This window comes from Roseateles sp. DAIF2 (assembly GCF_015624425.1).
Taxonomy (GTDB): domain Bacteria; phylum Pseudomonadota; class Gammaproteobacteria; order Burkholderiales; family Burkholderiaceae_C; genus Kinneretia.
Genome location: NZ_CP049919.1, coordinates 3,522,952 through 3,634,378, shown reverse-complemented (window position 1 = coordinate 3,634,378; position 111,427 = coordinate 3,522,952). Strand labels below are relative to the sequence as shown.

Annotated in this window: 100 protein-coding genes, 1 tRNA gene, 6 pseudogenes and 1 riboswitch (2 of these 108 running past the window's edge); of the genes and pseudogenes, 59 read left to right on the top strand and 48 right to left on the bottom strand. The window is 69.1% G+C overall.

What is annotated here, in order from left to right; all coding sequences use genetic code 11:
- The 3 genes from G8A07_RS16835 to G8A07_RS16825 all read right to left on the bottom strand — a co-directional run.
- Positions 1 to 507, bottom strand: partial view of a bifunctional diguanylate cyclase/phosphodiesterase gene (locus G8A07_RS16835; RefSeq protein ID WP_195793178.1) — the beginning only. It extends 1,854 nt beyond the left edge of the window; only the first 507 of its 2,361 coding nucleotides appear in the window; it begins with the start codon at positions 505 to 507; its stop codon lies beyond the left edge, outside the window.
- A gap of 35 nt (positions 508 to 542) precedes the next feature.
- Positions 543 to 1,097, bottom strand: a complete 555-nt coding sequence (locus G8A07_RS16830) for a GAF domain-containing protein (protein WP_195793177.1) — start codon at positions 1,095 to 1,097, stop codon at positions 543 to 545.
- A gap of 110 nt (positions 1,098 to 1,207) precedes the next feature.
- A complete protein-coding gene (locus G8A07_RS16825) occupies positions 1,208 to 1,729 on the bottom strand; it encodes a peptidylprolyl isomerase (protein ID WP_195793176.1) in 522 nt (173 codons plus the stop codon).
- A gap of 39 nt (positions 1,730 to 1,768) precedes the next feature.
- On the opposite strand from G8A07_RS16825, the gene G8A07_RS16820 reads away from it, so the two are divergent.
- Both G8A07_RS16820 and G8A07_RS16815 read left to right on the top strand, forming a co-directional pair.
- Complete coding sequence (locus G8A07_RS16820) at positions 1,769 to 2,884, top strand: JmjC domain-containing protein (protein ID WP_371816460.1); 1,116 nt, start codon at positions 1,769 to 1,771, stop codon at positions 2,882 to 2,884.
- Positions 2,885 to 2,889: 5 nt separating this feature from the next.
- Positions 2,890 to 3,378 carry a hypothetical protein gene (locus G8A07_RS16815; RefSeq protein WP_195793174.1) on the top strand — a complete coding sequence of 163 codons (489 nt, stop codon included), beginning with the start codon at positions 2,890 to 2,892 and terminating at the stop codon, positions 3,376 to 3,378.
- A gap of 499 nt (positions 3,379 to 3,877) precedes the next feature.
- Here G8A07_RS16815 and G8A07_RS16810 read toward each other — a convergent pair whose 3' ends face one another.
- The 8 genes from G8A07_RS16810 to G8A07_RS16780 form a co-directional block, all read right to left on the bottom strand.
- Positions 3,878 to 4,675 carry an MBL fold metallo-hydrolase gene (locus G8A07_RS16810; protein WP_195793173.1) on the bottom strand — a complete coding sequence of 266 codons (798 nt, stop codon included), beginning with the start codon at positions 4,673 to 4,675 and terminating at the stop codon, positions 3,878 to 3,880.
- Between the two features lie 90 nt (positions 4,676 to 4,765).
- Complete coding sequence (bamC, locus tag G8A07_RS16805; RefSeq protein ID WP_249937025.1) at positions 4,766 to 5,953, bottom strand: outer membrane protein assembly factor BamC; 1,188 nt, start codon at positions 5,951 to 5,953, stop codon at positions 4,766 to 4,768.
- 80 nt (positions 5,954 to 6,033) lie between these two features.
- Positions 6,034 to 6,915: a 4-hydroxy-tetrahydrodipicolinate synthase gene (gene dapA, locus G8A07_RS16800; protein WP_195793171.1), complete on the bottom strand. Its 882-nt coding sequence runs from the start codon at positions 6,913 to 6,915 to the stop codon at positions 6,034 to 6,036.
- Between the two features lie 52 nt (positions 6,916 to 6,967).
- On the bottom strand, positions 6,968 to 7,528 hold the full coding sequence (locus tag G8A07_RS16795; protein ID WP_195793170.1) for a bifunctional 2-polyprenyl-6-hydroxyphenol methylase/3-demethylubiquinol 3-O-methyltransferase UbiG: 561 nt from the start codon (positions 7,526 to 7,528) through the stop codon (positions 6,968 to 6,970).
- Positions 7,525 to 8,331, bottom strand: coding sequence for an SDR family oxidoreductase (locus G8A07_RS16790; protein WP_195793169.1), 807 nt, complete (start codon positions 8,329 to 8,331; stop codon positions 7,525 to 7,527). Before G8A07_RS16790 ends, G8A07_RS16795 begins: the two co-directional genes overlap by 4 nt.
- Positions 8,332 to 8,377: 46 nt before the next feature.
- On the bottom strand, positions 8,378 to 8,512 hold the full coding sequence (locus tag G8A07_RS28110; protein ID WP_256441042.1) for a hypothetical protein: 135 nt from the start codon (positions 8,510 to 8,512) through the stop codon (positions 8,378 to 8,380).
- Between the two features lie 3 nt (positions 8,513 to 8,515).
- Positions 8,516 to 9,703: an MFS transporter gene (locus G8A07_RS16785; protein WP_249937367.1), complete on the bottom strand. Its 1,188-nt coding sequence runs from the start codon at positions 9,701 to 9,703 to the stop codon at positions 8,516 to 8,518.
- Between the two features lie 80 nt (positions 9,704 to 9,783).
- Complete coding sequence (locus tag G8A07_RS16780) at positions 9,784 to 11,082, bottom strand: amidohydrolase family protein (protein WP_195793167.1); 1,299 nt, start codon at positions 11,080 to 11,082, stop codon at positions 9,784 to 9,786.
- Positions 11,083 to 11,506: 424 nt separating this feature from the next.
- On the opposite strand from G8A07_RS16780, the gene G8A07_RS16775 reads away from it, so the two are divergent.
- From G8A07_RS16775 to G8A07_RS16750, 6 genes and pseudogenes are all read left to right on the top strand, one after another.
- Positions 11,507 to 13,501, top strand: a complete 1,995-nt coding sequence (locus tag G8A07_RS16775; protein ID WP_195793166.1) for a DNA topoisomerase IV subunit B — start codon at positions 11,507 to 11,509, stop codon at positions 13,499 to 13,501.
- Between the two features lie 21 nt (positions 13,502 to 13,522).
- Entirely contained in the window at positions 13,523 to 14,563 is a 1,041-nt protein-coding gene (locus tag G8A07_RS16770; RefSeq protein WP_195793165.1) for a histone deacetylase family protein, read from the top strand.
- A complete protein-coding gene (locus G8A07_RS16765; protein WP_195793164.1) occupies positions 14,560 to 15,087 on the top strand; it encodes a GNAT family N-acetyltransferase in 528 nt (175 codons plus the stop codon). Before G8A07_RS16770 ends, G8A07_RS16765 begins: the two co-directional genes overlap by 4 nt.
- Positions 15,084 to 15,749, top strand: a complete 666-nt coding sequence (locus tag G8A07_RS16760; RefSeq protein WP_195793163.1) for a lytic transglycosylase domain-containing protein — start codon at positions 15,084 to 15,086, stop codon at positions 15,747 to 15,749. The genes G8A07_RS16765 and G8A07_RS16760 overlap by 4 nt, the downstream gene beginning before the upstream one ends.
- 3 nt (positions 15,750 to 15,752) lie before the next feature.
- Positions 15,753 to 18,086 carry a DNA topoisomerase IV subunit A gene (gene parC / locus G8A07_RS16755; protein ID WP_195793162.1) on the top strand — a complete coding sequence of 778 codons (2,334 nt, stop codon included), beginning with the start codon at positions 15,753 to 15,755 and terminating at the stop codon, positions 18,084 to 18,086.
- Positions 18,087 to 18,324: 238 nt separating this feature from the next.
- Positions 18,325 to 18,783: pseudogene (locus tag G8A07_RS16750) on the top strand (FxDxF family PEP-CTERM protein); the annotation flags it as partial.
- An 80-nt stretch (positions 18,784 to 18,863) separates the two neighbouring features.
- Here the strand turns inward: G8A07_RS16750 and G8A07_RS16745 are convergent.
- On the bottom strand, positions 18,864 to 19,904 hold the full coding sequence (locus tag G8A07_RS16745) for a quinone-dependent dihydroorotate dehydrogenase (protein ID WP_195793160.1): 1,041 nt from the start codon (positions 19,902 to 19,904) through the stop codon (positions 18,864 to 18,866).
- 154 nt (positions 19,905 to 20,058) lie between these two features.
- Between G8A07_RS16745 and G8A07_RS16740 the strand changes: the two genes are divergently transcribed.
- On the top strand, positions 20,059 to 21,186 hold the full coding sequence (locus tag G8A07_RS16740) for a 3-deoxy-7-phosphoheptulonate synthase (protein WP_195793159.1): 1,128 nt from the start codon (positions 20,059 to 20,061) through the stop codon (positions 21,184 to 21,186).
- 29 nt (positions 21,187 to 21,215) lie between these two features.
- Positions 21,216 to 21,878, top strand: coding sequence for a ribose-5-phosphate isomerase RpiA (gene rpiA, locus G8A07_RS16735; protein ID WP_195793158.1), 663 nt, complete (start codon positions 21,216 to 21,218; stop codon positions 21,876 to 21,878).
- A 4-nt stretch (positions 21,879 to 21,882) separates the two neighbouring features.
- Here the strand turns inward: rpiA and G8A07_RS16730 are convergent, their stop codons facing one another.
- The 5 genes from G8A07_RS16730 to G8A07_RS16710 all read right to left on the bottom strand — a co-directional run bounded on the left by G8A07_RS16730 (position 21,883) and on the right by G8A07_RS16710 (position 29,713).
- Positions 21,883 to 23,433: a methyl-accepting chemotaxis protein gene (locus G8A07_RS16730; protein ID WP_195793157.1), complete on the bottom strand. Its 1,551-nt coding sequence runs from the start codon at positions 23,431 to 23,433 to the stop codon at positions 21,883 to 21,885.
- Positions 23,434 to 23,553: 120 nt separating this feature from the next.
- Positions 23,554 to 25,461, bottom strand: a complete 1,908-nt coding sequence (gene mnmC / locus G8A07_RS16725; protein ID WP_195793156.1) for an FAD-dependent 5-carboxymethylaminomethyl-2-thiouridine(34) oxidoreductase MnmC — start codon at positions 25,459 to 25,461, stop codon at positions 23,554 to 23,556.
- Positions 25,458 to 26,729, bottom strand: a complete 1,272-nt coding sequence (locus G8A07_RS16720) for a DUF4010 domain-containing protein (protein WP_195793155.1) — start codon at positions 26,727 to 26,729, stop codon at positions 25,458 to 25,460. Before G8A07_RS16720 ends, mnmC begins: the two co-directional genes overlap by 4 nt.
- A gap of 19 nt (positions 26,730 to 26,748) precedes the next feature.
- Positions 26,749 to 28,113, bottom strand: coding sequence for an MBL fold metallo-hydrolase RNA specificity domain-containing protein (locus G8A07_RS16715; RefSeq protein ID WP_195793154.1), 1,365 nt, complete (start codon positions 28,111 to 28,113; stop codon positions 26,749 to 26,751).
- Positions 28,114 to 28,240: 127 nt separating this feature from the next.
- A complete protein-coding gene (locus tag G8A07_RS16710) occupies positions 28,241 to 29,713 on the bottom strand; it encodes a DEAD/DEAH box helicase (RefSeq protein ID WP_195793153.1) in 1,473 nt (490 codons plus the stop codon).
- Between the two features lie 282 nt (positions 29,714 to 29,995).
- Between G8A07_RS16710 and G8A07_RS16705 the strand changes: the two genes are divergently transcribed.
- The 8 genes from G8A07_RS16705 (at position 29,996) to G8A07_RS16670 (ending at position 37,824) form a co-directional block, all read left to right on the top strand.
- A complete protein-coding gene (locus tag G8A07_RS16705) occupies positions 29,996 to 30,706 on the top strand; it encodes a response regulator transcription factor (RefSeq protein WP_195793152.1) in 711 nt (236 codons plus the stop codon).
- 87 nt (positions 30,707 to 30,793) lie between these two features.
- Entirely contained in the window at positions 30,794 to 31,360 is a 567-nt protein-coding gene (locus G8A07_RS16700) for a YfiR family protein (protein WP_195793151.1), read from the top strand.
- Positions 31,360 to 32,619: a sensor domain-containing diguanylate cyclase gene (locus G8A07_RS16695; protein WP_195793150.1), complete on the top strand. Its 1,260-nt coding sequence runs from the start codon at positions 31,360 to 31,362 to the stop codon at positions 32,617 to 32,619. Before G8A07_RS16700 ends, G8A07_RS16695 begins: the two co-directional genes overlap by 1 nt.
- Before the next feature lie 29 nt (positions 32,620 to 32,648).
- Positions 32,649 to 33,152 (top strand): OmpA family protein, encoded by a 504-nt coding sequence (locus G8A07_RS16690; protein ID WP_195793149.1) that lies wholly within the window; start codon positions 32,649 to 32,651, stop codon positions 33,150 to 33,152.
- 116 nt (positions 33,153 to 33,268) lie between these two features.
- A complete protein-coding gene (gene ettA / locus G8A07_RS16685) occupies positions 33,269 to 34,933 on the top strand; it encodes an energy-dependent translational throttle protein EttA (RefSeq protein ID WP_195793148.1) in 1,665 nt (554 codons plus the stop codon).
- Between the two features lie 176 nt (positions 34,934 to 35,109).
- Entirely contained in the window at positions 35,110 to 35,598 is a 489-nt protein-coding gene (locus G8A07_RS16680; protein ID WP_195793147.1) for a Spy/CpxP family protein refolding chaperone, read from the top strand.
- A 100-nt stretch (positions 35,599 to 35,698) separates the two neighbouring features.
- Positions 35,699 to 36,415 carry a winged helix-turn-helix domain-containing protein gene (locus tag G8A07_RS16675; protein ID WP_195793146.1) on the top strand — a complete coding sequence of 239 codons (717 nt, stop codon included), beginning with the start codon at positions 35,699 to 35,701 and terminating at the stop codon, positions 36,413 to 36,415.
- Entirely contained in the window at positions 36,412 to 37,824 is a 1,413-nt protein-coding gene (locus G8A07_RS16670) for a HAMP domain-containing sensor histidine kinase (RefSeq protein ID WP_195793145.1), read from the top strand. The genes G8A07_RS16675 and G8A07_RS16670 overlap by 4 nt, the downstream gene beginning before the upstream one ends.
- Here the strand turns inward: G8A07_RS16670 and G8A07_RS16665 are convergent.
- Genes G8A07_RS16665 through trpS form a run of 3 tightly spaced genes read right to left on the bottom strand, consistent with a single transcriptional unit; the run spans position 37,821 to position 40,674 of the window.
- Positions 37,821 to 39,194, bottom strand: a complete 1,374-nt coding sequence (locus G8A07_RS16665) for an MATE family efflux transporter (RefSeq protein ID WP_195793144.1) — start codon at positions 39,192 to 39,194, stop codon at positions 37,821 to 37,823. The two genes, G8A07_RS16670 and G8A07_RS16665, sit on opposite strands and share 4 nt — an antisense overlap.
- Positions 39,191 to 39,631 carry a DUF3717 domain-containing protein gene (locus G8A07_RS16660; protein ID WP_195793143.1) on the bottom strand — a complete coding sequence of 147 codons (441 nt, stop codon included), beginning with the start codon at positions 39,629 to 39,631 and terminating at the stop codon, positions 39,191 to 39,193. Before G8A07_RS16660 ends, G8A07_RS16665 begins: the two co-directional genes overlap by 4 nt.
- Before the next feature lie 26 nt (positions 39,632 to 39,657).
- Entirely contained in the window at positions 39,658 to 40,674 is a 1,017-nt protein-coding gene (trpS, locus tag G8A07_RS16655) for a tryptophan--tRNA ligase (RefSeq protein WP_195793142.1), read from the bottom strand.
- A 56-nt stretch (positions 40,675 to 40,730) separates the two neighbouring features.
- Here trpS and purN point away from each other — a divergent pair, with 56 nt between their 5' ends.
- Positions 40,731 to 41,369 (top strand): phosphoribosylglycinamide formyltransferase, encoded by a 639-nt coding sequence (purN, locus tag G8A07_RS16650; RefSeq protein WP_195793141.1) that lies wholly within the window; start codon positions 40,731 to 40,733, stop codon positions 41,367 to 41,369.
- Here the strand turns inward: purN and G8A07_RS16645 are convergent.
- Both G8A07_RS16645 and G8A07_RS16640 read right to left on the bottom strand, forming a co-directional pair.
- Positions 41,362 to 42,006 (bottom strand): DUF1345 domain-containing protein, encoded by a 645-nt coding sequence (locus G8A07_RS16645; protein ID WP_195793140.1) that lies wholly within the window; start codon positions 42,004 to 42,006, stop codon positions 41,362 to 41,364. The genes purN and G8A07_RS16645 overlap by 8 nt on opposite strands.
- Positions 42,007 to 42,014: 8 nt before the next feature.
- Complete coding sequence (locus G8A07_RS16640) at positions 42,015 to 42,236, bottom strand: DUF1653 domain-containing protein (protein ID WP_195793139.1); 222 nt, start codon at positions 42,234 to 42,236, stop codon at positions 42,015 to 42,017.
- Positions 42,237 to 42,271: 35 nt separating this feature from the next.
- Here G8A07_RS16640 and G8A07_RS16635 point away from each other — a divergent pair, with 35 nt between their 5' ends.
- From G8A07_RS16635 to G8A07_RS16620, 4 genes and pseudogenes are all read left to right on the top strand, one after another.
- Positions 42,272 to 43,534 carry an RsmB/NOP family class I SAM-dependent RNA methyltransferase gene (locus tag G8A07_RS16635; protein ID WP_195793138.1) on the top strand — a complete coding sequence of 421 codons (1,263 nt, stop codon included), beginning with the start codon at positions 42,272 to 42,274 and terminating at the stop codon, positions 43,532 to 43,534.
- A gap of 163 nt (positions 43,535 to 43,697) precedes the next feature.
- Positions 43,698 to 44,918 carry a fatty acid desaturase gene (locus tag G8A07_RS16630; RefSeq protein ID WP_195793137.1) on the top strand — a complete coding sequence of 407 codons (1,221 nt, stop codon included), beginning with the start codon at positions 43,698 to 43,700 and terminating at the stop codon, positions 44,916 to 44,918.
- Between the two features lie 127 nt (positions 44,919 to 45,045).
- Positions 45,046 to 45,537: a DUF3016 domain-containing protein gene (locus G8A07_RS16625; RefSeq protein WP_195793136.1), complete on the top strand. Its 492-nt coding sequence runs from the start codon at positions 45,046 to 45,048 to the stop codon at positions 45,535 to 45,537.
- Between the two features lie 110 nt (positions 45,538 to 45,647).
- A pseudogene (locus G8A07_RS16620) lies at positions 45,648 to 46,532 on the top strand (IS1595 family transposase).
- Positions 46,533 to 46,937: 405 nt separating this feature from the next.
- Here G8A07_RS16620 and G8A07_RS16615 read toward each other — a convergent pair.
- From G8A07_RS16615 to G8A07_RS16600, 4 genes are read right to left on the bottom strand one after another with little or no spacing between them, the layout of a single operon-like run.
- Positions 46,938 to 47,423: a hypothetical protein gene (locus G8A07_RS16615; RefSeq protein ID WP_195793135.1), complete on the bottom strand. Its 486-nt coding sequence runs from the start codon at positions 47,421 to 47,423 to the stop codon at positions 46,938 to 46,940.
- Positions 47,404 to 48,555 carry a serine protease gene (locus G8A07_RS16610; RefSeq protein WP_195793134.1) on the bottom strand — a complete coding sequence of 384 codons (1,152 nt, stop codon included), beginning with the start codon at positions 48,553 to 48,555 and terminating at the stop codon, positions 47,404 to 47,406. The genes G8A07_RS16615 and G8A07_RS16610 overlap by 20 nt, the downstream gene beginning before the upstream one ends.
- Positions 48,525 to 49,640 carry a hypothetical protein gene (locus tag G8A07_RS16605; protein WP_195793133.1) on the bottom strand — a complete coding sequence of 372 codons (1,116 nt, stop codon included), beginning with the start codon at positions 49,638 to 49,640 and terminating at the stop codon, positions 48,525 to 48,527. Before G8A07_RS16605 ends, G8A07_RS16610 begins: the two co-directional genes overlap by 31 nt.
- Complete coding sequence (locus tag G8A07_RS16600; RefSeq protein ID WP_195793132.1) at positions 49,627 to 50,403, bottom strand: hypothetical protein; 777 nt, start codon at positions 50,401 to 50,403, stop codon at positions 49,627 to 49,629. The genes G8A07_RS16605 and G8A07_RS16600 overlap by 14 nt, the downstream gene beginning before the upstream one ends.
- 235 nt (positions 50,404 to 50,638) lie before the next feature.
- Between G8A07_RS16600 and G8A07_RS16595 the strand changes: the two are divergent.
- A pseudogene (locus G8A07_RS16595) lies at positions 50,639 to 50,791 on the top strand (IS21 family transposase); the annotation flags it as partial.
- Between the two features lie 63 nt (positions 50,792 to 50,854).
- On the opposite strand, the gene G8A07_RS16590 reads toward G8A07_RS16595, so the two are convergent.
- Positions 50,855 to 51,802 carry a LysR family transcriptional regulator gene (locus G8A07_RS16590; protein WP_195797812.1) on the bottom strand — a complete coding sequence of 316 codons (948 nt, stop codon included), beginning with the start codon at positions 51,800 to 51,802 and terminating at the stop codon, positions 50,855 to 50,857.
- 103 nt (positions 51,803 to 51,905) lie between these two features.
- Here G8A07_RS16590 and G8A07_RS16585 point away from each other — a divergent pair, with 103 nt between their 5' ends.
- The 3 genes and pseudogenes from G8A07_RS16585 to G8A07_RS16575 form a co-directional block, all read left to right on the top strand.
- Positions 51,906 to 52,889 carry a tripartite tricarboxylate transporter substrate binding protein gene (locus G8A07_RS16585; protein ID WP_195793131.1) on the top strand — a complete coding sequence of 328 codons (984 nt, stop codon included), beginning with the start codon at positions 51,906 to 51,908 and terminating at the stop codon, positions 52,887 to 52,889.
- A gap of 1 nt (position 52,890) precedes the next feature.
- A complete protein-coding gene (locus G8A07_RS16580; RefSeq protein ID WP_195793130.1) occupies positions 52,891 to 54,177 on the top strand; it encodes a hypothetical protein in 1,287 nt (428 codons plus the stop codon).
- Between the two features lie 416 nt (positions 54,178 to 54,593).
- A pseudogene (locus G8A07_RS16575) lies at positions 54,594 to 55,006 on the top strand (IS5 family transposase); the annotation flags it as partial.
- Here G8A07_RS16575 and G8A07_RS16570 read toward each other — a convergent pair.
- From G8A07_RS16570 to G8A07_RS16560, 3 genes and pseudogenes are all read right to left on the bottom strand, one after another.
- A pseudogene (locus G8A07_RS16570) lies at positions 55,001 to 55,195 on the bottom strand (IS630 family transposase); the annotation flags it as partial. The pseudogenes G8A07_RS16575 and G8A07_RS16570 overlap by 6 nt on opposite strands.
- On the bottom strand, positions 55,149 to 55,652 hold the full coding sequence (locus G8A07_RS16565; protein WP_195793129.1) for an Arm DNA-binding domain-containing protein: 504 nt from the start codon (positions 55,650 to 55,652) through the stop codon (positions 55,149 to 55,151). The pseudogene G8A07_RS16570 and the gene G8A07_RS16565, both read right to left, overlap by 47 nt.
- Before the next feature lie 161 nt (positions 55,653 to 55,813).
- Positions 55,814 to 55,904: transfer RNA gene (locus G8A07_RS16560), tRNA-Ser, on the bottom strand.
- Positions 55,905 to 56,010: 106 nt separating this feature from the next.
- Positions 56,011 to 56,187: riboswitch (FMN riboswitch) on the top strand.
- A gap of 129 nt (positions 56,188 to 56,316) precedes the next feature.
- On the opposite strand from G8A07_RS16560, the gene ribB reads away from it, so the two are divergent.
- Positions 56,317 to 57,015 (top strand): 3,4-dihydroxy-2-butanone-4-phosphate synthase, encoded by a 699-nt coding sequence (gene ribB / locus G8A07_RS16555; protein ID WP_195793128.1) that lies wholly within the window; start codon positions 56,317 to 56,319, stop codon positions 57,013 to 57,015.
- Here ribB and G8A07_RS16550 read toward each other — a convergent pair.
- The gene (locus G8A07_RS16550) at positions 57,012 to 57,923 is read right to left on the bottom strand and encodes an SPFH domain-containing protein (protein ID WP_195793127.1); all 912 of its coding nucleotides are present in this window, start codon (positions 57,921 to 57,923) and stop codon (positions 57,012 to 57,014) included. The genes ribB and G8A07_RS16550 overlap by 4 nt on opposite strands.
- 40 nt (positions 57,924 to 57,963) lie before the next feature.
- The gene (locus tag G8A07_RS16545) at positions 57,964 to 58,395 is read right to left on the bottom strand and encodes an NfeD family protein (protein WP_195793126.1); all 432 of its coding nucleotides are present in this window, start codon (positions 58,393 to 58,395) and stop codon (positions 57,964 to 57,966) included.
- Between the two features lie 163 nt (positions 58,396 to 58,558).
- Here G8A07_RS16545 and G8A07_RS16540 point away from each other — a divergent pair, with 163 nt between their 5' ends.
- Positions 58,559 to 60,823, top strand: coding sequence for an arginine/lysine/ornithine decarboxylase (locus G8A07_RS16540; RefSeq protein ID WP_195793125.1), 2,265 nt, complete (start codon positions 58,559 to 58,561; stop codon positions 60,821 to 60,823).
- A gap of 60 nt (positions 60,824 to 60,883) precedes the next feature.
- Here G8A07_RS16540 and fabI read toward each other — a convergent pair whose 3' ends face one another.
- Positions 60,884 to 61,669 carry an enoyl-ACP reductase FabI gene (gene fabI / locus G8A07_RS16535; RefSeq protein WP_195793124.1) on the bottom strand — a complete coding sequence of 262 codons (786 nt, stop codon included), beginning with the start codon at positions 61,667 to 61,669 and terminating at the stop codon, positions 60,884 to 60,886.
- Between the two features lie 227 nt (positions 61,670 to 61,896).
- Between fabI and rimP the strand changes: the two are divergent.
- The 21 genes and pseudogenes from rimP to dusA all read left to right on the top strand — a co-directional run.
- Positions 61,897 to 62,370, top strand: a pseudogene (gene rimP / locus G8A07_RS16530) (ribosome maturation factor RimP); the annotation flags it as partial.
- A gap of 173 nt (positions 62,371 to 62,543) precedes the next feature.
- Complete coding sequence (gene nusA, locus G8A07_RS16525; protein ID WP_195793123.1) at positions 62,544 to 64,022, top strand: transcription termination factor NusA; 1,479 nt, start codon at positions 62,544 to 62,546, stop codon at positions 64,020 to 64,022.
- Between the two features lie 56 nt (positions 64,023 to 64,078).
- On the top strand, positions 64,079 to 67,081 hold the full coding sequence (infB, locus tag G8A07_RS16520) for a translation initiation factor IF-2 (protein ID WP_195793122.1): 3,003 nt from the start codon (positions 64,079 to 64,081) through the stop codon (positions 67,079 to 67,081).
- Between the two features lie 71 nt (positions 67,082 to 67,152).
- The gene (gene rbfA / locus G8A07_RS16515) at positions 67,153 to 67,539 is read left to right on the top strand and encodes a 30S ribosome-binding factor RbfA (RefSeq protein ID WP_195793121.1); all 387 of its coding nucleotides are present in this window, start codon (positions 67,153 to 67,155) and stop codon (positions 67,537 to 67,539) included.
- A 4-nt stretch (positions 67,540 to 67,543) separates the two neighbouring features.
- A complete protein-coding gene (gene truB / locus G8A07_RS16510; RefSeq protein WP_195793120.1) occupies positions 67,544 to 68,485 on the top strand; it encodes a tRNA pseudouridine(55) synthase TruB in 942 nt (313 codons plus the stop codon).
- A 29-nt stretch (positions 68,486 to 68,514) separates the two neighbouring features.
- Positions 68,515 to 70,338: a translational GTPase TypA gene (typA, locus tag G8A07_RS16505; RefSeq protein WP_195793119.1), complete on the top strand. Its 1,824-nt coding sequence runs from the start codon at positions 68,515 to 68,517 to the stop codon at positions 70,336 to 70,338.
- A gap of 111 nt (positions 70,339 to 70,449) precedes the next feature.
- Positions 70,450 to 71,355 (top strand): DMT family transporter, encoded by a 906-nt coding sequence (locus tag G8A07_RS16500; RefSeq protein ID WP_195793118.1) that lies wholly within the window; start codon positions 70,450 to 70,452, stop codon positions 71,353 to 71,355.
- 10 nt (positions 71,356 to 71,365) lie between these two features.
- On the top strand, positions 71,366 to 72,499 hold the full coding sequence (locus tag G8A07_RS16495; RefSeq protein WP_195793117.1) for an enoyl-CoA hydratase/isomerase family protein: 1,134 nt from the start codon (positions 71,366 to 71,368) through the stop codon (positions 72,497 to 72,499).
- 101 nt (positions 72,500 to 72,600) lie between these two features.
- Complete coding sequence (locus G8A07_RS16490) at positions 72,601 to 73,179, top strand: hypothetical protein (RefSeq protein WP_249937024.1); 579 nt, start codon at positions 72,601 to 72,603, stop codon at positions 73,177 to 73,179.
- 70 nt (positions 73,180 to 73,249) lie between these two features.
- Complete coding sequence (locus G8A07_RS16485; RefSeq protein WP_195793116.1) at positions 73,250 to 74,563, top strand: MFS transporter; 1,314 nt, start codon at positions 73,250 to 73,252, stop codon at positions 74,561 to 74,563.
- A gap of 146 nt (positions 74,564 to 74,709) precedes the next feature.
- Complete coding sequence (locus tag G8A07_RS16480) at positions 74,710 to 75,114, top strand: hypothetical protein (protein WP_195793115.1); 405 nt, start codon at positions 74,710 to 74,712, stop codon at positions 75,112 to 75,114.
- 169 nt (positions 75,115 to 75,283) lie between these two features.
- On the top strand, positions 75,284 to 75,646 hold the full coding sequence (locus G8A07_RS16475; protein WP_195793114.1) for a hypothetical protein: 363 nt from the start codon (positions 75,284 to 75,286) through the stop codon (positions 75,644 to 75,646).
- A gap of 95 nt (positions 75,647 to 75,741) precedes the next feature.
- Positions 75,742 to 78,063: a M14 family zinc carboxypeptidase gene (locus G8A07_RS16470; protein WP_195793113.1), complete on the top strand. Its 2,322-nt coding sequence runs from the start codon at positions 75,742 to 75,744 to the stop codon at positions 78,061 to 78,063.
- Between the two features lie 148 nt (positions 78,064 to 78,211).
- A complete protein-coding gene (locus G8A07_RS16465; RefSeq protein WP_195793112.1) occupies positions 78,212 to 79,477 on the top strand; it encodes an FAD-binding oxidoreductase in 1,266 nt (421 codons plus the stop codon).
- Positions 79,478 to 79,616: 139 nt separating this feature from the next.
- Positions 79,617 to 80,156 (top strand): RNA polymerase sigma factor, encoded by a 540-nt coding sequence (locus G8A07_RS16460; RefSeq protein ID WP_195793111.1) that lies wholly within the window; start codon positions 79,617 to 79,619, stop codon positions 80,154 to 80,156.
- Positions 80,157 to 80,167: 11 nt separating this feature from the next.
- A complete protein-coding gene (locus tag G8A07_RS16455) occupies positions 80,168 to 81,187 on the top strand; it encodes a FecR domain-containing protein (RefSeq protein WP_195793110.1) in 1,020 nt (339 codons plus the stop codon).
- 108 nt (positions 81,188 to 81,295) lie between these two features.
- Positions 81,296 to 83,764 (top strand): TonB-dependent receptor, encoded by a 2,469-nt coding sequence (locus tag G8A07_RS16450; RefSeq protein ID WP_249937023.1) that lies wholly within the window; start codon positions 81,296 to 81,298, stop codon positions 83,762 to 83,764.
- A gap of 37 nt (positions 83,765 to 83,801) precedes the next feature.
- On the top strand, positions 83,802 to 85,154 hold the full coding sequence (locus G8A07_RS16445; RefSeq protein WP_195793109.1) for an MFS transporter: 1,353 nt from the start codon (positions 83,802 to 83,804) through the stop codon (positions 85,152 to 85,154).
- Between the two features lie 50 nt (positions 85,155 to 85,204).
- Positions 85,205 to 86,872 carry a serine hydrolase gene (locus G8A07_RS16440; RefSeq protein WP_195793108.1) on the top strand — a complete coding sequence of 556 codons (1,668 nt, stop codon included), beginning with the start codon at positions 85,205 to 85,207 and terminating at the stop codon, positions 86,870 to 86,872.
- A 14-nt stretch (positions 86,873 to 86,886) separates the two neighbouring features.
- Positions 86,887 to 88,374: a M81 family metallopeptidase gene (locus G8A07_RS16435; protein ID WP_195793107.1), complete on the top strand. Its 1,488-nt coding sequence runs from the start codon at positions 86,887 to 86,889 to the stop codon at positions 88,372 to 88,374.
- 155 nt (positions 88,375 to 88,529) lie between these two features.
- Entirely contained in the window at positions 88,530 to 89,576 is a 1,047-nt protein-coding gene (dusA, locus tag G8A07_RS16430; protein ID WP_249937022.1) for a tRNA dihydrouridine(20/20a) synthase DusA, read from the top strand.
- Here dusA and G8A07_RS16425 read toward each other — a convergent pair.
- On the bottom strand, positions 89,539 to 90,225 hold the full coding sequence (locus G8A07_RS16425) for a DUF998 domain-containing protein (RefSeq protein ID WP_195793106.1): 687 nt from the start codon (positions 90,223 to 90,225) through the stop codon (positions 89,539 to 89,541). The genes dusA and G8A07_RS16425 overlap by 38 nt on opposite strands.
- Before the next feature lie 119 nt (positions 90,226 to 90,344).
- Between G8A07_RS16425 and G8A07_RS16420 the strand changes: the two genes are divergently transcribed.
- The 4 genes from G8A07_RS16420 (at position 90,345) to G8A07_RS16405 (ending at position 93,684) form a co-directional block, all read left to right on the top strand.
- Positions 90,345 to 91,043: a TetR/AcrR family transcriptional regulator gene (locus G8A07_RS16420; protein ID WP_213086171.1), complete on the top strand. Its 699-nt coding sequence runs from the start codon at positions 90,345 to 90,347 to the stop codon at positions 91,041 to 91,043.
- A gap of 88 nt (positions 91,044 to 91,131) precedes the next feature.
- The gene (locus G8A07_RS16415; protein WP_195793105.1) at positions 91,132 to 91,713 is read left to right on the top strand and encodes a methylated-DNA--[protein]-cysteine S-methyltransferase; all 582 of its coding nucleotides are present in this window, start codon (positions 91,132 to 91,134) and stop codon (positions 91,711 to 91,713) included.
- Positions 91,714 to 91,747: 34 nt separating this feature from the next.
- Positions 91,748 to 92,995 carry a DEAD/DEAH box helicase gene (locus G8A07_RS16410; protein WP_195793104.1) on the top strand — a complete coding sequence of 416 codons (1,248 nt, stop codon included), beginning with the start codon at positions 91,748 to 91,750 and terminating at the stop codon, positions 92,993 to 92,995.
- An 11-nt stretch (positions 92,996 to 93,006) separates the two neighbouring features.
- The gene (locus G8A07_RS16405) at positions 93,007 to 93,684 is read left to right on the top strand and encodes a glutathione S-transferase (protein ID WP_195793103.1); all 678 of its coding nucleotides are present in this window, start codon (positions 93,007 to 93,009) and stop codon (positions 93,682 to 93,684) included.
- A 24-nt stretch (positions 93,685 to 93,708) separates the two neighbouring features.
- Here G8A07_RS16405 and G8A07_RS16400 read toward each other — a convergent pair whose 3' ends face one another.
- The 5 genes from G8A07_RS16400 to G8A07_RS16380 form a co-directional block, all read right to left on the bottom strand.
- Positions 93,709 to 94,725, bottom strand: a complete 1,017-nt coding sequence (locus G8A07_RS16400) for a recombination-associated protein RdgC (protein WP_195793102.1) — start codon at positions 94,723 to 94,725, stop codon at positions 93,709 to 93,711.
- Positions 94,726 to 94,843: 118 nt separating this feature from the next.
- Positions 94,844 to 95,491, bottom strand: coding sequence for a DsbA family oxidoreductase (locus tag G8A07_RS16395; protein WP_371816374.1), 648 nt, complete (start codon positions 95,489 to 95,491; stop codon positions 94,844 to 94,846).
- 12 nt (positions 95,492 to 95,503) lie between these two features.
- Positions 95,504 to 96,496 (bottom strand): succinylglutamate desuccinylase/aspartoacylase family protein, encoded by a 993-nt coding sequence (locus tag G8A07_RS16390; protein WP_195793101.1) that lies wholly within the window; start codon positions 96,494 to 96,496, stop codon positions 95,504 to 95,506.
- 1 nt (position 96,497) lies between these two features.
- Entirely contained in the window at positions 96,498 to 97,382 is an 885-nt protein-coding gene (locus G8A07_RS16385) for a PIG-L deacetylase family protein (RefSeq protein ID WP_195793100.1), read from the bottom strand.
- 68 nt (positions 97,383 to 97,450) lie between these two features.
- Entirely contained in the window at positions 97,451 to 98,347 is an 897-nt protein-coding gene (locus tag G8A07_RS16380) for a DMT family transporter (protein ID WP_195793099.1), read from the bottom strand.
- Positions 98,348 to 98,573: 226 nt separating this feature from the next.
- Here G8A07_RS16380 and G8A07_RS16375 point away from each other — a divergent pair, with 226 nt between their 5' ends.
- The 3 genes from G8A07_RS16375 to G8A07_RS16365 all read left to right on the top strand — a co-directional run bounded on the left by G8A07_RS16375 (position 98,574) and on the right by G8A07_RS16365 (position 100,553).
- Positions 98,574 to 98,900 carry a hypothetical protein gene (locus G8A07_RS16375; protein WP_195793098.1) on the top strand — a complete coding sequence of 109 codons (327 nt, stop codon included), beginning with the start codon at positions 98,574 to 98,576 and terminating at the stop codon, positions 98,898 to 98,900.
- A 16-nt stretch (positions 98,901 to 98,916) separates the two neighbouring features.
- On the top strand, positions 98,917 to 99,747 hold the full coding sequence (locus tag G8A07_RS16370) for a hypothetical protein (RefSeq protein WP_249937021.1): 831 nt from the start codon (positions 98,917 to 98,919) through the stop codon (positions 99,745 to 99,747).
- 173 nt (positions 99,748 to 99,920) lie between these two features.
- Positions 99,921 to 100,553, top strand: coding sequence for a L,D-transpeptidase (locus G8A07_RS16365; protein ID WP_249937020.1), 633 nt, complete (start codon positions 99,921 to 99,923; stop codon positions 100,551 to 100,553).
- A 148-nt stretch (positions 100,554 to 100,701) separates the two neighbouring features.
- On the opposite strand, the gene G8A07_RS16360 is transcribed toward G8A07_RS16365, so the two are convergent.
- The 5 genes from G8A07_RS16360 to G8A07_RS16340 form a co-directional block, all read right to left on the bottom strand.
- Positions 100,702 to 102,195 (bottom strand): aldehyde dehydrogenase, encoded by a 1,494-nt coding sequence (locus G8A07_RS16360; protein ID WP_195793096.1) that lies wholly within the window; start codon positions 102,193 to 102,195, stop codon positions 100,702 to 100,704.
- Entirely contained in the window at positions 102,192 to 103,589 is a 1,398-nt protein-coding gene (locus tag G8A07_RS16355) for an aspartate aminotransferase family protein (RefSeq protein ID WP_195793095.1), read from the bottom strand. The genes G8A07_RS16360 and G8A07_RS16355 overlap by 4 nt, the downstream gene beginning before the upstream one ends.
- Positions 103,590 to 103,605: 16 nt before the next feature.
- Complete coding sequence (locus tag G8A07_RS16350) at positions 103,606 to 104,973, bottom strand: glutamine synthetase family protein (RefSeq protein ID WP_195793094.1); 1,368 nt, start codon at positions 104,971 to 104,973, stop codon at positions 103,606 to 103,608.
- Positions 104,974 to 105,035: 62 nt separating this feature from the next.
- A complete protein-coding gene (locus G8A07_RS16345) occupies positions 105,036 to 105,806 on the bottom strand; it encodes a gamma-glutamyl-gamma-aminobutyrate hydrolase family protein (RefSeq protein WP_195793093.1) in 771 nt (256 codons plus the stop codon).
- Between the two features lie 43 nt (positions 105,807 to 105,849).
- Positions 105,850 to 107,160: an aspartate aminotransferase family protein gene (locus tag G8A07_RS16340; protein ID WP_195793092.1), complete on the bottom strand. Its 1,311-nt coding sequence runs from the start codon at positions 107,158 to 107,160 to the stop codon at positions 105,850 to 105,852.
- A 132-nt stretch (positions 107,161 to 107,292) separates the two neighbouring features.
- Between G8A07_RS16340 and G8A07_RS16335 the strand changes: the two genes are divergently transcribed.
- Positions 107,293 to 107,763 carry an Lrp/AsnC family transcriptional regulator gene (locus tag G8A07_RS16335; RefSeq protein ID WP_195793091.1) on the top strand — a complete coding sequence of 157 codons (471 nt, stop codon included), beginning with the start codon at positions 107,293 to 107,295 and terminating at the stop codon, positions 107,761 to 107,763.
- Between the two features lie 31 nt (positions 107,764 to 107,794).
- Here G8A07_RS16335 and G8A07_RS16330 read toward each other — a convergent pair whose 3' ends face one another.
- The 4 genes from G8A07_RS16330 to G8A07_RS16315 form a co-directional block, all read right to left on the bottom strand.
- On the bottom strand, positions 107,795 to 107,953 hold the full coding sequence (locus tag G8A07_RS16330) for a hypothetical protein (RefSeq protein WP_195793090.1): 159 nt from the start codon (positions 107,951 to 107,953) through the stop codon (positions 107,795 to 107,797).
- Between the two features lie 118 nt (positions 107,954 to 108,071).
- Positions 108,072 to 108,962, bottom strand: coding sequence for a DMT family transporter (locus G8A07_RS16325; RefSeq protein ID WP_195793089.1), 891 nt, complete (start codon positions 108,960 to 108,962; stop codon positions 108,072 to 108,074).
- Positions 108,963 to 109,016: 54 nt separating this feature from the next.
- Complete coding sequence (locus G8A07_RS16320) at positions 109,017 to 109,850, bottom strand: ferritin-like domain-containing protein (RefSeq protein ID WP_195793088.1); 834 nt, start codon at positions 109,848 to 109,850, stop codon at positions 109,017 to 109,019.
- A gap of 41 nt (positions 109,851 to 109,891) precedes the next feature.
- Positions 109,892 to 110,914 (bottom strand): hypothetical protein, encoded by a 1,023-nt coding sequence (locus G8A07_RS16315; protein ID WP_195793087.1) that lies wholly within the window; start codon positions 110,912 to 110,914, stop codon positions 109,892 to 109,894.
- Positions 110,915 to 111,060: 146 nt separating this feature from the next.
- Here G8A07_RS16315 and G8A07_RS16310 point away from each other — a divergent pair, with 146 nt between their 5' ends.
- Positions 111,061 to 111,427: the 5' portion of a gamma carbonic anhydrase family protein gene (locus tag G8A07_RS16310; protein ID WP_195793086.1), read on the top strand. It continues 158 nt past the right edge of the window; 367 of the gene's 525 nt are visible here — the first part of the coding sequence; the start codon lies at positions 111,061 to 111,063; its stop codon lies off the right edge, out of view.

Below are 111,427 nucleotides of genomic sequence, written 5' to 3'. Positions count from 1 at the left end.
GAGGCGCAGGTTCAGCTCACTGAGCGCCTGGGTGCGCTCGCCGATGCGGGTCTCGAGCAGGTTCTTGTGCTCGTCGATCGCGCGCACGAAATGCAGGGTGCGGAAATCGGCCTCGAACAGCTGGCGCGCCATCTCGACCAGCCGCAGCTGGCCCGGTCGCCGCAAGCGCGCGCGATGCACGAACAGGGCCAGGCTGCCGAACACCGCGCGGTCCGGCCAGCACAGCGGCACGCCGACGCCATGGCCATCGCTCTCGTCGAGCTGCACCAAAGCGCGCATCGCGATCGCCTGGCGCCCCAGGTGGCCGGCGGCCTCGCGCAGAAAGGGCAGCTGCTCCAGCGTCGTGCAGCCGCTCTCGAGCACGGGGACCAGCCGCTCCTCCTGCAGGCGCGAGACGATCACCATCTCGGCGTCGAAGGCCTCGCACAGCTGCTGCAGCCAGGCCCGCCACTTGCCCAGGTAGGCGGCCGGCACATGGGGGTTCGGGCTCTGGGCGCGCTGCAGCATGGCCGCTTTCGGTATCGATGGCGCGGGCCGCGGGGCTAATGCGTGGTCGGGCCCGGCCCGCCGAGCTGGAGCTCGGCGATGCAGCGTTCGAAGAAGTCCCAATGCGGCCCCTGGCGGCCCGGCTGCGGTTCCGACCGGCCGGCGTCCAGCGCCTCGAAGTCCTCCTCGATCAGGATCTTCAGCGCCTGCAGCAGCTTCAGCGTGGCGGCATCGAAATGGCGCGGTTTGCGGTCGAGCACGCAGACGGTGCCGAAGATGCTGTCGTCCGGCCAGACCAGGGGCACGCCGAGATAGCTGATCATGTTCAGCTTGACGTCGGGGTTGGTGGCCCAGTCCGGGTCGCTCAGCGCATCCGGGACCAGCAGCGGCTGGCGCGTGTACATCACCGTCTCGCAGTAGAGGCCGGTGCCGAGGTCGGCCTTCTCATGTTCCTCGTAGGGGTTGTCATGGCCGAGGCTGGAGATCAGCACCTCGATCTGCTCGGGCCAGACCCGCATGACGAGGGCGGCCGGCACCTGGGCCGCGGCGGCCACGCGATTCGCGAGACTCTGCCAGGTTTCGAGCATGGCCGGCGTGACGGTCCTGTGCATCCTCGACTCCTTCCTCTGCACAGCGGCGCCGGCGGGGGCGCCTCCCTGCGCGGATGGTAGTCGCGGACCGCGCCGGCTGTCCATCGAAGCCGGCGGCGGTCGACAGGGGCTCAGTGCAGCGGTTCGTCCGGCGGCGCGCCGGTCACGACGCTGAACACGGTCTCGCCGACGCTGCCCTCGCGGATTTCCTCCTCGGTGGCCTCGCGCACGTCGCGCACGCGGATATGCATGCGCAGGCCGACACCTGCCAGCGGGTGGTTGCCGTCCAGCACCACATGCTCGGGGTAGACCTCGGTGACGGTGTAGACGATGTCGGCCGGCATGTTCTCGCTGGCCGCGCCCTCGGGCAGGCCCTCGAACTGCATGCCCTCGGAGACGTTCTCCGGCAGCACCGCGCGGCTCTCAAAACAGACCAGGTTGGCGTCGTAGTCGCCGAAGGCCTCCTCGGGATCCAGCGCCAGGCTGATCTCGAAGCCGATCTCCTGGCCGGCCAGCGCCTGTTCGACCTTGGCGAACAGATCGTCGCCACCATAGAAGAATTCCATCGGTTCTGCCAGCTCGTCGATCAGCTGGCCCTGGGCGTCCTCGAGTCTCCAACTCAGGGAGATGACGCAGGGGGAAGTGATTAGCATGGGGCGATGATCGCATAACGGACAATGCCGGCCATCATGATCGACATTGCACGCTCCACGCCGCTGCTCGGCGGCCAATCCCCCGAACAATTCATGCGCCGGCATTGGCAGAAGAAGCCGCTGCTGGTGCGCCAGGCCCTGCCGGGCATCGAGCCGCCCGCGACCCGCAAGCAGCTGGCCGAGCTGGCCGCCAGTGAGGATGTCGAGTCGCGCCTGGTGACGGCCTTCGACGGCCGCTGGGCTCTGCGCCAGGGGCCGGTGGCCAAGCTGCCGCCCTTCGCCAAGCCGGGCTGGACCCTGCTGGTGCAGGGGCTGGACCTGCATCTGCCGGCGGCGCATGAGCTCCTGAGCCGCTTTCGCTTCGTGCCGGAGGCGCGGCTGGACGATCTGATGATCTCCTACGCCACCGACGGCGGCGGCGTCGGCCCGCATTTCGATTCCTACGATGTGTTCCTGATCCAGGTGCAGGGCCGGCGGCGCTGGCGCATCGCGGCGCAGAAGGATGCGGTGCTGCGTGACGACGTGCCGTTGAAGATCATCGCCAACTTCGCGCCGGAGCAGGAGTTCGTGCTGGAGCCGGGCGACATGCTCTATCTGCCGCCGGGCTGGGCCCATGACGGCGTGGCGCTGGGCGGCGACTGCATGACCTGCTCGGTGGGCTTCCGCTCGCCCTGGCAGGCCGAGCTGGCGCGCGAGCTGCTGCCGCGCCTGAGCGACGAGGAGCCACGCGGCAACCGCATGTATGTCGACCCGCGCCAGGCCGCCACCGCGACGCCGGGCCTGGTGCCGGAGGCCCTGGTCGAGTTCGCCCGCAAGGCGGCCGAGCGCGCGCTGAGGGAGCCGCTGGCGCTGGAGCGGGCCCTGGGCGAGGCGCTGACCGAGCCCAAGCCCAAGGTCTTCTTCCAGATCGGCGAGCCTCTGCCCGAGGGCGTGGGCGCGCGGCTGGATGCGCGCAGCCGCATGATGTATGACCGCGCCCATGTGTTCCTGAACGGCGAGTCCTTCCGCGCCGGCGGCCGCGATGCCAAACTGATGCGGCAACTGGCCGACACGCGCCGCCTGAGCGGGGCCCAGGTGGCGCAGCTGTCGGACGGCGCCCGCGAGCTGCTGGATCAATGGACCGAGGACGGCTGGCTGCAGGCCGAGATGGAGTGAAACGCATGCTGGAAGAGGGCATCATCACCGGCCGCGAGGCCTATCAGCAGACGCTGCGCGAGGCGCTGCAGCTGGCCGCGACCCAGGGCTGTCGCGAGCTGTGGGCGATGGACGCGGATTTCGCCGCCTGGCCGCTGGGCGAGCCCGAGGTGCTGGCGACGCTGAAGCAATGGGCCCTGCCGCATCGCAAGCTGCGCCTGCTGGCCGCGCAGTACGACGATCTGCGCCGCCTGCATCCGCGCTTCGTCGACTGGCGGCGCAGCTGGGACCATGTGGTGGCCGCGGCCGAATACCAGCGCGAGGAGCTGGGCAGCGGCGGGCCGGTGGGCATGCTGCTGGCGCCCGGGCTGTTCTCGCTGCGCCTGCTGGATGCGGCGCAATGGCGCGCCGCCTATTCCGTGCGCACAGCGGACGAAATCGCCGCGCGCGAGTGGTTTGATGCAGTTTGGCAACGATCCAGCGAATCCTTTCCGGCCAGCGCACTGGGCCTGTAAGGAGTTTCCCCGCTTGCGGATACAATATTCGGCTAGGCGAGGGAAGCGCTCGAGGTTTCCGCGTCTTGTACTGCTGGGGCACCCCAACGATTAGTCAGTGATCGATCGGGAGGTGGGGCTCCATGAATTACCGGTAATTGAATCTTCGTCTATCTGAGGACACCTATGAAAAAGTCGATCCTGTTGGCTTCCCTGTTGGCTGCTGTTGCTCTGGCCGCTTGCGGCAAGAAGGAAGAGGCCGCTCCGGCTCCCGCCGCTGAGCCCGCTCCTGTTGCTGCTCCCGCTCCCGCTGCTTCGGAAGCCGCTTCGGCTCCCGCCGCCGACGCTTCGGCTCCGGCTGCCGCTCCCGCTTCGGAAGCCGCCAGCAAGTAATCGGGTTCCTCCGATCACGGCGAAAGCCGTCCGGCCTACAGGCCGGACGGCTTTTGTTTTTGTGCCGTCATCAAATCCTGATACCCCTGCCTTCGGTGCCGGTATTAGGGTGGATTCTCCAGTCGCCTCAGCGCAGGACCTGCCAGCCCAAACCCAGTAACTGGTCGGCCACCAATATGCGTTCGGGCGCGCTGTCGCCCAGGGCATCGGCCAGCGCGCGGAAGGCCAGCGCCGGCAGGTTGTTGCGCTCGCTCAAGTGCGCCGCCGCCACCCATTGCAGGTCGGCATGGCCGCATTGCGCCAGGATCTCGGCCGCCAGCGCATTCGACAGATGGCCATGGCTGCCGAGGATGCGGCGCTTCAGGCTGGCCGGGTAGGGGCCGTTCCTCAGCATCTCCTCGTCGTGGTTGCATTCCAGCAGCAATCCGTCCAGCCCGCACAGGCGCTCGATCAGCGCGGCCGGCGCGCTGCCGACATCGGTCAGCAGGCCCAGGCGGTGCCGGCCGTCCTCGCAGATCAGCTGCAGCGGCTCGGCCGCGTCATGCGGCACCGCGAAGGGGTGCAGGCGCAGGTCGCCGAGCTCGACCACCTCGCCGTCGCGCACCAGATGCAGCAGGGCCTCTTTGTCGAAGTTCTCGGCCCCGGGGCGGTGGCTGATCGCGCGCCAGGTGCCGCGGCTGGTCCACAGCGGGATGCGGTAGCGCTGGCACAGGCCCAGCGCGCAGCCGACATGGTCGCCATGCTCATGCGTGATGAAGACGCCGTTCAGCGCCTCGATGCCCAGGCCGGCGCGCGCCAGGCGGCGCAGCAGTTCGCGCTGACTGAAGCCGCAGTCGACCAGCAGCAGGGTGCTGGTGATGCCCTGGCTGGCTTCGACGAGGCTGGCATTGCCGGCGCTGCCGCTGCCCAGGCTGCAAAAACGCATCGTGCCTAACTCCGAAAAAAAACGCCGCCGGCGGTCGCGCGGGCGGCGTTGCGGTGGCGGGGTGAGGCGTCTGGCGACACCCCGTCCCGATCAGCGCAGATCGTCCATCAGCAGGTTGAGGATACGCTTGGCGTTCTCGTCGGTCTGCTGCTGGCCCTTGGTGTCCAGCACCTTGACCGTGCTGCGCTCGCCCTCGGCCTTGACCGAGACGCGGTAGCGGTTCGCCGTGATGGCCTGCTCGCCCTTGAACAGGCGCTGGAAGAAGTTCGGCTCTTCCTTGCCGACCTGGGTCGGATCGGCATAGCGCAGGTAGAACAGGCCCTGATTGCGGTCGCGGTCCTCGATCGTGAAGCCATGGCGGTCCAGCGATTGACCGACGCGGCGCCAGGCGCGCTCGAAGCCCTCGTTGACCTGCAGGCTGTCCGGCACCTCGCTCAGCGGGCGGTTGCGGGCGCCGCCGCGCGACGAGGCCGGCAGTTCCGACGAGGGCACGGCCACCGGCGCGGCCTTGCCGTCGCTGGAGGCGACGATGGCCTTGGCGGCGTCTTCCTTGCCGCCCAGCTTCAGCAGCAGGCGCGACAGCATTTCGCCTTCCAGCGTCGCTTCCGAGGGGCGTGGCTGCCAGGCGGTCTGTTCGCGCTGGCTGGTGGTGTAGACCTCGATCATGCCGCGGTGCACGATGTAGATGTCGGTGCCGCCGCTGGGCGAGCGCTCGAGGCGGGTGCGGTACATGTCGCGTTCGCCGGTCGAGTAGACCGAATCGAACACCTTGCCGATGGTCTGGCGGATGATGTCCTGCGGCAGGCGGGCGCGGTTCTCGGCCCAGTTGGTTTCCATCACGCCGACGGTCGGGTCGTCCTTGACCAGTTCCAGGCCGCGTTCCTGCCAGAAGGTGCGCAGCGTGGGCCACAGCTGTTCGGGCGTCTGGCTGGTGTGCAGCCAGCGGGTGTCGCCGCTGCGCTGCAGGCTGACGTCGCCGGCGTTGGCCACCGCGACCGGGGTGCCGGTGGCGGCCGGGCGCTGGGCGCCACCGGTCTGGGTCTGCTGCAGCGCCGAGGCGCTGATCGAGCCGCCCTGCACCTGCGAGCGGCTGTCGCGTGCCAGCTGGGTCAGGTCCGGCGGCACATCCAGACCGGTGGTCTGGCGGGCCTGGGTGCGGTAGTCGACCTTGTCGGAGCTGAGGGTGCCGTCGAAGCTGCTGCAGGCGGCCAGCGAGGCGATCAGGGCCGCACAGGCCAGGCGCTGCGCCGTGGGCGCGAAGGAAAAGGAACGGATCACGCTAGACATCTCCGAAGGTCGTGGGGGCTAGGCCCCGGCCTGGTCTCAAGGGGTTGGGTGGATGGCGCAGTAGGGCGGGTTCAGACCAGCCCGGCTTCCTGCAGGGCCTGGGCGACGCTGGCCTGGCCGGCGGCGGTCAGCGGCGTGATCGGCAGGCGCAGGTGGCTCTTGCAGCGGCCCAGCTTCTCCAGCGCCCACTTGGTCGGCGCCGGGCTGGGTTCGCAGAACAGCTGCTTGTGCAGGGACAGCAGCTGGAAATGGATGCGGCGGGCTTCCTGGATGTTGCCGGCCAGCGCGGCCTTGCACAGCTCATGCATCGCGCGCGGCGCCACGTTGGCGGTGACGCTCACATTGCCATGGCCGCCCAGCAGCATCAGCGCGATGGCGGTGCCATCGTCGCCGGAATAGATCGAGAAGCTCTTGGGGGCGTTCTTGATCAGGAAGGCGGCGCGTTCGATATTGCCGCTGGCTTCCTTGATGCCGAACACGCCCGGCAGCGGCGCACAGCGCAGCGCGGTCTCCGGCGCCATATCGGCGACGGTGCGGCCCGGCACGTTGTACAGCATCATCGGGATGTCGACCGCCTCGGCGATCGCCTTGAAGTGCTGGTAGATGCCTTCCTGGCTGGGCTTGTTGTAGTAGGGCACGACCGACAAGGTGCAGTCGGCGCCGACCTTCTTGGCATAGCGGCTCAGGTTGATGGCCTCGGCGGTGGAGTTACCGCCGGTACCGGCCATGATGGGCACGCGGCCCGCGGCATGCTCGACCGCGACGCGGATGATCTCGCAATGCTCCTCGACATCCACGGTCGGCGATTCGCCGGTGGTGCCGACCACGCCGATGCAATCGGTGCCTTCGGCGATATGCCAGTCAATCAAGCTGCGCAGCGCGGCGTAATCGACGCTGCCGTCTTCCTGCATCGGCGTCACAAGCGCGACGATGCTGCCAACAATCGGTGTCATGAGAGGATTCCTCGTAATCGCGCGATTCTACTCAGCGGCCGGACGAGTTTCCTTAGGCCAGGCTGTAGCGCTGGTAAACCCCGGGGGGCGGAGCCATTTCGCGAACCGCAGCAACGCGCTGGACATAACGCGGGTTGACCGCGGGGCCGCCTTCCAGGAAGCCGTCCTCGTAGGCCACCACGCGCAGGCCGCGGCAGGCCGCCAGCAGCTCGCCCGGTTGCAGCAGGAACTCGGCGCGGGCCGGCCGGCCGATGCTCTGCTGGCCGTCGGCAAAGGTCTCGTAGATCAGCCAGCCGCCCGGCGCCACCGCGTCGACGATGGCGGGCAGCAACGGGCGCCACAGGTAGTTGGTGACCAGCACCAGGTCGAAGCGCCGGCCCGGCAGCGGCCAGGGGCCGGCCTCGATGTCGGCCAGCAGGGTTTCGGCCAAGCCCGCCAGCGGCGCCAGCGCGGCGGCGTCGCGGTCCACGCCGGTGACCCGCATGCCCAGCGCGGCCAGATGGCGCAGATGACGCCCGCTGCCGCAGGCCAGGTCCAGCGCGCTGGCGCCGCTTGGGCAGGCCTGCGGCCAGCGCAGCAGCCAGGGGGAGGGGCGCTCGCTGCTGCCGTTCATCGCGGGCGCTCGTCCTTCTTCATCGCGGCCAGCGCCATGCGGTCCACCAGGCCCGGGGCCAGCAGCTTGAGCCAGCGGCCCAGCCGGCCCTTGGCCGTCATCACGATCTCGCGCCGGCGCGCCAGGCAGCCTTCCAGGATCAGCCGCGCGCAGGTCTGCACCGTCATCGCGCCGCGCTCGTCCATCGCGCTGCGGCCCAGCGGTTCGCCCCTGGCGTTCAGGCCGCGGTAGCGGATCTGGGTGTCGACCACGCCCGGAAAGGCCACGGTGACGCTGACCCCGTCTGCCGCCAGCTCGCCGCGCAGGGCCTCGAAGAAGCCGCCCATCGCGAATTTGCTGCTGCTGTAGGCGGTGCGGCCGGGAATACCGATCAGGCCGGCGAGGCTGGAGACCGCGACCAGCCGGCCATGGCTGGCCTTCAGATGCGGCAGCGCGGCATGGGTGGTCCAGACGCTGCCCCAGAAATTGATGCGCATCAGGCGTTCGTACCAGGCCAGGTCGTCCACCTCGTCCAGCATTGCATGGGCCGAGATGCCGGCGTTGTTGACCAGCACGTCGAGCCGGCCGAAGCGCGCGACCGCGGCGTCGATCAGGGTGCTGCAGTCATGCTGCTGCTCGACGTCGCAGCGCAGCGCCAGCACCTGGGCGCCCAGCGCCTCGCATTGCGCCGCCACCGCCTGCAGCTTGTCCAGGCCGCGCGCGCCCAGCACCAGCGCGGCGCCGCCGCCGTCGCGCTGCGCCCATTGGCGCGCCAGTTCAGCCCCGATGCCGTCCGAGGCCCCGGTGATCACGATCACCTTCATTCGTTCACGCTCCCTGTTGTTTGGAGCGCGATTGTGCCGTGAAGGTTCAGAAGCAGGACCAGAGCTGTTCCGAGAGCTGCTGCATCAGGGCCGGTTGGGTATAGGCCAGGAACACGCCGGCCAGCACCAGGGCCGCGACGGCCCAGACCAGCAGACGGCGCCAGGCGGCGGGCTTCATCATCGCTCAGGCCGCGGCCGGCACGGGGCGGGCGATCGCATGCTCGCGCACCGGCAGGTTGACGAGCGCGGCGGCGACGCCCAGCGCCACTGCCAGCCACCAGACGATGTCGTAGCTGCCGCTGGCGTCGTAGAGCTTGCCGCCCAACCAGACGCCCAGGAAGCTGCCGATCTGGTGGCTGAAGAACACGAAGCCGCCCAGCATCGACATATGCTGCACGCCGAAGATCTGCGCCACCACCGCATTGGTCGGCGGCACGGTGGACAGCCACAGCAGGCCCATCACGGCCGAGAAGATGTAGACGCTTGTCGGCGTCAGCGGCACGTTCAGGAAGATCACGATCGCCACCGAGCGCAGCGCGTAGATGCCCGACAGCAGGTAGCGCTTGGGCAGCTTCTGGCCCAGGGTGCCGGCCGCATAGGTGCCGAAGACATTGAACAGCCCGATCAGCGCCAGCGCATAGGTCGCGACCTGCGGCGACAGGCCATGGTCCTTCAGGTAGCTGGGCATGTGCACGCCGATGAACACCACCTGGAAGCCGCAGACGAAGTAGCCGGCCATCAGCAGCTGGAAGCTGCGGTAGCCGAAGGCCTCGCGCAGCGCCTGGCCGATGCTCTGGTGATGCGCGCTGGCCACGGCGGCCCTGGCCGGCTCGCGCAGGCCGAAGGCCAGTGGCAGGATCAAGAGGGCCGCGATCGACAGCACGAACAGCGCGTTCTGCCAGCCGGTGCCGGAGATCAGCCAGTTCTCCACCGGCACCATCAGGAACTGCCCGAAACTGCCAGCCGCGGCCGCCACGCCCATGGCCCAGCTACGCTTCTCGGCCGAGACATTGCGTGCGATCACGCCGTAGATCACCGCATAGGTGGTGCCCGACTGCGCCATGCCGATCAAGAGGCCGGCGCTGCCGGTGAAGGCCAGGCCCGAGGTGGACAGGGCCATCAGCACCAGGCCCAGCGCATAGAGCAGGCCGCCGACGACGATCACCTTGAAGGCGCCGAAGCGGTCCGCCAGCATGCCGGCGAAGGGCCCGGCCGCGCCCCAGGCGATGTTCTGGATCGCCAGCGCGAAGGCGAAGGTCTCGCGTGTCCAGCCCCGGTCCATCGTGATCGGCTGCAGCCACAGGCCGAAGCCATGGCGTATGCCCATCGACAGGGTGACGATCAGGGCGCCGCACAGCAGCACCTGTTTCATCGACAAGGGGGTTGGGGCGGCGGCGGGGGTATGCATGCGGGCGACTGTAGCCAGTTTGATCCCGATCTGCCGGCGTGGGCTTAAGGGGCTGCGGGGGCCGGGGCCGGCGTCAGCAGGCGGCCCTGCTTGACACGCAGGGTGGGCTTTTCCAGCGCCGCGGGCTCGCGCAGCGGGTCGGCCGGCAGCGCCAGGAAGCTGGCCTCGCAGCCGGGCTCGAAGCAGCCCAGGCGCCGCTCGGGGAACAGCGCGCGCGGCGTCGACACCGTGGCCAGGCGCAGCAGCTCGGCCGGCTCGAACACCGCCAGCTGCTGCAGCCGGCGGTACTCGGTCAGCGCGGTGCCGAAGAACACATCCGAGCCCAGCAGCAGCGGCACGCCGGCCTCGCGCAGGGTGCGCAGATTGCGCTGCTGGGTGGCCTCGATGCGCGCCAGCAGCGCGGCGTCGGCGCCGAACAGCCCGCTTGCGGCGGTGGTGGTGACGACCTGGATGCCGCGCTGCGCGGCCTCGCGCGCCAGCTCGGGGGCGATCAGGTAGTCCGCTTCGCGGCTGCCATGGTGGAAGAAATAGCCGGGCAGATGCGCGATCTGGTCGACGCCGGCGCGCAGCGCGGCGGCGAAGTCGGCGGCCGAGTCGACATGGGCGCTGACCCGCAGTCCATTCTTGTGCGCATGGCGCACGATGGCGGCCGCGACCTCGGCGCTGACGCCCAGCCGGCCCTGGTTCTTCGGCTCGCGGCGCAGCGCCGGCCGCTCGTGGTAGCTCATGATCAGCTTGATCAGGCGGCCCGGGCGGGCCGCGACCAGCGGCCATTTGCGGGCCACGTCGGCCTCGCTGTCCATCACCAGCACGGCCTTGTCGGCCACGTCCTCGAAGCGCAGCTTGGGCGCGCCGGGCGCGTCGTCGTTCAGCAGCATGCCCAGCGGATGGCCATCGGAGGAGGTGATGCAGGTGGTGACGAACTCGACATCGGGCATGTCCGGCCGGCCGGCGCGTTCGCGCAGCGGGGCCACCGTGGGCGGATCGCCGCACAGCATCGCCGCATAGAACACGCCGTCGGCGATGTAACGCGGCGCGAAGCGCCCGAAGCCCCAGGCGTTCTGCAGATTGTGGTTGTGCGCCTCGGCCAGCGGCGGCACCAGGAAGCGGCCCGCCAGGTCCAGGCGCCGCAGCACCACGCCTGCGGGCGCCTCGGCGACGAAGCGCCCCTCATGCACGAACAGGGTGCCGGCGCGGAACTTCCGGCCGTCGAACCAGCGCGCCTCGCGCAACTCCAGGCTTTCGGCCGGGCCGGCCTGGAAGACCGGCGGCGCGGCCTCGGGGGCCTGGGCGATGGCGGTGCCGGCGAGCAGCAGGGCGAGGGCGGGGGCGGCAAATTTCATCGGCCGGCATGCTAGTCGAGCCGCGGGTGCGGCCCGGTCGTGCGCGACAGCGTTGGGCGCTGTGCGGCCGCGTCCCGTTCTGCCAGCGCCGGCTCAGGGTTGCCAGCAGCCGGCGCATGTCGCCGATCGAGCAGCTGTCGCCGCCACCATCGCAGTTGGCGACATGGCGCTTGTTGGCCAGGTTGCGGGCATTCAGCGCCAGGCTCCAGGGCCCGCTGTCATAGGCCAGCAGCGCGTCGACCAGCTGGTAGGCCGGCAGCGGCCGCGGCGCGGCCTCCTTGGCGCCGCGGTGGCTGCCGGTGTGGCGCAGGCCCAGGCCCAGGCCCAGCCTGGAGACGAAGTTTTGCCTCAGTTTGAATCGAGAATAATTCTCAATATCTCTGCTGCCATGGGGTGGACGAGCCTCCTCCTAGAATCCCGCCCCATGGCGACCAAAGCAGCATCAGCAAGCAATACCCCCAGCACCTATGGCGAAGGCTCGATCCGCGTCCTGAAGGGCCTGGAGCCCGTCAAGCAGCGGCCGGGCATGTACACCCGAACCGACAACCCCCTGCACATCATCCAGGAGGTGATCGACAACGCCGCCGACGAGGCCCTGGCCGGCTTCGGCAAGCGCATCGACCTGACCCTGCATGCCGACGGCTCGGTCTCGGTGGCCGACGACGGCCGCGGCATTCCCTACGGCCTGCACCCGGAGGAGGGCGTGCCGGTGGTGGAGATCGTCTTCACCCGTCTGCATGCCGGCGGCAAGTTCGACAAGGGCTCGGGCGGCGCCTACAGCTTCTCGGGCGGCCTGCACGGCGTCGGCGTCTCGGTGACCAATGCCCTGGCCAAGCGCCTGGAGGTGACCGTCTGGCGCGAGGGCCAGGTAGCGAACCTGGCCTTCGAGGCCGGCGACGTGGTCGAACCGGTGACGACCCGCAAGGGCGGCACCAGCGCCGACCGCAAGCAGGGCACGACCGTGCGGGTCTGGCCCGACGCCAAGTATTTCGAAAGCGCCGAGCTGCCCAAGGGCGAACTGATCCATCTGCTGCGCTCCAAGGCGGTGCTGATGCCGGGCGTCATCGTCACCCTGAAGAACGAGAAGACCGGCGACCTGCAGACCTGGTCCTACAAGGGCGGCCTGCGCGACTACCTGATGCAGACCCTGGTGGCCGATCCGCTGATCCCGCTGCTGGAGGGCGAGCAGTTCGCGACCGCGGCCGAGAGCGAGAACTTCGCCGAGGGCGAGGGTGCGGCCTGGGCCGTGGCCTTCACCGAGGAGGGTCAGGTCATGCGTGAGAGCTATGTGAACCTGATCCCGACGGTGGCCGGCGGCACCCATGAGTCCGGCCTGAAGGACGGCCTGTTCGGCGCGATCAAGGGCTTCATCGAGATGCATTCGCTCTTGCCCAAGGGCGTCAAGCTGATGCCGGACGATGTGTTCTCGCGCGCTTCCTTCGTGCTGTCGGCCAAGGTGCTGGACCCACAGTTCCAGGGCCAGACCAAGGAGCGCCTGAACAGCCGCGACGCGCTGCGCCTGGTCTCCACCTATGTGAAGCCGGGCCTGGAGCTGTGGCTGAACCAGCATGTGGAGTTCGGCAAGAAACTGGCCGAGCTGGTGATCAAGCAGGCGCAGACCCGCCAGCGCGCCAGCCAGAAGGTCGAGAAGCGCAAGGGCTCCGGCGTGGCCGTGCTGCCCGGCAAGCTGACCGACTGCGAGAGCCGCGACCTGCTGCACAACGAGGTCTTCCTGGTCGAGGGCGACTCGGCCGGCGGCAGCGCCAAGATGGGCCGCAACAAGGAGACGCAGGCCATCTTGCCGCTGCGCGGCAAGGTGCTGAACACCTGGGAGGTCGAGCGCGACCTGCTGTTCAAGAACAACGAGATCCACGACATCTCGGTGGCGGTGGGCGTCGATCCGCATGGCCCGAACGACAGCCCGGACCTTTCCGGCCTGCGCTACGGCAAGATCTGCATCCTGTCGGACGCGGACGTCGACGGCTCGCATATCCAGGTGCTGCTGCTGACCCTGTTCTTTCGCCATTTCCCCAAGCTGGTCGAGGCCGGCCATGTGTTCATCGCCCGCCCGCCGCTGTACCGCGTCGACGCGCCGGCGCGCGGCAAGAAGCCGGCCGCCAAGATCTATGCGCTGGACGAGGGCGAGCTGACCGCGACCCTGGACAAGCTGCGCAAGGAAGGCGCACGCGATGGGTCATGGACCATCAGCCGCTTCAAGGGCCTGGGCGAGATGAGCGCCGAGCAGCTGTGGGACACCACGCTGAACCCCGAGACCCGACGCCTGTCGCCGGTGCGCTATGGCGAGCTGGACTTCGGCCAGACCGTGGACGCGATCAACAAGCTGATGGGCAAGGGCGAGGCCGCCTCGCGCCGCGAGCTGATGGAGATCCACGGCGACGCGGTGGAAATCGACATCTAAACAAGGCAAGGCGGCTTCGCGATGAAGACGGTCTACAACGAGCGCCACGCCCTGCACGCGGCCACGCACGAGTTCTTCCGCGGGCGGCTGGTGCCGGCCTTCGAGGTGCCGGCGCGGGCCGACTATGTGCTGAAGGCGGTGCAGGCCGCCGCGCTCGGCGAGATCCTCATGACGCCGGTGGATCACGGCCTCGCGCCGCTGGAGCGCGTGCATGCGCCGGCCTATCTGCGTTTCGTGCAGGGCGCGCATGCCGAATGGCAGGCGCTGGGCGGGGAGGGCGATGCCTTTCCGGCGGTCTGGCCGGTGCGCAGCCTGCGCTCGGACCTGGAGCCGCAAAGCTTCGCCGCCCGCATGGGCCTGTATTCGATGGACAGCGGCACGCCGCTGACCGCCGGCAGCTGGGAGGCCGCCTACTGGGGCGCGCAGGCCAGCCTGACCGGGCTGGACATCGCGCTCGGTGAAGAGGAAAGGGCGGCCTATGTGCTGACCCGCCCGCCGGGCCACCATGCCGGCGCGGATTTCTTCGGCGGCTACTGCTTCATCAACAACGCCGCGGTGGCAGCGCAGGCGGCGCGCGATGCGGGCCTGGCGCGGGTCGCGATCCTGGACGTCGACTACCACCATGGCAACGGCACGCAGGCGATCTTCTACGAGCGCGCCGATGTGTTCTACGCCAGCCTGCATGGCGATCCGCGAACCGAATATCCCTTCTTCCTCGGCCATGCCGACGAGCGCGGTGCCGGCACGGGTTTACGCTTCAACGCCAACGAGCCGCTGCCGGCCGGCAGCAGCAACGAGGCCTGGTTCGCGGCGCTGGACCGGCTGCTGGCGCAGCTGCAGGCCTATGCACCGGAGCTGCTGATCGTCTCGCTGGGCGTCGACACCTACGGTGGCGACCCGATCTCGCATTTCAAGCTGGACCGGCCGGAGTTCGTCGAGATGGGCGCGCGCCTGGCCGCCTTCGGCGCGCCGCGCACCCTGTTCCTGCAGGAGGGCGGCTACGCGACCGAGGCGATCGGCCACAACGTGGTGGCCGTGCTGCGAGGCTTCGAGTCGCGATGAGCGCCCCACGCGTCAGCCTGCGCCCGACCATGCTGTCGGACCTGGACTTCGTCGTCTCGGTCGAGCAGGACAGCGCCAATGCGCCCTTCATCACCCTGTGGGAACGCACCCAGCATGAGGGCGCGATCCGTTTTCCCGACTCGCGCCATTTCATCGTCGAGGACGAGGCGGCGGCCGCGATCGGCTTCGTGATCCTGCAGGGCTGCCGCAATCCGCACCGCTCGGTGGAGCTCAAGCGCATCGTGCTGGCACCGAAGGGCCAGGGCCTGGGCCGGGCCTGCGTGCGCCAGCTGAAGAAGCTGGCTTTCACCCAGCTGGGCGCGCACCGCTTCTGGCTGGATGTGAAGGCGCTGAACACCCGCGCCCAGCATCTCTACCAGAGCGAGGGCTTCGTCGAGGAGGGGCGGCTGCGCGAGAGCGTGCGCCTCAGCGGCGCCGTCGACGGCTATGACAGCCTGATCGTGATGGCGATGCTGGACCGCGAGTACCAGGCCCGTGTGGCGCTGGGGCAGGAGCCGGCATGAGCTGGGGCTTGCTTCCTCTTGTTGCCCTGCTGCTGGCCGCGGCGCCGGCGCGGGCCGAGCTCTGGGGCTATGTCGACGGCCAGGGCGTGGCCCATGTCGCCAGCAAGCCGCTGAACAGCCGCTACGGCCTGGTGCTGGGCAGCGACGCCACACCGGCAGCGGCCCAGGGCCGGGTGCCGGGCAAGACCGATGGCAGCCAGGGCCTCCTGACCTGGCTGGAGTTTGCGCCCGAGGTGAAGGCGGTGCAGCCCTATCTGCGCGAGGCGGCGGCGGCGCATGGCGTCGACACCGAGCTGCTGAAGGCCATCATCGCGGTCGAGTCCGGCTACCAGCGCGACGCCGTATCCAGGGCCGGCGCGGTGGGCCTGATGCAGATCCTGCCCGAGGCGGCCGGCAGCAGCCCGGAGCGCCTGCTGGACGCCCGCCACAATGTGCAGACCGGCGCGCGCCTGCTGGCCCGCCTGATCAAGCGCTTCGGCCGCATCGATGTGGCCCTGGCGGCCTGGAACGCCGGCGAGGGCACGGTGCGCCGCCACGGCGGCCAGATGCCGCCGATCCCCGAAACCCAGGCCCATGTACACATGGTGCTGGAACTCTACTGGGCCCTGCTGCAGCGCAGCCTGCCGGCCCAGGCCCAGCACTTACGAATTCATAGCAGTTGATTTATGACCAGCGACTCGAACACCCTCGACCTGTTTGCCCAGAACCCGGCCGATGAGCCGGGCGATGCCCTGACCCTGGCGCATTACGCGCAGCAGGCCTATCTCGAATACGCGCTGTCGGTTGTCAAGGGCCGGGCCCTGCCCGATGTCTGCGACGGCCAGAAGCCGGTGCAGCGCCGCATCCTCTACTCGATGGAGCGCATGGGCCTGAACTGGAGCGGCGCCTCGGGGGCCAAACCGGTCAAGGGCGCGCGCGTGGTCGGCGATGTGCTGGGCCGCTTCCATCCGCATGGCGACCAGTCGGTCTATGACGCGCTGGTGCGCATGGCGCAGGACTTCAGCCAGCGCTACCCGTTGATCGACGGCCAGGGCAATTTCGGCAGCCGCGACGGCGACGGTGCCGCGGCGATGCGCTACACCGAGGCCCGCCTGGCGCCGATCGCGCGCCTGCTGCTGGACGAGATCGACGAGGGCACGGTCGACCTGGTGCCCAACTACGACGGCTCGACCCAGGAGCCGCGCCAGCTGCCGGCGCGCCTGCCCTTCGTGCTGCTGAACGGCGCCTCCGGCATCGCGGTGGGTCTGGCGACCGAGGTGCCCAGCCACAATCTGCGCGAGGTGGCGGCGGCCGCGGTGGCGCTGCTGAAGAACGAGAAGCTGTCGGACGACGAGCTGTACACCCTGCTGCCCGGCCCCGATTTCCCCGGCGGCGGCCAGTTGATCAGCTCGGCCGAGGACATTCGCGCCGCCTACGGCTCGGGCCGCGGCAGCCTGAAGCTGCGCGCGCGCTGGAAGATCGAGGACCTGGCGCGCGGCCAATGGCAGCTGGTTGTCACCGAGCTGCCGCATGGCACCAGCTCGCAGAAGGTGCTGGAGGAGATCGAGGAGCTCTCCAACCCCAAGGTCAAGACCGGCAAGAAGGCTCTGAGCCAGGACCAGTTGCAGCTGAAGGCCAGCCTGCTGGCGGTGCTTGACGGTGTGCGCGACGAATCGAGCAAGGACGCGCCGGTGCGCCTGGTGTTCGAGCCCAAGAGCCGCACCGTCGAGCAGCAGGATCTGATCACGACCCTGCTGGCGCACACCAGCCTGGAGACCTCGGCCTCGGTCAACCTGACCATGATCGGTGCCGATGGCCGGCCGACGCAGAAGAATCTGCGCCAGATCATCTCGGAATGGCTGGGCTACCGCCTGGCCACGGTGCAGCGCCGCACCCAGCATCGACTGAACAAGGTGCTGGATCGCATCCATGTGCTGGAAGGCCGCCAGCTGGTGCTGCTGAACATCGACGAGGTGATCCGCATCATCCGCAACAGCGACGAGCCCAAGGCCGCGCTGATCGAGCGCTTCAAGCTCAGTGACCGTCAGGCCGAGGACATCCTGGAAATCCGCCTGCGCCAGCTGGCGCGGCTGGAGGCGATCAAGATCGAGCAGGAGTTGGCGCAGCTGCGCGAGGAAGGCGCCAAGCTGGAAGACATCCTGGGCAACCCCGGCGTGCTCAAGCGCACCGTGGTCAAGGAGATCGAGGCCGACGCCAAGCAGTACGGCGACGAGCGTCGCACCCTGATCCAGGCCGAGAAGAAGGCGGTCGCCGAGATCAAGGTGGTGGATGAGCCGGTCACCGTGGTCGTCAGCCTGAAGGGCTGGGTGCGGGCGCTGAAGGGCCATGAGGTGGACCCGGCCGCGCTGAGCTTCAAGTCCGGCGACCAGCTCTACGGCACCTTCCCCTGCCGCAGCGTCGATCCACTGATCGTGTTTGGCAGCAATGGCCGGGTCTACTCGGTGCCGGTCTCGCTGCTGCCCGGTGGGCGCGGCGATGGCCAGCCGATCACGACCTTGATCGAGCTGGAGTCCGGCACCCAGATCGCGCATTACTACGCCGCCAGCCCGGCTCAGCGCCTGGTGCTGGCCGGCACCGGCGGTTTCGGCCTGATCGCCCTGGTGGGCGACCTGATCAGCGCCAAGCGCGCCGGCAAGACCTTCCTGAGCCTGGAGGGCGAGGAAAAGCCGCTGCCGCCGAGCGCGGTGCCCGAAGGCCTGGGCCAGCAACTGGCCTGCCTGTCGCTGCAGGGGCGCCTGCTGACTTTCGCGCTGGACGAGCTGAAGCACCAGCCCAAGGGCGGCCGCGGCCTGACCCTGATGGATCTGGAGGCCAAGGACGCGCTGGTCAGCGTGGCCGCCTTTGCCCAGGTCCTGCAGGTGCTGGGCAGCGGTCGCGGCGGCAAGGCCAAGGATGAATTGCTGAAGGGTGCGTCCCTGGCCGCCTATGCCGGAAAACGCGCCCGAAAAGGCCGAGCCTTCGAAGGCATGCAGAAAGTCATACGTATTCTGGCCGCCTGAGAAATTCACCGATTTGTATCTACCACGATGCAAATCGGTGCATCGCTGCATCATTTAGGGATGGACTTACAAACTGCTACAAGAAACTGGGCCTTTGTCCCTAAGCTAAGGGAGTTGAGCGAGAAGTAATTCACGCGCTGCAGTGCACAATGATTTCGTCAGTTCGTTTTCACCTACCCTTTTGGGAGTTTCTACGATGAAGTTGAAATCATTGGTCGCGGCTTCGCTCGTGGCTTTCGCCTCGCTGGGCGCTCAGGCGGCCTCGGCCGCGTTCTCGGACACTGTTACTGAGTGGAATGCCCATGACCTCCACGAAAGTAGCGGCCTGAAGATTGTCGACTCCTCGACTCTTTTCTTCAGCCAGTTCAATTTCACGCTGAGCACGGAGTCCTTTGTCTCCAGCAATGTCAGCGCGTTCAACATCAACTCCGGTTCTTACAGCATCTTCAAGGCTGACGGCTCCGAAACCGGCCACAGCTGGACCTTCGGTGCTGCACAAGGTCTTGAGCATCTGGTGACCCTTGGCCCGGGTAGCTACTACTTCTCGGTCGCTGGAAAAACCAACGGCAGCAGCGGCATCTATGCGCTCAGCTCGGCCGCCACCGCCGTGCCGGTGCCGGAACCTGAAACCTATGCCCTGCTGCTGGCCGGCCTGGGCGTGGTAGGTTTTGTCGCGCGACGTCGCAAGCAAGCCTGATTTTTCGGGAATCTATATTCCCGAGCTGAAAAACAAAACGGACCCTCGGGTCCGTTTTGTTCTGGTATTCAGGTGGAATCTCAGGCTTGGCGCAAGGCTCGGGCGCATTCCGCCACCAGGGCCGGTCCCTTGTAGATCAGGCCGGTGTAGACCTGCACCAGGTCCGCCCCCGCTGCCAGCTTGGTGCGGGCGTCGGCGCCGCCGAGCACGCCGCCGACGCCGATGATCGGGTAGTTGCTGCCCAGGGCGGCGCGCAGCAGCCGGATCACCCGGTTGCTGGCCTCGAACACCGGCCGGCCGGACAGGCCTCCTGTTTCGTTTGCATGGGCCAGGCCCTGCACCGCGTCTCGAGAAACAGTCGTGTTGGTGGCGATCACGCCGTCGATGCCATTCTTCTGCAGGGTCTGGGCGATCACCGCGACCTGGTCCTCGTCCAGGTCCGGCGCGATCTTGACGAACATCGGTACCTGACGGCCGGAGACCTGCTGCAGCTCCAGCTTGCGCGCCTGCAGGCGCGAGAGCAGGGCGTCCAGCGCCTCGTCGCTCTGCAGCGCACGCAGGTTCTTGGTGTTGGGGCTGGAGATGTTGACGGTGATGTAGTCGGCATGGGGGAACACGCCCTCCAGCCCGATCAGGTAGTCGTCCACCGCGTTCTCGATTGGCGTCGCGGCGTTCTTGCCGATGTTCAGTCCCAGCAGGCCACCGGCGGCGCGGAAGGAGCGGGCGCGCTGCACATTGGCGATGAAGCTGGCCAGCCCCTCGTTGTTGAAGCCCAGGCGGTTGATCAGCGCCTCCTTCTCGGGGATGCGGAACATGCGCGGCTTGTCGTTGCCGGGCTGGCCCTTGGGCGTCACCGTGCCCACCTCGATGAAGCCGAAGCCCATCGCGCCCAGGCCGTCGATGCAACGGCCGTTCTTGTCCAGCCCGGCGGCCAGGCCGATGCGGTTCGGGAACTTCAGGCCGGCCACCGTCACCGGGTCGTCGATGCGGGTCTGCGCCCACAGGCATTGGGCCGGGGTGTTCTGCAGCCGGGCGATCGCGCCCAGGGTCAGTTCATGGGCATGCTCGGGATCGAGGCCGAACAGGAAGGGGCGGGTGAGGGCGTAGGGAACGAGAGACATGGGGCGGGATTCTCTCATCCCGCCCTCAGCCGCCCTGTTCGCGGTCTCCGGGCGACACCCTTCGCGCTGTCGGCGCTGACGGTCTTTTTCGCGAGCGTTTCGCCGCGACGCTGACCGATAATGCCGGGAGAACCCTAGGCTAGGATCCCCCCGCATGAAACCCCTGGATGACCCCCGGCACGACCGCGAGGTGGGCTCGCGCGATGCCACCCGCGACACCACCCGCACCGACGACACCCGCATCGGCGCGGTGCGAGCGCTGATCTCGCCGGCGCTGCTGCTGGACGAGCAACCGCTGCCCGATGCCTCGCTGGAACTGGTGGAGCGCGCGCGCCAGGAGATCGGCGCGGTGCTGCATGGACGGGACGACCGCCTGCTGGTCGTCGTCGGCCCCTGCTCGATCCACGACCATGACCAGGCGATGGACTATGCGCGCCTCCTGAAGAAGGCCAAGGACGAGTTGGAGCGGGACCTGCTGATCGTGATGCGGGTCTATTTCGAGAAGCCGCGCACCACGGTGGGCTGGAAGGGCTATATCAACGACCCGCGCCTGGACGGCAGCTTCCACATGAACGAGGGCCTGCGCCTGGCGCGCCAGCTGTTGCTGGACGTGACCGCGCTGGGCCTGCCGGCCGGCACCGAGTTCCTGGACCTGCTGTCGCCGCAGTACATCTCCGACCTGATCGCCTGGGGCGCGATCGGCGCGCGCACCACCGAGAGCCAGAGCCACCGCCAGTTGGCCTCGGGCCTGAGCTGCCCGGTCGGCTTCAAGAACGGCACCGACGGCGGCATCAAGGTCGCGTCCGATGCGGTGCTGGCGGCCAGCGCCAGCCATGCCTTCATGGGCATGACCAAGATGGGCGCGGCGGCGATCTTCGAGACCCGCGGCAACCAGGACTGCCACATCATCCTGCGCGGCGGCAAGGCGCCCAACTACGACGCTGCTAGCGTGCAGGCCGCCTGCGAGGCGCTGAAGGGCTCGGGCCTGCGCGAGCAGGTGATGATCGACTTCTCGCATGCCAACAGCAGCAAGAAGTACGAGCGCCAGATCGATGTCGGCCGCGACGTCGCGGCCCAGATGGCCGCCGGCGATAAGCGCATCACCGGCGTGATGATCGAGAGCCATCTGCAGCCGGGCCGGCAAGACCTGGCACCGGGCCAGACCAAGTCCGACCTGAAGCCCGGCGTCTCGATCACCGATGCCTGCCTGGGCTGGGCCCAGACCGAGCCGCTGCTGCAGGAGCTGGCCGCCGCCGTGCGCGCGCGTCGCAAGACTTCCTGATCCTCCCTCCCATCTCTCCCCCCGATCCCATGACCCAAGACGAACTGAAGACCCTGGTCGGCCAGGCCGCCCTGCACTACGTGACGCCGAACAGCATCGTCGGCGTCGGCACCGGCTCGACGGTGGACAAGTTCATCGACGCGCTGGCCGCCAGCGGCCTGCCCATCGCGGGCGCCGTCTCCAGCTCGGTGCGTTCGACCGAGCGCATGCAGGCCCTGGGCATCAAGATCCTCGAGGCCGCGGAGGTCGAGTCGCTCGAGGTCTATATCGACGGCGCCGACGAGATCGATCATGCCGGTCATATGGTCAAGGGCGGCGGCGCGGCGCTGACGCGCGAGAAGATCGTCGCCGACCTGGCCAAGCGCTTCGTCTGCATCGCCGACGAGAGCAAGCTGGTCCAGACCCTGGGCAAGTTCCCGCTGCCGGTCGAGGTGATCCCGATGGCCGCGGCCCAGATCGCGCGCCGCTTCGCGCAGCGCTTCGGCGCCGACGCGGGCCTGCGCGCCGGCTGCGTGACCGACAACGGCAACCAGATCCTCGATGTGCGCGGCCTGGCGATCGCCGATCCGGCGGCTTTCGAGGCCGAGGTCAATCAATGGCCCGGCGTCGTCACCGTCGGCGTGTTCGCACGCAACAAGGCGGCGGTCTGCCTGCTGGGCACCGCCGCCGGGGTCAGGACCCTGGAGTTCTGATCCTTTAGAGCCGGAACACGCCCACGGCCGTCGCCAGGCGGCCGGACTGGTCCTTCAGGCTCTCGGCCGCCGAGGCGGCTTCCTCCACCAGCGCGGCGTTCTGCTGGGTCATCTGATCCAGCTGGGTGACGGCGGCATTGACCTGGTTGATGCCGTCGCTCTGCTCGCGCGCGGCGGCGCTGATCTCGCCGATGATGTCCGAGACGCGCTGCACGCTGGAGACGATGTCGCCCATCGTGTTGCCGGCGTTCTGCACCAGCTGGGTGCCGGACTCGACCTTCTCGGTGCTGGCGCCGATCAGGCTCTTGATCTCCTTGGCCGCCTCGGCGCTGCGCTGCGCCAGGCTGCGCACCTCGGAGGCCACGACCGCGAAGCCGCGCCCTTGCTCGCCGGCGCGCGCGGCTTCCACCGCCGCGTTCAGCGCCAGGATATTGGTCTGGAAGGCGATGCCGTCGATCGTGCCGATGATGTCGTTGATGCGCCGCGAGCTGGTGCTGATCTCCTCCATCGTCGACACCACCTGGGCCACGACGCTGCCGCCGCGCTGCGCCACCTCGGCGGCCGAGCTGGCCAGCTGATTGGCGGTCAGCGCCGAATCGGCGGTCTGCCGCACCGTGCCGGTCAGCTGCATCATCGAGGCCGCGGCCTGCTGCAGGTTCGAGGCGGTCTGCTCGGTGCGGGCCGACAGGTCATGGTTGCCCACCGCGATCTCGGCGCTGGCGGTCGAGATGCTGTCGGTGGCGCCGCGCACCTCGCCGATCAGCTTCAGCAGCGAGGCCTGCATGGTCTGCAGCGAGCGAAGCAGGCGGCCGGTCTCGTCCTCGCTGCGCGGCGTGATGGAGCGGGTCAGGTCGAAGTTCGCGATCGCGTCGGCCACGCCGGCGGCCTCGCGCAGCGGCATCGTGATCGAGCGGGTCAGCCAGATCGCCAGGCCCACGGCCAGCGCCAGCGCGACCAGGGTGAACAGCACCAGGCCCAGGCGTGCGGTGCCGTTGGCCTCGTCGACCCGTTTGGCGGCGGCGTCCAGCTGGTCGCGCTGCTCCTGCACGATCAGCTTGATCGCGTCCTGGAAGGCGGCGGCGGCGGGCTGGAACTGCTGGTCGAAGACCTGGCGCGCCTTGTCGGCCTCGCCGGCCTTCTTGGCGGCCGAGACCGCGTCGCGCGTGCTCAGGTAGGCCTTGCGGGCCTCGGACAGCTTCTCGAACAGCGCGCGCTCCTTGGGCGTCTTCATCAGTTCGTCGAGCTTCTTCTGCAGCTCGCTGGACTGCTTGGTCGATTCGGCCGCGGTGACGGCGAAGAACTCGGCCAGGGCCGGATCGGCGCTGACCGCGATCGCGCTGGTGCGGTTCACGCCGTTGGTGATGTTGCGGTACCAGTCGGAGGCGATGCGCTCGCTGACCAGCGAGTTCTGGTACATGTCGCTGGTCTCGCTGGCCACCTTGGCCAGGGCCCAGTAGCCCAGGCCGGAGCCGGCGAAGGCGATCAGCAGCACCAGGCTCAGCACCACCCCCAGGCGTTGGCCGATCGAACGGCCGGAAAACAGCTGGCTCAGCATGACAGGGTCTCCAGGATTGACGTCAAGGCGGCCTCTCGGGCGGACCGCATCCTGTCTATAGCGGCAGTTTCCGGGAAAACCTTAATGTCCCTGGGCGATCCGTGGACGATCGGTGGCCGCTCAGGGGGATGGGCGCCGCCCGGCCCGGACCTGGAAGCGGGCCGGATCGATCGCATCCAGCAGATCCGCCTCCAGCGGCACCGGCGCACCGGTCAGCAGCGCGGCGGTGACCCGGCCGGCCAGCGCGGCCCAGCCGATGCCGCGCGAGCCGAAGGCGGTGCAGACCGCCAGGCCCGGCAGCCGGGCCAGGAAGCGCGGCTGGTCCTGGCGCCCGGCCTGCTCGGCCAGCGGCAGGCCGCCGACCAGGGGCAGCCGGTCCGACGTCAGGAGCCGCCAGCCGACCCGGCCCGCCAGCGGCGCCTCGGGCGCCATGTCCAGCCCCGCCAGCTCGGCCCATTGAGCGAGGTTCTGCGCCTGGTCGGCGGCGCGCAGCGCCGGCTCGAGGTCGCCATCCTGCGCGGTGGCGCCGCACCAGAGGCCACCCCGGCCGTCGGCCAGCGCATAGCCGGCGCCGGCCACCGGCAGGCGCGGCAGCGGCGCGGCCGTCGGCAGATGGCTCAGCTGGCCGCGCTGCACCGTCAGCGGCAGCCCCGGCGCCAATCCCTCCAGCAGGCCGAGCCCGGCCTGGCCGCCGGCCAGCACCAGGGCCGGCGCCTCGGCCAGCAGCGCGCCGGCCGCGTCCAGCGCCTGCCATTGGCCCGCGTCGTTGCGGCGCAGCGCGGCCACCGTGCAGTCGCTGCGCAGGACGGCGCCGCTGGCCGCCAGCAGGGCCTGGACATAGGCGGCCGGGGGCAGGGCGCCGCCGCCGGGATAGAACCAGGCCGGGCGGGTCAGCGGCAGGCCGGACAGCGCGGCGGCCTCGGCCGCGTCCAGGGCCTGCAGATAGTCGCCGCTCAGTTGCTGGCGCTGCAGTTGGGAACGCATCGCGGCCACATCGCGCGCGGTCTCCAGGCGCAGCAGGCCGCGCTGGCGCCAGGGCAGCGGGGGCAGTTCGGCGAGCAGCCGCTCGGTGGCCAGCGCGGCGGCGCGGTTGAAGCGCGCATGCTGGCCGTCGTCGGGATTGAAGGTGCCATGGAACAGCCCGCCGGGATTGCCGGAGGCGACGCGCGCCGGGCCGCCCTGGCCCTCCAGCACCGTCACCGCCAGGCCCTCGCGCGCCAGCGCCCAGGCGCAGGCCGCGCCGGCCAGGCCGGCGCCGATCACCAGGGCCGAGCGCGCGCTTGGTGCCAGCGGCGCGCGGCCGGCCGGGCGCTGCAAGGCATGTGGCGGTGCGAAGCGGGCAATGCTCATCTGGCCCTTGGCCGCGAAGCCCGGCGCCTTCTCGACCATGAAGCCGGCCGCGGCCAGGCCGTCGCGCACCGGCCGCGCGACGCTCCAGGTGGCGGCCGTGCTGCCGGGCGCGGCCAGCCGGCCCAGCGAGCGCAGCAGATAGGCGTCCCAGATCTCGGGGTTCAGCGCCGGCGAGAAGCCGTCCAGGTAGAAGGCATCGACCTCGGCCACCAGCTCGCGCAGCGCGTCGCGCGCGTCGCCGAGGATCAGCAGCAGCCGTACCCGGCCCTCCTCGAAGTCCAGCGCATGCAGGTTGGGCGTCAGCGCCGGCCAGGCATCCAGCAGCCGTGCGGCCAGTTCCGGCGCCGGGCTGGCGGCATGGGCGCGCGCCAGGTCCTCGCGGCGCAGTGGATGTTTTTCGATGCTGATGAAGACCAGGCGCTCGCAACGCTCGGGGTCATCGCGCCAGGCCGCCCAGGTCGCCAGGAAGTTGTTCCCCAGGCCGAAGCCGGTCTCCAGCACCACGAAGCGCGCGCGCCCGGCCCAGCGCCCGGGCAGGCCGTTACCGCCCAGGAAGACATGACGGGCCTGGGCGAAGGCGCCGGCGCGGGCATGGTAGACATCGCCGAAGGCGGGTGCCGACGGGGCGGCGGCGTCGCTGAAGTCGACGCTGGCAGGGGTGAGGGGGGCGGTCTTCATCGCAGGGCGGCGAGTATGCCAAAACCCATGGTGGCGGCCGCGGTCCAGGACAGCAGCAGGGCGCCGATGACCCAGCGTGCATAGGGCCAGCCACCGGCGACGCAAGCGGTGACACAACGCGTCAGGGTGTTGCAGGCGATGGTCAGCAGCAGGGCCTGGGTCAGGAGCTGCGGCGCGATGCGGCCCTGTGCCGCCAGGCTGCCCAACGAGGCCATCGGCGCATGCGCATCGGCGAAAGCCGCCAGCGCGACCGAAGCCAACAGGCCCTGCTCGCCGAAGTGGCCGTTGGCCCAGCCTACCAGGGCGCTGACGGCACTCAGCAGGGTGGCCACCAGCAACGCTTCCCGCAGGCGCAGCGGCCCGCCGGAGCCGGGGCCGGACGCCACCGACGGCGCGCCACGCGCCAGCATCAGGGCCAGGCCCAGCGCGCAGAGCATGCCGGCCATGCAGACCGGCGCCACGACACGCAGCAGCCCCGGTGCCAGGCTGCCCAGCAGCACGGCGGCCTGCAGCCAGGTAGCGGCGGTGGACATCACGGCCGCGGCAGCGAAGGCGCGCCGCAGCTCGGGCTGGGCGCGTGCGCGCCCGCCCATCGCGGCGATGGTGGCGGTGCTGGACACCAAACCGGAGAACAGACCGGTCAGCGTCAGGCCCAGGCGGGCGCCGAGCGCGCGCAGCGCTACATGACCGGCCGCCTGCAGCAGCAACAACAGGGTCACCAGTCCCAGCAGGGTCCGGGCCTTGAGCCCGGCCAGCCAGGCGATCGGTTCGTCGGGCATCAGCGGCAGCACGATCAGGGCGAGAGCCGCCAGCAGCAGACCGTCATGCAGTTCCTGCTCGTTCAGCACCCGGGTGGCGAAATGGTGCAAGCGGCTGCGCGCCGCCAGCAGCATGGTCATCACCACGGCCGCCGCTGCGCCCAGGGCAGGAGCCTGTAGGCTCAAGGCGCCGATCAGGAAAGTCAGTAGCAGGGCGATCTCGGTGGTCAGGCCCGGATCCCCGGGGCTTTGGCGCCAGTAGGCCAGCGCGGCCAGGCCTCCCACCACGAGCGCACCGGCCGGCAGCAGACCCGGTACGGCCAGGCCATGGGCCAGGGCACCGGCCACGGAGACCAGGGTGAAGCTGCGCAGCCCGGCGGCCTCGCGTCCGGGGCCATGACCCTTGCGGCGCTCGCGCTCCAGGCCCACCAGCAGGCCTCCGCCCAGCGCCACCAGCAGCCCCACCGCCAATGGCGCCGGTGGGCCAAGCGCCGCCTGCCAGTCGCTCATCGGAGGTGCCGCGTGCTGCTCACAGGCTCACGGTTTCGCCATGCTGAGGCACGCGCACACGCCAGCCCAGTTCGTCCTGAATGCGGCTGCGCAGCGCGTCGCTGGCGGCCGGCTCGCCATGCACGACAAACACCTGCTCGGGCGCGCGATCCAGCTTGCGCATCCAGGCCATCAGGCCTTCGGCATCGGCATGGCCCGAGAAGCCTTCCAGATGGCTGACCTCAGCATTGACCGGCACATATTCGCCCTGCAGCTTAATCTCGCGGTCGCCCGCGATCATCTTGGCGCCGCGGCTGCCGCCGACCTGGAAGCCTGGGAAGACGATGTGGTGACGCGCTCCAGGCGCCAGGGTCTTCAGATAGTTCAGCACCCGCCCGCCGGTGGCCATGCCGCTGGCCGAGATGATGATGCTGGGCCGCGTGATGGCGCGCACGGCCGCCTTCAGCGACTCGGCCGGCTTGCTGATGATGCTGACGCCTTCGTCCAGGGTGGCCAGCTCGTGTGGCGCGATGCGCAGCAGACGGCCGTGATGGCGTGTGATCTCGGTGGCCTGGGCGGCCATCGGGCTGTCCAGCAGGATGGGCAGATGGTGAGGCAGTTCGCCCGCGGCCCGCAGGCGTTGCAGCACCAGCAGCAGCGCTTGCGCCCGCCCGACCGCGAAGCTGGGCAGTAGCACGCTGCCGCCGCGGCGCAGGGTATCGCGAATGATTTGGCCCAGGCGGGCCTGCACATCCTCGGCCGGGTGCAGACGGTTGCCATAGGTCGACTCGATCAGCAGCACCTCGGCGCCCTGGGCCTGCTGCGGTGGCGGCATCAGCAGGTCGTTGGTGCGACCCAGGTCGCCGGAGTAAAGCAGGCTGCGCCCGGCGCCGGTCTCGACACGGATCGCGCAGGCGCCCAGCAGATGGCCGACCGGGGTGAAGCGGATCTCGCAGTCCTTGAGGCGCAGCCGGCCGTCGCGCGGCAGGCCGACGAAATGGGTCAGAACCTTCCTTGCGTCAGCACTGCTGTAGAGCGGCAGGGCCTTGTCGTGACGGCTGGTGTGGAAGCGGTTGGCGCGGCGCGCATCCTCTTCCTGCAGCTTGGCGGCGTCGAGCAGCAGCACCTCGCACAGATCGCGCGTGGCGCCGGTCGAGAAAATCTGGCCCTGGTAGCCCTGGCGCAGCAGCGCCGGCAGATAGCCGCTGTGGTCCAGATGGGCATGTGAGAGCAGCACGGCGTCAAGGCTGTTGGCCGGCACGCCCAGCGGTGCCCAGTTGCGTTCGCGCAGCGCCTTGTAGCCCTGGAACAGGCCGCAGTCGAGCAGCAGACGCTGTCGGCCGGTGTCCAGCAGATGGCGCGAGCCGGTTACCGCATCGGCGGCACCTAGAAAGGTCAGCTTCATGGGGTGTCCTCCGCGCTGCATTCCAGCATAGCCTTCGAGGACGGACTTGATAAATGGCAAGCGGATGCCGCGAGCGGGCACAAAAAAGCCCGGCCGAGGCCGGGCTTTGGGCAGGAGCCGCTTGTTTTCAGCGCTTGGGCTGGGTCAGGCGTCCACCGCCGCCCTGTCCGCCACCGCCACCGCCACTGCGCTGGCCACCGCCGCCCTCGCGGCGCGGCTGAGCGCCGCCACCGCCACCATTGCCACGGCCGCCGTTGGCCTGCTGGCCGCGCCCCTGGCCGCCGCCGCTACCCTGCGGACGACCGCCGCCGTTCTGGCCCGGGCGTCCACCCTGGCCGCCACGACCACCGCCACCGCCGCCACCCCGGCCGCCGGCCGGGTTCGGCGCGCGGCCGCGGCTGCCGTTCGGGTTCAGCACCATGCGGCCCAGCACGATGGGCTCGGGCTTCTCGCCGACCGGCGGCTCGAAACCGGGCACGGCTTCCTTCGGGATCTCGCGCTTGATCAGCTTCTCGATGTCGCGCAGGAAACCCTGCTCGTCGACGCAGACCAGGCTGACCGCCTCGCCCTGCGCGCCGGCGCGGCCGGTGCGGCCGATGCGGTGCACATAGTCCTCTGGGACGTTGGGCAGCTCGTAGTTGACGACATGGGGCAGCTGATCGATGTCGATGCCGCGCGCCGCGATGTCGGTCGCCACCAGGCAGGTCAGCTCGCCGCTCTTGAACTCGGCCAGCGCCTTGGTGCGGGCACCCTGGCTCTTGTTGCCGTGGATCGCCATCGCACTGATGCCCTGCTCGTTCAGGAAATCGGTCAGGCGGTTCGCGCCATGCTTCATGCGGGTGAAGACCAGCACCTGGTGCCAGTCGCCCGACTTGATCAGGTGCGCCAGCAGGTCCTTCTTGCGCTCGCGGCCGACCGGATGGACCTTCTGCGCGATCGCGTCGTTGGTCTGGTTGCGGCGAGCCACCTCGATCAGCGCCGGCTGGTTCAGCAGGCGGTCGGCGAGGTTCTTGATGTCGTCGCTGAAGGTGGCCGAGAACAGCAGGCTCTGCTTCTTCTGCGGCAGGATCGCCAGCACCTTCTTGATGTCATGGATGAAGCCCATGTCCAGCATGCGGTCGGCCTCGTCCAGCACCAGGATCTCGACCTTGGACAGGTCCAGCGTGCCCTGCATGTGGTGGTCCAGCAGGCGGCCGGGCGTGGCGACCAGGATGTCGACGCCGTCGCGCAGGCGGTTCACCTGCGGCTGCATGCCGACGCCGCCGAACATCACCATGCTGGTCAGCGGCAGGTACTTGCCGTAGGTCTTGACGCTTTCCTCGACCTGGGCGGCCAGCTCGCGGGTCGGGGTCAGCACCAGGGCGCGCACCATGTGCTTGCCGCGGGCGTTCTTGACCGCCGGCGTGGCGGACAGGCGATGCAGCATCGGCAGGGTGAAGCCGGCGGTCTTGCCGGTGCCGGTCTGTGCGCCGGCCATCAGGTCGCCGCCCTTGAGGACGGCGGGGATGGCTTGGGCCTGGATCGGGGTGGGGGAGGTGTAGCCGGCGTCGGCGATGGCCTTCAGCAGCGGCGCTGCGAGGCCCAGGGAATCGAATGTCATTGACTGCAATGTGAGCACGGTGCCCTGTGAGTGCGGCCGCGCGGCATCATGTGCCACGCCAGTCTTCGGGCCGCACAAGGAGCGTGCGTGGGGCTCAAAAAACAAACGCTGCGCAAAGACTGTTGTGCGCAGCGTCAGCCGGCATTGTAGCCGGGCGACGGCGGGGCGGTCTGCGCCATGTGTCAAGCGCAGGTAAATAGCGGGTGAGTTGCCGCCATCTTCCAAAAAACGAACACATGCCCGGGCCCTAGGCTTGCCGCCATTCCAATCAGAAGTCTCCCCATGTTCCAGCCCGACCCCGATGTGCTGCAAGCCCGCCTCCTGTTGTGTGATCCCGATGCGACGACCCGTTCGATGCTGTGCGAGGCGCTGACGGTCTGGGGCTATCAGCTGACCGTGGCCGGCGACACCGCGGCGCTGGAGGAGGCGCATGGTGGTCGCTACGAGCTGCTGCTGCTCGATCCGCAGGACGCGCAGGGCCGCGGCTGGCAGCGCCTGGGCGCGCTGCGCACGCGCTCCCGGGTGCCGATCCTCGCGCTCTTGGGCGAGAACGCGGTGCTGGACCGGGTGCTGGCGCTGGAGTTGGGCGCCGATGCGGTGCTGCCCAAGCCGCGCCAGGCGCAGGACCTGCACGAGCTGCGCCTGCGCCTGCAGGGCCTGCTGCGGCGCAGCCTGGAGGAGCGGCCGCTGTACTTCGGCCGCTGGCGGCTGGACACGCAGACGCGAAGGCTGTGCGGGCCGAATGGCTTTTCGACCGCGCTGGCGCCGGCCGAGTACCGGCTGCTGCGCGCCTTCCTGGAGCGGCCGCACAGCGTGCTGTGCCGCCAGGAGCTGCTGGGCCTGGTGCGCGGCCCGGGCGCGCCGGCGCTGGAGCGCAATATCGACCTGCTGATCTCGCGCCTGCGCCAGAAGCTGGCCGACGATGCGCGCGAGCCGCGCCTGATCCGCACGGTGCGCGGCCTGGGCTATCTGTTCGATCCGCCCGAGGCTTGAGCCCCTGACCGCGGGGGCGGGTCCGCCGGCTCCCGGGCGCGGCGCTCGTACACTGGCCCGGCGCCTTAAGGCGCCCTGTACGTACGTATGAGTTCCGGCCGTTTCTCGATTTCCTCCTGCCGCCGCATCCTGTTGCTGGCCTGCTGTCTGTGCTCACCGGCCCTGGCCGGTGACGAGGCGGCGCGCGCGCTGGTGCAGGCCGACAGCGGCCTGGGCACGCCGGCCCTGGTCGGCGCCATCCTCGGCTACACCGCCTGGCCCGGCAGCAGCCGCACCCTGACCCTGTGCGTCAGCCGCGGCGCGGCCGAGGCCGGGGCGATCCTCGCGCAACTCGAGGGCCTGAAGCTGCGCTGGCCGATGCAAGGCCGTAGCATCGAGGCCGACACGCCGCCGCCCGGCGGCTGCGACGCGGTCTATTTCGAGGGCTGGGACACCCAGGCGCAGCGCCAGGCCCTGCACGGACTGGCCGGTCGGCCGGTGCTGAGCATCGGCCGCGGTGCCGAGTTCTGCAGCGATGGCGGCCTGTTCTGCCTGGCGCCCGGCGCGGGTGGCCTGCGCTTCGAGGTCAATCTGGATGCGGTGTCGCGCAGCGGGCTGCGCGTGCATCCGCAGGTGCTGCGCCTGGCGCGGCCGCGCGCGGCTGGGGTGTCCTGATGACCCCCCGCAGCGAACGCGTACCGCCGACCGGGCTGCCGACCCTGGCGATGCTGCTGCGCCGCGGCCAGCTGCGCGTCGCCACGGTGACCCTGCTGGTGGTCGGCTCGGTGCTGACCCTGGGCATGCTGCTGTCGCTGCGGCTGTCGCAGCTGCACAGCCTGGAGCTGATCGCGCGCTCGATCGCCTACTCCGGCGAAGCGGCGGTGGTGTTCCGCGATGCGGCGGCGGCCGAGGAGCTGCTGGCCGAGGTGGTGGCGCGCGAGCGCCTGGCCGGTGCCCGCATCGTGCTGGCCGGCGGCGCCGAGCTGGCCGGGCGCGAGGGCCGCCCGCGACATGCGCTGCTGGCGGGCTGGACCGAGCGGCTGCTGCCCCTGCAGGCCCGCGCCGAGGTGCGCTACCAGGGGCGCGTGCTGGGTTATGTGGAGCTGCACGGCGACGATGCGCTGCTGATGCGCGCGCTGGCCTGGGCGCTGGCCGCAGTGCTGCTGGGCATGGCCCTGAGCGGTTTGGCGGTGCTGCGCGGCACGCAGCGGCTGACCGCGCTGCTGGAGACGCCGCTGCGCGAGCTGGCGGCGCAGTCGCGCGCGATCCGGCAGCAGCGCGCCTTTGACCGCCGGGCCCAGGGCGGCGCGGTGCAGGAGATCGCTGCGCTGGCGGCCGATTTCAATGCGCTGCTGGACGAGGTGCAGGCGCGCGAGGCCGAGCTGCTGCGCCGCCATGCGGCCCTGCAGACCGACCATGAGAACCTGTCGCACCGCGCGCGCCGCGATGGGCTGACCGGCGTGGCGAACCGGGCGCATTTCGAGCAATGCCTGCGCGAGGCGGTCGAGCGCGCCCGCACCGAGGGCGGCGGCCTGGGCCTGCTGTTCATCGACGCGGATCGCTTCAAGCAGATCAACGACGAATACGGCCATGAGGTCGGCGACCGGGTGCTGGTGGCGCTGGCGCAGCGCCTGCGCGGCGCGGTGCGCGAGCATGACCTGGTGGCACGGCTGGGCGGCGACGAGTTCGTCGTGCTGATCGAGCCGCTGCGCCATGCCGAGGATGCCTGGCGCGTCGTGCAGCAGATCGAGCAGGCGGTGGTCGCGCCGGTGGCTCTGGGGCCGGGCGGGTCGGTGGACGGCGTGACGCCGGGCATCAGCGTCGGCGTCGCGGTCTACCCCGAGCATGGCGACAGCGCCGAGGCCCTGCTGCGCGCGGCCGATGGCGCGATGTACCGGCGCAAGCGGCGCGACCGCGCCGCGCCCCAATCCTGAAACCTTCTCCCGGCTGTACCTCTCCCGTCATGAAGTACCTCACCCGATTCCTGCTTCCGCTGTTGTTGCTCCTGCTGGCGGCTTGCCAGCAACTGCCGCCGGCGCCGTCCGCCGCGCCGCCGCGCTGGACCGAGGCCCAGGTCCAGGCCTTGCGCTCCTTGGGCTTCAGCTCCGAGGACGGCGAGGAATGGTCGCTGAACCTGGCGGCCAGCCTGCTGTTTGATTTCGACTCCGAGCGGCTCAAGCCGCAGCAGATGCAGCAGCTGGAGCAGGTCGGCCGCACCCTGGCGGGGGTGGGGGTGCCGGGCCTGCGGATCGAAGGGCATAGCGACAATGTCGGCGATGCCGACTACAACCGCCGCCTCTCGCTGCGCCGGGCCGGCTCGGTGGCGCAGGCCCTGGCCGCGGCCGGCCTGCAGGCCGACAAGCTGCCGACCCAGGGCTTCGGCAGCGCCAAGCCGATCGCCGACAACGCCAGCGAATCCGGCCGGGCGCAGAACCGCCGGGTGGTGCTGATCGCCCCCTCGCTCTGAGCCGTCACGGCCCCGAGCCGCAAGCTCTGCGACAATAGCCCCTGTTGTGCGGGCCTGGCGTGGCAATGCCAGGGCCCGCGTTCGCTTTTCCGACATCCCAAAACTTCGCGAGCATCATGGCCCAGTACGTCTTTTCGATGAACCGCGTCAACAAGACGGTTCCGCCCAAACGCCACATCCTCAAGGACATCTCGCTGTCCTTCTTCCCGGGCGCCAAGATCGGCGTGCTGGGCGTCAACGGCTCGGGCAAGTCGACCCTGCTGAAGATCATGGCCGGCGTCGACAAGGAGATCGAGGGCGAAGCGATCCCGATGCCCGGCATCAAGATCGGCTACCTGGAGCAGGAGCCGCGCCTGAACCCCGACCAGACCGTGCGTGAGGCGGTGGAAGAGGGCATCGGCGGCGTGCTGGCCGCCAAGAAGCGCCTGGACGAGGTCTACGCCGAATACGCCGAGCCGGATGCCGACTTCGACAAGCTGGCCGCCGAGCAGGGCGAGCTGGAGGCCATCATCGCCGCCGCCGGTTCGGAGAACACCGACCTGCAGCTGGAGCTGGCCGCCGACGCGCTGAACCTGCCGCCCTGGGATGCCGTCATCGGCGTGCTGTCCGGCGGCGAGAAGCGCCGCGTGGCGCTGTGCCGCCTGCTGCTGAGCAAGCCCGACATGCTGCTGCTGGACGAGCCGACCAACCACTTGGACGCCGAATCGGTCGAGTGGCTGGAGCAGTTCCTGCAGCGCTTCCCCGGCACCGTGGTGGCGATCACCCACGATCGCTACTTCCTGGACAACGCCGCCGAGTGGATCCTGGAACTGGACCGCGGCCACGGCATCCCCTGGAAGGGCAACTACACCGAGTGGCTGGACCAGAAGGAACGCCGCCTGGAGCAGGAGCAGAAGTCCGAAGACGCCCGCATGAAGGCGATGAAGGAAGAGCTGAAGTGGGTGCGCTCCAACGCCAAGGGCCGCCAGGCCAAGAGCAAGGCGCGTCTGGCCCGTTTCGAGGAACTGAGCGACGTCGAATATCAGCAGCGCAACGTCACCAACGAAATCTTCATTCCCGTGGCCGAGCGCCTGGGCAATGAGGTGATCGAGTTCGAGGGCGTGAGCAAGAGCTTCGGCGACCGCATGCTGATCGACAACCTGTCGTTCAAGGTGCCGGCCGGCGCCATCGTCGGCATCATCGGCCCCAACGGCGCCGGCAAGTCGACCCTGTTCCGCATGCTGCAAGGCGTGGAGCAGCCGGACAGCGGCACGGTCAAGATCGGCAAGACCGCCAAGCTGGCCTTCGTCGACCAGAGCCGCGCCAGCCTGGAGGCTGACAAGACCGTGTGGGAGGACGTCTCGGGCGGCCTGGACAACATCACGGTCGGCAAGTTCGTGATGCCCAGCCGCGCCTATCTGGGCCGCTTCAACTTCAAGGGTAACGACCAGCAGAAGCTGGTGGGCAGCTTGTCCGGCGGTGAGCGCGGCCGTCTGCACCTGGCCAAGACCCTGGCCCAGGGCGGCAACGTGCTGATGCTGGACGAACCTTCGAACGACCTGGACGTCGAAACCCTGCGCGCGCTGGAAGAGGCGCTGCTGGAGTTCGCCGGCTCGGCCATGGTGATCTCCCATGACCGCTGGTTCCTGGACCGCATCTGCACCCATATCCTGGCCTGCGAGGGCGACTCGCAGTGGTTCTTCTTCGATGGCAACTTCCACGAGTACGAGGCCGACAAGAAGAAGCGCCTGGGCGAGGAGGGCGCGCGCCCGAAGCGCATGCGCTTCAAGCCGATCAAGTGAGTCCCGGCGGCGCCCAGCGGCGCCGCGCCAGGACGAGCGACAGGAAGGGGCCCCGCGGGGCCCCTTTTCCATGGGCGGCCGCTTCAGCCTTTGTTCATCTTTACATTCGCGGCATGGGGGCGTTACGCGCCGGGGCGAGCATTCGATCACCCCAATGGCTGATGAAGGAGCCGCTGATGTCCACGATGAAGTTGATGCATCAAGTCGCGAAGGCCGCCGCGCTGGCCGCCGCCCTGGGTTTCGGTGCCGCGCAGGCGCTGCCCGGTGGCATGCACCGGGCCGGTGGCCCGGGCCACCATGCCGAACAGATGCTGGACCTGGTCGACGCGAGCGATGCGCAGCGCAGCCAGATCCGCCAGATCATGAAGAGCGCGGCCGAGGAGCTGAAGCCGCAGCGCCAGTCGCTGCACGAGCTGCACAAGCAGGGCCGTTCGCTGCTGGCCGCGCCCAGCGTCGACGCGGCCGCGGTCGAGTCGGTGCGCCAGCAGAGCCAGGCGCTGCACGAGCAGGTCAGCAAGCGCATGAGCCAGGCCCTGGTCGCCGCGGCCAATGTGCTGACGCCCGAACAGCGCGCCAAGCTGGCCGAGCGCATGGCCAAGCGCGAGGCGCGCATGGCCGAGCGCATGAAGGAGCACCGCCAGCCGCGCGGCCATCAGCAGCATTGAAATCACGGAGCGAGACTGGCTTATGCTTGACATCCCCATGTCCGGAGCCCTGGCGGCGGCGCGTCGCGCCGCCGGCCACCATCCCCAAGCCCTGCGATCGATGAGCACCCGACTGCTTCTTGTTGACGACGACGCCCGCCTGACCTCGATGCTGGCCGACTACCTGACCGCGGCCGGTTTCGAGGTGGCGGTGGCCGGCAATCTGGCCCAGGGCCGCCAGGCCCTGGAGGGCGCGCTGCCCGAGCTGCTGGTGCTGGATCTGATGCTGCCCGATGGCGACGGCCTGGACTTCTGCCGCGGCCTGCGCAGCGATGCGCGCACCCGCCGCCTGCCGGTGCTGATGCTGTCGGCGCGCGGCGAGCCGATGGACCGCATCCTCGGCCTCGAGCTCGGCGCCGACGACTACCTGGCCAAACCCTTCGAGCCGCGCGAGCTGCAGGCGCGCATCAAGGCCCTGCTGCGCCGTGCCGAGCCGGATGGCGAGGCCGACGATGTGCTGCGCTTCGGCCGCCTGGAGATCGATCTGGCGGCGCGTGTCGCGCGCCTGGACGGCAAGACCTGCGACCTGACCAGTCATCAGTTCGACCTGCTGGTCGTGCTGGCGCAGAGCCCGGGCCGCGTGCTGTCGCGCGACCAGATCATGGACGCGCTGAAGGGCCATCCGCTGGACGCGTTTGATCGTTCGATCGACGTGCATGTCTCGCGCATCCGCGCGGTGATCGAGGAAGACCCGAAGAATCCGCGCCGGGTGCTGACGGTGCGCGGCGTCGGCTATGTGTTCGCACGCAAGCAGGACGCCGAGGGCGGCGCTTCTTGAAATCCCTCTATCTCCGCATCTACCTGACCCTGGTCGCCCTGCTGCTGGCCTTTGCCTTCGGCTCGGCCTGGCTGTTCCAGCGCCAGATGGAGGAGGAGCGCGGCGGCTTCGAGGTCGCCGCGGTCGAGCGCCTGACCGCCACCGCGGTGCTGATCCATGGCGCGCTGCCGCCGGCCGATGCGCCGCGCGAGGCGCAGGCCGAGTCGCTGCGCGACTGGGGCCAGCGCCTGCGCATGGCGATCGCGCTGAACGACGCGCAGGGCGAGCGCATCGCGGCCACCGAGCAGTTCCAGCGCCGCGAGGGCGAGCCGGGCGTGCGCCGGCTCGACGTTGCGCTGGAGGATGGTCGCAGCCTGACCCTGCTGCGCGGCCTGCGCATGCAGCGCGCGCTGAGCGCCGATGGCCGCACCGGGGCCGGCCCGGGGCCGGAATTCGGGCCGCCGCCGCTGCCGCCCGGCGGCGAGCCGCGCCTGCATGTACGGCGCAACGAGGGCTCCTTCTGGCCGGTCTGGGGCCCCTTCGGCGCCTGGCGGCCGCCCAGCGGCGGCGCCCTGGTGATGTTCCTGGTGCTGCTGTTCCTGGGCGTGGCCGCCGGGGCCTATCCGGTGGTGCGGCGCCTGACGCGGCGGCTGGAGAACCTGCAGCGCGGCGTCGAGCAGTTCGGCGCCGGCAATCTGGGCCTGCGGGTGCGCGACGACGGCCGCGACGAGGTGGCCAAGGTAGCCGGCAGCTTCAACCGCGCGGCCGACCAGATCGAGGCGCTGCTGCGCTCGCACCAGAGCCTGCTGGCCAATGCCAGCCATGAGCTGCGCTCGCCGCTGGCGCGCCTGAAGATGGCCTTCGCGATGCTGGACAGCGCCGGCCCGGCGCAGCGCGCCAGGCTGCAGCAGGAGATCGACACCAATATCGCCGAGCTCGATGCCCTGGTCGAGGAGGTGCTGCTGGCCAGCCGGCTCGAGGCCAGGGCCCAGGCCCTGTCCACCGACCGGGTGGACCTGCTGGGCCTGGCCGCCGAGGAGGCGGTGCGCACCGGCGCCGAGGTGGAGCCGGAGGCCGGCATCACCGACTTCCATGTGCGCGGCGAGGAGCGCCTGCTGCGCCGCGCGCTGCGCAATCTGCTGGAGAACGCGCGCCGCTATGGCGGCGGCGCCCAGGTCCAGCTGGAGTTGCGACGGCGCGCCGACCGGCTGGAGCTGCGCATCAATGACCGTGGCCCGGGCGTGCCGGCCGAGATGCGCGAGCGCATCTTCGAGCCCTTCTTCCGCCTGCCCGGCCATGCCGAACAGGCCGGTGGCGTCGGCCTGGGCCTGTCCCTGGTCAAGCAGATCGCCGAGCGCCACCAGGGCAGCGTGCGCTGCGAGGCGCGCGAGGGCGGCGGCAGCTGCTTTGTGCTGAGCCTGCCGGCCTAGGCTTCGCGCGCCTCGGCGCGATGCACGGCGGCCAGGTAGGCCGAGAGGCCCGCCGCCGCCAGCAGCAGCCCGGCGGTGGCGGCGCCCCAGAAGCCGCTGGCGCCCTGCAGCCAGCCGGGCACCCAGGGCACGCCGCCGAAGGCCAGCCAGTAGCCGCCGCCGATGCCGACGCCCCAGATCGCCAGCGCGTAGATCACCATCGGCGCGGTGGCGATGCGGTGGGCGCGCAGCACGAAGGCGGCCAGGGTCTGGCCGGCATCGCCCAGGTGGAACAGCCAGACCCACAGCAGCAGCGGCAGGGCCGCGCCGATGATCGCGGCATCCTGGGTGTACAGCCCCAGCACCTGCTCGCGCGCGAAGAACACCGTGCCGCCCATCAGGCAGGCGATCAGCAGCGCGATTTCCAGCCCATGCCAGCCGATGCGGCGCGCGTCCTGCGCGTCGTGCGCGCCGACCCGCTGCGCCACCAGGGTGCCGGTGGCATTGGCCAGGGCCAGCGGCATCATGAACATCAGCGCCACCAGGTTCGCGGCCAGCTGGTGGCCGGCCACCGCGGTGGGGCCCAGGCGCGCGATGAAGATGGCCATGAAGGTGAAGCCGGTGACCTCGATCAGGATCGAGCCGCCCATCGGCAGGCCCAGGCGCAGCAGGCCGCGGATCGCATCCCAGCGCGGCGCGTGCAGCAGGCCGCCGCGGTCCAGCGCGAAGCCGGCGTAGAAGGGATCGCGGCGCAGCAGGGTCCAGGCGATCAGCACCTGGCTCCACATCACGAACACCGTGGCCAGCGCGCAGCCCACCGCGCCCAGCGCCGGCACCGGGCCGAAGCCGCGGATGAACAAGAGGCTCAGCGGCACCTTGATCAGCAGGCCCAGCAGCTGCAGCACCATCACCGCCTTGGGCCGCGACACCGCGGTGTTGAAGCCGCGGAAGGCGGTGAAGATCAGCGCGGCCGGCAGGCTGAAGGCGAGGGTGCGCAGATAGGCGCGCACCTTGGCCTCGACCTCGGGCGTGGTCTTGGCGAGCGCCATGAAGGGCTCGGGGAACAACAGCACCAGCTCGCCCAGCAGGGTCAGGCCCAGGGCCAGCCAGATGCCCTGATGCAGCTGGTCGCCGGCCTCGGTCTTCTTGCCAGCGCCGAAGAGCTGGCCGGCCAGCGGTGCCACCGCCATCACGACGCCCATCAGGCCGACGAACACGGTCATGTAGACCGCGGAGCCCACGGCCAGCGCGGCCAGCTCGGTGGCCGAGTAGCGCGCCACCAGCATGGTGTCGATGGTGGAATAGGCCAGCACGGCCACCTGGCCGACGAAGACCGGCCAGGCCAGCGGCGCCAGGCGGCGCAGGCTGTCGAGATGGGAGGCGGGGCTCAAGCCGGGTCGTCCTTGGGGTTGGTGCTCGGCTTGGGTTCCAGCGCGCGCTCGGCATAGCGGTTGAAGCGCCAGGCCGAGCCCTCCATCGTGATGCGGCGCCAGGTGCCGCGCTTCTCGCCGGGCGTCATCACCGGCCAGTTCTGCACCTCGTCGAAGGTGCGGCCGCAGCCCTTGCAGAGCTCGTCGCCCTGGCTGGTGGAGCAGATCGCGATGCAGGGTGCGTCGGGCGTGCTGTCGTACCAGGCCAGCCAGGCGTTCTTGGCCTTGGCCGGCATGCCGTCCTCGTCGCAGCTGGGCTCGCGGTAATAGACCATCAGCGCATAGACCTCGGCCAGCGCGCGCACCTCGGCGCAGGCACTGATGCCGTCGATCGAGGGCCGGCGTTCGCGCCACCAGTTGATCGCGGCCTCGATGTCGGTGATGTGGATGCCGGCCATGTCATCGCCTCCCGGGTCCCTCTGCATCAGTAGCTCAGGCCCATCGCCGCGCGCACCTCGCGCAGGGTCTTGCGTGCGACCGCACGGGCGCGCTCGGTGCCTACCTCGACGATCCAGTGCACCTGCTTGGGATTGGCCAGGTAGGTATCGGCGCGCTCGCGCCATTCGGCCTGCTGGCGCTGGATGCCCTGGATCAGCGGCTGCTTGCAGTCCAGACAGCCGATGCCGGCGCTGCGGCAGCCCTGGGCAGCCCATTCCAGCGTCGCGTCGTCGCTGTAGAGCTCGTGCAGCGGCCAGACCGGGCAGCGCTGCGGCTCGCCGGGGTCGCCGCGGCGCGCGCGCTGCGGGTCGGTCGGCATGGTGCGGATCTTCTCGGCCGTGACCTCGGGCGCGTCGCGCATCGCGATCGCGTTGCCGTAGCTCTTGCTCATCTTGCGGCCGTCCAGGCCGGCGATGCGGGCGGTCTCGGTCAGCAGGGTCTGGGGCTCGGTTAGCAGCGGCTGGCCCTGGCCGTAGAGATGGTTGAAGCGGCGCGCCACCTCGCGCGTCACCTCCACATGGGCGGCCTGGTCCTCGCCGACCGGCACCGCGGCGGCCTTGTAGATCAGGATGTCGGCGGCCTGCAGCAGCGGATAGCCGAGCAGGCCATAGCTGGTGCTGTCGGGGCTCTTGCCGGCCTGGTCCTTGAAGCTGGGGATGCGCTCCAGCCAGCTCAGCGGCGTGCTCATCGCCAGCAGGGTGAACAGCTCGGCATGCTCGGGCATGCGGCTCTGGATGAAGAGGGTGGTTTGCGCCGGATCAATGCCGGCGGCCAGCCAATCGATCACCATGTCGTAGACATGGCGCTCCAGGTGCGCGCGGTCCTGCGGCTGGGCGGTGGTCAGCGCATGCCAGTCGGCGACGAAGAAGAAGCAGTCATGCGTGGCCTGCAGGCGCAGCCAGTTCTTCAGCGCCCCGTGGTAATGCCCCAGATGCAGGGCGCCGGTGGGGCGCATGCCGGACAGCACGCGTGGACGGGTCTGGGTGGGGTCGTCTTGGGTCATGGTTTGCGGCCGGGTCGACCCGGGTCCGGGATTGTAGGCAGCTACACTGCCGGCCCATGAAAAACGTCGTGATTCTGATCTCCGGCCGCGGTTCCAATATGGAGGCCATCGTCCAGGCCTGCGCCGCGGAAGGCTGGCCGGCGCGCATCGCCGCGGTGATCAGCAATCGCCCCGACGCCGCCGGCCTGGCCTTCGCGGCCGCCCATGGCATCGCCACCGCGGTGGTGGACCACAAGGCCTTCGGCCCCGGCGAGGCCGGCCGCGCGGCCTTCGACGCCGAGCTGCAGAGGGTGATCGACGGCTTCGCGCCGGACCTGGTCGTGCTGGCCGGCTTCATGCGCATCCTGACGCCCGGCTTCACCGCGCATTACGCGAACCGGATGCTGAACATCCATCCCTCGCTGCTGCCGGCCTTCACCGGCCTGCACACGCACCGCCGCGCGCTGCAGGAGGGCTGCCAGTTTGCCGGCGCGACCGTGCATTTCGTGACCGCCGAGCTGGACCATGGCGCGATCGTGGCCCAGGCCATCGCCCCGGTGCAGCCGGGCGACGACGAGGCGGCGCTGTCGGCCCGCGTGCTGAAGCTCGAGCACCGCATGTATCCGCGCGCGGTGCGCTGGTTCGTCGAGGACCGGCTGCGCATCGAGGGCGCGCGGGTGGTGCAACTGGACGGCGAGGCGCAGCAGTTCAGTTGATCAGGCCGGCGAGGATGTTGATCGTCAGCGCCAGCACGCCGGTATTGAAGGCGAAGGACAGCACCGCCTGCACCAGCACCAGCCGGCGGATCGGCCGCGCGCTGACCGCCACGTCCGAGGTCTGCGAGGTTGCGGCCAGGGTGACCGAGAAGTAGAAGAAGTCGCCATAGTCCGGCGCGCCCGCGTCGCCGGGGAACTCCAGCCCATGGGCGCGGCCGCGCGCGCCGCGGTGGTAGAGGCTGGCATAGGCCAGCGCGAACTCCACCGGCAGCAGCAGCCAGGAGCCGACCACGGTGGCCAGCGCCAGCAGCAGATAGAGCCAGCCGCCGGCCTGGCGCAGATGACCGAGCTCCAGCGCGATCGCGCCCAGGCTGGCCAGCGCGCCAGCGGCCGCCAGCAGCAGCACCACGCCGACGCCATCGGCCAGCGCGCGCGCATGGGCCTGCACCCGCTCGGCCGGGGTGCGCCACATCATCGCCAGCACCAGCACGAGATAGGTCCAGACGCCGGCATTCCAGCCCAGCAGCAGGCGGGTCAACCAGTCCAATTGGGTCGGCCAGGCCAGCGCCAGCAAGGCGCCGGTGGCCACGCCGATCAACAGGCGCGGCCGCTGCCGCAGTTGGTGCAGGGCCGGCATCGCGGGCTTCAGTCCACCGGCGCGAAGCGCAGCTCGCCGCCGGGCAGGCGCTCGAAGAACATCGCATGCGGGCGCACCCACAGCTCCTGCGCGCCGTACAGCGCGCGGTACAGCACCAGCGGCTCACAGGTCTCGCTGTGGCGCACCACGCCCAGCACCTCGTACTCGTGGCCGCGGCGGTAATGGCGGTAGCGGCCGGTGCGGGTCGGGGGCAGGGCGGTGTCGTCCATCGAGGGGTGTAGAAGGGCCTGGGATAATCCGGGCCATGCATCCTAATGCCCTTCTTGATCTGAGCACCGAGCTGCTGCGCGCCGTGCTCAAGTTCGACGCGCCGGCCGACGGCGTCGTCTCCGCCTTCTTCCGCAAGCACAAGGCCCTCGGCCAGCGCGAACGCCATACCCTGGCCGAGACCGTCTACACCGTGCTGCGCCAGCGTCCGCTGCTGCAGCATCTGGCCCAGTCGGGCAGCGGCGCGATCGAGCGGCGCCTGTCCCTCCTGGCCTGGCAGGGCAGCGAGACCTTCCTGCGCGGCGCCCTCGCGCCGCATGAGCAGGAATGGCTGGCCCAGGTCAAGCAGATCGACCGCGCCAGCCTGGCGCCCAAGCTGCGCCACAACCTGCCGGACTGGCTGGCCGAGCCGCTGCTGGCGCGCCTGGGCGAGCCGGGCTTCTGGGCCCTGGCCGGCAGCATGAACGAGGGCGCTCCGCTGGATCTGCGCGTCAATACCCTGAAGGCCAAGCGCGAGGAGGTGCAGGCCGCGCTGCTACAGGCCGGCATCGAGGCGCTGCCGACGCCCTATTCGCCGCTGGGCCTGCGCGTCGAGGGCAAGCCGGCGCTGACCAAGCTGGACGTGTTCGCCGGCGGTGCGGTCGAGGTGCAGGACGAGGGCAGCCAGCTGCTGGCCCTGATGCTGGACGCCAAGCGCGGCGAGATGGTGGTGGACTTCTGCGCCGGCGCCGGCGGCAAGACCCTGGCGCTGGGCGCGGCGATGCGCAACACCGGCCGGCTCTACGCCTTCGATGTCTCCGGCCACCGGCTCGACAACCTGAAGCCGCGCCTGGCGCGCAGCGGGCTGTCGAACGTGCATCCGGCCCAGATCGTGCACGAGCGCGACGAGCGTATCAAACGCCTGGCCGGCAAGATCGACCGGGTGCTGGTCGATGCGCCCTGTTCGGGCCTGGGCACCCTGCGGCGCAATCCGGACTTGAAGTGGCGCCAGTCGCCGCAAGCTGTGGTGGAACTGCAGGCCAAGCAGCGCGCCATCCTGGACAGCGCGGCGCGGCTGCTGAAGCCGGGCGGCCGCCTGGTCTATGCGACCTGCAGTCTGCTGGAGGCCGAGAACGAGCAGATCGCGCGGGCCTTCGGCGAGGCGCACCAGGACTTCGTGTCGCTGGACGCGGCCGAGGTGCTGGAGAAGGCCCATGTGGCGCGCGCCGGCGAGCTGGTCGAGCAGGGCTTCGTGCGCCTGTGGCCGCAGCAGCACCGCACCGATGGCTTCTTCGCCGCGGTCTGGGAACGCAAAAAGTAAGCGGCGACGGCTAGCAGCTTTTTTTAACGGAATGGCCTCACCCCCCGCGATTCGGGGCGAGGAAAGGGCAAATACCAGGACTTATTCAGCGGGTATTTAGGAACGGGCCCCTACAATTAGGTGGTTTTGTGTTGTGCGCCCAACAGGCGCGGGTAAGGAACGAATGGACTTCTTGACGACCGTACATGATGGCCTGGTGCAATGGCTGGGCTTCGGCCTGCTGGACGCCAGCATCTGGCAAGTCGTGGTCTATGCCCTGGTGGTGACCCATATCACCATCGCGGCCGTGACCATCTTCCTGCACCGCGCCCAGGCGCACCGCGCGCTGGACCTGGGGCCGATCCCCTCGCATTTCTTCCGCCTCTGGCTGTGGATGACCACCGGCATGGTCACCAAGGAATGGGTGGCCATCCACCGCAAGCACCACGCCAAGTGCGAGACCGAGGAAGACCCGCACAGCCCGCAGACGCGCGGCCTGAAGAAGGTGATGCAGGAGGGCGCCGAGCTCTACCGCAACGAGGCCAAGAACCAGGAAACCCTGGCCAAGTACAGCCATGGCGTGCCCAACGACTGGATCGAGCGCAATCTGTACAGCCGCTACAGCTGGCAGGGCGTGGGCCTGATGCTGATCATCAACCTGACCCTGTTCGGCGCGATCGGCGCGACGATCTGGGCGGTGCAGATGGCCTGGATCCCGTTCTGGGCCGCCGGAGTCGTCAACGGCGTGGGCCATTTCTGGGGCTATCGCAACTTCGAGGCCCAGGACGCGTCGACCAATATCTCGCCCTGGGGCATCATCATCGGTGGTGAGGAGCTGCACAACAACCACCACACCTACCCGACCTCGGCCAAGTTCTCGGTCAAGCCCTTCGAGTTCGACATCGGCTGGGGCTATATCCGCGCCTTCGAGATGCTGGGCTGGGCCAAGGTGCGCAAGACCGCGCCGAAGCTGCGCCAGGGCGACATCAAGCCGGCCGACAAGGACACGCTGGAGGCGATCATCGCCAACCGCTACGAGGTGATGGCCCATTACGCCAGCGATCTGCGCCAGGCCTGCGCGGCCGAGCTGGCCAAGCTGAAGGCGCAGGGCGAGCAGCACAGCGCCAAATGGGCCCAGTTCAAGCTGGCCAAGCGCTGGCTGCACCGCGATGCCGATCGCATCCCGGCGGCCGTGCATGTCGAGATCCAGGGTGCGCGCGCCGCCAGCCCAGTGCTGGACAAGCTGGTGACGATGCGCGAGGAGCTGCGCCAGCTCTGGACCCGCACCAATGTGTCGGCCGAGCAGCTGGTCAGCGACCTGCAGACCTGGTGCCACAAGGCCGAGGAAAGCGGCATTGCCGAGTTGCGCGCCTTCTCGATGCATCTGCGCACCGCTAGGGCCTGACGGGCCTCGGCAGCCTTTGTTGCTGCCTGTTTCATCGAGGTAAAGGCGCCGCTCCCGTGGCGCCTTTTTTCATGCCGCTTCCTATACTTGACGAGGTATGAAGACGTCAAAAGGAGGTGCCATGGGCATGAACAAGACCATCCGCAAGACCCTGCTGCTGGGCGCGCTGCTGAGTGCGGCGCTATCGGCCCAGGCGGCCTTCGAGTTGCGGTTCGTGAACCCCGAGAAGTTCGCCGATGCCGGCGAAACCCAAATCGAGCGCGAGCGCACCCTGGGCGAGCTGGAGGCCTATATGCGCGGCTTGGCCGACAAGCGGCTGCCGGCCTCGCAGAAGCTCTCGGTCGAGGTGCTGGATGTGAACCTGGCCGGGGATATGGAGCCGCGCGGCCGCGCGATGGACCGCATCCGCGTCGTCAAGGCGATCGGCTGGCCCAGCATGGAGCTGCGCTTCGTGCTCAGCGAGGGGGATAAGACCCTGCGCGAGGGCAAGGTGCGCCTGTCCGACATGAACTTCCTGAGCCGCATCGGCGTCGCGCATTCGAGCACCGAGTCGCTGCGCTACGAGAAGCAGCTGCTGGACGACTGGTTTGCGCAGGAGTTCGCCGCGGCCAAGCCCTGAAGCAGGGCGATCGGGCATAAAAAGCCTGATTAGGAAGCAAGCTCAGCCAGACTCGCGTGGTGAGCGAGCGGGCGAGGAGGATGGCGGCATGTATCCCCGAGGAGGTGAACATGCCGACCAACCAAGTGCAATTCCAAGCCGGCCTTTCGCTGCGAGAGTTCCTGCAGCGCTTTGGCACCGAGGTGCAGTGTCGCGAAGCCTTGCGGGCGCGGCGCTGGCCAGAAGGCTTCGCATGCCCGCACTGTAGGGCCTCCGGCTGCAGCCGCTTCCAGCGGCAGGGACGCTGGTACTGGCAGTGCAATCGCTGCCGAACGCAGACGAGCCTGCTGGCGGGTACGGTGTTCGAGTCCAGCAAGCTACCCCTGACATATGGTTTCTGGCGCTGTACCTGCTCACCCAGACCAAGACGGGGACGTCGGCGCTGGAACTGCACCGCCATCTGGGGGTGAGCTACCGCAGCGCCTGGCTCATCAAGCACAAGCTCATGCAAGTGATGCTGGCCCTCGGGAGCAAGGGCGCCGCCTTAGAGAGATCGTGCAGATCGACGACGCCTTCCTGGGCGGCGAGCGCACCGGCGGCAAGCGCGGCCGGGCTTCGGAGAAGAAGGTGCCCCTGATTGCAGCCGTAAGACCACCGCCAGCGGTCAACCCCTGGTGACGCGGTTGGACGTGTTGCCCGACTGGAAGCTTGTCAGCGTCAAGCGCTTGGCTGTACGAGCCTTGGCCCAGGACACTCACGTCGTGAGCGACGGACTGTCCAGCTTCGTGGGCGTCAACGCCGCGAGTTGCAGCCACGAGGCCATCTTGCATGGCACGGGCAAGCAAAGCGCCCAGCATCCGCGCTTCCTGGCCGAGTTCCAGTACCGCTTCAACCGGCGCTTCGACTTGGCGACGCTGATGCCGCGTCTGCTACGGGCATGTGCTCAGCACTTGCCCGCTCCTGAACGGCTGATCCGTTTGCCGGTGGTAGCTGAGTCTGCTGCCTATTCAGGATGAAGATTCAGGATGAAGAAATTCGGCGCCATCACCTGAACCTTGTGGCCCAGGCTCCAGAACAGTCGAACAAGCCGTGCGCGCCGGAGCAGGATTTCGCGCCGATCATACTGGGCAGCCGAGAGATCATCTGCTCCAGCAGCTTGGCGTGTGGCACGCCTAGTCGCATCGATTCATGCGTTCCAGCCCCATCGCACCGCGCAGGGCAAACACGTTCTTGGCGGGATCGATACCCACGTACAGAGGTGAACCTTCGTTTGACCGGTTCCACTCTTGTTCGCCAAGGCAGCACATTGCCAACGTGTGAGGCGCGTCCGTGTTGAGTTGGGGGGGGCTGCCACGCGATCGCCCACCAGCTGCCCGAGCCGCCTGCTGCTGGTGCGCCGGGCTGGCATGGCCAGCCTAGGCTCAACAGGTCTGCGCACGCGGGTCAGTTTGGCCGCCGGCCCGGGTAAGAATGAGGCTTGGCAGCGTTCCAGAGCTCGGCGTAAGCACGATGGTGTTCGCCCCGTTGAAATTGCCTGAATAGCTGGCCGCAATCAACGTCGATGCTGTGCCGCCGGTACTGGGGCCGACGGTTAGCGTGAGCGTGCAACCCGAGTAGCTGCCGCTGACGTCGCGCGAGTCGGTGTCGATGCGCAGGGTGCTGAAGGCCTCGAAGTTGCCGGTCGCCGTGGTCGGCGCGTTCGGGTTCAGGTTCAGGAACACGTCGTGGTTGGCACCGGCCAGCGTGCCGTTGAAAGCGAAGCCGAAGGTGAAGAACGGCACCAGCAGCACTTCGCTGCCGCCACCGCAGCCGGCCACGAGCACGGCCACGATGGCTCCCGACCGCGCACGGCTGATCAGCTTGGCGAAGCTGCGAGCATTGGCGTTTTCATGGGGGTTGCGTGTCATTTGATGGCCTCCTTTGGCTGAGGGCGCGCAAGAACTGCGCAATGGCGCCTTGCAAGGCGCCGAGTTCCGGGTCAAGCGCTTCCATCCGGTCACGCACGATCTGAGGAATGCGCTCGGTCTCGACGATCTGGCGTGCATGGCTGTTGACGGCGAGGAAGTTCTCATGAGCGGACCAGAGCCGGTCACGCAAGGCCAGCCACTGCGGACCGACCTCAGGCGGCCAGTTGCGCGCGAGGGTGCCGGCGTACTTGTCCTTTGTTGCAAGGAAACGCTTGGCCACCTCGTCGTACTCGGCCACCGTGCGTGCGAAGTACTCACGCTTGACGGTCGGCTGGCGCAGCACGGTCTGGGCGTCGCGCAGTTCGCGAAGGAAGCCTCCAAGCATCTCGGCCAAATCCAGCTCGGCGGCCAGTGGATCGGTCGGTGGCTCGTTGCGGGCGTCGACGAGATCGAAACGCGCGCCTGCCGCGCGCACACGCATGGAGAGAGACGCCAAGCCAAGCGCGGTGAGGTTGACGTTGTCCGAGTCGGTGGTCAACGCGATCAGCCCGCGCCCGGTTGCGACCGGTGCCCCCGAACTGCCGCCCAGGACACCTGGCATGTCGATGCGCCACAGCTTGCGCGTGTCGGCCAATGCCGCCACTGCGCCACTGGCGGGCCGCACCGCGCAGGTGTCATCGCGGCCGAGCAGCCAGGCCGGGTCGCTGATGGCCACGCGTTCCTCCGGTGCCATCGCGCGTATGACCAGGCGGTAGCCTGGCGGACGCTGGGCGCGTAACAAAGCCACATCCGCAGCGGCGGGGTCGAACCCCGCCATGCGTTCTGCCGGCAGGTCGGGCGGCAGCGCTTGCTTGCAACCGTGCAAGAGAACCGGTCCCGACGAGCCGACGACATGGCCTGCAGTCACGACATAGATGAAGGTGTCGTCGGCGCCGACCACCACGCCGAAGCCATGCTCGCCGCCATGTACGCGTACGACGCCGGCGAGCAGCCGTTCGGCCAGGACTGGCCCGTCGTCGAAGGTGGTGTCCTGCGCCCATGCAGCGCCTGTCAGCAGTGCAGAGCAAGCCGCAGCGGCCGCGACACCCTGGCTTCGTGGTTTCAGTCTGCGGCGAACTGCTTGCGAATCCATGCGATTGCTCCCCAAAGCAACAAGCCAGCACTCCAGAAGAGGCCTACCGCGTGATTGCGGGCGAGGAACTCGAGCAGGCTTGGCTTGAGCGAACGCTCGAAGTCACCAGTACGCGTGGCAAGGACTCGTGCTGTACCGGCGAGCTTCAGTCCGACACTGTCCCCCACTGTCATTTCGAAGCGCTCGAGGGTCAGGCCGGCAAGATCGAGTCGGTCGCCGGCGCCCAGCGTGACCTGCGCACCAGTCGCTGGTAGAACCAGCTGCGCCCATTCGAGGCTGGACGCGAGCATCGGCGTGGCGGCATTGCTGATGCGGCGTGCTACGAACTGCACCGCGGTAGGTCGCAGCCCGTTCCACTGATAGCTGCGCGACACGCCGCGGCCGAGCCACAGGTCAAGCGGTGGAGGGCGCTGCCCCGGCGCGGTGGCGCCGGCGGAGGCCTGCAGCGACTCGGCGTGTGAGAAATCGCGCGATGGCGAGGCTTCGCCCGAGCCGAGGCGCCATGTTGCGGTGCCGGCAAATTCGATCTCGGCCACCAATGGACCTATCGGCGCATCGACACCGAGTTGCACCTGCCTGCCGGCAGCGATGACCAGCGTGGCGCCGGCCGGATAGGCGAGCCGTCGCAATGTCAGCTGAGGCGCTCGTAGGACGAGCGGATCAGGGCCTGCGGCTGCCACCGAGTCGGTCAGCGCCGGTGCCGGGGACTCAATCAGTGTCTGACCTTCGATACGCAGCTCTGCGTCGACTGGCTGAGCCTCAAGTTCCCCGGCATTGTCGAATCGAAGCGTCGCAGACTGGGCGCGCAGTTCCAGGCTGAACGGAACCGAGCGTATCGGTACGGTGTCGGCAAGCGAGAGCAGTGCTGCGATCAGGAGTGCAGGCAGAAGTGCCGGGGGAATGCGGCGAGGCTTCGATGCCGGAGGGCGAGCGGCTAGACCCGCATCGATGAGGCGCAGCCGCTCGTGCAGAGCCTGCAACTCGCTCAGCGACGCGCCAGAATCCGCCGCCCTTTCAGCCAACTGCCGCGCGACCATGGCGCGGGCGTCGGCGAGCGCATCCGCTTGGGGATCAGGGGCTGCCATCGGCTAGGCCGGACACGGAGAAACGCAGCATCGGCAGCACCTTGCCGTCGGCGTCGACGGCTTGGACGTCGACGCGTACACCACCGCCATCGGGAGGCATCTCAAGCGCCAGCGGCACGCGTTCCCAGGCAAACCGGGCTGGTCCCGGGATATCACGCCATGTACCGGCGCTGCCGTCCATGCGCTGGCGCCGCCATGCCAGCGATGCCACCGGTACGGATACCCGAAGCACGGCCTGCAGCAGGGAGGGGCCATCGGCGGGTGCGGCGGTGGCGCGACCTATCGTGACGGGTATCAGCGCGCTGCCGGCTCCTCCGGCCACCTGCGATGCCAGGAAACCCAGGTCGCGCACTCTGAGCCCGGTTGAGGAGAGCATCGGAGCGGTGTCCCAGGACAGCGCCTGGCCCGCGGGCACAAGGGCGTCGACCCGGTAGAACGGCGCCGGCCTCAGCGGCTGCACGATCAATCGGGCGGCCACGCGAGTGGGCGTCGACAACGTCAGCACCGTGGCGCCATCGGCCGGCGCTGTTCCGCTTGTCAGCGAGATGATCTCGATGAAGGGTTGAGAGACACTGCGGTCATAGAAGCCTTCGCATCGCGCCTGTTCGCCAATGCGGGTATAGGCCGGCCGACGTGACTCACTCGGCTTGAGTGGGGCGCACTGGAACTCGGCGGCCGATGCCGTCGCCGCCAATGCTGCGATGGCCAACGGCAGCAAACGGCGCACAGGGCGTCTGTCGGATCCGTCGGCGACCATCGCCATGCCTCCCAATCGGTGCCCGCCTGGGGCGGGTTTCGCCCCGGAGGAGGAAAGTGTAGCCATGGGGAGCCGCGGCGTATGGCTGTGCTGTCTCGGAACTAGGGGGCAAGGCACCGGTTGAATCACTTGCGGTGTTGATTTCCGCGTCGAAGTGCCCCTGGCTGCCAGGTAATTGCCATCCAAATCTGACCCGCGCATCAAACCTAAGCCTGCTGCTATTTGCGGCAGGAGTTCAGGAGTGATTGACGTGGCGACACTGAGTGTCATACGACGCTGGGCACTGCGCGAGCAGCTGTCCATCCGCGATATAGCCAGACGAACTGGCCTGTCCCGCAACACGATCCGCAAGTATTCACGCACTCCAGGGCAATATCCAGCCGAGACCCGGCGAGAGCTGGATAGATCGAGTCGCTGAGGCAGGGGGATGCGCGGCGGCGTCCGTTCTCTCGCTTCCTCATGAGTGGTTTTTTCGTCCCTTTGTCGGCCTGGGGGAAGTGCTCTTCCCAGGGGGAGCCGTATCGAAGTGGGCGCGCAGCAAGGCCGTGAAAGTCTCCGTCATGCGGGAGGGCGCCGACTGCGGTGCCAAGGCCAGGTAGACGTCGACCGAACAGGCCGGACGCAGGGGGACCACCTTCAGCCGGTCGGCAAAGACAGAAGCCACATGCGGATTGACGATGCCGATGCCAATCCCCTCCAGCGCCATCATGCAGATCGTTCCGGAGTAGGTCGTCTCCATCGTGGCAGCGGGTACGACGCCGTGCCGCACCAGTACATCCTGAAGCTCCACCGAGATCGGATCCTCGGCATTCAAGGTGATCAGCACTTCGCCATTCAGGTCCCTGACATCCAGATGGGAGCGACCGGCGAGCCGATGGGCGGGCTCCATCACGCAGACCATGCGGGAGCGGTGCAGCACCTCGGCATCGAGCTGCGGATGCTCGAGGGGCGTGGTCGTCAGCACCAGGTCGTAGAGGCCATGCAGCAAGCCTTCGCGGAGCGCCACGGCCCCGACGGTCTGGAGGTTGATGTGGACTTCGGGATGCCATCGAGAGAAGGCCGCGGCCACCTTGGGCATCACCGACAAGCCGAGCGCAGGCGTGCAGCCGACATGCAGCCGCCCGGTGCCCGAGTTGCGCAGCAGCGCGACGCTCTGTTCGATGCGCTCGAGCCCCAGGAAGTGCCGCTGCACCGTCTCAAATAGTTCACGAGCCTCCTGCGTCGGCCGCAAGCGTCCCTTGTGGACATCAAAGAGCTTGAGCTCGGTGGCCGCCTGGACCTGCGCCAGCAGGCGGCTGATCGAGGGTTGCGTTGTATGCAACAGCGCGGCAGCACCCGTGGTGGTGCCTGTCTGCATGACGGCGCGAAACGCCTCAATCTGTCGAAAGTTCAGGGCTCTGGCCATGATCATGAACGCATACCAAATGCGTATACCGTGCAGAAAACAAAGCATTTTCTCGTATTGGATGCGGGGCCTAGAGTGAGGGCACGTCAACTCCAGACACGCCATGAAGCCCACTGCATTCCCTGCGCGGCTCCGATTGCTCGCGCTGCCCTTAGCCCTTGTGGCAGTTTCCGCCGCGGCGCAGCCCGGCGACTACCCGAACCGCCCCATCCGGATCATCGTCCCGTTCACGGCCGGTGGCAGTTCCGATGTCCAGGGACGGATGCTGGGCGAGCAGCTCGCCAAGCTGTACAAGCAGCCCGTCATCGTGGAGAACAAGCCGGGCGCGGGTGGCCATATCGGTGGCAAGGCCGTGGTGGATGCCCCGGCCGACGGCTACACGCTCATGCTCGGATCCATCGGGCTGCATGCGACCTACGCCGTCTACAAGAAGCTCACCTACAACCCTGGGAGCGATTTCAAGATCGTCACCGTGCTCGCCGAGATGCCGCATGTCGTGGTCGCCAATCCGGGGATCGCCGCCGCAGATCTCAAGCAGCTGGCAGCCCAGGCGAGGCGGGAGCCCGGCGCGATCAACTTCGGCTCGGCCGGCGTCGGGTCCTCGGTCCACATGATGGGCGAGCTGTTCAAGATCGCCGCCGACGCGCCGCTCACGCACATCCCTTATCGAGGCAGCTCACCCGCGTTGGCCGACCTGATCGGCGGCCAGATCCAGCTGATGTTCGAGAACCCGCCGACGACATTCGCCCACATCAAGACCGGCAAGCTCAAGGCGCTGGCCGTGACCGGCAAGGAGCGGCTGCCCGCACTGCCGCAGGTGCCTACCGCGGCGGAAGCGGGATTCCCTTCCTATGCGGCCACCTCCTGGACCACCGTGGCCGTGGCCGCCAGTGTGCCCGATGCCATCGCCGACAAACTCAATGCCGATATCCGCAAGATCGTGGCAACTCCCGAGTTCCGGCAGGGCTTGCAGGAGCAAGGCATGACGCCGGTGGCCAACACAAGGGCGGAGGCGGCGAAGTTCGTGGCTGCCGAGAAGCAGCGCTGGGAGAAAGTGATTCAGCAGGCCAAACTGATTGCCGACTGACATGAGCAGCTCCAAATTTCCGATCCGCCGGCTGGGCACAGGGCCCCAGCACCATTTCTTCGGCTACTACGACAAGACGCCCTGGGACAAGAGCGGCCGTTATGTTCTGGCCCAGCGCGTGCCGATGAAGGATGCACGGCTTTCGCCGGCGTTGCAGGCCGAGATCGGCTACTTCGACCTGGACGATGCCGACCGCTTTCATCGCGTGGACCTCACTACCGCCTGGAACTGGCAGATGGGCAGCCAGCTGCAATGGCTCGATGGAGCACCGGGCAGAAAACTCATCTTCAACTGCCGCAGCGGGGATGCCTCAGCCCGGTACCCCGGCTTCGGTTCGACCATCGTGGACATCGAGAGCGGTGAGAGAACCCGGCTTCCCCTGCCCGTGTATGTGGTGGCGCCGGACAGCCGCTATGCCTTGTGCATCGACTACCGGCGGCTGTACGTCACCCACGAGACGATCGGCTACAGCGAGGACGGCGGGCCGTTTGCCATGTCCTTGGCTCCGCGAGACGACGGTGTCTACAGGATGGACCTGTCGACCGGGGAGTCGCAGCTCATCCTCAGCTACCAGGCACTGCGCGAGTTCCATCCCCGTGCATCGATGGAGCGGGCTATTCATTGGGTCAGCCATATCGAAATCAACCCCTCGTCGTCGCGCGTCCTTCTGCTGCACCGCTGGACCGAGCGCGTCGAGGATGAAACCTGCTTCCTACATCGTCTGATCACGCTGAATCCCGATGGCAGCGGCATGTCCTTGCTGGAATGCTCGGACCACCCCTTGCCGCAACTCGGCCAGGGCTTTGATCCGGACGCGGTGGGGACCTTCGACTATGAGAAGTCGGAGTTCCAGATCTCGCATCCCATGTGGGTCGACGACGGGAGCATCATCGTCTGGGGACCGCATGCTGGTGGCATTCACTACCATCTCTATCAGGATCGACCTCGGGGGGCGGTGACCGTGGTGGGGCCGGAGGTGCTCCGCGAGAATGGGCATATGAGCTTCTCGCCGGTGGACCGCCGCTGGCTGCTCAGCGACACCTATCCCGACGATCGAACGCACGAGCGCATCCTCTTCATCTACGACATGGAAACGGGGCTACGCCATGAGTTGGGCAGCTTCTACGCTGATCCCAGGCTTGGCAAGGAGAACCGCTGTGATCTGCACCCGCGCTGGAGTCGCGACGGACGTCAGGTCTGCATCGACTCTGTGCATGAGGCGGCTCGCCAGATGTACTTGATCGATGTGTCGGAGGTCGTTGCTAGGCGGGAGCTCGCTGCTTCATGAGTGACGCAGGGCGTCCCGGCGAGACGCTTTGCTCCCTGAGGTCCACTATGCTTTGCTCTGCAGACCCAGAACCTGGCGAACCCTTTCGACGGTAGCGTCGCTGTTCGGATTGGAGACCAGGACGACAAGGCGGACTCGGTCGACTGCGGGAAGCAGCGAAGATGAGGATACCTGGGAGCGGGCATGGGTCCAGACGGTTCTGCGTCCATAGCCATGGGGGGCTCTGCAGGACAAGCTCGACGAAGTCGCGCTCAGCGAAGCGGCGCAGATCATGCTCCAAAACCATGCGGTCCATTCCTGTTTCCTTTCGTACGGCAGCGATTGAATAGGTCGTGAATGAGGGGCTAGGCTGAATCGACATTCAGAGAAGAGGTGCAGGAAAATGAGACGATCCGGGCCGGAGGAACCAAGCCCGAATGTCACGCCCCAGCCGCTACGAACTGACAGATCACCAGTGGGAACGTCTTGAGGGTTTGCTGCCAGGCAAACCCTCAGACCCAGGACGAAGCGGTGTGGACAACCGTGCCTTCGTCAACGGCGTGCTTTGGGTGCTGCGCTCAGGTGCCCGCTGGAGCGATCTGCCGGAGCGCTACGGTAAGTACAAGACGGTGCACAAGCGCTTCACGCGCTGGGCGGCCGCCGGGGTCTGGGAGCGGGTGTTTGCCGTGCTGGTCAAGGACAGGGGCAACCAAGACCTGCTGATCGACAGCACCATTGTTCGTGCGCACCAGCAGGCTGCGACCGGCAAAGAGGGGCCAAGAATCCGGCTCTGGGGCGTTCCCGAGGCGGGCTGAGCACGAAGATCCACATGGCCAGCGATGGTCATGGAATCAGCTGTGGCCGTCCATCGGAATGGCTGGCAATTTGCGTTGAGCGCGGAGACGAAGTGGTCGATGCGTTGAACCAGTTGCTTGACGCTGGTAAATGAGCCGCGGCAAATGGCCTTGTCGGTGATCAGGGCGAAGAAGCGTTCAAGCTGATTGAGCCAGGAACTGTAGGTCGGGATGAGGTGCATGTGTTCTCCAACTCCAACGCCTTGAGCCGCTTGACGTCAGCGACGTCCAGCTGTCGCTGCGGGCCGACTTCCAACTGGCCCACCACAGCTTGGCAACGGCTGCGAAGCTATTTTGAGCAGCGAGGCGTTGTTCCACCTTCGCAGTCTTGCGGGCTTCCATGGGGTCAGTGCCTGCTGCCAACAGTCTGCGGGCGTCCTCGTGGGCTTCGCGCACTTGTCGAAGCGCAATCAGCGGATAGGCACCGAAGGCCATCAACTTTTCTTTCCCGGCGAATCGGTACCCCCAGCGCCACAGCTTGGAACCTGCCGGAGTGGCCAGGAGGTGCAGTCCGTTCTTGTCCCAGAGCTTGTACGAGGTGGGGGTGGGCTTGGCGGCCTTGATGGCAACCTCCGTCAGGGCGGAGCGCCTGTTGCGCCCAGCGCCATCGGACTCGACTTCGACGTGAGCAGTCGCGGGCATGAAGGCCTCCGACAGGGGATTTGTAAAGTACCCCCAGTGCCGAAAAATGTACCCTCAAAAATACCCCCAGCAAGCGCGCGCAGCCCCGAGAGAGGAGTTGAACGCTAGAAGACAAAAAAGCCCGATCTCTATAGGAGAACCGGGCTTTCTGAGGGTGTTTCTGGCGGAGAGGGCGGGATTCGAACCCGCGGTGGGCTATTAACCCACACACGCTTTCCAGGCGTGCGACTTAAACCGCTCATCCACCTCTCCGAAGCCCGCCATCATAACGCAGTTTTGGCGTGCGTCTGGCAAATTGCGCGACAGCAGAGTTCGGCCGCTCTCGGTTAGCATGCCGGCGCCGGTGAAACAAGCCGGCACACGTCTTCAGGGCGGGGTGAAACTCCCCACCGGCGGTAGGCGGGTCCGGCATCGATCGACATCGACGATGGCGAGCCCGCGAGCCCGCGAGCGCCCGAGCCTCCCCGGCTCGGGGTCAGCAGATCTGGTGCGATGCCAGGGCCGACGGTCACAGTCCGGATGAAAGAAGATGTGCCGACGCGCGTTCGGTCGCGGCGTGGGCGTTTGCCGTTCGGTTCAAGCCGCGGCGGGCGCCGGCGTCCGGCCGCATGCCTGTTTGCGCGCCCTGAAATGTCTTCTCTCCAACGCGAGGAGCGTTTCAACCATGTCTCTTATCTCTACCGCTACTTCCCTTTCCAAGTTCCCCGATGCCCAGGCCTGTGGCGAGCAGGAGCTCTTGCGCATGCCCGGCCGCCTGGCGGCGGCCCTGCTGGCGATGCGCGAGGGCCGGCCGGTCGTGCTGACCGACGACAACGACCGCGAGGACGAGGCCGACCTGATCATCGCGGCCGAGCGTCTGACCGAGGTCTCGATGGCCCTGCTGATCCGCGAATGCAGCGGCATCGTCTGCCTGTGCCTGCAGGACGCGATGGTGCAGCGCCTGGCGCTGCCGCCGATGGTGAGCCTGAACGAGAGCCGCTATGGCACGGCCTTCACGGTCAGCATCGAGGCGGCGCAGGGCGTCAGCACCGGGGTCAGCGCGGCCGACCGGCTGACCACGGTGCGCGCCGCGATCGCGCCGGACGCGCGACCCGCGGACCTGGCCCGGCCCGGCCATGTGTTCCCACTGCGCGCGCAGCCGGGCGGCGTGCTGGCGCGGCGTGGCCATACCGAGGGCTCGGTGGACCTGGCCCTGATGGCCGGTCTGTCGGGCGCGGCGGTGCTGTGCGAGCTGATGAATGCCGATGGCACGATGGCGCGCGGCGCCCAGGTGCTGGACTTTGCCGAGCGCCATGGCCTGCCGCTGCTCAGCATCGCCGAACTGGCCGACTACCGCGCGGCCGGCCTGCGCCAGGCCGCTTAACTGGGCTTGTGGCCCTTCATCAGGGCCATCGCGGTGCCGATCAGGCCGCCGACCTCGCTCATATTGCCCGGCACGATCATGGTGTTGTTCTTCTGGGCCAGCTGGGCGTAGGCATCGACGGCCTTTTCGGCCACCTTCAGCTGCACGGCCTGCTGGCCGCCCGGCTGCTCGATCGAGGCGGCGATCTTGCGGATCGCGTCGGCGGTGGCGTCGGCCACCGCGGTGATCGCGGCGGCTTCGCCCTGGGCCTTGTTGATCTCGGCCTGCTTCTCGCCCTCGGAGCGGGCGATCGCGGCCTCGCGCTCGCCGGTGGCGATATTGATCTGCTCCTGGCGACGGCCCTCGGAGGCGGCGATCAGCGCGCGCTTCTCGCGCTCGGCGGTGATCTGGGCCTGCATCGAATGCAGGATGGCCGGCGGCGGGGTCAGGTCCTTGATCTCGTAGCGCAGCACCTTGACGCCCCAGTTCAGCGCGGCCTCGTCCAGCGCCTCGACGACCGAGGTGTTGATGATGGCGCGCTCCTCGAAGGTGCGGTCCAGCTCCATGCGGCCGATCACCGAGCGCAGCGTGGTCTGGGCCAGCTGGGTGATCGCGACGATGTAGTTGCTGGAGCCGTAGCTGGCGCGCATCGCGTCCGTCACCTGGAAATAGAGGATGCCGTCTACCGTCAGCTGGGTGTTGTCCTTGGTGATGCAGACCTGGCTGGGTACGTCGAGCGGGATTTCCTTCAGCGAATGCTTGTAGGCGAGGCGGTCGACAAAGGGCACGAGGAAGTTCAGCCCCGGGGTCAGGGTGCCGTGGTACTTGCCCAGGCGTTCGACCACCCAGGCGTTCTGCTGCGGCACCACCTTGACGGCGCGGGCGATGAAGATGGCGGCGATGACCAGCAGTACCAGTGCGATTTCCATGCTTGAGTCCTCCTCGATGGATGTGGAATGAGCGGGATGTTCAGCGATCCAGCAGCAGGCAGCTGCCCTCGACCGCGCGGATCACGTAGCGGCCGGCCTCGGGGCGGTCGCTGCCGCGGTAGCGGACCTGCCATTCGGCGCCGCGGTATTTGACGGTGGCATGACCATCCGGCCCCCATTGCTCGACCAGCACGGTCTGGCCGATGTCCAAGTTGACGTCGGGGTTGCTCTCGGCAGCCTGCTGCGGGCGCCGCGCGCGACGGCGGTGCCAGAGTGCGACCGCCGCACCGCCGACCAGGGCGGCCAGCGTGATCTGGCTGCTGAGGCCCAGGCCCAGATGGGCGCCCAGCGCCGCGGCGGCCGCGCCCAGCGCCAGCATCAGCAGGTAGAAGGTACCGGTGCTCAGCTCGACCGCCACCAGCAGGCCGGCCGCGATCCACCAGAACGTGGCGCCATGGGGCAGGTTGTCCATCTTGCTCACCCTCCGCTTGTCATCTTGATGTCGGTTCAGTGTAGCCGTCCTGTTTGTGCGACAAAGCATGAAGATGACGGCGCGAAGCCGGCGCCAGCGCGCTTCTTGGCCCTACACTTCGCGCCTTCGTTTTTTGCTGCTCTTTGCCCCCTGGAGGCCCCGCATGCTGCGTTTCCGTTTTCCGATTGTCATCATCGACGAGGACTATCGCTCCGAGAACACCTCGGGTTTGGGCATCCGCGCCCTGGCGGACGCGATCCAGAAGGAGGGCTTCGAGGTCCTGGGCGTGACCAGCTACGGTGACCTGAGCCAGTTCGCCCAGCAGCAGAGCCGCGCCGGCGCCTTCATCCTGTCGATCGACGACAACGAGTTCACGCCCGGTCCCGAGCTGGATCCGGCGGTCGTGAACCTGCGCAAGTTCATCGAGGAGATCCGCTTCAAGAATGCGGACATCCCGATCTATGTCTACGGCGAGACGCGCACCTCGCAGCATCTGCCCAACGATGTGCTGCGCGAGCTGCATGGCTTCATCCACATGTTCGAGGATACGCCGGAGTTCGTGGCCCGCCACATCATCCGCGAGGCGCGCAGCTACCTCGACGGCCTGGCGCCGCCGTTCTTCAAGGCGCTGATGGACTATGCCCAGGACGGCTCCTACAGCTGGCATTGCCCGGGTCATTCCGGCGGCGTTGCCTTCCTGAAGAGTCCGGTGGGCCAGATGTTCCACCAGTTCTTCGGCGAGAACATGCTGCGCGCCGATGTCTGCAATGCGGTCGAGGAGCTGGGCCAGCTGCTGGACCACACCGGCCCGGTGGCCGCCTCGGAGAAGAATGCCGCGCGCATCTTCAATGCCGACCATTGTTTCTTCGTCACCAACGGCACCAGCACCTCCAACAAGATGGTCTGGCACCACACGGTGGCGCCGGGCGATGTGGTGGTGGTCGACCGCAACTGCCACAAGTCCATCCTGCACTCGATCATCATGACCGGCGCGGTGCCGGTGTTCATGACGCCGACGCGCAACCATTACGGCATCATCGGCCCGATCCCTGAGAGCGAGTTCTCGCCCGAGTCGATCAAGAAGAAGATCGCCAAGAACCCGCTGCTCAAGGGCGTGGACGTCAAGAAGGTCAAGCCGCGCATCATGACCCTGACGCAGAGCACCTATGACGGCGTGCTCTACAACACCGAGACCATCAAGGCCAAGCTGGACGGCTGGATCGACACCCTGCATTTCGACGAGGCCTGGCTGCCGCACGCGGCCTTCCACACCTTCTACGGCTCGTATCACGCGATGGGCAAGAACCGCCCGCGCCCGAAGACGGCCATGGTCTACGCAACCCAGTCCACCCACAAGCTGCTGGCCGGCCTGAGTCAGGCCTCGCAGGTGCTGGTGCAGGACTCGCAGAACGTCAAGCTGGATCGGCACCTCTTCAACGAGGCCTATCTGATGCACACCTCGACCAGCCCGCAGTACAGCATCATCGCCAGCTGCGACGTCGCGGCCGCGATGATGGAGCCGCCCGGCGGCACCGCGCTGGTGGAGGAGAGTCTGGCCGAGGCGCTGGACTTCCGCCGCGCGATGCGCAAGGTCGAGAAGGACTACGGCAAGTCCGACTGGTGGTTCAAGGTCTGGGGGCCGGACAAGCAGCTGACGGCCGAGGGCGTCGGCAAGCCGGCGGACTGGATGCTGAAGGCCAACGAGAAGTGGCATGGCTTCGGCCCGATCGAGGCCGGCTTCAACATGCTGGACCCGATCAAGTCCACCATCATCACGCCCGGCCTGGACATGAGCGGCAAGTTTGCCAAGACCGGCATCCCGGCCAGCATCGTCACCAAGTTCCTGGCCGAGCATGGCGTGGTGGTCGAGAAGACGGGCCTGTACTCGTTCTTCATCATGTTCACGATCGGCATCACCAAGGGCCGCTGGAACACGCTGGTGACCGCGCTGCAGCAGTTCAAGGACGACTACGACAAGAACGCGCCGCTGTGGCGCATCATGCCGGAGTTCGTTGCCGCCCAGCCGCGCTATGAGCGCATGGGTCTGCGCGACCTGTGCCAGAGCATCCACGAGGCCTATGCCCAGGGTGACATCGCGCGCCTGACGACCGAGGTCTATCTGTCCGACCTGGAGCCGGCGATGAAGCCCAGCGATGCCTATGCCTGCATAGCGCACCGCAAGACCGAGCGCGTCGCGATCGACGAGCTGGAAGGCCGCGTCACGACCTCGCTGCTAACGCCGTACCCGCCCGGCATCCCGCTCTTGATCCCGGGCGAGCGCTTCAACAAGAAGATCGTCGACTACCTGAAGTTCACCCGCGCCTTCAACGTCAAGTTCCCGGGCTTCGCGACCGACGTGCATGGCCTGGTGGCGGAGCAGGGCGAGGACGGCCAAACCCGCTACTTCGTCGACTGCGTGGCCAAGTAAGCGCGTCGCGCATGAAAAACGGGGCCCCGCGGGGCCCCGTTTGCTTTGGGTGTCGGCGCCTCAGGAGGCTTCGTCGGCCAGGGCGACATGGCTGAAGCCGCCGTCGACGTAGATCACCTCGGAGCTGATGCCGCCGGCCAGGTCGGAGAACAGGAAGGCGGCGGTGTTGCCGACATCGTCGATCGTCACATTGCGGCGGATCGGCGCGCTGGCGGCGAAGGCGGTCAGCAGCTTGCCGAAGTCCTTGATGCCGGAGGCGGCCAGGGTCTTGATCGGGCCGGCCGAGATGCCGTTGACGCGCACGCCCTTGGCGCCCAGCGAATAGGCCAGGTAACGCACGCTGGCTTCCAGCGAGGCCTTGGCCAGACCCATGGTGTTGTAGTTGGGCACGTAGCGCTCGGCGCCCAGGTAGGACAGGGTCAGCAGCGAGGAGCCGGCGCGCAGGCGCGGCGCGGCGGCCTTGGCCATGGCCGGGAAGCTGTAGGCCGAGATGTCATGGGCGATGCGGAAATTCTCGCGCGTCAGGCCGTCCAGGAAATCGCCGGCAATCGCCTCGCGCGGCGCGAAACCGATCGAATGCACGAAGCCATCGAATTCCGGCCAGGCCTCGCCCAGCTGCGCAAACAGGTTTTCGATCTGGGCGTCATCCGACACATCGCAATCGAACACGAGATTGGAGCCAAACTCGGCGGCAAACTCGGTGATGCGGTCCTTGAAACGTTCGCCCTGATAGCTGAAGGCCAGTTCGGCCCCCTCGCGATGGCAGGCGCGTGCGATGCCGTAGGCGATCGAGCGGTTGGACAACACGCCCGTGATCAGCAGTCGCTTGCCGGCGAGAAAACCCATGGTGGCTCCTATTCGTTAAAATCGGGGCTGGATTTTGGCATGGCAAGCGCAACACGCAAGTGAGGCAGCTTGCCGGCATGGTGCTTGCATAGTACAATCCTGGCTTCGCTGAGAAGCTCCAAGCAGCGATCAGTGGCGAAGAAGGTGGGCGGATTCATCCAGCCCATTTTTTTTGCTTGATCTTTTTTAACCGTATCGCTTTCGTTCGAGATCGAAATAACGCACGCATGAGTTGGCAAGCCGCTGTTGAGAAGACCGTGACCGGTCTGGGCTATGACCTGGTGGACTGTGAACGCAGTGCCGCGGGTTTGCTGCGTGTGTACATCGACAAGCTGGCCGAGCAGGCCACCGCCGGCGAGGTGATCACGGTGGACGATTGCGAGAAGGTGACCCGCCAGCTGCAGTATGTGCTGGAAGTGGAAAACACCGACTACCAGCGCCTGGAGGTGTCCTCCCCGGGGCTGGATCGGCCGCTGCGCAAGGCGGCCGACTACGCCCGCTTCGTGGGCGAGCAGGTCGAGATCATGCTGAAGCTGGCCTTCCAGGGCCGCAAACGCTATCGCGGCCAGCTGCTGGCCGAGGGCGAGGGCTGGCGCGTCGTGTTCAGCGACGGCAAGGTCGAACAAGCATTGGATTTTTCCCTTGAAGAGGTGCGCGATGCCCGGCTGGTGCCGGCCGTGAACTTCAAGGGCCGCAAGGCCGCGGGCGCCGACGGCGCCGATGGTGGCAAGACAGGTGACAAGGCCGCCGGCAAGAAGACTGCGAAGAAGAAGCAGAGCAATGCCAAGGCCAGGCAGCAGCCGGGCGATGAAGAAGAAGCAGCAGCGCCCGCTGCCGCCGACAAGGATGACAAGGTTGACGGAGGTCTCGATCAATGAACCGCGAACTGTTGATGCTGGTGGACGCCATCTCGCGCGAGAAGAGCGTGGAGCGCGATGTCGTGTTCGGTGCGGTGGAAGCCGCGCTGGCTTCGGCCACCAAGAAGTTGTATGGCGGCGAGGTGGACATCCGCGTCTCCGTTGACCGCGATTCGGGCGCCTACGAGACCTTCCGCCGCTGGCATGTCGTGCCCAACGAGGCCGGCCTGCAGAACGCCGACGCCGAGATCCTGCTGTTCGAGGCCCAGGAGCAGATCGCCGACATCGAGGTGGACGACCACATCGAGGAGCCGGTTGAATCGGTGCCGATCGGCCGCATCGGCGCCCAGGCCGCGAAGCAGGTGATCCTGCAGAAGATCCGCGACGCCGAGCGCGAACAGCTGCTGAATGACTTCCTGTCGCGCGGCGAGAAGATCTTCATCGGCACCGTCAAGCGTCTGGACAAGGGCGACCTCATCGCCGAGTCGGGCCGCATCGAGGCGCGCCTGAAGCGCGGCGAGATGATCACCAAGGAAAACCTGCGCACCGGCGACCGCCTGCGCGCCGTGATCCTGGGCGTCGACCCGACCCAGCGCGGCCCGCAGATCATGCTCTCGCGCAGCTCGCCCGAGTTCATGAAGGAGCTGTTCGCCCAGGAAGTGCCCGAGATCGAGCAGGGCCTCCTGGAGATCAAGAGCTGCGCCCGCGACTCCGGCAGCCGCGCCAAGATCGCCGTGCTGTCGCACGACAAGCGTGTCGACCCGATCGGCACCTGCGTCGGCGTGCGCGGCTCGCGCGTCAATGCCGTGACCAACGAGCTGGCCGGCGAGCGTGTGGATATCGTGCTGTGGTCCGAGGACCCGGCCCAGTTCGTGATCGGCGCGCTGGCGCCGGCGAACGTGCAGAGCATTGTTGTCGATGAGGAACGCCACGCGATGGACGTGGTGGTCGACGAGGAAAACCTCGCGATCGCCATCGGCCGCGGCGGCCAGAACGTGCGTCTGGCTTCCGAGCTGACCGGCTGGCGCATCAACATCATGTCGGCCGAGGAGTCGGCCGCCAAGCAGGAGCAGGAATCGGAATCGGTGCGCAAGCTCTTCGTCGAGAAGCTCGACGTGGATGCCGAAGTCGCCGACATCCTGATCGCCGAAGGATTCACCAGCCTGGAAGAAGTGGCCTATGTGCCGATGCAGGAGATGCTGGAAATCGAGGCCTTCGACGAGGACACGGTCAACGAGCTGCGCACCCGGGCCAAGGATGCTCTGCTGACCATGGAAATCGCCCGCGAGGAAAAGGTCGAGGAAGTCTCCCAAGACCTGCGTGATCTGGAGGGCGTCACGCCCGAACTGATCGCCAAACTTGCGGATGGCGACATCCACACCCGCGACGACCTGGCCGATCTGGCCGTCGACGAACTCGTTGAGCTGGCCGGCCTGGAAGAGGCGGCCGCGCGTGCCCTGATCATGAAGGCCCGCGAGCATTGGTTCACCGCCTGAAGCACAGGCCAGCAACCACTCGCGCCGCATCGAAAGCATTCTGAAGGATCCCCACAATGGCTGTGACCACCGTCGCCCAGTTCGCTGCAGAGCTCCAAAGGCCTGCAAGCACGCTGCTTGAGCAGCTGCAAGCTGCGGGCGTCAAAAAGGCGTCTAGCGAAGACGCCCTGAACGAAGCCGACAAAGAACGTCTGCTGGACTACCTGCGCACCGCGCATGGAACCGGTGGCGGAGCCGATCGCAAGAAGATCACGCTCAAGCGCACCTCGACCAGCGAGATCAAGCAGGCCGACTCCAGCGGCAAGACCCGTACCGTGCAGGTGCAGGTGAAGAAGACCCGCACCTTCGTCAAGCGCGACGACGCGCCGGGCGTCGACGACGCCGCCGCGCAGGCCGCCGAGGAAGCGGAACTGCAGCGCCGCGAAGAGGAAGCCAAGGCCCAGGCCGAAGCCCTGCGCAAGCAGGAGGAGGAGCTGGCGATCCGCATGCGCGAGCGTGAGGAAGCCGAACGCGCCGCCAAGGAGGCCGAGGAACAGCGTCGCCAGGAGCGCATCGCCGCCGAGGCGCGCGCCGCCGAGGAAGCCGCCGCCCGCGCCGAGGCCGAGGCCGCCGCCGCCAAGGAGGCCGCTGCCGCCGCCAAGGCCAGCGCCAAGGATGCGGCCAAGGACGCCGCCGCCGCGATCAACAAGGCCATGAACAAGGGCAAGACGGCGCCTGCCGCTGCTGCAGCCCCGGCGCCCGCTCCGGCAGCACCCGTGGCCGCCGCTCCGGTGGCTCCGGCTCCGGCGCCCGCGCCGGTCGAAGCCCCCAAGCCCGCGCTGCGCGTGATCAAGGCCGTCGATGTCGGCGCCGAGGAAAAGCAGAAGCAGGCCGACCTGGAGCGCCGCCGCAAGGCCGCCGAGGCCGAGGCCGCAGCCATCCGCGCGATGATGAACAAGCCCAAGGCTGTCATGGTCGCGAAGAAGCCCGAGGAGCCGAAGCCCGCTGCGGCCGAGATCAAGGGCACGATCCACAAGAAGCCCGGCACCCCTGGTGCCGCGACGCCCGCGACCACGACGGCCGGTGCCGGCAAGCCCGGCGACAAGAAGTCGGTCAAGTCCGAAAAGCTGTCGTCCAGCTGGGCCGATGACGCGGCCAAGAAGCGCGGCCTCAAGCCCGCAGGCACCGGCGCGCCCGGTGCGGCCCGTCCGGGCGGCGGTGGCTGGCGTGCGCCTGCCCGCGGTGGCGCGGGTGGCCGCCGTGGCGGCCGCGACGATCGCGGCTCGCAGTCCAACTTCGTGGCGCCGGTCGAGCAGCAGGTGCAGGAAGTCCATGTGCCCGAGACCATCTCGGTGGCCGATCTGGCCCACAAGATGTCGGTCAAGGCTTCCGAGGTGATCAAGCAGCTGATGAAGCTGGGCCAGATGGTCACGATCAACCAGCAGCTGGATCAGGAAACGGCCATGATCCTGGTCGAGGAAATGGGCCACAAGGCCTTCCCGGCCAAGCTGGACGATCCCGATGCCTTCCTGGAAGAAGAGGGCGTCGCCGCCGAGCAGCAGCATGAGATGCTGCCGCGCGCGCCGGTCGTCACCGTCATGGGTCACGTCGACCACGGCAAGACCTCGCTGCTGGACTACATCCGCCGTGCCCGCGTGGCCGCGGGCGAAGCCGGCGGCATCACGCAGCATATCGGCGCCTATCACGTCGACACGCCGCGCGGCATGATCACCTTCCTGGACACCCCGGGTCACGCGGCCTTCACGCAGATGCGTGCCCGCGGCGCCAAGGCGACCGACATCGTCATCCTGGTGGTGGCGGCGGACGACGGCGTGATGCCCCAGACCAAGGAGGCGATCAGCCATGCCAAGGCGGCGGGCGTGCCCATCGTCGTGGCGATGACCAAGATCGACAAGCCCGATTCGAACATCGAGCGCCTGAAGAGCGAGCTGGTCGGCGAAGAGGTGGTGCCCGAGGACTTCGGCGGCGATTCCCCGTTCGTGGGCGTCTCGTCCAAGACCGGTCAGGGCATCGACGAGCTGCTGGAGCAGGTGCTGCTGCAGGCCGAGGTGCTGGAGCTGAAGGCGGCGAAGGAATCGCTGGCCAAGGGTCTGGTGATCGAAGCCAAGCTGGACAAGGGCCGCGGCCCGGTGGCCACGGTGCTGGTGCAGAGCGGCACGCTCAAGCGCGGCGACGTGGTGCTGGCTGGCTCGACCTATGGCCGCGTGCGCGCCATGCTGGATGAGGACGGCAAGCCGACCAACGAGGCCGGCCCATCGATCCCGGTCGAGATCCAGGGTCTGACCGAGGTGCCGCAGGCCGGCGACGAGTTCATGGTGCTGGCCGACGAGCGCCGTGCCCGTGAAATCGCCACCTTCCGTTCCGGCAAGTACCGCGACGTCAAGCTGGCCAAGCAGCAGGCCGCCAAGCTGGAATCCATGTTCGAGAACATGGGCGCCGGCGATGTGCAGACCCTGCCGCTGATCATCAAGGCCGACGTGCAGGGCTCGCAGGAGGCGCTGGCTTCCTCGCTGCTCAAGCTGTCGACCGAGGAGGTCAAGGTGCAGATCGTGCATGCGGCGGTGGGCGGCATCAGCGAGTCGGACGTCAACCTGGCGATCGCCTCCAAGGCCATCATCATCGGCTTCAACACCCGGGCCGACGCGAATGCGCGCAAGCTGGCCGAGGGCAATGGCGTCGACATCCGCTACTACAACATCATCTACGACGCCGTCGATGAGGTGAAGTCGGCGATGGGTGGCATGCTGGCCCCGGAGCAGCGCGAGGAAGCGCTGGGCACGGCCGAGATTCGCGTGGTGTTCGTCGCCTCGAAGATTGGTACCGTGGCCGGTTCGATGGTCACCTCGGGCCTGGTGCGCCGTGGCGCCAAGTTCCGCCTGCTGCGCGAGAACATCGTGGTCTACACCGGCGAGGTCGACTCGGTCCGCCGCGAGAAGGACGATGTGAAGGAAGTCAAGGAAGGCTTCGAGTGCGGTATCAAGCTGAAGAACTACAGCGACATCAAGGAAGGTGATCAGCTGGAATTCTTCGAAATCAAGGAAGTGGCACGAACGCTGTAACCAGCGGAGTTGGCCCCAACCAGCAACCCCGCCCTCTACAGAGTGGCGGGGTTTGTGTTTAGGAGCAGTCGATGCGTCACAAGAGAGCAATTCCCAACCGCGGCTTCCGCGTCGCCGACCAGATCCAGCGCGATCTGGCCGAGCTGATCCGCGAGCTGAAGGACCCGCGCATCGGCATGGCCACCGTCAACGCGGTCGAGGTCACCCCCGACTACGCCCATGCCAAGGTGTTCTTCTCGGTGCTGGTCGGCGATCCGGCCGAGAGCGAGGCCGCGCTGAACGAGGCCGCCGGCTTCCTGCGCAACGGCCTGTTCAAGCGCCTGCAGATCCACACCGTGCCGACCCTGCATTTCCATTACGACCGCACGATCGAGCGCGCGGCCGAGATGAGCCAGCTGATCTCCAAGGCCAACGCCACCCGCGCGCTGGACGACGAGGCGGAAGGCCGCGAGGACTGAATCCATGAGCGCGCCGAAGGCCCCTCGCCAACGCATCCAGCGCCGTGCCCTGCACGGCGTGCTGCTGCTGGACAAGCCCCTGGGCCTGTCCAGCAACGATGCCTTGCAGAAGGCCAAGTGGCTGCTGCGCGCCGAGAAGGCCGGCCATACCGGCACCCTGGACCCGCTGGCGACCGGCCTGCTGCCGCTATGCTTCGGCGCCGCCACCAAGTTCAGCCAGGTCAGCCTGGACGCCGACAAGGCCTACGAGGCGACCCTGAGGCTGGGCCAGACCAGCAGCACCGGCGATGCCGAGGGCGAGATCCTGCGCGAGCGGCCGGTGGCGCTGAGCCGCGAGCAGATCGAGGCCGCCTGCGCCCGCCTGACCGGCGAGATCGAGCAGGTGCCGCCGATGCATTCGGCGCTCAAGCATCAGGGCAAGGCGCTCTACGAGTACGCCCGTCAGGGCATCGAGATCGAGCGCGCCGCGCGCCGGGTGACGATTCACGCGCTCGACATCCTGGACTGGCAGCATGAGGCGCTGACCATCGCGGTGCGCTGCACCAAGGGGACCTATATCCGCACCCTGGCCGAAGACCTGGGCGAGCTGCTGGGCTGCGGCGCGCATCTGTCGGCGCTGCGCCGCACGGCCAGCGGCCCGGTCCATGTGCGCGACGCGATCAGCCTGGATGCGCTGGCCGCGATGAGCGAAACGGAGCGCGAAGCGATGTTGCGCCCCCCGGACTCCCTGCTGGCGGACTGGCCGGCCCTGCGCCTGGACGGGCAGGAGACGGCCAAGTTCCTCAACGGTCTGCGGCGCCGGGTGGCTGCCGCGGACGCCCCGCATGTCCGGGTCTACGGACCCGACGCTCAGGCCCTGTTGGGCAGTGCCTCGATCACGGCCGGCGAACTGATTCCCGGCCGCCTGTTGAGCCCGCAGGAAGTGAACTCCCTGCTGAGCGCCTGAAGAAGTACCAGATTTTTTGAAAGCGTCGTATGACTAAGCAGATCCGCAATATCGCCATCATCGCCCACGTTGACCATGGCAAGACCACGATGGTCGACCAGCTGCTGCGCCAGAGCGGCACCTTCGCCGACCACGAGAAGGTGGTCGACACCGTGATGGACAACAACGCCATCGAACGCGAGCGCGGCATCACCATCCTGGCCAAGAACTGCGCTGTGTCATGGGAAGGCACGCACATCAACATCGTCGACACCCCGGGCCACGCGGACTTCGGCGGCGAGGTGGAGCGCGCGCTGTCGATGGTGGACGGCGTGGTGCTGCTGATCGACGCGCAAGAGGGCCCCATGCCCCAGACCCGCTTCGTGACCAAGAAGGCGCTGGCCCTGGGCCTGAAGCCGATCGTCGTGGTCAACAAGGTGGACAAGCCGGGCGCCAAGCCGGACGCCGTGATCAATGCCGCCTTCGACCTGTTCGACAAGCTGGGCGCCACCGACGAGCAGCTGGACTTCCCGGTCGTCTACGCCTCGGGTATCAACGGCTGGACCTCGCTGGAAGAAGGCGCACCGGGCGAGCAGTGGGGCCCCGACATGTCGGCCCTGTTCAACACCGTGCTCAAGCATGTGCCCTCGCAAAAGGGTGACCCGGCAGCGCCCCTGCAACTGCAGATCTCGGCACTGGACTTCTCGACCTTCGTCGGCCGCATCGGCGTGGGCCGCATCAGCCAGGGCACGATCAAGCCGGGCATGCAGGTCGCCGTGATGGAAGGCCCGGACGGCAAGAGCGTCAACGGCCGCATCAACCAGGTGCTGACCTTCCAGGGGCTGGACCGCATGCAGGCCACCCAGGCCGGCCCCGGCGACATCGTGCTGATCAACGGCATCGAGGACATCGGCATCGGCGTGACCGTGACCGACCCGGCCAACCCGCAGCCGCTGCCGATGCTGAAGGTCGACGAGCCGACCCTGACGATGAACTTCTGCGTCAACACCAGCCCGCTGGCCGGCCGCGAAGGCAAGTTCGTCACCAGCCGCCAGATCTGGGACCGCCTGCAGAAGGAACTGCAGCACAACGTCGCGCTGCGCGTGAAGGAAACCGACGAGGACGGTATCTTCGAGGTCTGCGGCCGCGGCGAACTGCACCTGACCATCCTGCTGGAGAACATGCGCCGCGAAGGCTACGAGCTGGCCGTCTCCAAGCCGCGTGTGATGTTCAAGGACATCGACGGCGTGAAGTCCGAGCCGATGGAGCTGGTCACCGCCGACGTGGAAGAGCTGCATCAGGGCGGCGTGATGCAGGCCCTGGGTCTGCGCAAGGGCGAGATGCTGAACATGGAGCCGGACGGCCATGGCCGCGTGCGCCTGGAGTACCGCATCCCGGCCCGCGGCCTGATCGGCTTCTCCAACGAGTTCATGAACCTGACCCGCGGTTCGGGCCTGATCTCCTCGATCTTCGACGGCTACGAGGCCCACAAGGGCGACATCGGCGGCCGCAAGAACGGCGTGCTGATCTCGATGGACGACGGTGAGATCTTCACCTACGCCCTGGGCAAGCTGGACGACCGCGGCCGCATGTTCGTCAAGCCGAACGACCCGGTCTACGAGGGCATGATCGTCGGCATCCACAGCCGCGACAACGACCTGGTGGTCAACGCCACCCGCACCAAGCAGCTGACCAACTTCCGCGTCAGCGGCAAGGAAGACGCGATCAAGATCACGCCGCCGATCGACCTGACCCTGGAGTACGGTGTCGACTTCATCGACGACGACGAGCTGGTCGAGATCACGCCCAAGAGCGTGCGTCTGCGCAAGCGTCACCTGTCGGAAAACGACCGCAAGCGAGCAGCCCGCTCGTAAGCGGGCCGCTCGCTGCGCGAGTGCAGTGAGCTCCCTCCAGCCTCCCTCCATGAGGGAGGCTCTAGCCAGTTGATGGCCCGCGGCCCTTCGGGGCCGCTCTCAATTCCGTTCATGACCCATCGCCGCGCCGTCCTGCTGATGCTCGTCGTCACCCTGCTGTGGAGCATGGCGGGGGTGGTGTCGCGGCATCTGGAGGCGGCGCGCAGCTTCGAGGTCACCTTCTGGCGCAGCGCCTTCAACGCGCTGGCGCTGCTGGCGGCGCTGGCCTGGATGCGCGGGCCCGCGGCCCTGTGGGGCCAGCTGCGCCAGGCGCCGCGCGCGGTCTGGGTCTCGGGCCTGTGCTGGGCCACGATGTTCACCGCCTTCATGCTGGCGCTGACCCTGACCTCGGTGGCCAATGTGCTGGTGACGATGGCGCTGGGGCCGCTGCTGACCGCGCTGTTCGCGCGCCTGTTCCTGCAGCATCGCCTGCCGGCGCGCACCTGGGCCGCGATCGGGCTGGCCAGCGCCGGCATCGCCTGGATGTTCGGCCACGAGATGCAGGGCGGCACCGGCGCCTGGGCCGGCATGGGCATCGCCTTCGCGGTGCCGCTGGCCGCGGCCAGCAACTGGACCCTGCTGCAGCACAGCCATCGCGTGGGCGGGCAGGGCGGAGGCGGTGGCGACATGCTGGTCGCGGTGCTGCTCGGCGCGCTGATCTCGGCCGCGCTGACCCTGCCGCTGGCCTGGCCGCTGCAGGCCGGCGCGCATGACCTGACCCTGCTGGCCGGCCTGGGCCTGTTCCAGCTGGCCTTGCCCTGCCTGCTGGTGGTGCGGCTGACGCGCGTGCTGGCCGCGCCGGAGATCGCGCTGCTGGGCCTGCTGGAGGTGCTGTTCGGCGTGCTGTGGACCTGGCTTGGCGCTGGGGAAGCCCCATCTTCCGCGACCTTGGCCGGAGGTGCTATGGTGCTGGCCGCCCTGGTCGGCAACGAGTTGCTGGGCCTGAGGGCTCCCGAAAAGAAACAAAGACAAGTCTGATGGAGTTGGCATGAGTTCCGCTGCCCCGATCCCCGCGCTGCAATCCGAAGGCCAGATCCAGGCCGCGGTGAACGGCTGCCTGGGCCTGATCACCCTGAACCGCGCGAACGCGCTGAACGCGCTGTCGCTGGCGATGATCCGCGACATCACCGCCTTGCTGAAGCACTGGGCCGCCACGCCGGCGGTGCAGGCGGTGGTGGTGCTGGGCGCCGGCCGCGAGGGCAAGCCGGCGGCCTTCTGCGCCGGCGGCGACATCCGCTTCTTCCACCAGGCCGCGACGACCGGCACGCCGGCCTCGCTGGCCGAGCTGGGCGCCTTCTTCACCGAGGAATACGCGCTCAACCACCTGATCCACCATTACCCCAAGCCCTATATCGCCCTGATGGATGGCGTGGTGATGGGCGGCGGCATGGGCATCAGCCAGGGTGCCAAGCTGCGCGTGCTGACCGAGCACAGCAAGCTGGCGATGCCGGAAACGAACATCGGCCTGTTCCCCGATGTCGGCGGTGGCTGGTTCCTCGGCCAATGCCCGGGCCGTACCGGCGAATGGCTGGCGCTGACCGGCCAGCCGATCGGCGCCGGCGACGCGATCGAGCTGGGCCTGGGCGATGTGTTCGTCAAGAGCAGCGAGCTGCCGGCCATCATCGAGGCCTTCCGCCATGGGCATCAGCCCAATGCCGAGCATGTGGTGGCCGAGGTGATGGAGCGCGCCGACCTGGCGCCCGCGCCCGACCATCTGGAGCAGCGGACCCAGATCGACCGCCATTTCGCCGGCGCCGACATCGCCGCGATCATGGCCTCGCTGGCCGCGGCCGGCGACGACTGGTCGCGCCGCACCCTGGCGACCCTTCAGCAGCGCTCGCCGCTGATGCTGGCCGTGACCCTGGAGCAGCTGCGCCGCGCGCGCCGACTGAGCCTGGCCGAGGACCTGCGCATGGAGCGCGACCTGGTGCACCACTGCTTCCACCTGCGCCCGGGCGCGCAGAGCGAGACGGTCGAGGGCATCCGCGCGCTGGCGATCGACAAGGACCACCAGCCTCGCTGGAACCCGGCCCAGATCGAGGCGGTGACGCCGGCCCTGGTCGAGGCCTTCTTCGCCAGCCCCTGGCCCGCGGCCGAGCATCCGCTGCGCGAGCTGGCCTGATGATGAAGATTCGCCGTCCCCGCGGGCGCCAGGCGCGCGCGATGGTGCGGGCCGGCTGCTAGAGTCCGGCGCCGACAACAACCATCGCCCGGGGAGGGCTCTTGAAGAAGAAAGAAAAAACCGGCGGCGTCCTGGCCGCCGTCGCGCTGTTGCTGCTGCTGCAGGGCTGCGCCAGCAGCGGCAAGACGGAGCAGGGCGCGGTCGCCAAGCCGGGCGCCACCGAACGCATCACCGAGGCCGCCAGCGCACCGCTGCAGGACCTGAATCTCAGCAAGACGCCGATCCCGCCGGTGCTGCTGGAGGCGCGCAAGGCGCCCTATGCCGCGCCCGTGCCACCGGCCTGTGCCGATCTGCAGCAGCAGATCCTCGCGCTGGACGAGGTGCTGGGGCCGGACCTGGATGCGCCGCCCGAGAAGCCGGGCGATGCCGGCTGGGTCGAGCAGGGCAGCGAGGCGGCCGGCAATGCGGTGTACGGCGCGCTGCGCAGCGCGGCCGAGGGCGTCGTGCCGCTGCGCGGCTGGGTGCGCAAGCTCAGTGGCGCCGAGCGCCATTCCGAGAGCACGGCCGCGGCGATCAAGGCCGGGCTGGCACGCCGCTCCTTCCTGCGCGGCTATGCGCAGGCGCAGGCCTGCCCGCCCGCGCGCGAGGCTGCCGGCTCGAGCAAGACCCGTCCCGGCTGAGGCCTCCGGCCGCCCGCATAATCCCCGACGACGATAGCCACAAGCCAGGAAAACGGGGAGCGATCGACCGGTGTCAGCTGCTGCAACAAGGGGATGGAGCGGCCGCATCGCGGCCCTGGGGCGGCCGTTCAAGGCCCTGCTGGCCAGCGAGGTGCTGAACATGCTGGCCCTGATGGTCGGCGCGGTCGCCACGCCCTGGTGGATCGCCAGCCATGGCGGCGCGCGCGACCTGGCCATCTATGGCTTCGCGGCCTCGGCGATGGCCTTCTTCGTGATGCCGGCCCTGTCGCCCTTGGGCGACCGCCTGCCCAAGCGCCGCCTGATCATGGCGGGCCTGGGCCTCTACATGCTGGCCGCGCTGCTGCTGGCCACGCTGGTCAGCCTGGACCTCTACCACCTGGGCGGGGTGCTGCTGGCGGCGCTGCTCGGCGCGCTGGCTGGCGGCCTGCTGATGCCGGCGATCCTGAATGTCGCCGGCGAGATGGTCAGCGCCGAGCAGCTGCCCGAGGCGCTGAGCCTGCAGCGCGGCGCGCAGTCGCTGGGCCGGGTGCTGGGGCCGGCGCTGGGCGGGCTGGCGCTGGCCTGGTCGACGGGCGTGGCGCTATGGCTGCAGGCCGGCCTGCTGTTCAGCGCGGTGCTGCTGGCGCGGCGCCTGCCGCGGCTGCTGCCACCGGCGCGCTCCGGGCGCGGCCTGGCGGCCTGGAAGCGCGATCTGCACGAGGGTCTGCGCGCCTGCTGGCTGATGCCGCTGGAGCGTGGCTGGACCCTGGTGAACTTCGTCGGCGTGCTGTTCATGTTCCCGGCCTTCACGATGCTGGTGCCGCTGAAGGTCAAGTCGCTGGGCCTGTCGGGCGCCTGGCTGGGCGCGGCGGAGACCGGCCTGGCGCTGGGCATGCTGCTGGGCGCTCTGGGCGGCTCGGCCTGGGTGGCGGCGCGCATCGGGCGTTACGCCACCCGCATCGGCGCCACCGCGGCGCAGGGCCTGGGCCTGGCGCTGGCCGGCTGGAGCGAGCATGGCCTGACCCTGGTGCTGGCGCTGTTCCTGGTCGGCCTGGCCAACTCCTGCGGCGTGCTGGTTGGCCAGACGCACCGCATGCTGGCGATCCCGCAGCATTTCCGCGCCCGGCTCAGCTCGGTCGGCATGATGACCCTGAACATTGCCGCGGCCGCCGGTCCGGCGCTGGCCGGCCTGGCGCTGCTGCAGCTGGAGGTGTCGGCGGTCTACATCGCCTTCGGCCTGCTGTCGGCCGTCAGCGCGCTGGGCTTTCTGCTGGTGCCGGACTTCAAGACCCTGATGAGCCTGGACCATGAGTCGGTCAAGGACTGGTACCAGCGCCGCCATCCGGAGCTGTTCGGCGACCATCTGCCGCATGCTTCGAAATAATCGAAGGCCTTCGCCTGAAGATTCTGATTTTTTCGAATCGGCGAAAGCCCTAAGCTGCGCGCCTGTTTTTGTTCACGAGAAGAGGCTCGCCCCATGTCGTCGATGTTCCATCCCTTGAGCCCCGCCGCGGGCGCCGCGAGCTGAGCATGGGGCCGCAATCCGCGCGCAGCTGGCGCATCGGTATCTGGCTGCTGTTCGCCTTTCTGGCGCTGTTGTGGAGCGGAAGCATCGGGCTGCTCGGGGCGCTGCTGGATTGGCTGGCCCATGCGCTGGCCAGCGGCGAGGCGCAGCGCCTGGGCGGCGCCGCGGCCGAATGGAAGATGCCGGCCTGGCTGGCCTTCTGGGTCGACGAATCCCTGCTGCGCACCCTGCAGCAGGGCCTGCAATGGGCGCTCGACATGGGCCGTGACGGCCTGCCCTGGCTGGGCAAGGCGCTGGGCTGGCTGACACCGCTGCTGTGGATCCTGTGGTTGATCGGGCTGCTGGCGATGCTGCTGCTGACCTTCCTGGGCCTGCGCCTGCTGCGCTCCATGCCTGCAGCGGGCCGCTGACGCCGTTGCGTCTGCTTACCCGCCCTGGGCGGGTAAGCCCTGATCGCCAGATTGGGCGATAAACGCACACTTGCCGCTCATGGGAGCGCGGCAAGAATCCGCATGGGCCTGGCCAGCGTGCCTGGCCCTGTTAGGCCTGCTGGCATCCGGCCCGCGGGCCGCTGATGCCGTGGAGGCCTGGCCGGCCGCGGCGACCGCCCTGGTCGAGCAACTGCAGCCGCTGGCGCAAGGCCGCGGCTGGTTCGATGGCGGCGCCTGGCAGCCCGAGCTGGACGCCTGGCAGGGCCGCAAGCATCAACTGCTGCAGTCGCTGGCCACCGAGCTCGAGCGGCTGCAACCCCCCCCGACGACCCGAACCCTGAGCGCCCGGCTGGGCCCGCTGCTGCAATCCTGCACGGCCGGGCAAGACCTGGCCCCGGACGCCGACTGCGCCTGGATCAGCTGGCGCGGCCGGCGTGACGGCCTGCGCCTGAGCCTGGCCGCGGGCCGGCTGCAGCGGCTGCAATGGCAGCTGGCGCTGGAACAGCAGTAGCAGCAAGAAAAACGCAGTACGGTGGCGGCACCGTTTTGCCGCCGGGAAGGCGCGGTCGTCACGAGCGGCGCGCCGATGACAAGGAGGACCTCACCGTGATTCCTGTTCAATCCAACAAAGGCGTCAAACGCAAAAAGGCATTCCGGCTCGCGGCCCTGGCCGCCGCGACCCTGCTGGCCGGGCCGCTGGCCCAGGCGCATGAGATCTCCGGCCGGCCGGCCGAGGGCCGGGTCGTGATGCGCGCCTACTTCAGCGACCTGGCGCGCGCCCAGGCGATCGCCCACAGTCGCTTCGAGACCCTGGAATCGAAGTACGAGCTGGGCTATGTCGTCGTGCAGGTCAGCCCGGCCGAGGCGCGCGAACTGCGCGCCCAGGGCTTCCGCCTGGAGGCCGACAAGGGCTGGTGGGAGCAGCAGAGCCAGCAGGCGCAGCGCGAGAGCGCGGCCTTCCAGCAGCTGCAGCGCCAGCAGCAGCAACAAGCGGCGCGCGCCGGCGATGTCGTGATCCAGGCCGGCATCCCGAGCTACAGCTGCTACCCGACCGTCGAGGAGGTGTTCAGCCAGGCCGATGCGTTGATCGCCGCCAAGCCGCAGCTGGCGCGCTGGATCGACATCGGCGACTCCTGGCAGAAGACCCGCAATCTCGGCGGCTATGACCTCAAGGTGCTCAAGCTCACCAACAGCGCGATCGCGGGCGACAAGCCCAAGCTCTTCGTCAATGCCGGCATCCATGCGCGCGAGTACACGACCACGCCGCTGGTGCTGGAGTTCGCCAAGCGCCTGGTCAACGGCCATGGCGTCGATGCCGACCTGAGCTGGATCCTGGATCACCACGAGGTGCATCTGCTGCTGGTCACCAACCCCGACGGGCGCAAGAAGGCCGAGACCGGCCTGCTCTGGCGCAAGAACACCAACACCGCCTATTGCGGCGCCACCAGCAACAGCCGCGGCGCCGACCTGAACCGCAACTTCGGCTTCGGCTGGAACTCCACCGGCGGCACCGGCTCCAGCGGCAATGCCTGCAACGAGACCTATCGCGGCGCCAGCGCCGCCTCCGAGCCCGAGACCCGCGCGATCGAGGCCTATATCCGCAGCCTCTGGCCGGACCGCCGCGGCCCGAACCGCGGCGATGCCGCGCCGCTGGACACCAGCGGCATCCACCTGGACATCCACAGCCATGGCCGCCTGCTGCTATGGCCCTGGGGTACCAATGGCACGGTGGCCGGCAACGACCGCCAGCTCGCCACCCTGGGCCGCAAGTTCGCCTATTGGAACGGCCACACGCCGCAGCGTTCGCTGAGCCTGTACGAGACCGACGGCACCAGCGACGGTCCGAGCTACGGCGAGCTGGGCGTCGCGGCCTTCACCTTCGAGCTGGGCACGGCCTTCTTCGAGCAGTGCAGCTACTACAGCAACACCCTGTTGCCGGGCAATCTGCCGGCCCTGATCTACGCGGCCAAGGTGGCGCGCACGCCCTACATCACGCCGGCCGGCCCGGACAGCCTGGAGCCGGCGCTGTCGGCAGCCCGGGTGCGCGCGGGCACGCCGGTGACCCTGACGGCCCGCATCGACGACACCCGCTACAACAACAGCAATGGCGCCGAGCCGACCCAGGTGGCCAGCGCGGCTGAGTACTACCTCGACCTCGCGCCCTGGCAGGCCGGCGCGGTGGCGCGGCCGATGACGGCGGCCGACGGCAGCTTCGACGCGGCCTCCGAGGCGGTGCGCGCCACGGTGGACACCAGCGGGCTCGCAGTCGGGCGGCACATCGTCTATCTGCGCGGGCGTGACAGCGCCGGCAACTGGGGCGCGGTGAGCGCCGTCTACCTGGACATCGAGTCCGGCACCGGCGGCACCCCGCCGCAGGCCGCCTTCGACTACAGCGTCAACGGCCTGACGGTCTCCTTCAGCGACCGCAGCAGCGACAGCGATGGCAGCATCGCGACGCGCAGCTGGGAACTGGGCGACGGCAGCACCGCCAGCGGCGCCAACCCGGTCAAGACCTATGCCGCGGCCGGCAGCTACAACGTGCGCCTGACGGTGACCGACAACGAGGGCCTGAGCGCCAACACCAGCCGCAGCGTGGTGCTGAGCGACGACGGCGTGCCGGTGCTGCTGAACAACCAGAGCGTCGGCGGCCTGGCCGGCGCCACCGGCAGCTGGCGCTACTGGAAGATCGCGGTGCCGGCCGGCACCACCCAGCTGCAGGTGCGCACCAGCGGCGGCACCGGCGACCTGGACCTGTTCACCCAGCCGGGCCAGAAACCGACCGCCAGCAGCTACAACTGCAAGAAGGAGGGCAGCACCAATGTCGAGACCTGCAGCCTGAGCAGTCCGGCCCCGGGCTGGCTCTACATCGGCCTGTACGGCTACCGCGCCTACTCGGGCGCGAGCCTGCAGACGAGCTTCACGCCCTGAGGCCAGGCGGACCCGACATGCGCAGCCCCTCGCGCATGCCGGGTTCCGCGGCGTAGCGGCCCCCTAGGGATTCCCCGATGGGGGCGCACAGCGCCCCATGCGTTCCGTCTCCTGGCCGATGATGCGGCCAGGAGACAAGAAGGAACGCATGAATTCATCCACCTCATCCTCGCGGGAGGTCCTGGTGCTGGGCGCCGGCATGGTCGGCACCTGCACCGCGCTGGAGCTGGCGCTGCGCGGGCATTCGGTGACCCTGGTCGACCGGCGCGAGCCGGGCCGCGAGACCTCGTATGGCAATGCCGGCGTGATCCAGCGCGAGGCGGTCGAGCCCTATGCCTTTCCGCGCGACCTGCCCACCCTGCTGACGGCCGCCTGGGGGCGCCGGCTCGACATCCGCTGGCAGCTCGGCGGCCTGTGCGCCTCCTGGCCGCAGTTGCTGCGCTACTGGTGGCATTCGGCGCCGCGGCGCCACCGGAGCATCGGTCAAGCCTATGCCTCGCTGATCGCGCATGCCACCTCGGCCCATCAGCGCTATATCGAGCTGGCCGGCGCGGGCGAGCTGGTGCAGCGGCAGGGTCTGCGCCTGATCTACCGCCAGCCGCGGCGGCTCGAGGCGGCGCTGGCCGAGTCCGAGCGCCTGCGGCGCGAGCATGGCATCGACTTCGCGGCGCTGGACGCGGCGGCGCTCGCGGCGGCGGAACCGGCCCTGCGCCTGCCGCTGGCCGGGGCGGTGCACTGGCTCGACTCCTGGAGCGTCAGCGATCCCGGCGCCCTGGTGGAGCGTTATGCGGCGCTGTTCCAGCGCTCGGGCGGCCGCCTGCTGCGGGGCGATGCCGACAGCCTGAGCCAGACCCGCGGCGGCGGCTGGCAGGTCGACACCGAGGCAGGGCGCCTGTCCGCGGCGCAGGCGGTGGTCGCGCTGGGGCCCTGGTCGGATGCCTGCATCCGGCGTTTCGGCTACCGCCTGCCGCTCTTTCCCAAGCGCGGCTATCACCGCCATTTCAGCGGCGGCGCGACGCTGCAGCTGCCGACCCTGGATGCCGAGCGCGGCTATGTGCTGGCGCCGCAGAGCCGCGGCCTGCGCCTGACCACCGGCGCCGAGATCGCGCGCCTCGACGCGCCGCCGCGGCTGGCCCAGATCGAGGCGGCCGAGGCCGAGGCGCGACAGCTGCTGGAGCTGGGCCGGCCGGTCGAGGCCGAACCCTGGCTGGGCAGCCGTCCCTGCAGCGCCGACATGAAGCCGGTGATCGGCGCGGCGCCGCGCCATCCCGGCCTCTGGTTCAACTTCGCCCATGGCCACCAGGGCTTCACCTTGGGGCCGACCAGCGCGGGGCTGCTGGCGGACCTGATGACGGGCCGGCCGCCCCTGGTCGAGGCCGCGCCCTTCCTGCCCGCGCGCTTCGCGCCGGCCTGAGCCGAGTGAAGCGGCTTCAGCGTCACTGCGCGTTTACCCTGTGGGGGATGGGGGGTGGGGGCGCGTCTTGCTTGCATCATCATCCGCAGAACCGGGGACCTGTCGTGCCCGGTGAGGTGATGCCGGGGCCGCCTTCCGCATGAACCTGATCGAGATCTACCAGCGCCGCAGCAAGATGCTGGAACGCTATGTGCGCCGCCTGCTGGGCAACACGGCCGACGCGGCCGATGTGTCGCAGGAGGCTTTTCTGCGCGTCTATGCGGCCGAGCTGGGCGGCCGGACGCCGGTCAGCGAGGCGCTGCTCTACACCGTGGCGCGCAACCTGGCCCTCAGCGAGCTGCGCAAGCGCACCACGCGCGCCACCGACACGATGATGGATCTCGACGTGCTGGGCGTGATCGCGCCCGGCGCCAACCCCGAGGCGCAGATGCAGGAGCGCCAGCTGATCGCCGCGGTGGAGGCTGCGATGCAGCGCATGGCGCCCAAATGCCTGGAGGTCTTCCGGCTGCGCAAGATCGACAACCTCTCGCATGCCGAGATCGGCGCGCGCCTGGGCATCTCCACCAAGACCGTGGAGCGCCACATCACGCGCGCGCTGCAGCTGTGCCATGAGGCGCTGGCCGAGCGCCAGGGCGGCGGCCGGGCCCTGCGCGGGCTGGCGGGGGAGAAGCGGGCATGAGCGGCCGGGTGATGAACTTCGAACGCACGCCGCAGGCCGAGGCCCAGGCGCGCCATTGGGTGGTGCGCATCGATGCCGGCCCGCTGGACGCCGAGGAGCGGCGGGCGCTGCAGCAATGGCTGGCCGCGGATGCTAGCCATCCGCGCCTGCTGGACGAGCATGCGCTCTTGTGGGCCACGGCCAGCCGCGCGCCGTTCGCCGCCGCAGCAGAAGGCGAGGGAGCCTCGCCGCGGCAGCACGCGCCGCGCCGGGGCGGGGCCTGGCTGCGGCCGGCTGGGGCGCTGGCCTCGCTGGGCATGATGATGATGATGGCGCTGGCCCTGCTGCTGTGGCGGGACGATCTAGCGTCGCCGGCCGGCACCGGGCTGAATGTCGCCTCGGTGCACAGCACGCCGATCGGCACGCCGGCGCCGGTGGCCCTGCCGGACGGCTCGCGCACCGAGCTGAATGCCGCCTCCACCCTGCGCGTGGCCTACAGCGCCGCGCAGCGCCGGGTGGTGCTGGAGCGCGGCGAGGGCCTGTTCGAGGTGGCCAAGGACCGGGCGCGGCCCTTCGAGGTGCTGGTCGGCGACACGCTGGTGCGCGCGGTCGGCACGCGCTTCCTGGTGCAGCGGCGCGCCGGCGGCCGCGTCGAGGTCACGGTGTACGAGGGCGTGGTGGAGGTGTTCAAGACCGCCGCGGCGCCGGCCGGCGCGCGGCCGATCCGGCTGGGCGTCGGCCAGGTGGCCGTCAGCGCGCCGGGGCAGATGCTGGTGGCCCTGTCGCAGCCGCAGGCCATGGGCCGCAAGCTCGCCTGGCAGCATGGCCGCATCGAGTTCGACCGCAGCAGCTTGGCCGATGCGCTGGAGGAGGTGAACCGCTACAGCGCCGTGCCGATCCGGCTGGGCAGCGCGGAGCTGGGGGCGATGCAGGTCTCGGGTTCCTTCTCCACGCAGGAGACCGCGGTGTTCCTGCGCAGCCTGGAGCAGGGCTTCGGCCTGCGCGTGCAGCGCAGCGGCGAGGCCTGGGTGCTGAGTCAGGCACCGCTCTAGGGTTTGTCCTTGTGAGGGGGTTGGCGCCCGGGCGCGTCGTACCAGGGCATCCACAACACAGCGGCCGGCCCTGCCAGGCTGCGCTCACAGGAGACCCATGTGCACACCATGAAGCCGCCCTTGCTGCGACCCCTGGCCGTGGCCCTGAGCCTGGCCCTCGTCGGCCTGAGCTGCGCCGCCCAGGGCAACGCGCTCGCCACGCCGGCCGCCGCCGCGCCGCAGGCGCTGAACATCCCGGCGCTGCCGGCCGCGCAATCGCTGCAGCAGCTGATCGAGCAGACGCGCATCCAGCTGATCTATTCGCCGGACCTGGTGCGCGGCCTCATCACCAAGGCGGTGAACGGCAGCTTCACCCCCCTCGAGGCGCTGAACCGCATGCTCGACGGCAGCGGGCTGCAGGCGGTGGAGACCGGCGCCAACGCCCTGACCATCCGCCCCGCGGCCTCGTCGTCGCCGCGCGCCGACAAGGTCCAGCTCGACTCGGTGGTCGTCAGCGCCAGCCGCCGCAACGAGCCGGTGCGCGAGGTGCCGATGCAGGTCAGCGTGGTGGGCGGCGAGCAGCTGCAGCGCAAGGGCGCGCGCAGCCTGCAGGACTACCTGGCCGGTGAGGCCGGTGTCGATGTCAAGAGCATGGGCGGCGCGGGTGTCGGCACGGTCAGCATCCGCGGCGTCACCACCGGCACGCAGACCATCGCCACCGTCGGCATCTATGTGGACGATGTCGCCTTCGGCTCCAGCGGCCCCTTCGCCAGCGGCCCGCAGATGGCGCTGGACATGGGGCTGCTGGACCTCAAGCATGTGGAGGTGCTGCGCGGCCCGCAGGGCACCCTGTACGGCGCCGGCGCGATGGGTGGGCTCTTGAAATACGTGACCCATGAGCCGGACACCTACGAGCTGTCCGGCCGGCTCACGCTGGGCGCCTCGGCCACGCGCGGCGGCGGCCCCGGCCATACCGTCGGCGCGGTGCTCAATGTGCCGCTGAAGGAGGATGTGGCGGGCCTGCGGGTCTCGGCCTTCAACGAGCATTTCGGCGGCACGGTCGATACCATCGGCCAGCGGCCCCGCAGCGACAACGATCGCGGCGACACCCGCGGCCTGCGCGCCTCGCTGCTGGTCACGCCGGTCCGGCAGATGAAACTGCGCTTCACCGGCACGACGCAGAAGATCCGCCGCGACGGCACCGATTTCGTCGAGTACCGTCCCAGCGACAGCGAGCCGCTGCATGCGGGCGGCCGGCAGCGCCGCCTGCGCGAGCCGGAGCCCTACGACGTCAAGATCGACCTGCTGTCGGCCGATCTCGAATACGACTTCGGCTGGGCGCGCCTGAACTCGATCAGCTCGCGGCAGAAGGTCGCCTCGCATGTGCAGGTCGACCTCAGCGAATCCTATGTGCCGATGCTGGCCGGCCTGGGCCTGAACCTCGGCAGCGCCTGGGCGAACACCGACGTCACCCTGGACAAGACCACGCAGGAGCTGCGCCTGACCTCGAAGTCCGACAAGACGCTGGAATGGCTGCTCGGCTTCTACTGGGATGACGAGGCCTCTACCAACGACCAGCTTGCCCGCACCACCTTGCCCGGCGGAGCCCCGGGGCCGCAGCTGTTCACCGCGGGCCTGCCGGCCCGCTTCAAGGAGATAGCCCTGTACGGGGACCTCACCTGGAAGAGCGCTGCCGGCCTGGCCCTGACCGGCGGCCTGCGCGTGGCGCGCAACAAGCAGCGCTACACCCAGCTCACCGAGGGCCTGCTGGCCGGCGGCAAGCAGGCACTGGAGGGCGCGTCGAGCGAGACCAGCCGCACCTGGCTGCTGACCGCGCGCTATGCGCTGGACAAGGGCAGCGATGTCTATCTGCGCGGCGCCACCGGCTACCGCCCCGGCGGCCCCAACGCGGTGCTGAACGATCCGGTGACCGGCGCGCCCACCGGGCCCAACAGCTTTCGGCATGACGCGCTGACCAGCGTCGAGGCCGGCTACAAGGCCGACCTGCTGGACAAGCGCCTGTCGCTGGAGGCCGCGGCCTTCGACATCCGCTGGAAGGATCTGCAGCAGTTCATGCCCAGCGGCGGCGTCACGACCATCGTCAACGCCGGCGCGGCGCGCGTGCGCGGCGCCGAGCTGGTGGCGAGCTGGCGGCCCGATGCGCGCTGGACCCTGGCCGGCAACGCGGCCTATATCGACGCCCGGCTCAGCGAGGATGCGCCGGGCCTGGGCGCCAAGGCCGGCGCGCGCCTGCCGTCCAGCGCCCGCTTCTCCGCCAGCCTGTCGGCGAACTATGCCTTCGAGCTGAGCGGGCGTCCCAGCTACGTCGGCCTGACGCAGCGCCATGTGGGCGAACGCCGCACCGGCTTCGAGGGCAGCGCGGCCCTGCCGCTGTACCGCCTGCCGGCCTATGCGATGACAGATCTGCAGGCGGGCATCGACTTCGGCCGCCTGCAGCTGGCCCTGTATGTGCGCAACCTGTTCGACCGCGCCGCGCAGCTGGCCGGCAACAACATCCTGCAGCCCTTCGGCGGGCCGGGCTGGGTCTCGCTCGCACCGCCGCGCACGCTCGGCGCGACCCTGACCCTGCCGTTCTGAGGCCGCGTCCTCGTTCGTTCTTCACCGGACCCCTTCCATGGACATTCCCCTCTCCGGGCGCCAGCGCCCGGTGGCGCCGCCGCATGCGGTGGGCGCCGCCGCCATCGCGACCTACGGCCTGCTGGTGCTGATCATCGCCACCGTGTTCGCCGCGATCGACCGGCAGATCCTGGTGCTGCTGGCCGAGCCGATGCGGCAGTCGCTGCAGCTGTCGGACACCAAGCTCGGCCTGCTGCAGGGCGCCGGCATCACGCTGTTCTCGGGCCTGGCCGCGCTGCCCATCGGCTGGCTGGCCGACCGCTACGGCCGCCGCTCCCTGCTGGCGATCTGCGTGCTGGTCTGGGCCGCGGCCACGGCCGCCTGCGGGCTGGCGCGCGACTTCCCCTCGCTGTTCCTGGCCGCCGCGGGCCTGGGCATCGGCGAGGCGGGCCTGGCGCCGATCGTCTACGGCCTGATCCCGCAGATCGTCTCGGCGCGCCGCCGCGTGCTGGCCAATGGCGTCTATGCGCTGGCGGCGATCTTCGGCGCGGGCCTGGGCATCACCCTGAGCGGCGCCATGGTCGGCCAGCTGGAGCTGCTGCGCCCGCTGCTGCCGCCCTCCTGGCAAGACCTGGAACCCTGGCGCCTGGCCTTCCTGGCGGTGGCCGCGCCGGGGCCGCTGGTGGCGCTGGCGGTGCTGCTGGTGCGCCTGCATCCGCAGCGCGAGGGCCTGCGGCAGGCGGCGCCCAGCGCGGCCCTGTCGCTGCTGCCCTACAGCCGCGCGCATGGGCGCACGATGGCCACGGTGTTCGGCGGCTCGGGCATGGCCACCCTGGGCCTGGCGGCGGGCAGCATGTGGCTGCCCATCATTGCGGCGCGGCATTTCGGCGCCGCCACCGCGGACGTGGGGCGGGGCATCGGCCTGGCCTATCTGCTGGGCACCGCGGTGGGGGCCCTGGCCGGCGCTGCGGGCGTGAAGCTGCTGGGCGGCCGGCTGGGTCCGGCGCTGCCGGTGCGGGTGGTCGGCGTCGGGGCCGCGGTGGCGGCGCTGGCCGCAGCGGCGATGCCGTTCGCGCCGGATGCGTCCAGCCTGTACGCGCTGTTCGGCGTCCAGGTGGCCGCGCTGATCGCCGGCAGCGTGCTGGTGCCGACCCTGCTGCAGGACATGAGCCCCGAGGCGCTGCGCTCGCGCGTGATCGCGGTGGGCACGGCGCTGAGCGTGCTGCTCAGCGCGCTCAGCCCGGTGCTGGTGGGCGCGGTGTCCGACCTGCTGCAGGCCACGCCCGCCGGGCTGCTGGCGGCGGCGGCCGGCGTCGGCGCGCTGGCCTTCGCGCTGGCCGCCGGGCTGATGTTCGCCGCCGAGCGGCCCTATGTCCGCACGGTCCGGGCCGTGCATCCCGAGCTTGGCTGAGCCAAGCCCTTTTCCTTGACCGATTGATTGACTGACTGATTGGAGACCCCATGAGCGAATCCGCTGTTGCTTCTTCTTCCGACCCCGTGGCCACGATCGACGGCCTGTTCGCCGCCGTCAACCGCAGCGATGCGCCCGGCCTGGTGGTGGGGGTGGCCCGGCATGGCCGGGCGCTTTACCGCCGCGGCTTCGGCCTGGCCAGCCTTGAGCATGGCGTGGCCAACACCGCCTGGACGCGCATGCGCATCGGCTCGACCAGCAAGCATTTCACCTGCCTGGCCGTGCTGCTGCTGGCCGAGGACGGCAAGCTCGATGTCGACGCCAGCGTGCGCCGCTACCTGCCCGAGCTGCCGGTGCTGCTGGGCGAGCCCAGCCTGCGCCAGCTGATGAACCACACCGGGGGCTACCGCTGCTATCTCGACACGGGCTTCCTGGCCGAGGGCATGGCGATCAAGCCCAAGGGCGTGGCGCTGGCGATACAGCTGCGCCAGGGCGGCGTGAACTTCGCACCCGGCGAGAAGATGATGTACTGCAACAGCGGTTACCACCTGCTGTCCCTGGTCATCGAGCGGGTCGGCGGTCTGCCCTTCGAGCAGTTCCTGCAGGAGCGCATCTTCGCGCCGCTGGGCATGTTGGACACCGCCTCGGTGCCCAGCGACTTCGAGATCCACCGCGGCCTGGCGACCCTGCATGTGCCGCTGCCGCCGGAGCAGGGCGGTGGCTGGCGGCGCGGCATCTTTCCCACCGAGGAGGTGCGCGGCGAGGGCGCGATGGTCTCGACCATCGACGACATGCTGGGCTGGCTGGCCCATCTGCGCGGCCCCGCGAAGACCGTCGGCAGCGCATCGAGCTGGCAGCAGATGGTCAGCCGCGCGCGGCTCAACAACGGCACCGAGCTGCCCTACGCGCTGGGGCTGATGGTCCATCCCTATCGCGGGGTCGAGGTGGTGCACCATGCCGGCGGCGTGGTCGGCGGCACCTGCCAGATGATCACGGTGCCGGCCCATGGGCTGGACATCGTGATGATGACCAATGGCGCGCTGCTCGATCCGGTGGCCACGGCCTTCCAGATCATCGACGCCGTGTTGGGCGATGCGCTGCTGACCGAACCGCCGGTGGCCAAGGCCGCCAGCGAGCCCTTCAAGCCCATGCTGGGCGCGCGCTACCACGCGGCCGGCTCGGGCCTGGTGCTCGCCTTCGAGGAGGCGCCGGGCGGCACGCTCGGCCTGCGCTTCCTGAACAACAAGCCCGTGCCGCTGAAGGAGAACGGCGAGGCGCTGCGCATCGGCGTGGAGGACATGGCGGTCGGCCCGCTCAGCGTGCGCGCCGCCAGCCTGGCCCGCAGCGGCGAGGCGCCCGCCGCGCTCGACGTCAGCGAGGGCGGCCATGTCGAACGCTTCGAGCGCCTGCCGGCCACGCCGCCGGCCGCGCAAGACCTGGCCCCGAAACTGCTGGGCCGCTACCGGGCGCCGGACCTGGCCGCCGAGGCGGGCTTTCGCCTCGACGGCGAGCGCCTGCTGCTCGACGTGGGTGGCGTCTATGGCACGCATGCGCTGGAGCTGGAGCCGTTCTCCACCGAGGTGTTCGGCTGGCAGGTCAGTGGCACGCCGCTGTGCGGCGTGCTGAATCTGGAGCGCGGCGCCGATGGGCGCGTGACGGCCTTCCGCATCGACACCTTGCGTACCCGCCAGATGCGCTTCGAGCGCCTGGCCGGCTGAACCGGGAGCAGCAGATGAAGATTTTCCTGGCGCAACTGACCACCGAGACCAACACCTTTGCCTATGCGCCCACCGGCTGGGGTGGTTTCGAGGAGTTCGGCATCTACCGCGGCGATGCCAGCCGCGTTGCCCCCGAGGGCTCGGGCTCGCTGATGCGCTTCATGCGCACCATGATCGAGGCCGACGGGCACCAGATGGTGGAGAGCCTGTGCAGCTTCGCCCAGCCGCTGGGCCGCACCGTGCGCGCGGTCTACGAGGACCTGCGCGGCCAGGTGCTGGACGATCTGCGCGCCGCGCTGCCGGTGCAGGCAGTGCAGCTGACCCTGCATGGCGCGATGGCGGCGGATGGCTATGACGACTGCGAGGGCGACCTGATCGCGCGGGTGCGCGAGATCGTCGGGCCCGATGTGCCGATCGGGGTGGAACTGGACCTGCACTGTCATTTCACCGCGCTGATGCAGCGCTCGGCCGATGTGATCATCGCCTTCAAGGAGTACCCGCATATCGACGTCGAGGAGCGCGCCCGCGAGCTCTACCGCATCCTGGTGGACATGATGCAGGGTCGCGTGCGGCCGACCACCGGCGTGTTCGATTGCAAGATGGTAGGCCTGTGGCACACCACGCGCGAGCCGATGGCGGGCTTTGTGCGGCGCATGCAGGCATTGGAAGGCAAGGACGGCGTGCTGTCCGTCTCGCTCGGCCATGGTTTCCCTTGGGGCGATGTGCCCGAGTCCGGCGCCAAGCTCTGGGTGGTGACCGACAACGATGCCGCCAAGGCCCAGGCCCTGGCCGAGCAACTGGGCCGCGAGTTCTGGGAACTGCGCGAGCAGACCGGCGACAACTCGATGCCGCTGGATGCCGCGCTGGACCGCGCGCTGGCCGTGCCAGGCGGCCCGGTGGTGCTGGCCGATGTGGCGGACAACCCGGGCGGCGGCGCCCCGAGTGACAGCACGTTCGTGTTGCGGCGGGTGCTGGAGCGCGGCATCGGCAACGTCGTCATCGGCGCGTTCTGGGATCTTGGGGCGGTGCAGATATGCTGCGATGCCGGCGTCGGGGCGGTGGTCGATCTGCGCGTCGGCGGCAAATGCGGGCCCAGCTCCGGCGAGCCGGTGGACCTGCGCGTGACCGTGCGCCACATCCTCGACAAGCACACGCAGGGCCTGCCGGGCATGACCGGCCGCGTGCCGATGGGGCGCTGCGTCTGGGTGGAGGCGGCGAACGGCCTGCACCTGCTGCTGTCCTCGGTGCGCGGGCAGATCTTTGGCACCGACGCCTTCCAGGGCATCGGCATCACGCTGACCGACAAGAAGCTGGTGGTGGTGAAGTCGACACAGCATTTCCATGCCGACTTCGCGCCCATCGCCAAGGCCGTGGTCTACGCCGCCACGCCGGGCGCCATCACGCCCGACTTCGCCGCGATCCCCTATCGCCACCGCGACCTCAACTACTGGCCGCGCCAGGCCGATCCGCATGCGGAACGGGCCGGGGTATTGCCGGCCTGAGCTGGGGGAGGGCGGGGCCTTTCGATCCAGCGCCGCCCGCTAAAGGCCCTGCCACGTAAAATCCGGGTTCCCGACGCGCCGGGCCGAGAGAGAAAACCTCCGGCCCGGCCGTCTGTTTCCGTTTTCTCTTCTTGGTGTTTGCTTGGATCGTGGTGATGAGTAATGACATGCAGCAGCAAGGCAGCAGCCCGTGGCGCCTGAGCGTCGCGCCGATGCTGGACTGGACCGATCGTCATTGCCGTTATTTCCATCGCCTGCTGAGCCGCCATACCCGGCTGTACACCGAGATGGTGACCACCGGCGCCCTGCTGCATGGCGACCGGCCGCGGCATCTGGACTTCAACGACGAGGAACATCCGGTCGCGCTGCAGCTGGGTGGCTCGGAGCCGGCGGATCTGGCGGCCTGCGCGAAGCTGGCCGAACAATGGGGCTATGACGAGGTCAATCTGAACTGCGGCTGCCCCAGCGAGCGGGTGCAGAAGGGCGCCTTCGGTGCCTGCCTGATGGCCGAGCCGGCCCTGGTGGCGGATGGCGTGAAGGCGATGCGCGACGCGGTCTCGAACATCCCGGTGACGGTCAAGCACCGCATCGGCATCGACAAGATCGAGAGCTACGAGTTCGTGCGCGACTTCATCGGTCAGGTGGCCGAGGTCGGCTGCGAGGTCTTCATCGTGCATGCGCGCAATGCCTGGCTGCAGGGCCTGTCGCCGAAGGACAACCGCGAGATCCCGCCGCTGCGCTACGAGCTAGTGCACCGCCTGAAGCGCGAGTTCCCGCACCTGACGATCGTGATCAACGGCGGCCTGAAGGGCGATGCCGAGATCGCCGAGCAGCTTGAGCATGTCGACGGCGTGATGGTCGGCCGCCAGGCCTATCACGAGCCCTGGCAGATGGCGCAATGGGACGCGCGCTTCTTCGGCCGGCCCAACCCGGTCCTGGCTGCCGCCGGCCGCGAGGCGGTGGAAGCGGCCTGGGTTGCCTACCTGGGCGCGCAGCAGCTGCAGGGCCGGCCCTGGTCGCATGGCATGCGCCATGCGCTGGGCCTGTGGAATGGCACGCCGGGCGCGCGCCGCTGGCGGCAGGTCTGGTCGGACCACAAGCTCAAGCCCCTGCCGGCGGCCGAGGTGGCCGAGCTGGCCAGCGCGGCGCGCCTGCGCGATTCGCTCAGCGCCGCAGCGACTCTCGGCGCAGTTGCGCTGTGATCACCGAGACCCAGCCGAACAGCAGCAGGCCGGTCAGGGCCATCACGATGCCGGGCCAGGGCGAGGCCATGCCGGCACCGAACAGGACGGGCGCGAGCCCCGCGGTCAGCAGGCAGTAGGCCATCCAGCCGCGCCGCTGCAGACCCGCATAGCGGCGCGCGAACACCAGCGTGGCCGCCATCAGCGAGAAGAAGGACAGGAAGAAGCCGATCGTATGGACCAGGGCGCGGCCGCTCATGGCCGCGGCCGGCCCCGGCGGCGTGCCGTCCGGCAGCCCGAAGGCCGGGTCCGGCGGGCACAGGCCGGCCAGCACCATGCCGATGCCGTAGGCGCCGATCAGCAGCGCGCCCCAGCTGCCGCCGCGCTGACCGCGCAGATATTGGCGCACGCCGACCGCGCCGGCCAGCGCGAGCAGCCCGGCGGCGATGAAGTTCAGGTCCTGCAGCCAGCCCCAGCGGGCCAGGCTCAGGTAGCTGAGCGGCAGCTGCTGGATGTCATAGCCCGGCTGCGCGATCAGCTGCAGCAGGGCCAGCAGATAGAAGAGGGGTGTGCTGACGATGCCGCAGGCCAGCAGGCGTGCGCTGCGGATCTTCCGGGCTTGGTTGGGCGTCGGCTGGGCCGTGCCGCCCATCGTGGCTTGTTGGTTCATGTGATGCTCCCTGCGGCCTGATGGTTTGAAATAAAACTGAACTGTTTGGTTTAGTTGTTTGCAATGTGCCCGCGCTCTTGATGCCTGTCAAGTGCGGTGGCGGCGCTAGACTGCCGCCCATGGACAAGCAGCTCAGCAAGGAAGAAGACCCGCCGGAGATGTCGCGCTCGGAGCTGCGGGCCCAGCAGAAGCAGCAGCAGATCCTCGAGGCGGCCACGGCCCTGTTCCTGGAGAAGGGCTACGACCTCACGACGATGGACGATGTGGCGAATCGCGCCGGGGTCTCCAAGGCGACCGTCTACAAGCATGTCGCCGACAAGGAGCGGCTCTATGCCGAGGTGGTCGAGGCGACGATCGACCAGATCGCCGTCGCGATGCATCTGGTGGCCGAGACCCTGGCGGCCGATGCCGAGCCGGCCGAGGCCCTGTCGTTGCTGGCGCGCAAGCTGCTGCAGGCCTTGCTGCGGCCGCAGATGCTGCAGCTGCGCCGCATGGTGATCGCACAGGCGGACCGCTTTCCGGCGGTGGGGCGGGCCTGGTACGAGCGCGGCTTCGGCCGCGTGATCGAGACCCTGGCGGCCGGCTTCGAGCGCATGGCGCAGCGCTCGGGGCTGGTGCTGCCCGACCCGGTCCTGGCCGCGCATCACTTCGCCGGCCTGCTGCTGTGGATCCCGCTTAACCGCGCGATGTTCACCGGCGAGCACCGCAGCAGCAAGGCCGAGCTGGAGCGCTATGCCGAGGCGGCGGTGGCGACCTTTCTGGCCGCCTATGGCGCGCCGGGGCGAGCCCCGGCGAAGAAGCTGCCCAGGGCGCTCTGAGGGGCCTTGCGACCCGGCCTGTAAAATGGCGCGTGCGCTGCTGGCGTCAGCTCCGCTCCCTCACCGAGCCCCTTCGAGCCCCTTTCGCATGCCGCCTCGCCTCTTCTTCCATTGCTACGAGACTCCGCTGGGTTGCTGCGGCATGGCCTGGAACGAGCGCGCGGTCATCGTCGGCTCGCAGCTGCCGGAGGAAAACGCCGGCGCGACGCGCGACCGCATGCGGGCGCGCTTCCCTGCGGCGCGCGAGCTGCCGCTGCCGGACGAGCTGCCGGCGCCGATCCGGCATGCGATCGCGGGCGTGCGCGCGCTGCTGGCCGGCGAGCCGCGTGACCTGCTGGAGCTGGAGCTGGACGACAGCGCGCTGCCCGAGTTCAACCGCGAGGTACTGGCGCTGACGCGTCGCATCCCGGTCGGCCAGACCCTCAGCTATGGCGAGGTGGCGGCGCGCCTGGGCCAGCCCGGCGCGGCGCGCGCGGTCGGCCAGGCCGAGGGTCACAACCCCTTCGCGCCGATCGTGCCCTGCCACCGCGTGCTGCCCACACCCGGCAGCGGCAGCAAGGGCGGCTTTTCCTCCCATGGCGGCCTGGCCACCAAGCAGCGCCTGCTGCTGATCGAGGCGCGCGCCACCGGCCAGCTCGGCGGCGAGCAGGGCAGCCTGTTCGGCGGCTGAGCCCGAACCTACTTTCTTCTCTCTCATTCATTCCATGTCATTTGCTCCCCTGGGCCTTGAGCCTGCGCTGCTGAAGGTCCTGTCCGAGCTCGACTATCAAGACCCGACCCCGATCCAGGCCGCGGCGATCCCGCCGGCGCTGGCCGGCCGTGACCTGCTGGGCCAGGCCGCCACCGGCGCCGGCAAGACCCTGGCCTTCGGCCTGCCGCTGCTGCAGAGGGCGCTGCAGGCGGGCGGGGAGGGGCGGCGCCTGCGCGCGCTGGTGCTGGCGCCGACACGCGAGCTGGCCGCGCAGATCGCCGAGGCACTGCGCGACATCGCGCGCCTGCTGCCGGGCAAGCTCAAGATCTCGGTGGCCTTCGGCGGCGTCTCGATCAACCCGCAGCTGATGGGCCTGCGCGGCGGCTGCGATGTGCTGGTCGCGACGCCGGGCCGGCTGCTGGATCTGGTCGAGCACAATGCGCTGCGCTTCGACGCGCTGCAGCTGCTGGTGCTGGACGAGGCCGACCGCCTGCTCGACATGGGCTTCGCGGACGAGCTGCAGCGCATCCTGGCTCTGCTGCCGGCGCGGCGCCAGAACCTGTTCTTCTCGGCCACCTTCCCGCCGGCGGTGCAGGCCCTGGCCGACGGCCTGCTGCGCGAGCCGCTGCGCGTCGAGGCGCCGGCCGAGGCGCCGCCGGACATCCTGCAACGCGCGATCCAGGTCGACGAGGCCAAGCGCACGCCGCTGCTGCGCCACCTGCTGGCCAGCGAAGGCTGGTCGCGCCTGCTGGTCTTCGTCGCGACCCAGTACGCGACCGAGTTGGTCTCGGACAAGCTCTGGAAGGCCGGCATCAAGGCCGCGGCCCTGCATGGCGAGCTCAGCCAGGGCACGCGCCGCGAGGTACTGGCGGCGCTGAAGGCCGGCACGGTGCAGGTGTTGGTGGCCACCGATGTGGCGGCGCGCGGGCTGGACATCCCGGAGCTGCCGGCGGTGCTGAACTACGACCTGCCGCGCTCGCCGGCCGATTACACGCACCGCATCGGCCGCACCGGCCGCGCCGGCGCCAGCGGCGTGGCGCTGAGCTTCGTGCCGGCGGCGGCCGAGGCGCATTTCCGCCTGATCGAGAAGCGCTGTGGGGCCCGTGTGCCGCGCGAGCAGATCGCCGGCTTCGAGCCCAAGGACGTGGCGCCGGCCGAGCCGGGCGCGGGCGGCATCAAGAGCAAGACCCGCAAGAGCAAGAAGGACAAGCTGCGCGAGGCGGCCGTAGCGGCAGCGGCAGGCAAACCGCCGTCCGCTTAAGATCCGGCCCCATGCTGGAACTGCTGATCGCCAACAAGAACTACTCGTCCTGGTCGCTGCGACCCTGGCTGCTGATGCGCGAGCTGGGCATCGCCTTTCGCGAGGAGCAGCATCCCTTCGGCGATGCGGCCGCCTTCCGCGCCTTCTCGCCCAGCGGCAAGGTCCCTTGCCTGCGCGACGGCGAGCTGCTGATCTGGGACTCGCTGGCGATCACCGAATACCTGGCCGAGCAGGAGCCGCGCGTCTGGCCGGCCGATGCGCGCTCGCGCGCCTGGGCGCGCAGCGCCACGGCCGAGATGCATGCCGGCTTCGGCAGCCTGCGCACGCTCAACACGATGAACTGCGGCCTGCGCGTCGCGATCGCCGAGCCCTGGCCACCGGCCCTGCTGCGCGACTGGCAGCGGCTCGATGCCCTGTGGTGCGAGGGCCTGGCGCGCTTCGGCGGTCCCTTCGTGGCCGGCGCCGCCTTCAGCGCGGCCGACGCCTTCTTCGCGCCGGTGGCGCTGCGCGCGCAGACCTATGGCCCGAAGCTCTCCGCACCGGCCCAGGCCTATCTGCAACGCCTGCTGGACCTGCCCTCGCTGCAGGACTGGTACCGCGCCGCGCTGGCCGAAACCTGGCGCGACGCCGAGCATGAGGAGGAAGCGCGCAGCGCCGGCACCTGGCTGCAGGACCTGCGCCAGCGCTGAGCGAGGCCGCGCGTCAGGCCGAGCTCAGTCCCAGGGCGCCTTTTCCAGCGTTTCCAGCGCCTGGGCCGCGGCGGCCGGCGTGGCCTGGTCCAGGTCCAGCACCGTGACATCGGGCGGGATCAGTTCGGAACCGGGTGCCGAGGCCAGGAAGTCATGCTCGCCGCCCAGGCCTTCGATCAGCGCCGGGATCAGCTCGCCCAGCTCGCCGCTGGCGATCACCGCGTCGGCGTCGAACTGCTCGTCCTTCTCGGGCTTGTCATGGCCTTCGAACACCAGGTCCAGGAAGGCGATCTTCTTGACGGCCAGGGTGTCGGTCAGCACGAAGGAGACGCGGTCCTTGTAGCTCATCGCCAGCTTGGTCGGGCGCTTGCCGCTGCTCAGGTGCTGACGCACCTCCTCGATGTCCAGCGCATGGCGGGCATAGCGCACCACGGACTTCATCTCGTCCTCGCTCTTGAGCTCGCATTCGCGGTCGATCGTGAAGCCCTCCGGCGGCACGCCGTCCATCAGCCAGGCGGCCATGCAGGTGGCGGGCGCCTCGGCGCTCTGCACCAGGTGCAGGGCCAGGCCGTCCAGGGTCTTGACCAAGAGGCTCACCACCTCCTCGCAGCGCGCCGGGCTGGAGGCGTCGATCATCAGGAGGCGCTGCTCGGGCGCGATCCAGATGCGGATGCTGCTGCGCTTCTTGAAGCACAGCGGCAGCAGTTCCTGCGTGGCCTGTTCCTTCAGGTCCTTCAGCGCCTTCTTGCCGGGCTTGCGGCCGGTCTGCTCCTCGATCTGGGCGGCGATCTCGTCGACGCGCTCCTTCACCACCGAGCCCGGCAGCACGCGCGATTCGATCTGCAGCTTCAGGTGCAGGTGGCCGTCGATCACCTCGACCAGCGGCGCATGCTCGATGCCGCGCGGCGGCACCCAGCCCAGCGACAGCGGCTCGGTCGCGCCGCAGGGCTGGAACTGGCCCTTGGCCAGCGCGGCTTCCATCTCTTGCTGGGTGGGCTGCCAGGCGGCGCCCACGCGGTAAATCGTCAGGTTCTTGAACATCGGTCGTGATCGGAAATGCAACCGCCCCGGGGGAGCGGGGCGGTTTGATGAAACGGATGGTCTGATTGTGACTCATCGCGGGTACGCGCTGAGCCGCAAGCCGGGTACGGCTTGTCGCTCAGTCGCTTGCAGCCTCGGCCGCGATCTGGCGCAGCGCCTGCTCGAACACCTCCGGCGGCTGGCCGCCGGAGATCAGGTGCTGCTCATTGATGATCACCGCCGGCACCGAGCTGACGCCCAGCGAGTGGTAGAGCGACTCGGCATCGAGCACCTCGTCGGCGTAGCGGCCGCTTTCCAGCACCGCCAGGGCCTCGTCGGCATCCAGACCGACGGCGGCGGCGCGCTCCAGCAGCAGGGCCTGGTTGCTCGGGTCCTTGCCCTCGGTGAAATAGGCGCGGAACAGCGAGAGCTTCAGCTCGCGCTGCAGGCTGCCGCCCTGCAGGCCGGCCCAGTGCAGCAGGCGGTGCGCGTCGAAGGTGTTGTAGATGCGGCTGCGCGCGCCCTGCGCGAAATCGAAACCGAGCGCGGCGCCGCGTTCGCGGATGCGCTCGCGGTTCGCCGCCAGCTGCGCCGGCGGCAGGCCGTACTTGCGGGCCAGATGCTCGTCGATGTCCTCGCCCTCGGGCGCCATGCCGGGGTTCAGCTCGAAGGGCTGGAAATGCAGCTCGACCTGCAGCTCGGGCAGGCGCGCCAGCGCCTGCTCCAGGGACTTCAGGCCGATGGCGCACCAGGGGCAGGAGACGTCGGAAACGAAATCGATCTTCATAGGACCAGGAATCTAGCCGACTTGCCTCGAGCTTGCTCGCGCCAGGTAAAACCACTCGGCGCCGGGCTGGCCCTGGGCGGCCGGGAACACGATGCGGCCGTCATCCGGCGCCAGCACCGGTGTGCCGTCGAAGCGGGTGCCGATCAGCTGGCCCTTGGCTACCGGGTCGAAGCTGGCCCAGGCGCGCTCGAAGCGGTCGCCCTCATGCTCGCGGTCGACCACCTCGTAGAGCTGCAGCAGCTCGGGCGGGGTCGCCGGGCGCGGCTCCACCACATCGGCATCCGCCATGCCCAGCAGCACCAGGGTGCGCAGGATGGCCTTGTAGGCGAACTCGGGCGCGTCGGGATCCTGGTGCTGGCCGCATTCCAGGGTGATGCCATAGCCGCCGCGCGAGCGCATGTACTCGGTGGTGCCGACGCCGTAATGCGGGTCCTGCTGCAGCGCGGTGCGGCGGCTGCCGTCGCCGGCGCGGGCCGCGCGGCGCTGCAGGCCCAGCGCATAGGTCGAGAGCCAGCCCTCGACGATGCGCTCGGTGCCGACGCAGGCGGCCAGCAGGCCCTCGGAGCGCGCATGGGCAAAGGGCTCCAGCTCGCCGCGGTTGTCGCGCGGGCCCAGCATCGCGAAGGGCTTGCCCTGGCCCTGGAAGCTGTGCAGGTCCAGCAGCACCTCGTGCTCGGCCAGCCAGCGGCAGAGCTGGGTCGCGATGCGGTCCTCGAAGTCCTGCGGCACCACCGGCGGGCGCAGATTGCGGTTCAGGTTGCGATCGCCCTCGCGCCGGCCCAATTGGTGCGCCAGCGGGTTGACGATGGGAATGAAGCTCACGGTGCCGCAGTTCAGGCGCAGCGCGCCGCTGTCCAGCGCGTCGATCACGCGCCGGATCGCGGCCACGCCACAAACCTCGTTGCCATGCACGGCGGCGCTGACCAGCAGGCGCGGCCCGGGCTTCAGGCCGGCGAACTGGTGGATGCGCAGGAAGGCGGGTTGAGGAGTCGTGTCGGTGCTCATGTCAGGGCAGGAACTCGCGGCCGCTCAGCGGCGCGGTGGCGGGGAAATGCTGCGGGGCCAGGTCTTGCGGGGAGCCGCCTTCCCAGCGGCTCAGCCGGTACAGGGTGCCGAAGGCATAGGCGGGCGGCTGGCTGCCGGCGCCGCCCATCAGCTCGCCGCCGCGGCGCACGCCATCGGCCAGCCAGGCCGGCAGGCGCAGGTGGTAGGGGTTGCGCTCGATCTCGCCGAGGTGGCAGGCCAGGGCCTGCACCAGGCGCGCGGTGTCGTCGATGCCGCTCTCGACCAGGCAGTTGGGCGTCTCCATCGTGGCCCAGAACTCGGTCTCGGCCAGCAGGCAGGGCAGGCCGGTCTCGCTCAGGGCCTGGGTCAGCAGCTTGTGCACGCCCTTGTGGGTCGGGTTGCCGTCGCCGGCATGCGGGGCCAGCACCAGATCGGGCCGTTCCTCCTGCAGCAGCTCGGCGATGCAGCGCCGATGGGCGCGCCAGAGCTGGGGCGACTGGAGCTCGGTTTCGGTGCGGACCTGGGCCAGGCCCTGCTCGGTCGGGCGCATATTGTCGAAGCCCAGCACCGCGCAGGCGGCCTCCAGCTCGCGCCAGCGCGGCTCGCGCCGCTCGGGCCGGCTGCCCAGGGTGACCGCGACATTGGTGACGCGCCAGCCGGCCTCGCGCGCCAAGCGCAGCGGCAGCGCGCCGACGATGCATTCATCGTCCGGGTGCGGCGAGAAGATCATGCAATGCCCCGGCCGGGCCGCGGCCGCGGCGATCGGCGAGGCGTCGGCCGGCGCATCCGTCAGCAGGGCGGCGAAGCGGGCGACCCAGTCGCGCCAGGTTTCGAAGGCGGCGCCGGGGGCGGGGAGGAGGTGGGGAGGCTTGGTGTGGGGCGGCATGCGCGCTCAATGGTAGGGCATCGATAGGACGGTGCCGGCGGCCCCGACCATAGCTTTTGTTGGGAGGGTCATGCCCGCAAGCGTCTTGGTGCGGTGGCCAGCAGCACGCCGGCCAGCGCCAGGCCATAGGCCAGCAGTTGGGCGCCGCTGATGCGCTCGCCGAGCAGCAGCAGGCCCACCAGCGCGGTGGCCATCGGCAGGAAGACCATGAACACGCCGGCCTGCGCCGCCGGCACGCGGGCCAGGCCGCTCATCCATAGCCAGGGCGTGATCATGCTGGCCGCCGCAGCATAAAAGCCCAGCAGCGCCCAGTCCGAAAGCGCCGGCGCGGTGAAATCGAAGCTCAGCGCCTGCCACAGGCCCAGCGGTGTCACCAGGGCCAGGCCCCAGAGGTTGATCAGGCTGCTGATGCGCCGGGCCGAGACCCGCGCGGTCAGCTGCTTGCCGATCACCACATAGGCGGCCTCACAGAACACCGCGGCCAGCAGCAGCAGGGCGCCCAGCGCGGAGGTCTCGCCGGCGCCGGATTTGCCGCCGGCCACCAGCGCGATGCCCAGCACGCAGCAGGCGATGCCGGCCAGCACCCGCCGCGCAATGCGCTCGCCCAGCAGCAGCCAGCTCAGGAGCGCCACCGCAGCCGGGATGCCGGCCAGGATCACGCCGGCCACCACCGCCGAACAGCGCTGCAGCCCGAACAGCAGGCAGATCGAGAACAGGAAGTTGCCGATGAAGGATTCCAGGAACAGCAGCCGGCGCGAGCGCGCGTCCAGGCGCGGTTCCTCGGGCGCGCGCTTGACCCAGGGCGCCATCAGCAGCGCCGCGATGCCGAAGCGCAGCCAGGCCAGCAGGAACACCGGGAAGGCCAGCAGGAGCAGCTTGGACAGGCCCACATAGCTGCCGACCAGGCCGGTGGACAGGGCCAGGCAGGCGTAGGCAAACCAGGGAACAGCGGGCGAGGGCGGCAAGGCTTGGGCTTTGGAGTTGGCCTCGCATCATGCCGCGGGTCCGGCGCTCGCCGTGCGAGCACCGGATGGCGCGTCGGCCATCCCGCTGTGCCGCTTGTCCTACAGCAGGCCGCGCCGCAGACCCACAAGCGCCGCGCGGCGCGCTACCTAGACTGGACTCAGCCGGTTGCGAAGGCCGGTTGCTTTCCTCCCTCTTCTTCCATCTGTCATTACGAAGGAGTACGACATGACCACATCCAAGACGCTCAGCGCCGGCCTGGCCGCCGTCACCCTGGTCGGTGCCATCGGCTTTGCCTATGCCCAGTCGAGCACCGAGACCGCCCCGGCCGATACGACCGCTCAGCAGCCCACGCAACAGCAGCTGCCGCAGGAGCAGGGCATGCCGCAGCAAAGCAGCCAGCCGGAACAGAGCTCCACGGTGGCGCCCAGCGACAGCGCGGCCACCAATGCCACCAGCAGCACGCCGGCCCCGAGCAGCCAGCCCAGCGACAGCGCGAACAGCAGCACGCCCGAGCCGATGACCGAGCGCGCACCGCAGGCCGACCGCAACTAAAAACCGGCGGCGACCCATGCGTCCGTCCCGCCTCCTGGCGCCCTCGCGCTGCCGGGGGGCGCTTGTCTTTCCCTCCTCGCTGTCATCCCCGACCACCGCTCCCGCCGATCCGCCCGGCGCCTGGCTGGACGGGCTGAAACTGGGCCTGCTGATTGGCGCGGCCCTGCTGGCCCTGCTGATACCGCCGGTCAAACCGGGCGGCTGGCCGCCACGGCCGACATCGCCGACGCCCAAGCCGGCAACGACCGAACCGGTCTCGGAGCGCCGCCTGGATCTCAACGGGGCCAAGGTCTCGCCGGCTGCGCGCCGCGTCGCGGCCTGGGTCGTGGCCGCGGCCGACAACGGCGCGCGGCCCTTTGCCATCATCGACAAGCGCCAGGCCCAGGTGCTGGTGTTCGAGCCCGGCGGGCGCCTGCGCGGCGCGACGCCGGTGCTGTTGGGCTATGCCGCCGGCGACGACAGCGTGGCCGGCATCGGCCAGCGCCCGATCGATCAGGTGCGGCCCGAGGAACGCACGACGCCGGCCGGCCGCTTCCTGGCCGAACCGGGGCGCAATGCGCTGGGCGAGGAGGTGGTCTGGGTCGACTACGAGGCCGCGGTGTCGATGCACCGGGTGCGCCTGACCGACCCGCGCGAGCGCCGGGCGGAGCGCCTGGCCTCGCCATCGCCGCGCGACAACCGCATCAGCTTCGGCTGCGTCAACATGCCGCCGGCCTTCTTCGAGCAGGTGCTGTGGCCGGGTTTCCGCGGCCGCGGCGGCATCGTCTATGTGCTGCCCGAGCAGCGCAGCCTGGAATCGGTGTTCCCTGCGCTGAGGGACGCCGCCACGGTTACAGCTTCGCGCTGAAATCCGCCCAAATTGCGCAGCAGCGGGCCAAACCGGGGGCTTCTCCGGGGCTGGCGCGCGCCCGTCTCCCGTAGCATTCGCTTGCAACAAAAGCCTGGCAATCGCGTGCTTCCTCGCGTCCGGCTTGGACGCAGCGGACATGACGGATGGCGGGCAGTATGGCTTCTGGTTGGATGATGCGTTGGGCGCTGGGCGCCTGGATGGCGGTGGCGGGCGGCTGTGCGCTGGCATCGGCGCCGAACTCTCCCTCTCGTTTTGAATCCTTTCCGACCGAGGTGCGGCGCACCGCCGGCCTGGCGCTGGACGGCGACGCCCGGGGCCGCCCCTTCGCGATCATCGACAAGAAGGCCGCGCGGCTCTATGTCTTCCATGCCGATGGCCGCCTGGCCGGCGCCAGCCCGGCGCTGCTGGGCCTGGCCCGCGGCGATGTGTCGCCGCCGGGCGTCGGTCAGAAGGTGCTGAGCGGCATCCCGCCGGGCGAGCGCATCACGCCGGCCGGCCGCTTCGATTCCGAACCCGGGCGCAATCTGAAGGGCGAGGCCATCGTCTGGTTCGACTACGAGGCCGCGCTGGCGATCCACCGCCTGCGGCCCGCGCCCGCCGCCGAGCGCCGGCCGCAGCGCCTGGCCTCGGACGAGGCCGAGGACAAGCGCATCTCGCTGGGCTGCGTTGTGGTGGCCGGCGCCTTCTACGACGAGGTGGTCGCGCCGCTGCTGGGGCGCCAGCGCGGCGTCGTCTATGTGCTGCCCGAGATGGGCGAGGGCGGCCCCTTGGCCGGCGGGCCGATCGCCGCGCCGCGGCTGTAACGGATTCGCCGGCCCCGCCTGAGCGTTTTTCGTCGCGAGCCGCCGCCAGGCTAGGCGGACGGCGCACAGGAACCGGAACGTACTTTCTGTACGTGAGGATTCCGAGCACTGGCCAACGACGCCTGGTGGTGGCGCAGTAGAAAAACGCTCAGGCGCCGTTGATGCGGATCCAGGTGGTTTTCAGCTCGGTGTACTTGTCGAAGGCGTGCAGCGACTTGTCGCGCCCGTTGCCGCTCTGCTTGTAGCCGCCGAAGGGCACCGTCAGGTCGTCCTCGTCATACTGGTTCACATGCACGGTGCCGGCGCGCAGCGCGCGGGCGACGCGGTGTGCGCGGTCCAGGTTCGAGCTCCAGACGCTGGCGGCCAGGCCATAGGGGCTGGCATTGGCCTGGGCCAGGGCATCGGCCTCGTCCTTGAAGCGCAGCACGCTCATCACCGGGCCGAAGATCTCCTCGCGCGCGATCTTCATCTGCGGCGCCACGCCGTCGAACACGGTGGGCTCGACATAGAAGCCGCCGCTGTCGGCGCGCGCCTGCCGGCCGCCGGTCACCGCGCGGGCGCCCTCGGCCTTGCCGGACTCGATGTAACCCATCACGGTGTTCAGCTGGGTCGCGTCGACGATCGCGCCCATCACGGTCTGCGCGTCCAGCGGGTCGCCCGGCTGGTAGCGCGGCGCCTGGGCGGCGACCAGCTCGACGAACTGCTCGGCGATGCTCTCGTGCACCAGCACGCGCGAGGGCGCATTGCAGCTCTCGCCCTGGTTGAAGAACATGGCGCCGGCCACGGTCTTGGCGGCGCGCGCCAGATCGTCGAAATCGGGGAAGACCAGGAAGGCCGACTTGCCGCCCAGCTCGTTGTAGACCCGCTTCAGGTTGGAACGGCCGGCATAGTCCAGCATGCGCCGGCCGGTGCGGGTGGAGCCGGTGAAGCCGATCGCGTCGACCTCCATGTGCAGGGCCAGCGCCTCGCCGGCCTCATGGCCATAGCCGGGCACGACATTGAACACGCCCTCGGGCAGGCCCGCCTGCAGGGCCAACTCGGCCAGGCGCAGCGCGCTCAGCGGCGACTTCTCGCTGGGCTTGAGCACCACCGAGTTGCCGGCGGCCAGGGCCGGCCCCAGCTTCCAGGCGGCCATGATCATCGGGTAGTTCCAGGGCACGATCACGCCGATCACGCCCATCGCCTCGCGCTGGATCAGGGCCAGGGCGTTGGCGGCGGTCGGCGCGATCTCGTCGTAGACCTTGTCGACGGCCTCGGCATACCAGGCGATGCAGCGCGCGGTGGCCGGCACGTCGACCGCCAGCGAGTACTGGATCGGCTTGCCCATGTCCAGGGTCTCGAACAGGGCCAGCTCGTCCCGCGCGGCGAGGATCAGGTCGGCGAAGCGCAGCAGGACCTTCTTGCGCGCGGCCGGCGGCTTGCCGGCCCAGCGCCGGTCCTCGAAGGCACGGCGCGCGCTGGCGACCGCGGCATCGATGTCGGCGGCCTGGCCGCGCGCGATGGCGGCCAGGCGCCGGCCATCGACGGGGGAATGCTTGTCGAAACTCTGGCCGTCCAACGCGGCGCGGCGTTCGCCGCCGATGAAGGCGCGGCCGTCCAGGGGCAGTTCGGCGGCACGCTGGTGCCAGGTCTTGTCCGTCATAACAGTTGTCTCTCTTGGAGTTCGTTCCAGCTCAGGTCCAGGCAGCGGCGCACCAGGGCCAGCATCTCGTCGACCTGCTCGCGCGTCATCACCAGCGGCGGCGCGACGATCATGCGGTCGCCGACCGCGCGCATGATCAGGCCCTCGCGGAAGCAATGGGCGCGGCATACCATGCCCACCGCCAGCGCGGGATCGAAGGTGGCGAGCGTGTGCTTGTCGCGCACCAGCTGCAGCGCCGCCATCATGCCGCAATGCTGGACCTCGCCAACGAGCGGGTGCGCGCCGATGGCCGCCAGGCCGCGCGCCAGATAGGGACCGATGTCCTCGCGCACCTTGCGCACCAGATCCAGCTCGCGGATCAGGCGCAGGTTCGCCAGCGCCACCGCGCAGGCGGTCGGGTGGCCGGAGTAGGTAAACCCATGCTCGAACTCGCCGCCCTGATCGATCAGCGCGCGGGCGACGCGCGCGCCGACCAGCACCCCGCCCAGCGGGATATAGCCGGAGCTGACGCCCTTGGCGAAGGTGATCAGGTCGGGGCGAAAGCCCAGGGTCTGGCAGCCGAACCATTGGCCGGTGCGGCCGAAGCCGCAGATCACCTCGTCGCTGACCAGCAGGATGCCGTACTTGTCGGCGATGCGCTGGATCGCCGGCCAGTAGCTGGCCGGCGGTACGATCACGCCGCCGGCGCCCTGCACCGGCTCGCCGATGAAGGCCGCCACCCGATCCGGCCCGAGGGCCAGGATCTTGGCCTCCAGCCAGGCGGCGGCCTGCTCGCCGAAGGCCTCGCGGTCCAGGCTGCGGTCGGAGCCGAACCAATGCGGCTGGCCGATATGCGCGATGCCGGGGATCGGCAGGCCGCCCTGGGCATGCATCGCGGCCATGCCGCCCAGCGAGGCGCCGGCCATCGTGGAGCCGTGGTAGCCGTTGATGCGGCCGATGATGATGTCGCGCTGCGGCTGGCCCTGCAGGTCCCAGAAGCGCCGCACCATGCGCACGATGGTGTCGTTGCCCTCGGAGCCGGAGCCGGTGAAGAACACATGCTCGAAGCCCTCGGGCGCGAGCTCGGCCAGGGTCTCGGCCAGCTCGATGGCCGGCGGGGTGCTGGTCTGGAAGAAGGCGTTGTAGAAGGGCAGCTCGCGCAGCTGGCGCGTCGCGGCGTCGATCAGGGCCTGCTGGCCGTAGCCGACATTGACGCACCACAGGCCGCTCATCGCGTCGAGGATCTTGTGGCCCTCGCTGTCCCAGAGGTAGATGTTGTCGGCGCGCTCGATGATGCGGGCGCCGCGGCCGGCCAGCTGCCGGTAGTCGGTGAAGGGATGCAGGAAATGGCGGGCATCGGCGGCCTGCCAGTCACGGGTGCTGCGCTTCTCGATCTGGGCGGTGTGAGGGCTCATGGGCTTCTCCTCCTTCTCAGACATGGAGCAAGAGGTGCTCGCGTTCCCAGGGCGAGATCACCTTCATGAACTCGGCGTACTCGATCTCCTTGATCTCGGTGTAGACGGTGACGAAGGACTCGCCCAGCACCGCGGCCAGCTCCTTCTCGGCGCGCAGCAGCTCCAGCGCCTCGCCCAGGCTGCGCGGCAGCTGGTAGTCGCCCAGGTAGGCGTCGCCCTTGCACTCGGGCATGGGCTCGATGCGGTGCTTCAGGCCCAGGTAGCCGCAGGCCAGGGTCGCGGCCAGGGCCACATAGGGATTCGCATCAGCGCCGATCACGCGGTTCTCCAGGCGCCGGTTCGCCGGCGGCGCCACCGGCGCGCGGATGCCGACGGTGCGGTTGTCGGTGCCCCACTGGATGTTGATTGGCGCGGCGGTGAAGCGGGCCAGGCGCCGGTAGCTGTTCACATAGGGCGCGAACAGGGCCATCGCGGCCGGCACGTATTTCTGCAGCCCGCCGATGAACCAGTGGAACTCGCGGCTGGCCGAGCCGTCGGCATTGCTGAAGATGTTGAGGCCCGTGCTCTTGTCCAGCAGGCTCTGGTGCACATGCATCGCGCTGCCGGGCTCGCCGGCGATCGGCTTGGCCATGAAGGTGGCGAACATGTCGTGGCGCAGCGCCGCCTCGCGCACCGTGCGCTTGAACAGGAACACCTCGTCGGCCAGGGCCAGCGGCTGGCCGTGGAAGAAGTTGATCTCCATCTGGCCGGCGCCGATCTCGTGGATCAGGGTGTCCACGTTCAGTTCCATCTTCTCGCAGTAGTCGTAGACATCCTCGAACAGCGGGTCGAACTCGTTGACCGCGTCGATCGAGTAGGCCTGGCGCGAGGTCTCGGCGCGGCCGCTGCGGCCCACCGGCGGCTTCAGCGGCATGTCGGGGTCGGTGTTGCGTGCGACCAGGTAGAACTCCAGCTCCGGCGCCACCACCGGCTGCCAACCCTCGGCCGCATAGAGCTCGCAGACCCGGCGCAGCACCGAGCGCGGCGCGAAGGGGATCAGCCGGCCCTGGCGGTCGAAGCAGTCATGGATGATCTGGGCGGTGGGGTCGGTGGCCCAGGGCACGATGCGCACCGTGGTCGGGTCGGCGCGCAGATGCATGTCGGTGTCGGTGGGGCTGATGACGTCGTAATAGGGGCCTTCGGCCGGGAACTCGCCGGTGACGCCCATCGCGACCACCGCCTCGGGCAAGCGCATGCCGCGATCCTCGGTGAACTTTTCGCGCGGCAGGATCTTGCCGCGCGCCACCCCGGTGAGATCGGGCACCAGGCATTCGATCTCGGTGACGCGCCGCTCGCGGAACCATTGGTCCAGCTCGCTGAAGGTGAATTCGTCTCGGGCCGCCATGATGTTTCTTGCTCCTCATCTTGTTCAGGGAATCGGACTGGGAAAGTGCTGGGGCCGCGGCGCTAGGTCTCCGGGTCGCGACCCTGGTAGCTGCGGCAGGCCGCGCCGAAGGCGGCCAGGATGCGCTGCGAGACGGGGTTGGCGTCAGCCTTCCATTCCGGATGCCATTGCACGCATAGCGCGAAGCCGCGGGCGGCCTCGACGCTGAAGGCCTCGACCAGGCCGTCGTCGGCCAGGGCCTCGATCTTGAGCCCCGGCGCCAGGCGCTTGATGCCCTGGCCGTGCAGCGAGTTCACCTGGATGCGCGGCGCTGCCAGCAGATCCGCCAGCAGCCCGCCGGGCTGGAGCGCGACCTCATGCGCGAAGTCGTACTGCTCGTCCGGCGTGCCGGGCGCGGCGCGGTGGTCATTCAGGCCCGGCTGCTCCTGCACCGCCTGGTGCAGGCTGCCGCCCAGGGCGACATTGGCCTCCTGGAAGCCGCGGCAGATGGCCAGGAGCGGCAGGCCGCGCGCGATCGCCTTGGGGATCAGCGGCAGCACCCAGTCGTCGCGCACCCGGTCCTGCGGCAGCGCTTCGTCATGGGTGCTCTCGCCGTAATGGCTGGCGTGCACATTGCTCTTGGAGCCGGTCAGCAGCAGGCCATCGGCCAGATCCAGCAGCGCGTCGAGCTCGTCCGGCGCGGCGCTTGGCACGATCAGCGGCAGGCAGCCGGCCAGGCGCACGGCATCCAGGTACTTCTTGCCGGCCATGTGGAAGGGGTGGTCACCCATCATGCGGTTGCAGGCCGGCACCAGCACCACGGGCTTTCTGCGATCGGAGCTACGACTCGTCATAAACAACCGGGGCCAACAGCGTTGGCCCCATCATGCCTTGTTTTCAGGCGGCTCGTCGCAGCGCGCCGCGCAGGGTGTCGATGATCTGGTCGATATGCGAGCGCTCGATGATCAGCGGCGGCGAGAGTGCGACGGTGTCGCCGGTGGTGCGCACCAGCACGCCCTTGTCCCAGCAGTCCAGGAACACATTGAAGGCGCGCTTGGCCGGCTCGCCGGGCAGGGGGCTGAGTTCGACCCCGCCGACCAGGCCGATATTGCGCACGTCGATCACGTTGGGCTCGCCCTTCAGCGAATGCAGGCATTCGGCGAAGTAGCCCTGCAGCTCGGCCGCGCGGGTCAGCAGGCCTTCCTCGGCATAGGTGTCCAGCGTGCCCAGGGCGGCGGCACAGGCCAGCGGATGCGCCGAGTAGGTATAGCCGTGGAAGAACTCGATCAGGTGCTCGGGCCCGGTCATGAAGGCGTCGTGGATCTTGTCGGAGGCGAACACCGCGCCCATCGGCACGCAGCCGTTGGTCAGGCCCTTGGCCACTGTCATCAGGTCCGGCGTGACGCCGAAGGTCTGGGCGGCGAAGGGGTTGCCGGTGCGGCCGAAGCCGGTGATGACCTCATCGAAGATCAAGAGGATGCCGTGCTTGTCGCAGATCTCGCGCAGGCGCTGCAGATAGCCCTGGGGTGGGATCAGCACGCCGGTGGAGCCGGCCACCGGCTCGACGATCACGGCGGCGATGGTGGAAGCATCGTGCAGCGCGACCAGGCGCTCCAGGTCGTCGGCGAACTCGGCGCCATGGGCGGGCTGGCCCACCGAGAAGCCGTTGCGCGCCGGGTCATGGGTATGGCGGATATGGTCGACGCCGCCCAGCATGGTGCCGAACATCTTGCGGTTGGCGACCATGCCGCCAACCGAGATGCCGCCGAAGTTGACGCCGTGGTAGCCGCGCTCGCGGCCGATCAGGCGTGTGCGCGAGCCTTCGCCGCGCACGCGGTGGTAGGCGATCGCCATCTTCAGCGCGGTGTCCACCGACTCGGAGCCCGAGTTTGTGTAGAAGACCTTGGACAGGCCCTTGGGCATGATGGCAGCCAGCCGCTCGGCCAGCTCGAAGGCCTTGGGGTGCGCCATCTGGAAGGGCGGCGCGAAATCCAGTTCGGCCGCCTGGGCCTGGATGGCCTGCACGATCTTGGGCCGGTTGTGGCCGGCGTTGACGCACCACAGGCCCGCGATGCCGTCCAGCACCTGGCGGCCCTTGTCGTCGGTGAAGTACATGCCGTCGGCGCGGGTCAAAAGGCGCGGCGCCTTCTTGAACTGGCGGTTGGCGGTGAAGGGCATCCAGTAGGCGTCGAGCTTGGTGTCGGTCATGGCGGGCTCCTGAAGATCGCTCCAGTCTAGGCAAGCGCGCGCGCAATGTGCATGCGTCCCCGGGCCGCGTAAACCCGAAGTTCTGCATGTTCATGCGATAGTCCGGCGACTCAACCGCAGGAAATTCGAACGATGGGCTCGGAAGTGCAACTGGATGCGATCGACCGCGGCATCCTGAACGAATTGCAGCGCGATGGGCGCCTCTCCAATGTGGAGCTGGCGCAGCGGGTGCACCTGAGCCCCTCGGCCTGCCTGCGACGGGTCAAGCAGCTGGAGGAGGGCGGGGTGATCGCGCAGTATGTGGCGCTGGTGAACCCCAAGGCCGTGGGACGGCCGGGCACCAGCTTCACGATCATCAATCTGGAGCGGACCACGCCGCAGGCACTGGCCGCCTTCGAGCAGGCGGTGCGCGATGTGCCGGAGATCCTGGACTGCTTCTTCGTCGCCGGCAGCAATGACTACCTGGTGCGCTTCGCCTACAAGGATGCCGAGGACCTGGAGCGGGTGCATGGCGAGGTGCTGATGCACCTGCCGGGCGTGGCCCGCGCGAACTCGATGCTGGTGCTCCGCACGGTCAAGAAGACGACCGGCTTCGAGCTCTGAGCCCGCCGCCGGGCGGCCGGGCTGCGGTGGTTCAGCCGCCGCTCAGCGCGGCCAGGGCCAGCAGGCAGAAGGCGGCCAGCACGGCGGCGTGGCCCCAGCTTTCGAGCTTGGGCATGTCCAGTGCGGCGTTGTGGTTGCCGGCCAGCAGATAGTGGCGGGATTGGGCGATGAAGTGGGGGATGCTGCTCATGGCGATCTTTCTCTTTCTTCCTTCCTGGGGGCCGCGGGTTCGCGGCTTGGAAAGGAGTATCGCCGAGATTGGTGAAAACCCTATGACAAAAATCAGGGTAACTACTGATTTTTTTGTTTCAGGTGTTTCGGCGGTTCAGCATCGGCAGCAGTTGCACCGCCAGCAGGCTCAGCAGGATCAACCCGCAGCCCACCAGCCCGGCCGGGCCTAGGCGGTCGCCCATCATCAGATAGCCGAAGATCGCGGCGAACAGGGTCTCCGACGAGAGGATGATCGCGGCGTCCGCCGCATGGGCATAGCGCTGGGCCACGACCTGGGCTGTGAAGGCCACGCCGACCGACAGGATGCCGGTATAGGCGATCGGCAGCGCCGCGGCCTGCAGCCCGGCCCAAGTGAGCGGCTCGAACCACAGCGCATAGGCCAGCGCCAGCAGCCCGCAAACGAAGAACTGCCCGCCGGCGACCAGGAAGGGCGCGGCCATGCGGTCGGCCACCCGGCCCACCAGCAGCACGTGCAGAGCCCAGGGCAGGGCCGAGGCGATCACCCAGGCGTCGCCCGGGCCGATGTTCAGCTCATGCGCGCCGGACAGCAAAAACGCGCCGACCAGGCAGGCCAGCGCGCCCGGCCAGACCGACCAATGCGGCAGATGGCGCAGCAGCAGCCAGCCCAGCACCGGTACCAGCGGCACATAGAGCGCGGTCAGGAAGCCGGCATTGGTGACCGTGGTCGAGACGATGCCGATCTGCTGCATCGCCGCGCCCAGCAGCAGCAGGCTGCCCAGGCCGGCGATCTTCAGGCCGTCGCCACGGGCCAGCGGCCGCTGCTGGCGCGCCAGGCCCTGCCATTCGCGCCACATCAGCGGTGCGACCACCAGGGTGCCGATCAGGAAGCGCACGCCGGTGAAGGCCATCGGGCCGATGTCGGCCATGCCATGGCTTTGCGCGACAAAGGCCGAGCCCCAGATCAGCGCAATGACGACGAGCAGCAGATTGGCTTGGATGCGGGTCAAGATGGCGGCTCGCTGGGGCAAAACCCGCGATTCTACGAACAAGCCCCGCCGCGCTCAGCCCGGCGGTGGCGGGTCGGCCGAGGGATCGGCCTGCAGATAGGCCAGCTCCTCAGCGCTGAAGCCGGCCGCCTCGCGCGCCGCCAGATTGAAGGGCGGGCGCAGCCGCGGCGCCTCGTAGCGCTGGACCAGCTCCGGATAGATCGCGACCGGGTCCAGCCCGCGCTGGCGGGCGAGATGGCGGTACCAGCGGTTGCCGATCTCGACATGGCCGACCTCGTCGCGCAGGATGATGTCCAGGATCTCGACCGCGCGCGGGTCGCCGGCCTTCGCGAACTTGGCCTGCAGCGGCGGCGTCGCGTCCAGGCCGCGCGCTTCGAGCGTGCGCGGCACCAGGGCCATGCGCGCCAGCACATCGCCGGCGGTGCGCTCGGCCATGGTCCACAGGCCGTCATGGGCGTCGAAGTCGCCGTAGCTAAAGCCCAGGGTCTGCAGATGCTCGTGCAGCAGGCCGAAGTGCAGCGCCTCCTCGGCGGCCACCTTCAGCCAGTCGAGATAGAAGTCGGCGGGCATGCCCGGAAAGCGCCAGACCGCGTCCAGCGCCAGATTGATCGCATTGAACTCGATATGCGCGATCGCATGGATCAGTGCGGCGCGGCCCTCGGTCGTGAAGGGTGAACGCTTGGGCACCTGCAGGGTCGGCACCAGGCGTGGGCGCTCGGGGCGGCCGGGCAGGCCGTCGGGGCGCGGGATCTTGCGTTGCGGGTCCAGTGGCCGGGCGGGCGCGCCGCCGGCATGCAGCGCCCGGGCCGCGGCGGCCTTGTCGGCCGGATCGCGCAGGCACAGCACGCGCAGGGCTTCGCAGCGGAGGTCGTCGTTGTCGTCGTTCATCGCAGGGGCGGCATGATACGCCCGCCGCCCCGGCGGGAGGGTCAGCGCAGCTCGGCCCAGGCCTTGGTCGAGCGGGTCTCGAAGGTGCCATCGCCGTCCGCGTCCAGCTCCACCAGCGCCTGGTTGGTGTTCTGGGCACTGATGCGGACCTTGGAGCCGTTGGCGCCGCTGACCAGCATCCGGCCGCTGCTCGGGAAATCCGCATTGGCCGCGGTCACGAAGGCCTCTTGCGTGTCGACGCGCACGCTCTTGTTCTCCAGCCGGTTGCCGCTCAAGGTGGCGCTCATGCTGCTGGTCTGGCTGCCGGAGGACGGGATGCGCAGGGTCAGGCGGGCATCGCGCACGGTATGGCTGAAGCTCAGGCCGCCGTCGCTGCCGCTGACGGTGAAGCTGTCGACCGCCAGCGTGAGCTCCACCGCGCCGGAGGCCACCGCGACCTGCATCTCCAGGCTGCCGTTGCCGGTGACGGTGTCGCCGGCCTCGGTGACCGCGAAATCGCCCAGGCTCAGCTGCAGGGTGGCGCTGTAATTGTTGCTGCCGAAGTCGCCGCTCAGGGACTTGGCGCTGAACGCCAGCTTGCCCTGGATGGTCATGTCGTCCTCGCGGCAGCCGCGGGCCTCGGTGCTGACGCTGTCGCCGGTGTCGAACTTGCCGTTGTTGTTCTTGTCGTCGGCGCTCAGCAGCAGGCTGCCACCCAGCGTGCAGGGCAGGGTGCGGTTGTTCACCGCCGCGGGGCGCGCCAGCTGGGCCTTGGCCAGCGGGCTTTCGGCCAGCCGCCCCAGGCCGGCGCCGGGCGTATCGCTGAGCGCCAGGTCACCGGTGCTCAGCAGGTAGGCGGAGGAGGACACCGCGGCCTGAGCCACCTGCTGGTAGTTGCCCGCGTTGATGCCCAGGCCGTTGACCGGCGCCGGCACGATGGGCGCGCCGCTGTCGGCGCTACTGCCACCCCCGCCGCCGCAGGCGCCGAGCAGGCCGAGGCACAGGGCGCCGATGGGCAGGCGCAGCGCCTGGTGAAGACGCGGGGCCGCGCGCAGCGGCTGCAGCAACGAGAAACTTGTCGGCATGGCCGTCCTCCCGGATTGTTGTGTGGGCCCGCTTGCCGGGCCGCGCGGTTTATAGCACCGGGCCCGGTCGCGCCGGAGCCCCCCAGGGGGTGAGGGACAGGCCCCGTAAAATCGGTTACTGGCACAACAGGCGGGAGAGTGATCCGATGGCCATCTATCAGCTGGGCGACCATGTTCCCGAGGTGGCGGATTCCGCCTGGGTGGCCGACTCGGCCCAGGTGATCGGGCGGGTGAGCCTGGCCGAGGACGCCAGCGTCTGGTTCAACGCCACCCTGCGCGGCGACAGCGAGCAGCTGACGATCGGCCGCGGCACGAACATCCAGGACGGCTCGGTGCTGCATGCCGATGCCGGCTTCCCGCTGGTGCTGGGCGAGGGCGTCACGGTCGGGCACCAGGTGATGCTGCATGGCTGCACGGTCGGCGAGAACTCGCTGATCGGTATCGGCGCGGTGGTGCTGAACGGCGCGCGCATCGGCAAGAACTCGCTGGTCGGCGCCGGTGCGCTGGTGACCG

Excerpts from the sequence above, each read along its gene's own strand:
- G8A07_RS16365 (WP_249937020.1), top strand. The coding sequence starts at position 99,921 with ATGATGCGTTGGGCGCTGGGCGCCTGGATGGCGGTGGCGGGCGGCTGT.
- G8A07_RS16765 (WP_195793164.1), top strand. The coding sequence starts at position 14,560 with ATGAGCGCCCCACGCGTCAGCCTGCGCCCGACCATGCTGTCGGACCTG.
- G8A07_RS16390 (WP_195793101.1), bottom strand. The coding sequence starts at position 96,496 with ATGAGCACCGACACGACTCCTCAACCCGCCTTCCTGCGCATCCACCAG.
- fabI (WP_195793124.1), bottom strand. The coding sequence starts at position 61,669 with ATGGGTTTTCTCGCCGGCAAGCGACTGCTGATCACGGGCGTGTTGTCC.
- G8A07_RS16615 (WP_195793135.1), bottom strand. The coding sequence starts at position 47,423 with ATGACACGCAACCCCCATGAAAACGCCAATGCTCGCAGCTTCGCCAAG.
- G8A07_RS16450 (WP_249937023.1), top strand. The coding sequence starts at position 81,296 with ATGAAGCCGCCCTTGCTGCGACCCCTGGCCGTGGCCCTGAGCCTGGCC.
- G8A07_RS16630 (WP_195793137.1), top strand. The coding sequence starts at position 43,698 with ATGGACTTCTTGACGACCGTACATGATGGCCTGGTGCAATGGCTGGGC.
- G8A07_RS16455 (WP_195793110.1), top strand. The coding sequence starts at position 80,168 with ATGAACTTCGAACGCACGCCGCAGGCCGAGGCCCAGGCGCGCCATTGG.
- G8A07_RS16710 (WP_195793153.1), bottom strand. The coding sequence starts at position 29,713 with ATGACATTCGATTCCCTGGGCCTCGCAGCGCCGCTGCTGAAGGCCATC.
- G8A07_RS16585 (WP_195793131.1), top strand. The coding sequence starts at position 51,906 with ATGAAGCCCACTGCATTCCCTGCGCGGCTCCGATTGCTCGCGCTGCCC.
- G8A07_RS16465 (WP_195793112.1), top strand. The coding sequence starts at position 78,212 with ATGAATTCATCCACCTCATCCTCGCGGGAGGTCCTGGTGCTGGGCGCC.
- G8A07_RS16590 (WP_195797812.1), bottom strand. The coding sequence starts at position 51,802 with ATGGCCAGAGCCCTGAACTTTCGACAGATTGAGGCGTTTCGCGCCGTC.
- G8A07_RS16635 (WP_195793138.1), top strand. The coding sequence starts at position 42,272 with ATGCATCCTAATGCCCTTCTTGATCTGAGCACCGAGCTGCTGCGCGCC.
- G8A07_RS16480 (WP_195793115.1), top strand. The coding sequence starts at position 74,710 with ATGGGGCCGCAATCCGCGCGCAGCTGGCGCATCGGTATCTGGCTGCTG.
- mnmC (WP_195793156.1), bottom strand. The coding sequence starts at position 25,461 with ATGAAGACCGCCCCCCTCACCCCTGCCAGCGTCGACTTCAGCGACGCC.
- G8A07_RS16540 (WP_195793125.1), top strand. The coding sequence starts at position 58,559 with ATGCTGCGTTTCCGTTTTCCGATTGTCATCATCGACGAGGACTATCGC.
- G8A07_RS16330 (WP_195793090.1), bottom strand. The coding sequence starts at position 107,953 with ATGAGCAGCATCCCCCACTTCATCGCCCAATCCCGCCACTATCTGCTG.
- G8A07_RS16445 (WP_195793109.1), top strand. The coding sequence starts at position 83,802 with ATGGACATTCCCCTCTCCGGGCGCCAGCGCCCGGTGGCGCCGCCGCAT.
- G8A07_RS16410 (WP_195793104.1), top strand. The coding sequence starts at position 91,748 with ATGTCATTTGCTCCCCTGGGCCTTGAGCCTGCGCTGCTGAAGGTCCTG.
- G8A07_RS16500 (WP_195793118.1), top strand. The coding sequence starts at position 70,450 with ATGACCCATCGCCGCGCCGTCCTGCTGATGCTCGTCGTCACCCTGCTG.
- G8A07_RS16690 (WP_195793149.1), top strand. The coding sequence starts at position 32,649 with ATGAAGTACCTCACCCGATTCCTGCTTCCGCTGTTGTTGCTCCTGCTG.
- G8A07_RS16825 (WP_195793176.1), bottom strand. The coding sequence starts at position 1,729 with ATGCTAATCACTTCCCCCTGCGTCATCTCCCTGAGTTGGAGACTCGAG.
- G8A07_RS16400 (WP_195793102.1), bottom strand. The coding sequence starts at position 94,725 with ATGTTCAAGAACCTGACGATTTACCGCGTGGGCGCCGCCTGGCAGCCC.
- G8A07_RS16440 (WP_195793108.1), top strand. The coding sequence starts at position 85,205 with ATGAGCGAATCCGCTGTTGCTTCTTCTTCCGACCCCGTGGCCACGATC.
- G8A07_RS16550 (WP_195793127.1), bottom strand. The coding sequence starts at position 57,923 with ATGGAAATCGCACTGGTACTGCTGGTCATCGCCGCCATCTTCATCGCC.
- G8A07_RS16720 (WP_195793155.1), bottom strand. The coding sequence starts at position 26,729 with ATGAGCGACTGGCAGGCGGCGCTTGGCCCACCGGCGCCATTGGCGGTG.
- purN (WP_195793141.1), top strand. The coding sequence starts at position 40,731 with ATGAAAAACGTCGTGATTCTGATCTCCGGCCGCGGTTCCAATATGGAG.
- G8A07_RS16370 (WP_249937021.1), top strand. The coding sequence starts at position 98,917 with ATGCGTCCGTCCCGCCTCCTGGCGCCCTCGCGCTGCCGGGGGGCGCTT.
- G8A07_RS16375 (WP_195793098.1), top strand. The coding sequence starts at position 98,574 with ATGACCACATCCAAGACGCTCAGCGCCGGCCTGGCCGCCGTCACCCTG.
- G8A07_RS16700 (WP_195793151.1), top strand. The coding sequence starts at position 30,794 with ATGAGTTCCGGCCGTTTCTCGATTTCCTCCTGCCGCCGCATCCTGTTG.
- G8A07_RS16580 (WP_195793130.1), top strand. The coding sequence starts at position 52,891 with ATGAGCAGCTCCAAATTTCCGATCCGCCGGCTGGGCACAGGGCCCCAG.
- truB (WP_195793120.1), top strand. The coding sequence starts at position 67,544 with ATGAGCGCGCCGAAGGCCCCTCGCCAACGCATCCAGCGCCGTGCCCTG.
- G8A07_RS16745 (WP_195793160.1), bottom strand. The coding sequence starts at position 19,904 with ATGTCTCTCGTTCCCTACGCCCTCACCCGCCCCTTCCTGTTCGGCCTC.
- G8A07_RS16785 (WP_249937367.1), bottom strand. The coding sequence starts at position 9,703 with ATGAAACAGGTGCTGCTGTGCGGCGCCCTGATCGTCACCCTGTCGATG.
- G8A07_RS16790 (WP_195793169.1), bottom strand. The coding sequence starts at position 8,331 with ATGAAGGTGATCGTGATCACCGGGGCCTCGGACGGCATCGGGGCTGAA.
- G8A07_RS16385 (WP_195793100.1), bottom strand. The coding sequence starts at position 97,382 with ATGCCGCCCCACACCAAGCCTCCCCACCTCCTCCCCGCCCCCGGCGCC.
- G8A07_RS16775 (WP_195793166.1), top strand. The coding sequence starts at position 11,507 with ATGGCGACCAAAGCAGCATCAGCAAGCAATACCCCCAGCACCTATGGC.
- G8A07_RS16545 (WP_195793126.1), bottom strand. The coding sequence starts at position 58,395 with ATGGACAACCTGCCCCATGGCGCCACGTTCTGGTGGATCGCGGCCGGC.
- G8A07_RS16425 (WP_195793106.1), bottom strand. The coding sequence starts at position 90,225 with ATGAACCAACAAGCCACGATGGGCGGCACGGCCCAGCCGACGCCCAAC.
- G8A07_RS16415 (WP_195793105.1), top strand. The coding sequence starts at position 91,132 with ATGCCGCCTCGCCTCTTCTTCCATTGCTACGAGACTCCGCTGGGTTGC.
- infB (WP_195793122.1), top strand. The coding sequence starts at position 64,079 with ATGGCTGTGACCACCGTCGCCCAGTTCGCTGCAGAGCTCCAAAGGCCT.
- nusA (WP_195793123.1), top strand. The coding sequence starts at position 62,544 with ATGAACCGCGAACTGTTGATGCTGGTGGACGCCATCTCGCGCGAGAAG.
- G8A07_RS16810 (WP_195793173.1), bottom strand. The coding sequence starts at position 4,675 with ATGCGTTTTTGCAGCCTGGGCAGCGGCAGCGCCGGCAATGCCAGCCTC.
- G8A07_RS16830 (WP_195793177.1), bottom strand. The coding sequence starts at position 1,097 with ATGCACAGGACCGTCACGCCGGCCATGCTCGAAACCTGGCAGAGTCTC.
- G8A07_RS16395 (WP_371816374.1), bottom strand. The coding sequence starts at position 95,491 with ATGAAGATCGATTTCGTTTCCGACGTCTCCTGCCCCTGGTGCGCCATC.
- G8A07_RS16320 (WP_195793088.1), bottom strand. The coding sequence starts at position 109,850 with ATGAACGACGACAACGACGACCTCCGCTGCGAAGCCCTGCGCGTGCTG.
- G8A07_RS16730 (WP_195793157.1), bottom strand. The coding sequence starts at position 23,433 with ATGCTGAGCCAGCTGTTTTCCGGCCGTTCGATCGGCCAACGCCTGGGG.
- G8A07_RS16435 (WP_195793107.1), top strand. The coding sequence starts at position 86,887 with ATGAAGATTTTCCTGGCGCAACTGACCACCGAGACCAACACCTTTGCC.
- trpS (WP_195793142.1), bottom strand. The coding sequence starts at position 40,674 with ATGACCCAAGACGACCCCACCCAGACCCGTCCACGCGTGCTGTCCGGC.
- G8A07_RS16815 (WP_195793174.1), top strand. The coding sequence starts at position 2,890 with ATGCTGGAAGAGGGCATCATCACCGGCCGCGAGGCCTATCAGCAGACG.
- dusA (WP_249937022.1), top strand. The coding sequence starts at position 88,530 with ATGAGTAATGACATGCAGCAGCAAGGCAGCAGCCCGTGGCGCCTGAGC.
- G8A07_RS16740 (WP_195793159.1), top strand. The coding sequence starts at position 20,059 with ATGAAACCCCTGGATGACCCCCGGCACGACCGCGAGGTGGGCTCGCGC.
- G8A07_RS16495 (WP_195793117.1), top strand. The coding sequence starts at position 71,366 with ATGAGTTCCGCTGCCCCGATCCCCGCGCTGCAATCCGAAGGCCAGATC.
- rpiA (WP_195793158.1), top strand. The coding sequence starts at position 21,216 with ATGACCCAAGACGAACTGAAGACCCTGGTCGGCCAGGCCGCCCTGCAC.
- ettA (WP_195793148.1), top strand. The coding sequence starts at position 33,269 with ATGGCCCAGTACGTCTTTTCGATGAACCGCGTCAACAAGACGGTTCCG.
- G8A07_RS16315 (WP_195793087.1), bottom strand. The coding sequence starts at position 110,914 with ATGCCGACAAGTTTCTCGTTGCTGCAGCCGCTGCGCGCGGCCCCGCGT.
- G8A07_RS16335 (WP_195793091.1), top strand. The coding sequence starts at position 107,293 with ATGGGCTCGGAAGTGCAACTGGATGCGATCGACCGCGGCATCCTGAAC.
- G8A07_RS16565 (WP_195793129.1), bottom strand. The coding sequence starts at position 55,652 with ATGCCCGCGACTGCTCACGTCGAAGTCGAGTCCGATGGCGCTGGGCGC.
- G8A07_RS16705 (WP_195793152.1), top strand. The coding sequence starts at position 29,996 with ATGTTCCAGCCCGACCCCGATGTGCTGCAAGCCCGCCTCCTGTTGTGT.
- G8A07_RS16675 (WP_195793146.1), top strand. The coding sequence starts at position 35,699 with ATGAGCACCCGACTGCTTCTTGTTGACGACGACGCCCGCCTGACCTCG.
- G8A07_RS16360 (WP_195793096.1), bottom strand. The coding sequence starts at position 102,195 with ATGACGGACAAGACCTGGCACCAGCGTGCCGCCGAACTGCCCCTGGAC.
- G8A07_RS16610 (WP_195793134.1), bottom strand. The coding sequence starts at position 48,555 with ATGGATTCGCAAGCAGTTCGCCGCAGACTGAAACCACGAAGCCAGGGT.
- G8A07_RS16680 (WP_195793147.1), top strand. The coding sequence starts at position 35,110 with ATGTCCACGATGAAGTTGATGCATCAAGTCGCGAAGGCCGCCGCGCTG.
- G8A07_RS16660 (WP_195793143.1), bottom strand. The coding sequence starts at position 39,631 with ATGGCCGGCATCCACATCACCGACATCGAGGCCGCGATCAACTGGTGG.
- G8A07_RS16715 (WP_195793154.1), bottom strand. The coding sequence starts at position 28,113 with ATGAAGCTGACCTTTCTAGGTGCCGCCGATGCGGTAACCGGCTCGCGC.
- G8A07_RS16605 (WP_195793133.1), bottom strand. The coding sequence starts at position 49,640 with ATGGCAGCCCCTGATCCCCAAGCGGATGCGCTCGCCGACGCCCGCGCC.
- G8A07_RS16780 (WP_195793167.1), bottom strand. The coding sequence starts at position 11,082 with ATGAAATTTGCCGCCCCCGCCCTCGCCCTGCTGCTCGCCGGCACCGCC.
- G8A07_RS16645 (WP_195793140.1), bottom strand. The coding sequence starts at position 42,006 with ATGCCGGCCCTGCACCAACTGCGGCAGCGGCCGCGCCTGTTGATCGGC.
- G8A07_RS16625 (WP_195793136.1), top strand. The coding sequence starts at position 45,046 with ATGAACAAGACCATCCGCAAGACCCTGCTGCTGGGCGCGCTGCTGAGT.
- G8A07_RS16355 (WP_195793095.1), bottom strand. The coding sequence starts at position 103,589 with ATGAGCCCTCACACCGCCCAGATCGAGAAGCGCAGCACCCGTGACTGG.
- G8A07_RS16760 (WP_195793163.1), top strand. The coding sequence starts at position 15,084 with ATGAGCTGGGGCTTGCTTCCTCTTGTTGCCCTGCTGCTGGCCGCGGCG.
- G8A07_RS16350 (WP_195793094.1), bottom strand. The coding sequence starts at position 104,973 with ATGGCGGCCCGAGACGAATTCACCTTCAGCGAGCTGGACCAATGGTTC.
- dapA (WP_195793171.1), bottom strand. The coding sequence starts at position 6,915 with ATGACACCGATTGTTGGCAGCATCGTCGCGCTTGTGACGCCGATGCAG.
- G8A07_RS16420 (WP_213086171.1), top strand. The coding sequence starts at position 90,345 with ATGGACAAGCAGCTCAGCAAGGAAGAAGACCCGCCGGAGATGTCGCGC.
- G8A07_RS16770 (WP_195793165.1), top strand. The coding sequence starts at position 13,523 with ATGAAGACGGTCTACAACGAGCGCCACGCCCTGCACGCGGCCACGCAC.
- ribB (WP_195793128.1), top strand. The coding sequence starts at position 56,317 with ATGTCTCTTATCTCTACCGCTACTTCCCTTTCCAAGTTCCCCGATGCC.
- G8A07_RS16640 (WP_195793139.1), bottom strand. The coding sequence starts at position 42,236 with ATGGACGACACCGCCCTGCCCCCGACCCGCACCGGCCGCTACCGCCAT.
- parC (WP_195793162.1), top strand. The coding sequence starts at position 15,753 with ATGACCAGCGACTCGAACACCCTCGACCTGTTTGCCCAGAACCCGGCC.
- G8A07_RS16795 (WP_195793170.1), bottom strand. The coding sequence starts at position 7,528 with ATGAACGGCAGCAGCGAGCGCCCCTCCCCCTGGCTGCTGCGCTGGCCG.
- G8A07_RS16460 (WP_195793111.1), top strand. The coding sequence starts at position 79,617 with ATGAACCTGATCGAGATCTACCAGCGCCGCAGCAAGATGCTGGAACGC.
- G8A07_RS16405 (WP_195793103.1), top strand. The coding sequence starts at position 93,007 with ATGCTGGAACTGCTGATCGCCAACAAGAACTACTCGTCCTGGTCGCTG.
- G8A07_RS16695 (WP_195793150.1), top strand. The coding sequence starts at position 31,360 with ATGACCCCCCGCAGCGAACGCGTACCGCCGACCGGGCTGCCGACCCTG.
- rbfA (WP_195793121.1), top strand. The coding sequence starts at position 67,153 with ATGCGTCACAAGAGAGCAATTCCCAACCGCGGCTTCCGCGTCGCCGAC.
- G8A07_RS16600 (WP_195793132.1), bottom strand. The coding sequence starts at position 50,403 with ATGGCGATGGTCGCCGACGGATCCGACAGACGCCCTGTGCGCCGTTTG.
- G8A07_RS16345 (WP_195793093.1), bottom strand. The coding sequence starts at position 105,806 with ATGACGAGTCGTAGCTCCGATCGCAGAAAGCCCGTGGTGCTGGTGCCG.
- G8A07_RS16340 (WP_195793092.1), bottom strand. The coding sequence starts at position 107,160 with ATGACCGACACCAAGCTCGACGCCTACTGGATGCCCTTCACCGCCAAC.
- typA (WP_195793119.1), top strand. The coding sequence starts at position 68,515 with ATGACTAAGCAGATCCGCAATATCGCCATCATCGCCCACGTTGACCAT.
- G8A07_RS28110 (WP_256441042.1), bottom strand. The coding sequence starts at position 8,512 with ATGATGAAGCCCGCCGCCTGGCGCCGTCTGCTGGTCTGGGCCGTCGCG.